The 110,288-nt window shown below is 72.7% G+C and carries 103 protein-coding genes, 1 tRNA gene, 1 other RNA gene and 4 pseudogenes (1 of these 109 running past the window's edge); 55 read left to right on the top strand and 54 right to left on the bottom strand.

Features of this window, described 5'->3' with window-relative positions; translation table 11 throughout:
• On the top strand, nt 1-295 hold the 3' end of the coding sequence (locus ACIRJT_RS07315) for a hypothetical protein (RefSeq protein WP_403905729.1). The gene continues 722 nt to the left of window position 1, outside the view; the window shows 295 of its 1,017 coding nt (coding positions 723-1,017); the start codon falls outside the window, past its left edge; the stop codon is at nt 293-295.
• 99 nt (nt 296-394) lie between these two features.
• Here ACIRJT_RS07315 and ACIRJT_RS07310 read toward each other — a convergent pair whose 3' ends face one another.
• Together ACIRJT_RS07310 and ACIRJT_RS07305 are read right to left on the bottom strand one after the other, a co-directional pair.
• Nucleotides 395-1,141 (bottom strand): bifunctional DNA primase/polymerase, encoded by a 747-nt coding sequence (locus tag ACIRJT_RS07310; RefSeq protein ID WP_403905726.1) that lies wholly within the window; start codon nt 1,139-1,141, stop codon nt 395-397.
• Nucleotides 1,142-1,338: 197 nt separating this feature from the next.
• The gene (locus tag ACIRJT_RS07305) at nt 1,339-1,968 is read right to left on the bottom strand and encodes a TetR/AcrR family transcriptional regulator (RefSeq protein WP_403905724.1); all 630 of its coding nucleotides are present in this window, start codon (nt 1,966-1,968) and stop codon (nt 1,339-1,341) included.
• 251 nt (nt 1,969-2,219) lie between these two features.
• Between ACIRJT_RS07305 and ddaH the strand changes: the two are divergent.
• Nucleotides 2,220-3,056 (top strand): annotated as a pseudogene (gene ddaH / locus ACIRJT_RS07300) (dimethylargininase); the annotation flags it as partial.
• Between the two features lie 9 nt (nt 3,057-3,065).
• Here ddaH and ACIRJT_RS07295 read toward each other — a convergent pair.
• A complete protein-coding gene (locus ACIRJT_RS07295; RefSeq protein WP_403905722.1) occupies nt 3,066-4,061 on the bottom strand; it encodes a small ribosomal subunit Rsm22 family protein in 996 nt (331 codons plus the stop codon).
• A 230-nt stretch (nt 4,062-4,291) separates the two neighbouring features.
• Between ACIRJT_RS07295 and ACIRJT_RS07290 the strand changes: the two genes are divergently transcribed.
• A complete protein-coding gene (locus ACIRJT_RS07290) occupies nt 4,292-5,614 on the top strand; it encodes a hypothetical protein (protein WP_403905720.1) in 1,323 nt (440 codons plus the stop codon).
• A gap of 58 nt (nt 5,615-5,672) precedes the next feature.
• Here ACIRJT_RS07290 and ACIRJT_RS07285 read toward each other — a convergent pair whose 3' ends face one another.
• On the bottom strand, nt 5,673-7,064 hold the full coding sequence (locus ACIRJT_RS07285; RefSeq protein ID WP_403905718.1) for a multidrug effflux MFS transporter: 1,392 nt from the start codon (nt 7,062-7,064) through the stop codon (nt 5,673-5,675).
• An 89-nt stretch (nt 7,065-7,153) separates the two neighbouring features.
• Here ACIRJT_RS07285 and ACIRJT_RS07280 point away from each other — a divergent pair, with 89 nt between their 5' ends.
• Entirely contained in the window at nt 7,154-8,149 is a 996-nt protein-coding gene (locus tag ACIRJT_RS07280; RefSeq protein ID WP_403905716.1) for a Gfo/Idh/MocA family protein, read from the top strand.
• 24 nt (nt 8,150-8,173) lie between these two features.
• Here the strand turns inward: ACIRJT_RS07280 and ACIRJT_RS07275 are convergent, their stop codons facing one another.
• The gene (locus ACIRJT_RS07275) at nt 8,174-9,841 is read right to left on the bottom strand and encodes an alkaline phosphatase D family protein (RefSeq protein ID WP_403905714.1); all 1,668 of its coding nucleotides are present in this window, start codon (nt 9,839-9,841) and stop codon (nt 8,174-8,176) included.
• 144 nt (nt 9,842-9,985) lie between these two features.
• Here ACIRJT_RS07275 and ACIRJT_RS07270 point away from each other — a divergent pair, with 144 nt between their 5' ends.
• From ACIRJT_RS07270 to ACIRJT_RS07260, 3 genes are all read left to right on the top strand, one after another.
• On the top strand, nt 9,986-10,750 hold the full coding sequence (locus ACIRJT_RS07270; protein ID WP_403905712.1) for an SDR family oxidoreductase: 765 nt from the start codon (nt 9,986-9,988) through the stop codon (nt 10,748-10,750).
• A gap of 168 nt (nt 10,751-10,918) precedes the next feature.
• Complete coding sequence (locus ACIRJT_RS07265; protein WP_403905710.1) at nt 10,919-11,398, top strand: lamin tail domain-containing protein; 480 nt, start codon at nt 10,919-10,921, stop codon at nt 11,396-11,398.
• 124 nt (nt 11,399-11,522) lie between these two features.
• Nucleotides 11,523-12,377, top strand: coding sequence for a PhzF family phenazine biosynthesis protein (locus ACIRJT_RS07260; RefSeq protein ID WP_403905707.1), 855 nt, complete (start codon nt 11,523-11,525; stop codon nt 12,375-12,377).
• 34 nt (nt 12,378-12,411) lie between these two features.
• Here the strand turns inward: ACIRJT_RS07260 and ACIRJT_RS07255 are convergent, their stop codons facing one another.
• Both ACIRJT_RS07255 and ACIRJT_RS07250 read right to left on the bottom strand, forming a co-directional pair.
• Nucleotides 12,412-13,434 (bottom strand): hypothetical protein, encoded by a 1,023-nt coding sequence (locus ACIRJT_RS07255; RefSeq protein WP_403905704.1) that lies wholly within the window; start codon nt 13,432-13,434, stop codon nt 12,412-12,414.
• 80 nt (nt 13,435-13,514) lie between these two features.
• Nucleotides 13,515-14,180, bottom strand: a complete 666-nt coding sequence (locus ACIRJT_RS07250; RefSeq protein ID WP_403905701.1) for a TetR/AcrR family transcriptional regulator — start codon at nt 14,178-14,180, stop codon at nt 13,515-13,517.
• 193 nt (nt 14,181-14,373) lie between these two features.
• Between ACIRJT_RS07250 and ACIRJT_RS07245 the strand changes: the two genes are divergently transcribed.
• The 3 genes from ACIRJT_RS07245 (at nt 14,374) to ACIRJT_RS07235 (ending at nt 17,407) form a co-directional block, all read left to right on the top strand.
• Nucleotides 14,374-15,768, top strand: a complete 1,395-nt coding sequence (locus ACIRJT_RS07245; protein ID WP_403905698.1) for an MFS transporter — start codon at nt 14,374-14,376, stop codon at nt 15,766-15,768.
• A gap of 73 nt (nt 15,769-15,841) precedes the next feature.
• The gene (locus ACIRJT_RS07240; RefSeq protein ID WP_403905695.1) at nt 15,842-16,429 is read left to right on the top strand and encodes a GNAT family N-acetyltransferase; all 588 of its coding nucleotides are present in this window, start codon (nt 15,842-15,844) and stop codon (nt 16,427-16,429) included.
• Nucleotides 16,430-16,504: 75 nt separating this feature from the next.
• Nucleotides 16,505-17,407: a glycosyltransferase family 2 protein gene (locus ACIRJT_RS07235; RefSeq protein WP_403905692.1), complete on the top strand. Its 903-nt coding sequence runs from the start codon at nt 16,505-16,507 to the stop codon at nt 17,405-17,407.
• Nucleotides 17,408-17,451: 44 nt separating this feature from the next.
• Here the strand turns inward: ACIRJT_RS07235 and ACIRJT_RS07230 are convergent, their stop codons facing one another.
• The 3 genes and pseudogenes from ACIRJT_RS07230 to ACIRJT_RS07220 form a co-directional block, all read right to left on the bottom strand.
• Complete coding sequence (locus tag ACIRJT_RS07230) at nt 17,452-17,955, bottom strand: GNAT family N-acetyltransferase (protein ID WP_403905690.1); 504 nt, start codon at nt 17,953-17,955, stop codon at nt 17,452-17,454.
• Between the two features lie 161 nt (nt 17,956-18,116).
• Nucleotides 18,117-18,526: RNase P RNA component class A (rnpB, locus tag ACIRJT_RS07225), an RNA gene on the bottom strand.
• A gap of 57 nt (nt 18,527-18,583) precedes the next feature.
• A pseudogene (locus ACIRJT_RS07220) lies at nt 18,584-19,158 on the bottom strand (Uma2 family endonuclease).
• A gap of 180 nt (nt 19,159-19,338) precedes the next feature.
• On the opposite strand from ACIRJT_RS07220, the gene ACIRJT_RS07215 reads away from it, so the two are divergent.
• Together ACIRJT_RS07215 and ACIRJT_RS07210 are read left to right on the top strand one after the other, a co-directional pair.
• The gene (locus ACIRJT_RS07215; protein WP_403905688.1) at nt 19,339-20,085 is read left to right on the top strand and encodes a MerR family transcriptional regulator; all 747 of its coding nucleotides are present in this window, start codon (nt 19,339-19,341) and stop codon (nt 20,083-20,085) included.
• Complete coding sequence (locus ACIRJT_RS07210) at nt 20,082-21,032, top strand: hypothetical protein (RefSeq protein WP_403905686.1); 951 nt, start codon at nt 20,082-20,084, stop codon at nt 21,030-21,032. Before ACIRJT_RS07215 ends, ACIRJT_RS07210 begins: the two co-directional genes overlap by 4 nt.
• On the opposite strand, the pseudogene ACIRJT_RS07205 reads toward ACIRJT_RS07210, so the two are convergent.
• Nucleotides 20,983-21,372: pseudogene (locus ACIRJT_RS07205) on the bottom strand (RNB domain-containing ribonuclease); the annotation flags it as partial. The gene ACIRJT_RS07210 and the pseudogene ACIRJT_RS07205 overlap by 50 nt on opposite strands.
• A 263-nt stretch (nt 21,373-21,635) precedes the next feature.
• Between ACIRJT_RS07205 and yaaA the strand changes: the two are divergent.
• Together yaaA and eda are read left to right on the top strand one after the other, a co-directional pair.
• Nucleotides 21,636-22,436, top strand: coding sequence for a peroxide stress protein YaaA (yaaA, locus tag ACIRJT_RS07200; protein ID WP_403905684.1), 801 nt, complete (start codon nt 21,636-21,638; stop codon nt 22,434-22,436).
• A 129-nt stretch (nt 22,437-22,565) separates the two neighbouring features.
• Nucleotides 22,566-23,216: a bifunctional 4-hydroxy-2-oxoglutarate aldolase/2-dehydro-3-deoxy-phosphogluconate aldolase gene (gene eda, locus ACIRJT_RS07195; RefSeq protein WP_403905682.1), complete on the top strand. Its 651-nt coding sequence runs from the start codon at nt 22,566-22,568 to the stop codon at nt 23,214-23,216.
• A gap of 45 nt (nt 23,217-23,261) precedes the next feature.
• Here the strand turns inward: eda and ACIRJT_RS07190 are convergent, their stop codons facing one another.
• From ACIRJT_RS07190 to ACIRJT_RS07170, 5 genes are all read right to left on the bottom strand, one after another.
• Nucleotides 23,262-24,047: a TSUP family transporter gene (locus tag ACIRJT_RS07190; protein ID WP_403905680.1), complete on the bottom strand. Its 786-nt coding sequence runs from the start codon at nt 24,045-24,047 to the stop codon at nt 23,262-23,264.
• 13 nt (nt 24,048-24,060) lie between these two features.
• Nucleotides 24,061-25,437, bottom strand: a complete 1,377-nt coding sequence (locus tag ACIRJT_RS07185) for a bifunctional RNase H/acid phosphatase (protein WP_403905677.1) — start codon at nt 25,435-25,437, stop codon at nt 24,061-24,063.
• The gene (locus tag ACIRJT_RS07180) at nt 25,437-26,180 is read right to left on the bottom strand and encodes a zinc ribbon domain-containing protein (RefSeq protein WP_215109862.1); all 744 of its coding nucleotides are present in this window, start codon (nt 26,178-26,180) and stop codon (nt 25,437-25,439) included. Before ACIRJT_RS07180 ends, ACIRJT_RS07185 begins: the two co-directional genes overlap by 1 nt.
• Nucleotides 26,177-27,013: a Nif3-like dinuclear metal center hexameric protein gene (locus tag ACIRJT_RS07175; protein ID WP_403905675.1), complete on the bottom strand. Its 837-nt coding sequence runs from the start codon at nt 27,011-27,013 to the stop codon at nt 26,177-26,179. Before ACIRJT_RS07175 ends, ACIRJT_RS07180 begins: the two co-directional genes overlap by 4 nt.
• Before the next feature lie 129 nt (nt 27,014-27,142).
• A complete protein-coding gene (locus tag ACIRJT_RS07170) occupies nt 27,143-28,183 on the bottom strand; it encodes an ABC transporter substrate-binding protein (RefSeq protein ID WP_403905672.1) in 1,041 nt (346 codons plus the stop codon).
• 210 nt (nt 28,184-28,393) lie between these two features.
• Between ACIRJT_RS07170 and ACIRJT_RS07165 the strand changes: the two genes are divergently transcribed.
• Both ACIRJT_RS07165 and ACIRJT_RS07160 read left to right on the top strand, forming a co-directional pair.
• Nucleotides 28,394-29,779, top strand: coding sequence for a hypothetical protein (locus ACIRJT_RS07165; RefSeq protein ID WP_403905670.1), 1,386 nt, complete (start codon nt 28,394-28,396; stop codon nt 29,777-29,779).
• 127 nt (nt 29,780-29,906) lie between these two features.
• Nucleotides 29,907-30,077, top strand: a complete 171-nt coding sequence (locus ACIRJT_RS07160; RefSeq protein WP_361322690.1) for a hypothetical protein — start codon at nt 29,907-29,909, stop codon at nt 30,075-30,077.
• Between the two features lie 88 nt (nt 30,078-30,165).
• On the opposite strand, the gene ACIRJT_RS07155 is transcribed toward ACIRJT_RS07160, so the two are convergent.
• The 4 genes from ACIRJT_RS07155 to ACIRJT_RS07140 form a co-directional block, all read right to left on the bottom strand.
• On the bottom strand, nt 30,166-31,113 hold the full coding sequence (locus ACIRJT_RS07155) for a 3-oxoacyl-ACP reductase (protein ID WP_403905667.1): 948 nt from the start codon (nt 31,111-31,113) through the stop codon (nt 30,166-30,168).
• A gap of 34 nt (nt 31,114-31,147) precedes the next feature.
• Nucleotides 31,148-32,224, bottom strand: a complete 1,077-nt coding sequence (locus ACIRJT_RS07150) for a Zn-dependent alcohol dehydrogenase (RefSeq protein ID WP_403905664.1) — start codon at nt 32,222-32,224, stop codon at nt 31,148-31,150.
• Between the two features lie 64 nt (nt 32,225-32,288).
• Nucleotides 32,289-33,143: a MaoC/PaaZ C-terminal domain-containing protein gene (locus ACIRJT_RS07145; protein ID WP_403905661.1), complete on the bottom strand. Its 855-nt coding sequence runs from the start codon at nt 33,141-33,143 to the stop codon at nt 32,289-32,291.
• Between the two features lie 245 nt (nt 33,144-33,388).
• Entirely contained in the window at nt 33,389-34,864 is a 1,476-nt protein-coding gene (locus ACIRJT_RS07140; protein ID WP_403905658.1) for an MFS transporter, read from the bottom strand.
• Nucleotides 34,865-34,994: 130 nt separating this feature from the next.
• Between ACIRJT_RS07140 and ACIRJT_RS07135 the strand changes: the two genes are divergently transcribed.
• Nucleotides 34,995-36,725 (top strand): BCCT family transporter, encoded by a 1,731-nt coding sequence (locus ACIRJT_RS07135; RefSeq protein ID WP_403905655.1) that lies wholly within the window; start codon nt 34,995-34,997, stop codon nt 36,723-36,725.
• A 27-nt stretch (nt 36,726-36,752) separates the two neighbouring features.
• Here the strand turns inward: ACIRJT_RS07135 and ACIRJT_RS07130 are convergent, their stop codons facing one another.
• Together ACIRJT_RS07130 and ACIRJT_RS07125 are read right to left on the bottom strand one after the other, a co-directional pair.
• Nucleotides 36,753-37,946: a lipid-transfer protein gene (locus tag ACIRJT_RS07130; RefSeq protein ID WP_403905653.1), complete on the bottom strand. Its 1,194-nt coding sequence runs from the start codon at nt 37,944-37,946 to the stop codon at nt 36,753-36,755.
• Nucleotides 37,947-38,001: 55 nt separating this feature from the next.
• Complete coding sequence (locus ACIRJT_RS07125; protein WP_403905650.1) at nt 38,002-40,275, bottom strand: acyl-CoA dehydrogenase; 2,274 nt, start codon at nt 40,273-40,275, stop codon at nt 38,002-38,004.
• Nucleotides 40,276-40,452: 177 nt separating this feature from the next.
• On the opposite strand from ACIRJT_RS07125, the gene ACIRJT_RS07120 reads away from it, so the two are divergent.
• Entirely contained in the window at nt 40,453-42,033 is a 1,581-nt protein-coding gene (locus tag ACIRJT_RS07120) for an MFS transporter (RefSeq protein WP_403905648.1), read from the top strand.
• On the opposite strand, the gene pepE is transcribed toward ACIRJT_RS07120, so the two are convergent.
• Nucleotides 41,958-42,686, bottom strand: coding sequence for a dipeptidase PepE (pepE, locus tag ACIRJT_RS07115; RefSeq protein WP_403905645.1), 729 nt, complete (start codon nt 42,684-42,686; stop codon nt 41,958-41,960). The two genes, ACIRJT_RS07120 and pepE, sit on opposite strands and share 76 nt — an antisense overlap.
• 69 nt (nt 42,687-42,755) lie before the next feature.
• Nucleotides 42,756-43,583 (bottom strand): IclR family transcriptional regulator, encoded by an 828-nt coding sequence (locus tag ACIRJT_RS07110; RefSeq protein WP_003969470.1) that lies wholly within the window; start codon nt 43,581-43,583, stop codon nt 42,756-42,758.
• Nucleotides 43,584-43,731: 148 nt separating this feature from the next.
• On the opposite strand from ACIRJT_RS07110, the gene ACIRJT_RS07105 reads away from it, so the two are divergent.
• The 7 genes from ACIRJT_RS07105 (at nt 43,732) to ACIRJT_RS07075 (ending at nt 51,355) form a co-directional block, all read left to right on the top strand.
• The gene (locus ACIRJT_RS07105; protein WP_403905642.1) at nt 43,732-44,685 is read left to right on the top strand and encodes a DUF1177 domain-containing protein; all 954 of its coding nucleotides are present in this window, start codon (nt 43,732-43,734) and stop codon (nt 44,683-44,685) included.
• Nucleotides 44,685-46,079, top strand: coding sequence for a cytosine permease (locus ACIRJT_RS07100; RefSeq protein WP_215104141.1), 1,395 nt, complete (start codon nt 44,685-44,687; stop codon nt 46,077-46,079). The genes ACIRJT_RS07105 and ACIRJT_RS07100 overlap by 1 nt, the downstream gene beginning before the upstream one ends.
• Nucleotides 46,076-47,383, top strand: a complete 1,308-nt coding sequence (locus tag ACIRJT_RS07095) for a M20/M25/M40 family metallo-hydrolase (RefSeq protein ID WP_403905640.1) — start codon at nt 46,076-46,078, stop codon at nt 47,381-47,383. Before ACIRJT_RS07100 ends, ACIRJT_RS07095 begins: the two co-directional genes overlap by 4 nt.
• 140 nt (nt 47,384-47,523) lie before the next feature.
• Nucleotides 47,524-48,180, top strand: a complete 657-nt coding sequence (locus tag ACIRJT_RS07090; protein ID WP_403905637.1) for a class I SAM-dependent methyltransferase — start codon at nt 47,524-47,526, stop codon at nt 48,178-48,180.
• Between the two features lie 77 nt (nt 48,181-48,257).
• Nucleotides 48,258-49,196 carry an N-acetylmuramoyl-L-alanine amidase gene (locus tag ACIRJT_RS07085; protein ID WP_403905634.1) on the top strand — a complete coding sequence of 313 codons (939 nt, stop codon included), beginning with the start codon at nt 48,258-48,260 and terminating at the stop codon, nt 49,194-49,196.
• A gap of 167 nt (nt 49,197-49,363) precedes the next feature.
• On the top strand, nt 49,364-50,224 hold the full coding sequence (locus ACIRJT_RS07080; RefSeq protein ID WP_403905631.1) for a hypothetical protein: 861 nt from the start codon (nt 49,364-49,366) through the stop codon (nt 50,222-50,224).
• Nucleotides 50,225-50,344: 120 nt separating this feature from the next.
• Entirely contained in the window at nt 50,345-51,355 is a 1,011-nt protein-coding gene (locus ACIRJT_RS07075; RefSeq protein ID WP_403905628.1) for an LLM class F420-dependent oxidoreductase, read from the top strand.
• Between the two features lie 37 nt (nt 51,356-51,392).
• Here ACIRJT_RS07075 and ACIRJT_RS07070 read toward each other — a convergent pair whose 3' ends face one another.
• Nucleotides 51,393-52,172 (bottom strand): maleylpyruvate isomerase family mycothiol-dependent enzyme, encoded by a 780-nt coding sequence (locus ACIRJT_RS07070; RefSeq protein ID WP_403905625.1) that lies wholly within the window; start codon nt 52,170-52,172, stop codon nt 51,393-51,395.
• Nucleotides 52,173-52,317: 145 nt separating this feature from the next.
• Entirely contained in the window at nt 52,318-52,896 is a 579-nt protein-coding gene (locus ACIRJT_RS07065; RefSeq protein WP_403905623.1) for a hypothetical protein, read from the bottom strand.
• Between the two features lie 184 nt (nt 52,897-53,080).
• On the opposite strand from ACIRJT_RS07065, the gene ACIRJT_RS07060 reads away from it, so the two are divergent.
• The gene (locus ACIRJT_RS07060; protein ID WP_403905620.1) at nt 53,081-53,374 is read left to right on the top strand and encodes a hypothetical protein; all 294 of its coding nucleotides are present in this window, start codon (nt 53,081-53,083) and stop codon (nt 53,372-53,374) included.
• A 23-nt stretch (nt 53,375-53,397) separates the two neighbouring features.
• Here ACIRJT_RS07060 and ACIRJT_RS07055 read toward each other — a convergent pair whose 3' ends face one another.
• From ACIRJT_RS07055 to ACIRJT_RS07045, 3 genes are all read right to left on the bottom strand, one after another.
• Nucleotides 53,398-54,471, bottom strand: a complete 1,074-nt coding sequence (locus tag ACIRJT_RS07055; RefSeq protein WP_403905618.1) for a prenyltransferase — start codon at nt 54,469-54,471, stop codon at nt 53,398-53,400.
• Nucleotides 54,468-55,199 carry a class I SAM-dependent methyltransferase gene (locus tag ACIRJT_RS07050; protein WP_403905615.1) on the bottom strand — a complete coding sequence of 244 codons (732 nt, stop codon included), beginning with the start codon at nt 55,197-55,199 and terminating at the stop codon, nt 54,468-54,470. The genes ACIRJT_RS07055 and ACIRJT_RS07050 overlap by 4 nt, the downstream gene beginning before the upstream one ends.
• Before the next feature lie 70 nt (nt 55,200-55,269).
• Complete coding sequence (locus ACIRJT_RS07045) at nt 55,270-56,583, bottom strand: glycosyltransferase family 4 protein (protein WP_403905612.1); 1,314 nt, start codon at nt 56,581-56,583, stop codon at nt 55,270-55,272.
• Nucleotides 56,584-56,849: 266 nt separating this feature from the next.
• Here ACIRJT_RS07045 and ACIRJT_RS07040 point away from each other — a divergent pair, with 266 nt between their 5' ends.
• Nucleotides 56,850-57,461, top strand: a complete 612-nt coding sequence (locus tag ACIRJT_RS07040; protein WP_403906547.1) for a TetR family transcriptional regulator — start codon at nt 56,850-56,852, stop codon at nt 57,459-57,461.
• Here ACIRJT_RS07040 and ACIRJT_RS07035 read toward each other — a convergent pair.
• From ACIRJT_RS07035 to ACIRJT_RS07025, 3 genes are all read right to left on the bottom strand, one after another.
• On the bottom strand, nt 57,427-58,128 hold the full coding sequence (locus ACIRJT_RS07035; protein WP_403905609.1) for a 4'-phosphopantetheinyl transferase family protein: 702 nt from the start codon (nt 58,126-58,128) through the stop codon (nt 57,427-57,429). The two genes, ACIRJT_RS07040 and ACIRJT_RS07035, sit on opposite strands and share 35 nt — an antisense overlap.
• A 10-nt stretch (nt 58,129-58,138) precedes the next feature.
• The gene (locus ACIRJT_RS07030) at nt 58,139-58,390 is read right to left on the bottom strand and encodes an acetyl xylan esterase (RefSeq protein WP_097968491.1); all 252 of its coding nucleotides are present in this window, start codon (nt 58,388-58,390) and stop codon (nt 58,139-58,141) included.
• Nucleotides 58,391-58,490: 100 nt separating this feature from the next.
• The gene (locus ACIRJT_RS07025; RefSeq protein WP_403905607.1) at nt 58,491-59,348 is read right to left on the bottom strand and encodes a hypothetical protein; all 858 of its coding nucleotides are present in this window, start codon (nt 59,346-59,348) and stop codon (nt 58,491-58,493) included.
• Between the two features lie 430 nt (nt 59,349-59,778).
• Between ACIRJT_RS07025 and ACIRJT_RS07020 the strand changes: the two genes are divergently transcribed.
• The 8 genes from ACIRJT_RS07020 to ACIRJT_RS06985 all read left to right on the top strand — a co-directional run bounded on the left by ACIRJT_RS07020 (nt 59,779) and on the right by ACIRJT_RS06985 (nt 66,932).
• The gene (locus ACIRJT_RS07020) at nt 59,779-60,867 is read left to right on the top strand and encodes a phytanoyl-CoA dioxygenase family protein (RefSeq protein ID WP_403905604.1); all 1,089 of its coding nucleotides are present in this window, start codon (nt 59,779-59,781) and stop codon (nt 60,865-60,867) included.
• Nucleotides 60,849-62,159 carry a DUF6271 family protein gene (locus ACIRJT_RS07015; protein WP_403905602.1) on the top strand — a complete coding sequence of 437 codons (1,311 nt, stop codon included), beginning with the start codon at nt 60,849-60,851 and terminating at the stop codon, nt 62,157-62,159. The genes ACIRJT_RS07020 and ACIRJT_RS07015 overlap by 19 nt, the downstream gene beginning before the upstream one ends.
• Complete coding sequence (locus ACIRJT_RS07010) at nt 62,156-63,952, top strand: condensation domain-containing protein (RefSeq protein WP_403905599.1); 1,797 nt, start codon at nt 62,156-62,158, stop codon at nt 63,950-63,952. Before ACIRJT_RS07015 ends, ACIRJT_RS07010 begins: the two co-directional genes overlap by 4 nt.
• A gap of 1 nt (nt 63,953) precedes the next feature.
• A complete protein-coding gene (locus ACIRJT_RS07005) occupies nt 63,954-65,231 on the top strand; it encodes an MFS transporter (RefSeq protein WP_403905596.1) in 1,278 nt (425 codons plus the stop codon).
• Nucleotides 65,232-65,307: 76 nt separating this feature from the next.
• Nucleotides 65,308-65,520, top strand: coding sequence for a hypothetical protein (locus ACIRJT_RS07000; protein WP_403905594.1), 213 nt, complete (start codon nt 65,308-65,310; stop codon nt 65,518-65,520).
• A 64-nt stretch (nt 65,521-65,584) separates the two neighbouring features.
• Nucleotides 65,585-66,088 carry an Imm50 family immunity protein gene (locus tag ACIRJT_RS06995; RefSeq protein WP_403905591.1) on the top strand — a complete coding sequence of 168 codons (504 nt, stop codon included), beginning with the start codon at nt 65,585-65,587 and terminating at the stop codon, nt 66,086-66,088.
• The gene (locus tag ACIRJT_RS06990; protein ID WP_403905590.1) at nt 66,085-66,492 is read left to right on the top strand and encodes an Imm50 family immunity protein; all 408 of its coding nucleotides are present in this window, start codon (nt 66,085-66,087) and stop codon (nt 66,490-66,492) included. The genes ACIRJT_RS06995 and ACIRJT_RS06990 overlap by 4 nt, the downstream gene beginning before the upstream one ends.
• Before the next feature lie 47 nt (nt 66,493-66,539).
• Nucleotides 66,540-66,932 (top strand): hypothetical protein, encoded by a 393-nt coding sequence (locus tag ACIRJT_RS06985; RefSeq protein ID WP_403905588.1) that lies wholly within the window; start codon nt 66,540-66,542, stop codon nt 66,930-66,932.
• 17 nt (nt 66,933-66,949) lie between these two features.
• Here ACIRJT_RS06985 and ACIRJT_RS06980 read toward each other — a convergent pair whose 3' ends face one another.
• Both ACIRJT_RS06980 and ACIRJT_RS06975 read right to left on the bottom strand, forming a co-directional pair.
• On the bottom strand, nt 66,950-67,183 hold the full coding sequence (locus ACIRJT_RS06980) for a ferredoxin (RefSeq protein ID WP_215104186.1): 234 nt from the start codon (nt 67,181-67,183) through the stop codon (nt 66,950-66,952).
• On the bottom strand, nt 67,183-68,652 hold the full coding sequence (locus ACIRJT_RS06975; protein ID WP_403905586.1) for an aldehyde dehydrogenase: 1,470 nt from the start codon (nt 68,650-68,652) through the stop codon (nt 67,183-67,185). The genes ACIRJT_RS06980 and ACIRJT_RS06975 overlap by 1 nt, the downstream gene beginning before the upstream one ends.
• Nucleotides 68,653-68,845: 193 nt before the next feature.
• Here ACIRJT_RS06975 and ACIRJT_RS06970 point away from each other — a divergent pair, with 193 nt between their 5' ends.
• From ACIRJT_RS06970 to ACIRJT_RS06945, 6 genes are all read left to right on the top strand, one after another.
• Complete coding sequence (locus ACIRJT_RS06970) at nt 68,846-69,892, top strand: MBL fold metallo-hydrolase (RefSeq protein WP_403905583.1); 1,047 nt, start codon at nt 68,846-68,848, stop codon at nt 69,890-69,892.
• A 314-nt stretch (nt 69,893-70,206) separates the two neighbouring features.
• On the top strand, nt 70,207-71,457 hold the full coding sequence (locus tag ACIRJT_RS06965) for a prenyltransferase/squalene oxidase repeat-containing protein (RefSeq protein WP_403905580.1): 1,251 nt from the start codon (nt 70,207-70,209) through the stop codon (nt 71,455-71,457).
• Between the two features lie 44 nt (nt 71,458-71,501).
• Nucleotides 71,502-72,239: an SCO2322 family protein gene (locus ACIRJT_RS06960; protein WP_403906544.1), complete on the top strand. Its 738-nt coding sequence runs from the start codon at nt 71,502-71,504 to the stop codon at nt 72,237-72,239.
• Complete coding sequence (locus ACIRJT_RS06955) at nt 72,236-73,411, top strand: energy-coupling factor transporter transmembrane component T (RefSeq protein ID WP_403905577.1); 1,176 nt, start codon at nt 72,236-72,238, stop codon at nt 73,409-73,411. The genes ACIRJT_RS06960 and ACIRJT_RS06955 overlap by 4 nt, the downstream gene beginning before the upstream one ends.
• Nucleotides 73,408-75,141: an ABC transporter ATP-binding protein gene (locus tag ACIRJT_RS06950; RefSeq protein WP_403905574.1), complete on the top strand. Its 1,734-nt coding sequence runs from the start codon at nt 73,408-73,410 to the stop codon at nt 75,139-75,141. Before ACIRJT_RS06955 ends, ACIRJT_RS06950 begins: the two co-directional genes overlap by 4 nt.
• On the top strand, nt 75,138-76,016 hold the full coding sequence (locus ACIRJT_RS06945; protein ID WP_403905571.1) for an ECF transporter S component: 879 nt from the start codon (nt 75,138-75,140) through the stop codon (nt 76,014-76,016). Before ACIRJT_RS06950 ends, ACIRJT_RS06945 begins: the two co-directional genes overlap by 4 nt.
• 15 nt (nt 76,017-76,031) lie before the next feature.
• On the opposite strand, the gene ACIRJT_RS06940 is transcribed toward ACIRJT_RS06945, so the two are convergent.
• Nucleotides 76,032-77,210 carry a steroid 3-ketoacyl-CoA thiolase gene (locus ACIRJT_RS06940; protein WP_403905568.1) on the bottom strand — a complete coding sequence of 393 codons (1,179 nt, stop codon included), beginning with the start codon at nt 77,208-77,210 and terminating at the stop codon, nt 76,032-76,034.
• Between the two features lie 305 nt (nt 77,211-77,515).
• Between ACIRJT_RS06940 and ACIRJT_RS06935 the strand changes: the two genes are divergently transcribed.
• The gene (locus tag ACIRJT_RS06935) at nt 77,516-78,769 is read left to right on the top strand and encodes a cytochrome P450 (protein WP_403905566.1); all 1,254 of its coding nucleotides are present in this window, start codon (nt 77,516-77,518) and stop codon (nt 78,767-78,769) included.
• 125 nt (nt 78,770-78,894) lie between these two features.
• Here ACIRJT_RS06935 and ACIRJT_RS06930 read toward each other — a convergent pair whose 3' ends face one another.
• Complete coding sequence (locus ACIRJT_RS06930) at nt 78,895-81,039, bottom strand: phosphatase PAP2 family protein (protein ID WP_403905563.1); 2,145 nt, start codon at nt 81,037-81,039, stop codon at nt 78,895-78,897.
• A gap of 230 nt (nt 81,040-81,269) precedes the next feature.
• Nucleotides 81,270-82,412: a serpin family protein gene (locus ACIRJT_RS06925; RefSeq protein ID WP_403905561.1), complete on the bottom strand. Its 1,143-nt coding sequence runs from the start codon at nt 82,410-82,412 to the stop codon at nt 81,270-81,272.
• 61 nt (nt 82,413-82,473) lie between these two features.
• On the opposite strand from ACIRJT_RS06925, the gene ACIRJT_RS06920 reads away from it, so the two are divergent.
• Nucleotides 82,474-82,959, top strand: coding sequence for a GNAT family N-acetyltransferase (locus ACIRJT_RS06920; RefSeq protein ID WP_403905558.1), 486 nt, complete (start codon nt 82,474-82,476; stop codon nt 82,957-82,959).
• Between the two features lie 49 nt (nt 82,960-83,008).
• Here the strand turns inward: ACIRJT_RS06920 and ACIRJT_RS06915 are convergent, their stop codons facing one another.
• Entirely contained in the window at nt 83,009-85,162 is a 2,154-nt protein-coding gene (locus ACIRJT_RS06915; protein ID WP_403905555.1) for a DHA2 family efflux MFS transporter permease subunit, read from the bottom strand.
• A gap of 224 nt (nt 85,163-85,386) precedes the next feature.
• Between ACIRJT_RS06915 and ACIRJT_RS06910 the strand changes: the two genes are divergently transcribed.
• Nucleotides 85,387-86,592 (top strand): peptidoglycan-binding domain-containing protein, encoded by a 1,206-nt coding sequence (locus tag ACIRJT_RS06910; protein ID WP_403905553.1) that lies wholly within the window; start codon nt 85,387-85,389, stop codon nt 86,590-86,592.
• Between the two features lie 235 nt (nt 86,593-86,827).
• Nucleotides 86,828-87,490: an HAD-IA family hydrolase gene (locus ACIRJT_RS06905; RefSeq protein ID WP_403905550.1), complete on the top strand. Its 663-nt coding sequence runs from the start codon at nt 86,828-86,830 to the stop codon at nt 87,488-87,490.
• Between the two features lie 107 nt (nt 87,491-87,597).
• On the opposite strand, the gene ACIRJT_RS06900 is transcribed toward ACIRJT_RS06905, so the two are convergent.
• A complete protein-coding gene (locus ACIRJT_RS06900) occupies nt 87,598-88,332 on the bottom strand; it encodes an ABC transporter permease (RefSeq protein WP_403905548.1) in 735 nt (244 codons plus the stop codon).
• 280 nt (nt 88,333-88,612) lie between these two features.
• Between ACIRJT_RS06900 and ACIRJT_RS06895 the strand changes: the two genes are divergently transcribed.
• The 3 genes from ACIRJT_RS06895 to ACIRJT_RS06885 all read left to right on the top strand — a co-directional run bounded on the left by ACIRJT_RS06895 (nt 88,613) and on the right by ACIRJT_RS06885 (nt 91,717).
• On the top strand, nt 88,613-89,257 hold the full coding sequence (locus tag ACIRJT_RS06895) for an HNH endonuclease family protein (RefSeq protein ID WP_403905545.1): 645 nt from the start codon (nt 88,613-88,615) through the stop codon (nt 89,255-89,257).
• 132 nt (nt 89,258-89,389) lie between these two features.
• Nucleotides 89,390-91,183, top strand: coding sequence for an alkaline phosphatase D family protein (locus ACIRJT_RS06890; protein WP_403905542.1), 1,794 nt, complete (start codon nt 89,390-89,392; stop codon nt 91,181-91,183).
• An 84-nt stretch (nt 91,184-91,267) separates the two neighbouring features.
• Nucleotides 91,268-91,717 carry a DoxX family protein gene (locus tag ACIRJT_RS06885; protein WP_403905540.1) on the top strand — a complete coding sequence of 150 codons (450 nt, stop codon included), beginning with the start codon at nt 91,268-91,270 and terminating at the stop codon, nt 91,715-91,717.
• A gap of 224 nt (nt 91,718-91,941) precedes the next feature.
• On the opposite strand, the gene ACIRJT_RS06880 is transcribed toward ACIRJT_RS06885, so the two are convergent.
• A complete protein-coding gene (locus tag ACIRJT_RS06880; protein ID WP_403905537.1) occupies nt 91,942-92,721 on the bottom strand; it encodes a superoxide dismutase family protein in 780 nt (259 codons plus the stop codon).
• A 197-nt stretch (nt 92,722-92,918) separates the two neighbouring features.
• Here ACIRJT_RS06880 and ACIRJT_RS06875 point away from each other — a divergent pair, with 197 nt between their 5' ends.
• Entirely contained in the window at nt 92,919-93,755 is an 837-nt protein-coding gene (locus tag ACIRJT_RS06875) for a DedA family protein (protein ID WP_403905534.1), read from the top strand.
• Between the two features lie 43 nt (nt 93,756-93,798).
• Here the strand turns inward: ACIRJT_RS06875 and ACIRJT_RS06870 are convergent, their stop codons facing one another.
• The 4 genes from ACIRJT_RS06870 to ACIRJT_RS06855 form a co-directional block, all read right to left on the bottom strand.
• Nucleotides 93,799-94,023, bottom strand: coding sequence for a DUF2277 domain-containing protein (locus ACIRJT_RS06870; protein ID WP_403905532.1), 225 nt, complete (start codon nt 94,021-94,023; stop codon nt 93,799-93,801).
• Nucleotides 94,024-94,115: 92 nt separating this feature from the next.
• Nucleotides 94,116-94,580, bottom strand: coding sequence for a hypothetical protein (locus ACIRJT_RS06865; RefSeq protein ID WP_403905529.1), 465 nt, complete (start codon nt 94,578-94,580; stop codon nt 94,116-94,118).
• A gap of 133 nt (nt 94,581-94,713) precedes the next feature.
• On the bottom strand, nt 94,714-95,058 hold the full coding sequence (locus ACIRJT_RS06860; RefSeq protein ID WP_403905526.1) for a hypothetical protein: 345 nt from the start codon (nt 95,056-95,058) through the stop codon (nt 94,714-94,716).
• A 4-nt stretch (nt 95,059-95,062) separates the two neighbouring features.
• On the bottom strand, nt 95,063-95,281 hold the full coding sequence (locus tag ACIRJT_RS06855) for a hypothetical protein (protein ID WP_007459297.1): 219 nt from the start codon (nt 95,279-95,281) through the stop codon (nt 95,063-95,065).
• 148 nt (nt 95,282-95,429) lie between these two features.
• Between ACIRJT_RS06855 and ACIRJT_RS06850 the strand changes: the two genes are divergently transcribed.
• On the top strand, nt 95,430-96,053 hold the full coding sequence (locus ACIRJT_RS06850) for a histidine phosphatase family protein (RefSeq protein WP_403905523.1): 624 nt from the start codon (nt 95,430-95,432) through the stop codon (nt 96,051-96,053).
• Nucleotides 96,054-96,102: 49 nt separating this feature from the next.
• Here ACIRJT_RS06850 and ACIRJT_RS06845 read toward each other — a convergent pair.
• Both ACIRJT_RS06845 and ACIRJT_RS06840 read right to left on the bottom strand, forming a co-directional pair.
• A pseudogene (locus ACIRJT_RS06845) lies at nt 96,103-96,275 on the bottom strand (inositol monophosphatase family protein); the annotation flags it as partial.
• 169 nt (nt 96,276-96,444) lie between these two features.
• On the bottom strand, nt 96,445-97,113 hold the full coding sequence (locus tag ACIRJT_RS06840; protein WP_403905522.1) for a GNAT family N-acetyltransferase: 669 nt from the start codon (nt 97,111-97,113) through the stop codon (nt 96,445-96,447).
• 246 nt (nt 97,114-97,359) lie between these two features.
• Here ACIRJT_RS06840 and ACIRJT_RS06835 point away from each other — a divergent pair, with 246 nt between their 5' ends.
• Nucleotides 97,360-97,827: a nuclear transport factor 2 family protein gene (locus ACIRJT_RS06835; protein ID WP_403905520.1), complete on the top strand. Its 468-nt coding sequence runs from the start codon at nt 97,360-97,362 to the stop codon at nt 97,825-97,827.
• Nucleotides 97,828-97,887: 60 nt separating this feature from the next.
• Here ACIRJT_RS06835 and ACIRJT_RS06830 read toward each other — a convergent pair.
• A tRNA-Val gene (locus tag ACIRJT_RS06830) sits at nt 97,888-97,962 on the bottom strand.
• A 285-nt stretch (nt 97,963-98,247) separates the two neighbouring features.
• Between ACIRJT_RS06830 and ACIRJT_RS06825 the strand changes: the two genes are divergently transcribed.
• The 3 genes from ACIRJT_RS06825 to ACIRJT_RS06815 all read left to right on the top strand — a co-directional run bounded on the left by ACIRJT_RS06825 (nt 98,248) and on the right by ACIRJT_RS06815 (nt 100,876).
• Nucleotides 98,248-99,048, top strand: a complete 801-nt coding sequence (locus tag ACIRJT_RS06825) for a DUF4097 family beta strand repeat-containing protein (protein WP_403905517.1) — start codon at nt 98,248-98,250, stop codon at nt 99,046-99,048.
• Between the two features lie 70 nt (nt 99,049-99,118).
• Nucleotides 99,119-100,564 (top strand): hypothetical protein, encoded by a 1,446-nt coding sequence (locus tag ACIRJT_RS06820; protein ID WP_403905515.1) that lies wholly within the window; start codon nt 99,119-99,121, stop codon nt 100,562-100,564.
• 93 nt (nt 100,565-100,657) lie between these two features.
• Nucleotides 100,658-100,876, top strand: a complete 219-nt coding sequence (locus ACIRJT_RS06815; protein ID WP_403905513.1) for a zinc ribbon domain-containing protein — start codon at nt 100,658-100,660, stop codon at nt 100,874-100,876.
• Nucleotides 100,877-100,916: 40 nt separating this feature from the next.
• On the opposite strand, the gene ACIRJT_RS06810 is transcribed toward ACIRJT_RS06815, so the two are convergent.
• Genes ACIRJT_RS06810 through ACIRJT_RS06795 form a run of 4 tightly spaced genes read right to left on the bottom strand, consistent with a single transcriptional unit; the run spans nt 100,917 to nt 106,270 of the window.
• Nucleotides 100,917-101,576, bottom strand: a complete 660-nt coding sequence (locus ACIRJT_RS06810) for an O-methyltransferase (RefSeq protein WP_403905511.1) — start codon at nt 101,574-101,576, stop codon at nt 100,917-100,919.
• Between the two features lie 41 nt (nt 101,577-101,617).
• Complete coding sequence (locus tag ACIRJT_RS06805) at nt 101,618-102,439, bottom strand: HAD family hydrolase (protein ID WP_403905509.1); 822 nt, start codon at nt 102,437-102,439, stop codon at nt 101,618-101,620.
• Complete coding sequence (locus ACIRJT_RS06800; protein ID WP_403905507.1) at nt 102,436-105,000, bottom strand: phosphoribosyltransferase; 2,565 nt, start codon at nt 104,998-105,000, stop codon at nt 102,436-102,438. Before ACIRJT_RS06800 ends, ACIRJT_RS06805 begins: the two co-directional genes overlap by 4 nt.
• A 10-nt stretch (nt 105,001-105,010) precedes the next feature.
• Nucleotides 105,011-106,270 (bottom strand): HpcH/HpaI aldolase/citrate lyase family protein, encoded by a 1,260-nt coding sequence (locus ACIRJT_RS06795; protein ID WP_403905504.1) that lies wholly within the window; start codon nt 106,268-106,270, stop codon nt 105,011-105,013.
• Between the two features lie 221 nt (nt 106,271-106,491).
• On the opposite strand from ACIRJT_RS06795, the gene ACIRJT_RS06790 reads away from it, so the two are divergent.
• Complete coding sequence (locus tag ACIRJT_RS06790) at nt 106,492-107,376, top strand: TerD family protein (RefSeq protein WP_403905501.1); 885 nt, start codon at nt 106,492-106,494, stop codon at nt 107,374-107,376.
• Between the two features lie 54 nt (nt 107,377-107,430).
• Here ACIRJT_RS06790 and ACIRJT_RS06785 read toward each other — a convergent pair whose 3' ends face one another.
• The 3 genes from ACIRJT_RS06785 to ACIRJT_RS06775 all read right to left on the bottom strand — a co-directional run bounded on the left by ACIRJT_RS06785 (nt 107,431) and on the right by ACIRJT_RS06775 (nt 110,085).
• Entirely contained in the window at nt 107,431-108,165 is a 735-nt protein-coding gene (locus ACIRJT_RS06785; RefSeq protein WP_403905499.1) for a Tellurium resistance, read from the bottom strand.
• Nucleotides 108,166-108,294: 129 nt separating this feature from the next.
• Complete coding sequence (locus ACIRJT_RS06780) at nt 108,295-109,443, bottom strand: DUF475 domain-containing protein (RefSeq protein ID WP_403905497.1); 1,149 nt, start codon at nt 109,441-109,443, stop codon at nt 108,295-108,297.
• Nucleotides 109,444-109,509: 66 nt separating this feature from the next.
• Nucleotides 109,510-110,085 (bottom strand): TerD family protein, encoded by a 576-nt coding sequence (locus tag ACIRJT_RS06775; protein ID WP_402011684.1) that lies wholly within the window; start codon nt 110,083-110,085, stop codon nt 109,510-109,512.
• Nucleotides 110,086-110,288: the final 203 nt, after the last annotated feature.

Genomic DNA, 110,288 nt, shown 5'->3' with positions numbered 1-110,288 from the left:
TGCGGCGTTCGCACCGCTCGGGCTGCGCACCGAGGACGGCGGGGCGCTGGTCTTCTTCAGCAGCAAGCACTTCGAGCGGCAGACCGCGGCGAAGGGGCTGCGGCCGGAGGTCAACGCGGACGTGAAGGCGCTGCTCACCGGCGAGGTGAACAGCAGCCTCACCAAGGAGCGGGTCTCCAGCCAGCTGGTGCACGTCCCGGCGCGCCAGGGGGCGGCCGGCTCCGAGTCCGGGTCCGGCGGCAAGGTGCGGATGCTGAACCGGCTGCCGGGCCTGGTCGCGGCGAAGGGCGAGTAGGCGGGGCAGCGGCTCGGGCCGGCGCGCCCGCCGGGCGGCCCGACGGCATCCGACGGCGCCCGGCGCTGCGGCCGGGCGGTCGCGCACCGAACCACCGGCTCAGCGGCTCAGCGGCCAGGCGATCGAGTCGTGGTCCAGCTCGCTCTGCTCGGCACTGCCCGCATACCGCGCACAGGCGTCGGTGAGCGTCTCCAGCAGGGTCAGCGGGTCGGGCAGCTCGTGCTCGGGGCCGCGCACCCAGCGGACGTCGAGCTCACCGGGGAGCCGGGCGGGCGGCAGCAGGACGTAGCTGCCCCGGCAGTGCCAGCGCAGGCCCGGGTGGGCGTCCATGGTCTCGGGGTGGCAGTCCAGCTCGCAGGGCCACCACTCGTCCTCGTCCTCGGGGGTGCCGCGGGTGGCGGTGAAGAAGAGCATCCGGTCCTCGCCGGACTGGGCGACCGGGCCGACGTCGATGCCCGCGTCGAGAAGGCGCTCCAGGGCGCTGCGGCCCGCGGTGAGCGGCACGTCCAGCACGTCGTGGATCATGCCGGTCGCGGTGATGAAGTTGGCCAGCGGCTGACTGCCGGCCCAGCGCTCGATCTGGGCGCGGTCGGTGGTCGACTGCGTCTGCCAGGCGAAGGAGATGGGATGCCGGGCAGGCGTGGGACAGCCGATGCGTTCGCACGAACATCGGTATCCGAGAGGGTGGGCGGCGGGGGCGATGGGCATGCCTGCGTCGGCGACCGCCAGGAGCAGCGCGACCCGGGCCGGCTCGTCGGCCTCGGCCCCCGGTGATTTGGGACGTCGCCGCAGCCACTGGGAGATCCTGCTCTCTGTGCCGCGGAAACGGCCGGAATCGGCGCCCATCTATCCCCTCACCTCAGCAGTTCACCTCAGCGTTGCCTGTCCATCGTCGCACCATCCTGCGGTTCGGGTGGCCAGAGTTCACCAGCGGGGCCGTGTACCACCGCACCGAGTGAGCACCATCACGCCCGATGTCACCGCATACCGGACGTCTCCCGCCATTGCCGGTGGGTTCGGGGGGTTGCCGCCGGGCCCTCGGGTCAGGGTCGCGGGGTGAGCCCGCCGAGGGTGTAGTCGACGATCGCGTCGGCGTACGTGTGGGTGAGCGGCAGGGTCCGCAGCAGCCAGCGGTGCATCAGCGGGGCGATGAGCAGCTCCAGGGCGATCCGCGGGTCGGCGTCGGCGCGCAGGTCCCCGGCCTCCTGGGCGGCCCGCAGGCGTGTGACGTACAGCGCGAGCTGCGGTTCGAGCAGCTTCGTGACGAATTCGGCGCCCAGTTTCGCGTCGACGATGCCCTCGGCGGTCAGCGCGCGGGTGGGGACCTCCAGCGCCGGGTCGTTCAGCTCGTCGACGGTGGCCCGCAGGACGAGCTTGAGGTCGGCGGTCAGATCTCCGGTGTCGGGGATGCCCTGCGCGGCGTCGCCGGACTGCGGTCCGGCCTCCTGTGCGGCCCGGCCCGCCAGGTCCAGGAAGGCCTCCATCAGCACGGCGGCCTTGGAGGGCCACCAGCGGTAGATGGTCTGCTTGCCGACGCCGGCGCGGGCGGCGATACCCTCGATCGTCGTGCGCTGGTACCCCACCTCTCCGACGAGGGCGAGGGCGGCGTCGTGGATCGCCCGGCGGGAGCGGTCGCTGCGGCGACTGGAGTCGGGTGCCTTGGTGGGTGCCATACGTCCAATCTAGCGCGAACAAGCCGATACGTATCGTCTTGTGGCCGCCTCGCGGTCGTCCCGCGGTGGCGGATCCGAGGCGGCGAGCCCTCCGGGCGCAGCGAGACGTCCGGGCAGGGGGCATCCGGGCGGTGGCCGTTACCGGGCGGTCCGGTGAACCACCCGATCGATCGACTGCGGATCCGGCGCGCACGGCGCACCATGGGCTCACGCACAGACCGTGCGCATCCCACCGTTCCGCGGCTCCGGCCGCCGTTCGCGAGGAGCCCGAGTTGAACCGTGACGCCACCCCTCGTCGCTACCTGATGTGCGCCCCGGCGCACTTCCGGGTCACCTACTCCATCAACCCGTGGATGGACCCGTCCAAACCCGTCGACCTGCCGCTGGCCCAGACCCAGTGGGAGGACCTGCGCGACCGCTACCGCGCCCTCGGCCACACCGTCGAGCTGCTCACTCCCCGTCCCGACCTGCCCGACATGGTCTTCGCCGCCAACGGAGCCACGGTGATCGGCGGCCGGGTGCTCGGCGCGCTGTTCGCGTACCGGGAGCGGTACGAGGAGGCCGGGGCCCACCGGGACTGGTTCCGGGAGCACGGCTTCACCGAGGTCCACGAGCCGGAGCACGTCAACGAGGGCGAGGGGGACTTCGCCGTCACCGCCTCCTACCTGCTGGCCGGGCGCGGCTTCCGCTCCAGCCCGCTCTCGCACGCCGAGGCCCAGGAGTTCTTCGGGGTGCCGGTCGTCGGGCTCGATCTGGTGGATCCGCGCTACTACCACCTGGACACCGCGCTGTGCGTGCTGGACGCGGCGGCCGACGAGATCATGTACTACCCGGACGCCTTCTCCCCCGGCAGCCGGGCGGTGCTGCGCCGACTGTTCCCGGACGCGCTGCTCGCCCGGGAGGCGGACGCGGCGGCGTTCGGCCTCAACTCGGTCAGCGACGGACGCCACGTCCTGCTGCCGCAGGGGGCCACGGGTCTCCTGGACCCGCTGCGGGACCGGGGGTTCGAGCCGGTCCCGATGGACCTGGGTGAGCTGCTGAAGGGCGGCGGCAGCGTGAAGTGCTGCACCCAGGAGCTGCGGCCCTAGGACCTCTCCTCACTCCGTGCTCTCCGGCGGCCAGGGATCGCCCCAGGCGATGTCCCTGGCCGCCCGGTACAGCTCGCCGTGACGCTTGGTGACCGTGGAGCGGGCCAGTCCGTCGTCGCGGGTGCACAGCTCCAGCAGCACCTGGCCCTTGCGGATCTGCGGCCTGCGGGTGATCCGGGCGGGCGCCGGGGCGGTGGGGAAGCGGGTGGCGACGACGTAGGCGAACTTCTCGTCCTCGTGGCTCAGGGAGCCGCCCTTGACCTGCCGGTGCAGCGAGGAGCGGCTGACCCGGGCCGAGAAGTGGCACCAGTCGGCCCCGGGGGTGATCGGGCAGGCCTCGCTGTGCGGGCAGGGGGCCGCGACGCTCAGCCCGGCGGCGATCAGCCGGTCGCGGGCCTCGATGATCCGGGCGTAGCCGTCCGGAGTGCCGGGCTCCACGATCACCACCGCCTGCCCGGCCGTCGCCACCGCGTCGACCAGTTCGGTCCTGGCCCCTGCCGTCAACTCCTTGAGCACATAGCTGACGGTGATCAGGTCCACCGGGGCCAGCTCCAGCGCCGCCCCGATCCGGGCCTTCTCCCAGCGGGCGTCGCGGAGCCCCGGGACGCCGGACGCCTCGGCCAGTTCACGGCCGAGCGCGAGGGCGGGTTCGGCCCAGTCCAGGACGGTCGTGGCCGGGCCTTCCCAGACCCCGGCCACCGCCCAGCCCGCCGCTCCCGTGCCGCCGCCGACGTCGGTGTGGGTGGCGGGCGTCCAGCCGGGCGCGGCCCCGGCCAGGGCGTCGAGGGCGGACCGTACGGCTTCGTAGGTGGCGGGCATCCGGTACGCGGCGTACGCGGCGACATCGGAGCGGTCCCGCAGGATCGGGGCGTCCGTCGGGGTCTCCCCCCGGTAGCTGGCGATCAGCCGGTCGACGGCCTGCGCGGCCTGCTTGGGCGGCAGTCCGTCGAGCAGTCCGGCCAGCGCCGCGCGCAGGGACTGTGCGGTGGGGAGGGTGACGTTCACCGCCGAATTGTAGGGCGGAGGCGACCCGGCGGGCGCATTCCGCTTCGCCGGGGGCCAGGAGGGTACGGAGAGACGTGCGCGGGTTCCACGGGGCCGTGCCGGGTCCGCACCAAGACTTCACGTAACCGGTACGGAACGGGAATCCAGCGAACTCCACACCGGTGTGGGCCTGTTGCTACGCTGGCCCGCGCGTGGACGGCACCAGATCAAGATGGTCCAGCAGGGGAGCCATGAGGCAGAAGATCGTGCGGCTGACGCTCGTCGGCGGGGTGGTCTTTCTCGCCCTGCTCCTGCTGCTGGCCACCTGTGGCGGCAGCCCCGACGAGGACGACCGGAAGAGCGGCGCGGCCACCGGGACGGCGAAGCCGGTGCTGCCGAGCGCCGGGCCGGTGACCCGGCTGACCGTTCCGCCGCAGTACACGACGGACCGGGGCTGGGAGATCATCGGCTCCTCCCCCGATGTCGCCGTCTCCCACGCGACGGGCCTGCTGGCCTATCTGGAGCGGTCGAAGGACAACCGCTACCGCGTGCGCACCGTGGACACGGCCACCGGCGAGCTGGGCTGGCGGGGCAAGGCCTGGCGGCTGCCGGATCCGCTGCACTACCCGAAGCTCGCCACGGTGGCCAAGGGCGACCGGCAGTTCTTCGTGACCTGGTCCTACGGAAAGGTCGGCGACGGGCTGTCGCCGGCGAACACCTTCCTCGCGCTCGATCTGTACGACGTCACGAACGGGAACCGGCAGCGCGTCGAGGTGCCCTGGTCGGGGGCCCCGAACGTCCATACGACCGGACCGGACATCGTGATCAGTGACGGGAAGGCGAACAGCACCCTGATCGACCCGGTCACCGGCGAGGTGTCCGAACTGAGCGCGGACAAGCTGAAGTACCCCAAGGGCTGCACGGCCTGCAAGCAGCTCACCGAGGTGCACGGTCAGACCTCCGAGGGCCTGCTGCTGGGCGGAGCACGGGAGTTCTGGGTGCGCGGCGGCTGGTTCAGCAGGAACGTCGCGCCCAAGGGTGCCGACAGGGGCAGCGGTGTGGTGACGTCGACGACCCCGGACCAGGTGCTGGCGAAGTGGGCGCCCGCGAAGAAGACCAAGCGGGCGGCGACCCACGAGCTGTGGGCGGTGCACGACGCGGCGACCGGTGAGGTCCTCACCTCGGTGGAGTGCCACAAGCCCGCCATAAAGCCGGGGCGTTTCCCGCAGGCGGTCCTCTCCCCCTCGGGCGACTATCTGATCGCCGGGAACCTGGCCTTCGATCTGGAGGCGAAACAGGGCCGCTGCTTCGAGGACGAGGGCGGCGCCGCCCATCTGACGCTGGCCACGGTGACGGACGACGGCATCGCGTACGGGGCCGAGAACGCGCGCGACGCCTCGGAGGCGCTGTCCGGCGGCGGGCTCCCGGTCTCGATGGACTTCGCCACCTGGAGCACCGAGCGGCTGTCGCGCAACGCGCGGCTGCCGGGCACGGAGACGACCGGGGTCGGGGTGTTCCGCTGGACCGACCGGCAGGACCGCACGCATCTGATCGGCTACCCGCGGACCGGCTGAGTCCGCGGCGGGCGCCGGGGCTCCGGGAGGCACCGGGTCCCCGGCGGGCAGCGGCGGCTCAGAGGCCGCCGGCCTCGCGGCCCGCCCGCTGCCAGGGGCGGCACAGGAGCAGGAAGCAGGCCACCGCCGCCACCGCGCACACCACCTGGACCACGGCCATCGGGACGGCCGTGTCCTCCCCCGCGATGCCGACCAGCGGGGAGGCGACGGCGCCGATGAGGAACGAGGACGTGCCGAGCAGCGCGGAGGCGGAGCCCGCCGCGTGCTTGGTGCGCATCAGAGCCTGGGCGTTGGTGTTCGGCATCGCGAGCCCCATCGCCGACATCAGCACGAAGAGCCCGGCGGCGACCGGCAGGAGGCCGACCTCGCCGAAGACGCCGGCCGTCATGAGCAGCAGCGCGACGGCGGCCAGCACGATCACCGCGAGGCCGAAGCCGAGCACCTTGTCGAGGCTGATCCGGCCGACGAGCAGTTTGCCGTTGATCTGCCCGACGGTGATCAGGCCGATCGAGTTGATCCCGAAGAGGAGGCTGAAGGTCTGGGGCGAGGCACCGTAGATCTCCTGAACGACGAACGGGGAGGCGGCGATGTACGCGAACAGGACGGCGAAGGCGAGTCCGCCCGCGACCATGTAGCCGGTGAAGACCCGGTCGGCGAGCAGCCCGCGCATGGTGCGCAGCGCGTCGGCGACCCCGCCGGTGTGGCGGTCTGCGGGCGGCAGCGTCTCGTGCAGCCACTTCCAGACGACCAGGGTGAGCACGATGCCGACGGCGGTCAGCACGACGAAGATGCCCCGCCAGTCGGTGATCCGCAGGACCTGCCCGCCGATCACCGGGGCGATCACCGGGGCGACGCCGGAGATCAGCATCAGGGTCGAGAAGAACCGGGCCATCTCCACGCCGTCGTAGAGGTCGCGCACCACGGCCCGCGCGATGACGATGCCGGCCGCGCCCGCGAGCCCCTGGAGGAGGCGGAAGCCGATGAGGAGTTCGGCGGTGGGGGCCAGGGCGCAGATGGCGGTGGCGAGGACGTAGACGACCATGCCGAGGAGCAGCGGCTTCCGGCGGCCCCAGCGGTCGCTCATGGGTCCGACGACGAGCTGGCCGAGGGCCATTCCGGCCAGGCAGGCGGTCAGGGTGAGCTGGATGGTGGCGGCGGGGGCGCTCAGGGAGTCGGTGACCGCGGGGAGCGCCGGGAGGTACATGTCCATGGACAGCGGCGGCAGTGCGGTGAGTCCGCCGAGGACCATGGTGACCAGGAAGCCGGTGCGCCGGGCGGTCTTCGCCGCCGGACCGGGGAGGCCGGCGGGGGCGGTGACCTGCGGGGCTGCCGGGTCGACGGCGAGGGCGCCCGCGTCCCCGTGCGGGATCTGTCGGTCGTCGGCCCCGGTCCCGGTCGAGGTGGTGGGTATGTGTGCCCGCTGGGCCCGGCTGCCGCCGCTGTCCGGCATTCTCTTCTCCACATCGTTGAATCCGCATCTATGCTCTCAGCTCGGCCGGAGTGGTCGATACCTTTTTCGGGCGGACTGGGGTGGCGGGCATGGGTGGGACGGTGCGCTGGGGTGTTCTGGCGACGGGCGGCATAGCCGCGCGGTTCACGGCGGACGTGCGGGCGCTCCCCGACGCCGAGGTGGTGGCGGTGGCCTCGCGCACGGAGGCCTCGGCGCGGGAGTTCGCCGAGCGGCACGGGATCGGGCGGGCCTACGGCAGCTGGGCGGAGCTGGTCGCCGACGACGAGGTGGACGTGGTGTACGTGGCCACCCCGCACTCGGCGCACCACGCGGCGGCCGGGCTGGCGCTGCGGGCCGGAAAGCACGTGCTGTGCGAGAAGGCGTTCACGCTGAACAGCCGGGAGGCGGAGGAGCTGGTGGCGCTGGCCCGGGACCGCGGCCTCTTCCTGATGGAGGCCATGTGGACCTATCTCAATCCGGTGGTCCGCCGGCTGACCGAGCTGGTCCGGGACGGGGCGATCGGCGAGATCCGTACCGTACAGGCGGATTTCGGCTTCGCGGGCGACTTCGCTCCCGGGCACCGGCTGCGCGATCCGGAGCTGGGCGGCGGGGCGCTGCTGGACCTCGGCGTCTACCCGGTCTCCTTCGCCCACCTGCTGCTGGGCGAGCCGGACCGGGTGGCGGCCGACGCGCTGCTGTCCCCGGAGGGCGTCGACCTGAACACGGGGATGCTGCTCGGCTGGGACTCCGGCGCGAACGCGCTGCTCTCGTGCTCGATCGTCGGCCACCATCCGACGGCGGCCACCGTCATCGGCACGGCCGGGCGGATCGACGTCCCGCGCGACTTCTTCCACCCGGACCACTTCGTCCTGCGGCGGGCGGGCGCGGAGCCGGAGACGATCACCTCGGGGCCGGGGCCGCGCGGGCTCTCGGGCATGCAGTACGAGGCCGTCGAGGTGGCGCGGGCGGTGCGGGCCGGCGAGACCGAGTCCCCGCTCGTCCCGCTGGAGGGTTCGCTGGCGGTGATGCGGACGCTCGACGCGGTACGGGACCGCGTCGGCGTCCGCTACCCGGCGGACCGCTGAGCCCGGCTGCGCGGGCGTACGCCTTTACGCGGGGGTGAGCCCCGGGTTCCCGGCCTCGGTGACGAAGGAGGCCGCCGTGGTGAGGGGCGCGCCGGGGGTCGTGACGGCCGCCACCGTACGGAAGTCGGCGCGGGCCTCCTTCGTTCCGAGGGTGACGAGCGCGTAGCCGCGCCGCCCGTTGTAGTGCTTCAGATGCGGGTTGGCGCGGGTCTGGTTCTCCCAGTTGGCGGGCCGGTCCGCGCCGTCCTTGCCGCTGCTGACGGACGTGGTGACGATCTCCGTGCCGACGGTCCGCGAGGCGGGGTCGTCGAAGTCCTTCTTCAGGTCGAAGGCGTAGGAGACGTGGACGTCGCCGGTGAGGACCATGAGGTTCTCCACTCCGGCGGCCTCGGCCCCGGCCAGCACCCGCTGCCGGGAGGCGGGGTAGCCGTCCCAGGAGTCCATGGACAGCTTGAAGGCGTCGGTGGGCACATCGCGCCGCTGCGCGAAGGTCACCTGCTGCGGGACGACGTTCCAGGTGGCGTTCGAGGCCCGCCAGCCGTCGGTCAGCCAGCTTTCCTGGGCAGCCCCGGTCATGGTGCGCGCGGGATCCTCGGACTCGGGTCCCGGGGTGCGCCAGCCGTCGCCGTACGCCTGGTCGCTGCGGTACTGGCGGGTGTCGAGGATGTCGAACTGGGCGAGCCGCCCGAACTTCAGGCGCCGGTAGAGCCGCATGTCGGGCCCGGTGGGGCGCTGCGGGGTGCGCAGCGGCTGGTTCTCCCAGTACGCGCGGTACGCGGCGGCCCGGCGCAGCAGGAACTCCTCGGGCGGGACGTCGTTCTCGGGAGTGCCGCCCGCGTAGTTGTTCTCGGTCTCGTGGTCGTCCCAGGTGACGACGAAGGGGTGGGCGGCGTGGGCGGCGCGCAGGTCCGGGTCGGACTTGTAGAGGGCGTAGCGCAGCCGGTAGTCCTCCAGGGTGACCGTCTCGCGGTTGAAGTGCGCGGGGAGTCTGCGGTCGGTGTAGCCGCGGGCCCCGCCGGTGGCGGTGACGGCGTACTCGTAGAGGTAGTCGCCGAGGTGGAGGACGACGTCGACGTCCTCGGCGGCGAGGTGGCGGTGGGCGGTGAAGTAGCCGTCGTGGTACGCCTGGCAGGAGACGGCGGCCAGGGTCAGGGAGCTGTTGCGGGCTCCGGGGGCCGGGGCGGTGCGGGTGCGGCCGACCGGGCTGTTCCAGCTGCCGGTGCGGAAGCGGTAGTAGTAGACCCGTCCGGAGTCGAGGCCCTGGACCTCGGCGCGGACGCTGTGGGCGAACTCGGGGTGGGCGGTGACCGATCCGCGCCGCTCGACGCGCCGGAAGCGCTCGTCGCGGGCCACCTCCCAGCGCACCTCGACCCGGCCGCGCGGCAGTCCGCCGCCCGGCTCGTAGGGGCGGGGCGCGAGCCGGGTCCAGATGAGGACGGACGCCGGGTGCGGGTCGCCGGAGGCGACGCCGAGGGTGAACGGGTCCTCGGTGATCCGGCGGGCGTCGACCTCGGCGGCGCTCGCCGTGCCGGCGGCGGGCAGGTTCACGGCGAAGGCGAGCGCGGCGGCGGCTCCGGTGACGGTCAGGAAGCGTCTGCGCCCGACGCCCGGTTCGAGCAGCCGTGCGGCGGCGCGGAGCTCGGTGGCCCGCGTGTTCTGATCGGGCGTCATGATGGTCTGTGCGGCTGTCATATGCCCCTCCTCAGCCCGGATGCTGTCGGGCTTCATGGCAGCCGCACGTGACGACGCACCGTTGTCGCGTGCACAACATCCGCATGGCGGGTCGATGAGCACCGCGTGCCCCGTGCACCGATCCGTCCCGTACGCTGCCGGGCCATGAACACTGAGCAGACCGGTCGGAAAGTCGCCGTCGTCACGGGTGCGGGATCAGGGATCGGGCGGGCGGTCGCGCTCGCCCTCGCGAGCGCGGGCTGGTCGCTCGCGCTCGCCGGGCGGCGGGCCGAGCCGCTGGCGGAGACGGCGGCCGCCGCCGGGGACACCGAGGCGCTGTGCGTCACCACGGACGTGGCCGACGCCGACGAGGTCGGCGCGCTCTTCACCGCCGTACGGGAGCGGTTCGGCCGACTGGACCTCCTGTTCAACAACGCGGGCACGTTCGGCCCCGGCGGCGTGCCGCTGGAGGACCTGGCCGTCGAGGACTGGCGGGCGGTCGTCGACGTGAACCTGACGGGCGCGTTCCTGTGCGCGCAGGCGGCGTACCGGCTGATGAAGGAGCAGGACCCGCAGGGCGGCCGGATCATCAACAACGGCTCGATCTCCGCCCACGCGCCGCGCCCGCACTCGATCGCGTACACCGCGACGAAGCACGCGATGACCGGGCTGACGAAGTCGCTGTCGCTGGACGGCCGCCCCTACCGGATCGCCTGCGGGCAGATCGACATCGGCAACGCGGCGACGGAGATGACCGAGCGGATGTCGACCGGGATCCTCCAGGCCAACGGGGAGCTGGCGGCGGAGCCGGTGATGGCGGCGGCCGACGTGGCGCGGACGGTGGTGCACATGGCGGAGCTGCCGCTGGAGGCGAACGTCCAGTTCGCCACGGTCCTGGCGACGAACATGCCGTACGTCGGACGAGGTTGAGATCCAGGTCGAGGTTGAGGTTGAGACCGAATGTGATCGGGCTCGCTCGAACTGGCCATTGAATGACCGAATTTGCGGATTTCTCCGCACGCGACCGAGCAAGCGCGTGCTGACCGTATGATCGCATGCTGTTACACCTTCACCAGAACGACACAGAAGGAACACCACATGCGCATACGCACCGCTGCGCCGATCGCCCTGGCCGCCGCCACCGCACTGGCCGGCTCGCTCCTCGCCACGGCGGCGCCGGCCTCGGCGGCACCCCACCAGGGCGGACTGCACTTCGGGGTCGTGCAGTACGACGGCCCCGGCAAGGACAACCGGTCGACGAAGTCGCTGAACGCCGAGTGGGTGAACATCCACAACAACAGCAAGAAGAAGGTCCAGCTCAAGGGCTTCAAGGTGAAGGACAACACCGGCTACACCTACACCTTCGGCAGCTACACGATCGGCGCGGGCAAGACCGTCAAGCTCCGCACCGGCAAGGGCAAGAACGTCTCGGGCACCGTGCACTGGAACCGGGGCTCGTACGTCTGGAACAACACCGGCGACAAGGCGCGGCTGGTCAAGCCGAACGGGAAGCTCCAGGACTCCTGCTCCTGGAAGAAGTCCACCAAGGCGAACAAGGGCGTCAAGAACTGCCACTGACCCGCCCCGGGAGGGCCGGTCGCGGAACGGGGGGCCGCGACCGGCCCTTCCGCGCGCCGCAGCGCCGTAGCGCATCGGCGCCGCAGCGGGAATTGCGGGATCGGCGGCACGGTTGGACCCCTGCATGACACCCGAACCCGCGCCCGATGTCCTGCGCTACACCGCCTTCTCCGCCGACCCCGCCGGCGGGAACCCCGCCGGCGTCGTCCTGGACGCCTCCGGAATGGCCGAGGAGGCGATGCTCGCCGTCGCGGCGGAGCTGGGCTACAGCGAGTCGGCGTTCCTGACGGAGCGGACCGGCGAAGGCGCCTACACGATCCGCTACTTCAGCCCGAAGGCCGAGGTGCCCTTCTGCGGCCACGCCACGGTCGCCACGGCGCTCGCCCTGGCCGAACGGGACGGACCGGGCGAGCTGGAGTTCACCACGGCCGCGGGCCCGGTGCCGGTGAGCGTCGTACGGGAGGGCGGCGAACTCCGCGCCACCCTCACCAGTGTGGCCCCGCGCGTCGAGGAGACCGCCGCCGCCGATCTGACGGAGGCGCTGGCGGCCCTGGACTGGGCGGCCGCCGATCTCGACCCGTCCCTGCCGCCCCGGATCGCCTACGCGGGGGCCCGGCACCTGGTGCTGGCCGCCGCCACCCGGAAGCGGTTGGCGGACCTGGACTACGACTTCCCGCGCCTCGAAGCGCTCATGCACCGGCTCGACCTGACCACGCTGCAACTGGTGTGGCGCGAGGGGCCCGAGACCTTCCACGTCCGGGACCCGTTCCCGGTGGGCGGGGTCGTCGAGGACCCGGCGACGGGCGCGGCGGCGGCGGCCTTCGGAGCGTACGCCCGGGAGCTGGGGCTCGTGCCGGACGCGGCCGTGCTGACGCTGCACCAGGGCGCGGACCTGGGGCGGCCCGGCACGCTCACCGTCGAACTGCGCGCGGGCGACGCCCGGATCCGGGTCAGCGGGACGGGTGCCCGGATCCGCTGAACCGCCCTCCAGGACACGGCGGACAGGCGACGGTTCAGCCGGTGGCGTCCTTGGCCGGGGAGACGTGGGCGTACCAGCGCTCCGTCTCCTCCGGGTCGAGGAGGCGCTCCAGCAGGGCGTCGCCGCGCATGCCGGGGAAGAAGCGGCCCGCGGGCCAGGTCCGCCGGTAGGACGGCTCGTCCAGGACCAGCAGCCGGACGCCGTCGACGACGGGGATGTCGGCGGGAGCGCCCTCGTTCCAGATGAGTTCGCCGTCCGGGGCCACCAGGTCGAAGGAGCCCACGGTGTCCACCTGGCCGGGGGTCTCCCGGCAGACGGCCGCCTCCTGCGGCGACGGCGCGCGGCCCTCCACATGGCCGCCGCCTATGAGCGCGTCGGCGAGCAGGGTGTGCAACTGGAAGTTGTCCCCGACACCGGAGAGCCTCAGAAGGTAGCCGGTGCCGCTCGGGCGGTGGAGGGCGACGATCGGCTCGTCGTCCAGCACGAGGAGGGCGTAGGCGAGGGACTTCAGCTCCGCGCCGGAGGCCCGCTCCACCGCGCCGAGCAGCCGCAGCGCCTCGCCCCGGAAGGCGGCCGTCCGCCGCACGCCGGGGTGGTTCAGCATCGCGACCGCGGCCGTCTCCCACTGGGGAAGGGTCCACCAGCCGACGGCCGCGTCGGAGCCCACCCGTTCCACCGGCTCCGGGCCCGGCTCGCCGCCGTCCGGAACGGGGAACGCGCCGCCCCCGGTCGCGACCCACACCTCGCAGAACACCAGGGCCTGCTCCAGAGCCCACCGCAGCCCGGCCAGCACTCCCGGCGCACAGCGCTCGGCGTCCGCACCGCGCTCGACGCAGGCCCCGACGAGCACGGCGACGACGGCACGGGGGCCGGGCGGCACCTGCTCCAGCACGGCGGCGAGCCGCGGCCCGCCGTCCAGCAGCTCCAGCTCCCTGGCCTGCCCGAAGGTCTCCTGCAACCGGACGAACGCCTTACCGGAGCGCTTGGCGTCCTGGGCGGTCACCGCCGCCTCGAAGTCGGCGACGGCTCCCCCGAAACCGGCTTTACCGAATATCATTCCAGCACTTTATCGACGCGCCGTCGGGCACCACGAAGCCGGTCGCCGAAGCCGGTCGCCGCCAAGGGCTTCCCACGCCCTCACCGCGCGTACACACCGTCCCGCGCGGCGGCGACCGCGGCGGCGGCGGCCCGGTCCGCCGCCTCCTCGTCCAGCGGCGCCCCGCTGGCCAGCAGCCGGTAGTACAGGGGCGCCGACACCGCGGCGATCACCTCGCCCGGGTCCGTGCCCGCGGGCAGTTCGCCGCGATCGACCGCCGCCTCGACACAGCCGGACCACTCCCCGATCCGCACCGCGTAGAAGCGGTGCAGGGCCTCGGCGGTCCGCGGATCGCAGGTGGCGGCGGCGATGACGGCCGCGAAGAGAGCGCCCTGCCGGGGATCGGTCAGCGTGCGGACCACGAGGCGGGCGTTGGCCCGGAGGTCCTCGGCCAGCGACCCGGTGTCCGCGCGCGGCAGCGACTGCTCCGCCATCTCCGAGAGCAGATCGGCCACCAGTCCGGCGGGCGCGGACCAGCGCCGGTAGACGGTCGTCTTGCCGACCTCGGCCCGCCGGGCGACGTCGGCCAGGTCGAGCCCGTCGAAGCCGTGCTCGACCAGCGCGTCCCCGGCGGCGCGCAGCACCGCCTCCCGCACCCGGGCCGTACGACCGCCGGGGCGCACGGTGCCGGGCTCCACGCCGTCGGCGTCGACGACGCCCTCAGAGCCCGCAGAGCCTTCAGAGCCTTCAGAGCCTTCAGAAGTCATAACGGGTCTCCAGTTCCATTAACGACAGGCCTCCTGCTACGGTGACCACCATCTTAACGGAACCACAGAACCGTTAAGCCGTTCCGCGCTCAGGAAGGCGCCTGCCATGTCCCGTACCGCACCCGCCCCCTCCCCCACCCTCACACCCACGCCCACCGGACCGACCGCCGCCCCCCGCGCAGCCGGCCCACGCATGACGAGACGCCAGAAACTCGTGCTGGCACTGCTGCTCGGCTCCCAGTTCATGATCGCGGTGGACTTCTCGATCCTGAACGTGGCGCTGCCCGTCGTCGGGGAAGGGCTCGGCTTCTCCCTCTCCCACCTCCAGTGGATCGCCACGTCCTTCGCGCTCGCCGCCGCCGGATTCACCCTGCTCTTCGGACGCGTCGCCGACCTCGTCGGCCGCAAGAACCTGTTCATCGGCGGCATGGTCGTCCTCGGCCTCTCCTCCGCGCTCGGCGGCCTCGCCACCTCGCCCGAGGTCCTCCTCACCGCCCGCGTGCTCCAGGGCCTGGCCACCGCGGCCGTCACCCCGGCCGGACTCGCGCTGCTGACCACCGCGTTCAAGGAGGGACCGCTGCGTGAACGGGCGCTGGGGCTCAACGGCGCCCTGATGTCGGCCGGGTTCACCGCCGGAGCGATCCTCGGCGGCCTCCTGACGGACCTGCTCTCCTGGCGCTGGGCCTTCTTCATCAACGTACCGGTCGCGGCCCTGGTCGTGGTCCTGGCCCCGTCCGTGATCGCCGACTCCCGGCCGGAGCGGCGGCCCCGGCTGGACGTGCCCGGCGCGGTCACCGTCACCGGCGGACTGCTGCTGCTCGTCCTCGGGCTGACCCAGGCCGGCGAGACCGGCTGGACCGCTCCCACCACGCTGGCCTCCCTGGCCGCCGGCGTCGCCCTGCTGACCGCGTTCGTCCGGATCGAGCGGCGGGCCACCGCACCGCTCGTCCCCATGCACATCCTGAAGCGGCGGAGCGTCGTCTGGGGCAACGCCGCCGGGCTGGTCGCCTTCGTCACCGAGACCTCGCTGGTGTTCCTGCTCACCCTGTACCTCCAGGAGGTCCTCGGCTACTCCGCGCTGGCCACGGGCCTCGCGTTCGGCGTGCTGGGCGTCGGCACGGTCGTCGGCGGGATGCTCGGCGGACGGGCGGTGGGCCGGTTCGGCAACCGGCGCGCCATCGTGCTGGGCGGGGTCGTGCAGGCCGTCGCCACGCTCTCCCTCGTCGCGCTCGGCACGTCCGGCTCCTGGATCTGGCTCCTGCTGGCGGCCACCTTCGTCGGCGGTGTGGGCAACATGCTGATGATCGTCGGCTTCATGGTCACGGCCACCTCGGGCCTGCCCGATGAGGAACAGGGACGGGCCACCGGACTGGCGACGATGACCCAACAGGTCGGCATCACCCTCGGCATTCCGGTGATGAGCGCGATCGTCACCGCCCGGACGGGGACCGCGACGGGGCCGGAAGCCGTGCTGTCCGGCGTCTCCACCGCCATCCTCGTGAACTCCGCCCTGGTCCTGGCCGGCGCCCTGCTCGCCGGGTACTTCCTGACCGGGAGGAACCGGACGGCGGCAGCGACGGAGGGGTGAGCGGAGGGAGGGGTGAGCGGAGCGAAACCCGCCCCGGGGGGCGGAACAGCATCGACAGCGGGAGGATACGGACATGCCCGAGCCCGAGCCGCTGACCGTTCCGAGCATGTCCGCGGGACCGGACTTCGTCCTGCGCCCCTGGGAGATGAGCGACCTCCCGCTGGTCCGCGAGGCCTCGCTCGACCCGTACATCCCGCTCATCACCACGATCCCGTCCCGCTACTCGGACGCGGCCGCCGAGGCGTTCGTCCGCGGGCAGTGGGAGCGCGCGGCCACCGGCGCCGGATACCCGTTCGCCATCGTCCGCTCCCGGGACCGGCGCCCGGTCGGCGCGATCGGGCTCTGGCTCCGCGACCTGCCCGAGGGCCGCGCCTCGCTCGGCTACTGGCTCACCGCACCGGCCCGCGGCCAGGGCGTCGCCCGCGCCGCACTGCGTACGGTGACGGGGTGGGCCCTGCGCGACCTCGGGGTCCAGCGCCTCCAGCTCTTCATCGAGCCGTGGAACACCGCCTCCGCCCGGATCGCCGAGGACGTCGGCTTCCGGCGGGAGGGGCTGCTGCGCGGCTGGCAGCAGGTGGGCGACCGGCGGCGGGACATGACCGTGTACGCCTTGCTTAACACCGACGGGTCCGTGGATGGCCGGGCGGTAACCGCACACTGAACACCGAGGCGTTACGATCGCGGGCACCGCAGCCGACCAGCAGCCGCACGGCAGCCGAGCCCAGGAGTACCGAACTTGTCCGCACCACGCATCGGCGTATCCATCGTGACCATGGGGGACCGCCCGCAGGCGGTCGAGGCGCTGCTGGCGTCGGTCGCCATGCAGGACGTCCGGCCCACCCGGCTCGTGATCATCGGCAACGGGACGGCGCTCCCGGACTTCACCGCGTTCCCCGGCCTGGAGGACCTCGACGGCGGGGTGACCGCCATCGAGCTGCCGGAGAACCTCGGCTGCCCGGGCGGCCGGAACGAAGGGCTGCGCAGGCTCGCCGAGATCGGTGACGTGGATGTCGTGATCGAGCTGGACGACGACGGGCTGCTGGTCGACAAGGACGTCTTCCGCCGGGTACGGGACCACTTCGCCGCCGACGACCGGCTCGGCATCGTCGGCTTCCGGATCGCCGACGAGCTCGGCGAGACACAGCGCCGCCACGTGCCCCGGCTGCGCGCCGGCGACCCGATGCGCGGCGGCGAGGTCACCGCCTTCCTCGGCGGCGGCCACGCGTTCTCCATGAAGATGCTGGCCGAGACCGGTCTGTGGCCGGCGGAGTTCTTCTTCACCCACGAGGAGACGGACCTCGCCTGGCGTGCGCTCGACGCGGGCTGGAAGGTGCTGTACGAGCCCGAACTGCTGCTTCAGCACCCGAAGACCTCCCCGGCCCGGCACGCGGTCTACTACCGGATGACGGCCCGCAACCGCGTCTGGCTGGCCCGCCGCAACCTGCCCCTCCCCCTGGTCCCCGCCTACCTCGGCACCTGGACCCTGCTCACCCTCGCCCGCACCCGCGACCCGAAGGGCCTGCGCGCCTGGGCGGGCGGCTTCGCCGAGGGCGTCCGGACCCCGTGCGGGGAGCGGCGCCCGATGCGCTGGTCCACGGTGTGGCAGATGACCCGCCTGGGCCGGCCGCCGGTCATCTGACCCACCGCCCGCGCCCTCAGCGGTACCCGGGGGCCCGGCGGTCCTCAGACGGCCGATCGGTAGAGCACGTCCGGCTCGTTCTCCTCGTTGCGGGCGCCGTCGTCGAACGCGACGGCGGTGAAGCCGTGCCGCTCGTAGAAGGCGCGGGCGGCGGCGTTGCGCTGGAACACGTACAGCTTCAGGGCCCCCTCCGCCGCGCCGCGCACCTCCGCCAGCAGCCTGCTCCCGATCCCGCGCCGCAACGCGTCGGGCCGCAGGTAGAGGTGGTCCAGCTCGTCGTCCCCGGCGAGCACGGCGAACCCGAGCAGCTCCCCGCTCTCCCCCGCCTCCTCGGCCACCCACACCGCGGTGCTGGTGGGCAGCACGACATGGGCGATCCACGCGAGGGTGTCCTCGTCGCTGTGGACCCGGGGCAGATACGGCATGGCGGCGGCCCGGGAGGCCAGGAAGAGCCGGGTGACGGCTTCGGCGTCCTTGGGCGTGGCCGGGCGCAGCCGTACGCCCTGCTGGTCCGGCCGCGCGGCTCCGGTGTTCCCTGTAGCGCTCATCGCCCTGCTGCCCCGCTTCCGTCGGCTCGGCGCCGGACGGTTCCGGCCGGCGCCCGGTCAGCGGTGATCAGAACACGCCGGGAGCCTTCCGCGCAGGTGGAATAACGCGCGGCCTCCGCAAACGTGCCGGGGTGCGCGGCGGCCGGGGCCGGGTGAAGCGGCAGACGAGTCGGGCTGTACGCCGGGTTCTGTCTCCCGGTCGCCTCGCGGCGGCCGGGGAGACGGCCATCCATCTAGGGCCGGCATTGCTGCCGGCCTCGTGCGGTCTACCCGTGAACTCGGGCGAGCAGCCCTCGAACGTTCACGCAGAGCCGTCCCATTTCTGGGGCGCCCCCTCTTGACCTTGCTCCGGGTGGGGTTTACCTAGCCGCCTGAGTCACCTCAGGCGCTGGTGGTCTCTTACACCACCGTTTCACCCTTACCCGGGACCGAAGTCCCGGGCGGTCTGTTTTCTGTGGCACTGTCCCGCGGGTCACCCCGGGTGGCCGTTAGCCACCACCCTGCCCTGTGGAGCCCGGACGTTCCTCGGGAGAACCCCGAAGGATCCTCACGCGGCCGTCCGCCCGGCTCGTCTGCCGTGATCGCCATCCTACCGGGCCCTGCGGACCGGGGGCCCTGCCGGTCTCCCTCAGCCGAAGTCGCCGGTCTCCAGATCAAAGGCGAAGGGCTCGGGCAGCGGCAGCGGTTTCCCGTACGGGATCGTGAGGAGCTGACGGTAGTCGTCGCTCTCCGGATCGCTGAACAGCGTCACCGAACTGTCGTCCCGGTCGATGAGCAGATGGAGCGGGATGCCGCCACGGGCATAGCAGCGGCGCTTGGCCTCGCGGTCGGCCTGCGGCCTGGTGGAGGTCACCTCGACCACCAGGGCTACGCCCTCACAGGGCATCACATCCAGGGATCGGCCCCGCGGAAGAGGCGGAGTCCTGCGGGGGCGAACGTGCCGTCGGGAATCGCGTGGTCCTTCGGGCAGGCGCCCCCGCTTCTCAGCTTCAGCCCCTTGTTCCCGGAGTAGTCCATGTCGGTGCGCGACTCCCTCAGCACCTGCTTCAGGACCACGTTGATGTAGTCCTCGTGATCCCCGTCCGGCGGCGGCGCCGCAACGATCTCCCCCTCGATCAGTTCCGCCCGGAAGCCTTCCGGCGTGTCCAGGGCCAGGAAGCCCTCCGGAAGGACTTCTGCCCGCGTGAGCGGCTCGTGCGCCATAGCAGTCATGTCACGCTCCTTCCTCGGTCGCTCGCCAGACTGGGGCATCGGGGGGACCAGCCGTCCATGAGATCGGAGTTCTTCCCCCGATCGTGGCACAGGCAGGCGCGGCGCGGACGGAAGCGGCGGAAGGAGAATGGTGCTTGACCTTGTCGCGGCGTCAACGTTTCTACTGGCCGCATGCGTATCGGAGAGATCGCCGCGCTCGTGGGAGTCACGTCCCGGGCCGTCCGGCACTACCACCACGTAGGCCTCCTGCCCGAGCCCGCCCGGCAGGCCAACGGCTATCGGGCGTACACCGTCCGCGATGCCGTGCTGCTGGCCAGGATCAGGCGGCTGACGGAGATCGGGCTCTCCCTGGACGAGGTGCGGGACGTGCTCGCCGACGACGCGGGGCGGGAGCTGGCCGAGGTGCTCGGGGAGCTGGACGCCGATCTGGCGCGGCAGGAGCGGGAGATCCACGAGCGGCGGCAGGTCCTGGCCGCACTCCTGAAGGCGCCGCTCACCTCGGACGGACCGCTCTCCCCCGCCCTCGCCGCGCTGTTGGAGCACGCGCCGGCCACCACGTCCCCGGCCGCGGCGAAGGACCGGGAGCATCTGTCGTTGCTGGACGCGGCGGGCGACGGCGTGGGGGCCGAGGTGTTCGCCGCGCTGCGGCCGCTGGCCGAGGACCCGGGCTTGCTCGCGCTGTACGAGCGGCTCGACGAGCTGGCCGGGGCCGGGGTGGACGACCCGCGCATCGCGCCGCTGGCGGCCGAGCTGGCCGCCGCCGTACCGGACGAGGTGCTGGCGGTGATCCCGGAGGGCGAGCCGTCGGCGACGGGGCTCGGGCGGGTGCTGCTCGACGACTACCCGCCCGCGCAGCGCGCCGTGGTGCGCCGGGTGATGGAGGCGCTGGCCGAGCGGGTGCGGGGGAGGAACACATGAGTACCGGGAGGGCGGTGGGCCTGCGGGTGGCGCGGGTCGCGATGTGGGCGGTGCTGCCCGGGGAGGTCGCGCTGGCGGTCTGCCTGGTGGCCGGGGCCCGGATTCCCGGTGCCGTTCTGCTGGTGGCCGAGGCGCTGGTCGCGGGCGTGCTCGCGCTGGAGGCGTACGTGATGTGGCCGCTGTACACGGCGCGGCGGCGGGCCGGGGAGACGCGCGGGGAGGCCGGACGGTCCGCGGTGCGGGCCGTGGTGCCGGTGGCCGTGCGGCGGCTGGTGGTGCACGAGTTCCGGGCGTTGCACTGTCTCGGGCTGTGGGTCCTGCGCCGCCGCCACCGCGTTCCGGCGGGGGCCCGGCCGTTCTCGTACAGCGAACCGCAGACCGGGACCATGTACGCGTTCCTCTTCGTCTCCGTCGTGGAGACCGTGGTGCTGGCGCTGGTGATCCCCTGGCCGCTGGTGCACGCGATCCTGCTCGTGGTGGACGTGTACGGGATCGTCATCGTCCTCGCCCTGCACGCGGCGTGTGTGACCCGGCCGCATCTCGTGGAGGCGGACGGTTCGCTGCGGCTGCGCTACGGCGCCCTGTTCGAGCTGCGGGCGCCCGCAGCCGTGATCGCCGCCGCCCGGGTGGAGCGGCGCTTCCCGGACGGGGGGCCGGTCCGGGTGGACGAGGACGGGGCGCTCGATCTGGCGGTGGGGAGCCAGACGACGGTGACGGTGGAACTGACGGAGCCGGTGGAGTTCGTGCGGCCGCTCGGCCGACGCGGGAGCGCCCGGACGCTCCGTTTCCACGCCGACGACCCACGGGCGGCGGTCGCGGCACTCAAGGGCGCGGCACTCGCGGAGGACCGGACGTCGTCCTCCCCGCTCACGCCGGAGCGGACGGCACCGTCTCCCCTCACGCCGGAGCGAACAGCACCGTCCTCGACGCCGGACCCGCCCGGGTGAGCCGGACCCGCAGCCGCTCCCCCAGCGGCAGCGGGTCCGTGCCGCCCTCGATCCGGCCGACGACCGCCGGGTCCCGGAGGTGGACCGTGCCGACGGCCGGGTCGCGGTCCTGGACGTCGACGACGTACGCGTCGAAGAGCTCGCCCACGCGCCCCTCCAGCAACGCCGCCTCGACCGGGTCGACGCGGGCCCGCTCCACGGTGCCCGCGCGGCGTGTCCCCTCGGCCATCTCCTTCGGGAGGGCGGGGAGTGCCTCCCGTACCCACGCGGGTGGTTCCGTCCCGGCGGTCGCGGCGAGGCAGAGTCCGGACGCGTACCGGTCGACGAGGCGGCGCACGGGCAGGTCGAGCTCGGTGCGCAGCGCCCGCAGGGCGGTGCGCACCGAGCGACCAGTCGGCTGCACCGGCCATACGCAGGTGGCGGCGGGGCATGGCCCGAGCGTAGGCCGGGCGGGGGCGGGCGGCATCCGGGGCGCTCCCCGCCACTGCGGACCCCACGCCGTACGGGGACCGCCGCCCCGTCCCCGTACCCTTGCCGAGGACCCGGAGAGCCCGCACGCCGACCGGGTCCGCGCTTGCGCCGTACGTACGAAGGAGAACCGCCGTGCTCGTGCTGTTGCCGCCCTCCGAAGGAAAGGCCGCCTCGGGGCGCGGGGCTTCGCTGAAGCCGGAGTCGCTGTCGCTGCCGGGGCTGGCCCCGGCCCGTGCGGCGGTGCTGGACGAGCTGGTCGAGCTGTGCCAGGCGGACGAGGAGAAGGCCCGTGAGGTGCTGGGGCTGAGCGTGGGGCTGCGGGGCGAGGTCGGCAAGAACACCGAGCTGCGCACCGCCGGGACCCGTCCGGCCGGGGAGCTGTACACCGGCGTGCTGTACGACGCCCTCGACCTGGCCTCGCTGGAGGCGGACGCGCGGCGGCGGGCGGCGAAGTCGCTGCTGGTCTTCTCGGGGCTGTGGGGCGCGGTGCGGATCGGCGACCGGATTCCGCCGTACCGCTGCTCGATGGGGGTGAAGCTGCCCGGTCTCGGCGCGCTCGGCGCGCACTGGCGTGCCCCGATGGAGACCGTGCTGCCCGAGGCCGCCGGGAACGGGCTCGTCCTGGACCTGCGGTCCTCGGCGTACGCGGCGGCGTGGAAGCCGGCGGGCGAGGTGGCCTCGCGCACAGCCAGCGTGCGGGTGCTGCACTCCCAGCTGGTGGGCGGGGTGGAGAAGCGGTCGGTGGTCAGCCACTTCAACAAGGCGACCAAGGGCCGGCTGGTGCGCGACCTGCTGGTGGCGGGTGCGCGGCCGAAGGGCCCGGCGCAGTTGGTGGAGGTGTTGCGGGACCTCGGGTACGTGGTGGAGGCCGAGGCCCCCGCGCGGGCCGGGCGGCCGTGGTCGTTGGACGTGGTGGTGACGGACATCCACTGACCGGCACCGGGAGGCTGGCCGACACCGGGAGGCCTCGTTGCGCACGGTTCAACGGCACCCCTCGGAATATCGTTGCATTCTCCGCAACGCTCGTTGCAGATATTGCCTTGCGCGCGGCAGGATGACCCCATGACCTCCTCTGCCGCGCCCGCCGCCCCTTCCGACGCCTCCGTGCTGGACCTCGCGCCCGTCGTCCCCGTCGTCGTCCTGCACGACGCGGCCGACGCGGTGCCGTTGGCGCGGGCGCTGGTGGCGGGCGGGCTCCCGGCGATCGAGGTGACCCTGCGGACGCCCGCCGCGCTGGAGTCGATCCGGGCCATCGCCGCCGAGGTCCCGGGCGCGGTGGTCGGCGCGGGCACGGTGATCTCACCGGAGCACGTACGGGACACCGTTGACGCCGGGGCCCGGTTCCTGGTCAGCCCGGGGTGGACGGACGCGCTGCTGGAGGCGATGAAGGCGTCCGGGGTGCCGTTCCTGCCCGGCGTCTCGACCACCTCCGAGGTGGTGGCGCTGCTGGAGCGCGGGGTACGGGAGATGAAGTTCTTCCCGGCCGAGGCGGCGGGCGGCACGGCCTATCTCAAGGCCCTGTCCGCACCGCTCCCCCAGGCCCGGTTCTGCCCGACCGGCGGCATCTCGCTCGCCTCCGCGCCGTCGTACCTCGCACTGCCCAACGTGGGCTGTGTGGGCGGCAGTTGGATGGTCCCGGGCGACGCGGTGGCGGCGAAGGACTGGGGCCGGGTGGCCCGCCTGGCGGCCGAGGCGGCGGCACTCGGCGCGTAGGGCCGGTCGTCGAGCCGACGTCTGCCGACCGCGCGGGCGGCGCCCTCAGCGCAGCAGTTGCACGGCGTACAGCCCGCCGACGCCGAGGGCCAGCACCCCCAGCAGCAGCCGCAGCGCCGTCTCCGGCAGGCGCGGCTGGAGGCGGGCGCCCAGGTAGCCCCCGCACAGTCCGCCCAGTCCGCAGACCAGGCCGAGGGTCCAGTACGGCGCGATGTCCCCGGTGGTGGTCAGCGACAGCAGCGCGTACGTCCCCGCGCCCACGGCCGAGGTCACGAAGGTGGCGGCGAGCGCGGCCGGGGCGACCTTCGCCACCGGCATGCCGCGCCCCACCAGGATCGGGCCGAGGAGCGATCCGCCGCCGATCCCGTAGATCCCTCCGGCCACGCCGACCGCCATGGCCAGCCGGGTGACGGCGCGGGCCGAGGGCTCCCGGCCGGGGGCCGTGCGGGAGGCGCGGCGCAGGGTCCGCAGGCAGAGCCAGCCGCCCAGCGGCAGCAGCAGGACGGCGATGAGCAGCCGGAACACCGACGGACCCGGCACCGCGAACACCCGGATCACCGCGCCGACGACGACGCCGGGAACGGTGCCGAGGACGAGCAGCCGGGTCAGCGGCCCCCGCAGGGTCCCGGCCCTGTGGTGCCGCAGCAGGGCGCCGGGGCCCGCCACCACGTTGTAGAGCAGGTTGGTGGGGGTGACCGCCGGGCTGGGCACCCCGAGCACGCTGATCTGGACCGGCAGCAGGAACACCGCGCCCGAGACGCCCACCGGCGCGGTGGCCACGGAGATCAGCAGCCCGGCGGCGAACCCGAGCAGACCCGTCGGCCAGTCCATGCGCGGCCCGCTGTCAGCGCAGGTGGGAGGTGTCGTTGAGCAGGCGTACGGAGGCGTTGCCGTCCGCGTAGTAGGCGACCGTGGAGATCGAGGCGGCCGACAGCTCCATCCTGAACAGCGACTCGGGCGGGGCGCCCAGGGCGAGCCGGACGAGCGTCTTGATCGGGGTCACGTGGGTGACGAGCAGGACCGTGCGGCCCGCGTACCGGGCGACGATCCGGTCCCGGGCGGCCGCGACCCGCTCGGCGACCTCCGCGAAGCTCTCGCCGCCGCCGGTCGGGGCGGTGTCCGGGGAGGCCAGCCAGGCGGTGAGGTCGTCCCCGTACCGCTCCCGCGTCTCCCCGAAGGTCAGGCCCTCCCAGGCGCCGAAGTCCGTCTCGCGCAGTCCCTCGTCGATCCGGACGTCGAGGCCGAGGCGGTCGGCGACGGCCGCGGCGGTCTCGCGGCAGCGGCGCAGCGGGGAGCTGACGATCTCCTGGACGGTGCCCAGGGCGGCGAAGTGCTCGGCGGCCCGCTCGGCCTGGCCCCGGCCGGTGGCGGAGAGCTCGGGGTCGGTGCCGCCGCTGCCGGAGAACCGCTTCTCGGGCGTGAGGGCGGTCTCGCCGTGCCGGAGCAGGACGAGCGTGGCGGGCGCGCCGAGGTCGGGGGCCGAACCCCAGCCGACCTGCGGGGCCCCGGTCGGCTGCTGCTGCTGCGAGGATGCGGCCGCCGGCTGCCCGGGGGCCGGTGCGGAGACCGGTGCGGCGGGGACCGTGGTGTCCGGCACCCCGGGCTCGGGCACCGGGAAGAGCGTGTCGGCCGCGGGTGCGGCCGTTCCGCGAGCGGCGGCGAGGGCCGCACGGGCCCTGGCCGCGCCCGCGACCTGGTCGCCGGGCGGGCCCTGGGCGGGCGGCGGGGTGCTCACGGCGCGGGCCGGGGCGTCCAGGGCGGCCGTCGAGGCGGACGCCTCCCACTGCCTTCCGTCGCGACCCGCGTCCATCGCCTCGTTGGCGAGCCGGTCCGCGTGCTTGTTCTGCGCGCGCGGGATCCACTCGTACGTCACCGAGGACGGCGGCAGGACCGCGGCGGCGCGGGCCGCCAGCGGCTTCATGTCGGGGTGCTTGATCTTCCAGCGCCCCGACATCTGCTCGACGACCAGCTTGGAGTCCATCCGGACGTGGACCCGCAGCGCGTCGCCCGCGTCCGGGAACAGCGCCTTCGCGGCCGTCAGACCGGCGATCAGGCCCCGGTACTCGGCGACGTTGTTCGTCGCGACGCCGATGTACTCGGCGGCCTCGGCGAGGGGTTCGCCGGTGGCCGGGTCGATGACGACCGCACCGTAGCCGGCGGGCCCCGGATTGCCCCGGGAGCCGCCGTCTGCCTCGACCACCACCTGGCGCGCGCCGCTCATTACAGGCCCGACTCCGAGGTGCGGACCAGGATGCGGTGGCAGTTCTCGCAGCGCAGGACCGTGTCGGGGGACGCGGCGCGCACGTCGCCCACCTCGGCCATGTTCAGCTCCAGCCGGCAGCCCTCGCAGCGACGCTGGTAGAGCCGGGCGGCGCCGACCCCGCCCTGCTGGGCGCGGAGCTTGTCGTACAGCTTCAGCAGGTCGGCGGGGATGACCTCGGCGACGACCTGGCGGTCCTTGGTCACCGTGGCGGCCTCGGCGTCCAGCTCGGCGGTCGCGGCGTCGCGGCGGGCGGTGGCGTCATCGACCTTGGCCTGGACGGCGGCGACCCGTTCGGTCAGCTCGGCGACCCGCTCCTGGGCGCCCTCACGGCGCTCCATGATCTCCAGGACGACGTCCTCCAGGTCTCCCTGGCGCTTGGCGAGCGAGACGATCTCGCGCTGGAGGCTCTCCAGGTCCTTGGGCGAGGAGACCGCGCCGGAGTCCAGGCGCTGCTGGTCGCGGACGGCGCGCTGGCGCACCTGGTCGACGTCCTGCTCGGCCTTGGTCTGCTCGCGGGTGGTGTCGCTCTCCTCGGTGGTGGAGGCGACCAGCAGGTCACGCAGCTGGGCGAGGTCGCTGCCGAGCTGCTCGATCTCGGCGTGCTCCGGCAGCGAGGTGCGCTTGTGGGAGAGCTGGGCGAGACGGAGGTCGAGGGCCTGGACGTCGAGAAGTCGGATCTGGTCGGCGGGCGCGGCGTTCAGTTGGGGGCTCCAGAGGAATGGTGGGTGGTCCAGGGGTCGGTGACCTGCTTCGAGACATGGACCCGCAGGTCCCATCCGTGGCGGTCGGAAAGCGCGTCGAGCTGGGCGGCCGCCTGCTCGCACCAGGGCCATTCGGTGGCCCAGTGCGCGGCGTCGACGAGGCCGAGCGGCGAGTGCCGCACGGCCTCGGACGCCGGGTGGTGGCGCAGGTCGGCGGTGAGGAAGGCGTCGACGCCCGCGGCGCGCACGGCGTCGAAGAGGCTGTCGCCGGAGCCGCCGCTGACGGCGACGGTGCGCAGATACGCCTCCGGGTCGCCGGCCACCCGGATGCCCTGCGCGGTGGCGGGGAGCCGGGCGGCGGCCCGGGCGGCGAAGGCGGCCAGGGTCTCGGGGTGGTCCAGCTCGCAGATCCGGCCGAGTCCGCGCCGGCCCTCGGGGTCGGTGGGGTCGGGGACGAGGGGTCCGGTGATCCGCAGGCCGAGGGCGCCGGCCAGGGCGTCGGAGACGCCGGGGTCCGCGGTGTCGGCGTTGGTGTGGGCGACGTGGAGCGCGATGTCGTGCTGGATGAGGGTGTGGACGACCCGGCCCTTGAAGGTGTCGGCGGCGACCGTCGTCGTCCCGCGCAGATAGAGCGGGTGGTGGGTGACGATCAGCTGGGCGCCGAGCTCCATGGCCTCGTCGGCGATCTCGCGGACCGGGTCGACGGCGAACAGCACGCGGTCGACCTCCGTGTCCGGATCGCCGCAGACCGTCCCGACCGCGTCCCATCCCTCGGCCCGCTCGGGGGGCCAGAGGGCGTCGAGGGCGGCGATGACTTCAGACAGACGGGGCACGGGGGAAAGGCTACCTGTCCGGGGTGGTCCCTCGCCCCTGGCCGCCGGACCTGTACGCCAGGACCGGCGGCCGGACACGAATCGTTACTTCACGGGGCCGCCGCGGAGGAGATCACTCCACCGGGTCGGCTACTTCACCAGGTCCGCGCGGAGGTCGTCGAGGACCAGGCCGGCCGAGGTGACGCCGAGACCCAGGTACCAGGTCTCGTCGGAGACGTCCTTGGCCCGGCCCTCCTGGACCGCCTTCAGGTTCTTCCACAGCGGGTTGGAGCGGGCGCTGTCGCGCTGGGTCGCCTTCGGGTCCCCGTAGACGCCGGTGAAGATCCAGTCCGCGTCCGCCTCGTCGATCCTCTCCGGGCTGATCTCGGCGGCGAGGTCGTCGATCTGCTGGTTCTTCGGACGCGGCAGGCCGACGTCTTCGAGGATCGTGCCGATGAACGAGGCCTTGGCGTAGAGGCGGAGGCGGTCGGGCATGTAGCGGACCATCGAGACGGTCGGCTTGTCGGGGCCGATGTCCTCGCCGAGCTTCTTCGCCTCGTCCTCGTACGCGGAGAGCGCCGACTCGGCCTGCTTCGTGCGGTCCAGCGCCTGGGCGTTGAGGAGGTAGTTCTCCTTCCAGGTGAAGCCCGGACGGATGGAGAACACGGTGGGGGCGATCTTCGACAGCTCGTCGTACTTGTCCGCGGCGCGGAGCTGGCTGCCGAGGATCAGGTCCGGCTGGAGGCCCGCGATGGCTTCGAGGTTGAGGCTGTTGATCGTGCCGACGCTCTTCGGCGCGCCCGCGCCCTTCTCCAGGTAGGAGGGGATGGCCGCGTCGCCCTCGCTGGGCGCGTAGCCGACCGGCTTCAGGCCGAGCGAGACGACGTTGTCGAACTCGCCGACGTCCAGGACGACCACGCGCTCGGGCGCGGCCTCGATCTCGGTCTTTCCCATGGCGTGGGTGACCGTACGGGGGAACTCGCCGGCCTCGGCGTCGGTGCCGTACGCCGCGGTCTTCTTCGCCGCGTCCGCGAAGTCCTTGCCGCCGGTGGCGACGGCGGCCTTCTTGCCGCCGCCGTCGGACTTCGCCGCGTCGCCGTCCCCGCCGTCACCGCCCCCGCAGGCCGACAGGGAGAGGGCGGCCACCACGGCCAGGGCGACTGCGGCGGTACCGCGGGGTCGAAGGGACATCGCTTGCTCCAGATGGTCCGCGTACGTGCAGGGGCACGGGTTCTTGGTTAGGGCCGCCTCACCATAGACGCGGCCGTCTGCCCCAGCACACTCACCCCCGCCACCTCAGGAGAATCCGGGCATCACCACCCTTATGTGTGAAGTCAGGTGGCTCGTGTTGTTCGGCTGGAAGTGCGAAAACTAACTTTCGTAGCCGGAGGTGACGAGTCCATGACTGCCTGTGCCATCGAGGGCGGATCCGCCGGGGTCGCCGCGACGGCGGAACCCGAAGCGGAATCCAGAACGGAACCCGACCCGAAAGGGTCCGGAGCGCAATCCGGCCTGAAGAAGTACGGAGCGGAACCGGAACCGGAGAGGTCCGGCGAACCCGTGAGATCCGCCGGGGCGGACGCTCCCGGCCTGCCCGGATCCGCTGCGGGCAAGGGCGGTTCGGCGGCGGCCGCGAGCGGCCCCGCGTCACCGGTCGGCGACGCACCGCTGTCCGGCTGCTTCACGCTGACCGCGGACGGGGCCTACGCCGCACGTCTCACCGCGGCACCCGGCCCGCCGGGCGTGCGCGCCTGGTACCCGGAGCGGTGGACGCTGGACGGGCCCGAGCCGTACGCGGTGCCCCTCCCCCTCGATCAGCCCGAGGAGCCGGACGCCGAGGTGGCGCCGCTCGCCGACGGGCGGGTGCTGATCCGGCGGCGGGTCGCGGAGCGGCAGATGTTCTCGCTGCTCTACCCGACGGGGCCAGCGACCGGCGAACTCCTGCTGGGCGCGGTCGACCGCGCGGAGATGACCCTGCTGCCGCCGTCGCCGGACGGCCGGTGCGTCTACGCCCTGTCGGCGGGCGAACACCACTCGTCGCTCTGGCTGGTGGCGGGCGGAGCGTTCGGGCCCGAGGAGCTCGCGCGGATCCCCGGGCGCTGTTCGGGCGGGGCCTGGCTGGACCGGGCGGGCCGGATGCTGGCGCTGGACCGCCGGGCGCCGGGCGGCGGACCGGTCAAGGCGGTCGCCGTCGACCTGGGGCGGGGGGCCGAGGTGACGCCGCTGCTCCAGATCGCGCCGGACAGCGACGACCGGCTGCTGCTCGCGGACGCCGACAGCGGGCTGCTGCTGATCCGCTCGGACGCCCCGGGCCAGGACCGGCTCGGCTGGGGCGTGCTGGGGAGCTGCCTGCCGGTCAGGTTCCCGGAGTGCCTGCGCCTCGCGGACGCGGCGGTGACGCCGTTCGCCGTGCAGCCGGGCCAGATGCTGATGCCGGAGAGCTGCGCGGTGGCGCTGCGGATCGACGGGGCGGCGGGCAGCTGGCTGGGGGTCTGGCGCCCGACGGGACGCAGGCTGCACCAGTTCGCGGCCCCGCTGGGCTGGGCGCCGGGGGCCGGGTACTGGAGCCGGGACGGGGTGCTGCGTCTCCCGTACACGAACGGGGCGACGTCCTGCGGCGTGGCGATGCTGAACGCGCCCAGGGACGTGGAACCCTCTTCCGAGACCGGCCGTCCGGGTGACGCGGAGGGCGGAACGCAACCCTCCGCCGCCGTCTCCGCTCCTGCTGTGTGTAAGCCTGTTCCGTTGGGGCAGGCACCCCTGCACCGAGCCGCTCGATCTGATTAAGATCGGGAACCTGGGCTACGCGGCCGTATCGGGCGGGTACCGACGGTGACCACGTCGGAGGGCGGCGGGGCTGCGACACACGTAGGCGCGACAACAAGTAAGCGATCACAACGGGGTGACTTCCCACATGTCCGAAGCACGGATCGACACGAACCAGCAGCGCCCGACGGGGGCCGACGAGGGTGCCGGGACCGGCGGTTCCGGAAAGCACCGAGGGGGTGCGTCGGCGGAGAACACCTCGGCGCAGCCGCACGGTCGCCACCGTCGGCCCGCCGACGAGGAGTCCAGGGCGGCCTGAGAGCCGCTCGGCAGGCTCACCTCAGCACGACGGGAGGGCCCGGTCCGGCGGACAGCCGGCCGGGCCCTCCCGCGTGCCCCCTCCCCCGCTACCGCCGCTTCAGACCGAGGACCTCGGTGGCGGCGAACGTCTCGTTCGGGGGCCGTTCCGCGTAGTACGGGGTGAGCAGCCCGTCCAGCTCCGCGAAGGTGAACGTCTCCTTCGTCGCGTCGAACTGGGCCGCCACCCGCGGCCGTTCGACGACGGCGACCATCCCCCCGTGGACGACGAGCAGTTGCCCGTTGACCCCGGCCGCCGCCGGTGAGGCGAGATAGCCGACGAGTGGGGACACGTGCTCGGGCGCCAGCGGGTCGAGGGTGCCGTCCGCCGGTTCCTGGAAGCCCGCGAACACGTCCTCGGTCATCCGGGTGCGGGCGCGCGGGCAGATGGCGTTGGCGGTGACGCCGTACTTGGCGAGGGCGAGCGCGGTGGAGGTGGTGAGGCCGACGATGCCGCCCTTGGCCGCCGCGTAGTTGGGCTGTCCCGCCGAGCCCGCGAGGAACGCCTCCGAGGAGGTGTTGACGATCCGCCCGTAGACCGGCCCGCCGGTCTCCTTGGAGCGGGCGCGCCAGTGGGCGGCGGCGAAGTGCGTGGTGTTGAAGTGACCCTTGAGGTGGACACGGATCACCGAGTCCCATTCCTCCTCGGTCATCGAGAAGACCATCCGGTCGCGGAGGATGCCCGCGTTGTTGACCAGGATGTCCAGCCTGCCGTAGGTGGTGGTCGCCAAGTCGACCAGTGCACGAGCCTGTTCGTGGTCGGAGACGTCGCCGAGGTGGGCGAGGGCCCGTCCGCCGGCCGCGCGGATCTCGGCGGCGACCTCCTCGGCGGGGGCGGCGGACGCATCGCCGGAGCCGTCGCGGCCGGGCTGCCCGTAGTCGTTGACGACGACGGCCGCGCCGAGGCGGGCCAGTTCGAGGGCTTCGGCCCGGCCGAGGCCGCGGCCCGCGCCGGTGACGATCGCGGACAGTCCGTCCAGCGGAAGGGGAAGTGACATCGGATTCCTCAACGTCGGTGTTCGGGCGCCGGGTTCACAGCTCGATGCAGGTACGCAGCGACTCGCCCGTGCGCATCTGGTCCAGTGCGTCGTTGATCCCGTCCAGCCGGACCCGGTGGGTGATCATCGACGCCAGGTCGATGCGGCCCGCCCGCCAGAGCGCGATGGCCCGTTCGTAGGAGCGCAGGACGTCCCCGCCGCCGTACATGGAGGGCAGGATGCGCTTCTCGTCGAAGAACAGCTCGAACATGTTGACCTGGAAGTTGTCGTCCATGGCTCCGGCCCCGACGACGCACAGGGTGCCGCCGCGGCGGGTGTTCTCGTAGGCGGTGCGGGCGGTGGCGGACTTGCCGACGACCTCGAAGACGTAGTCGAAGCCCTCGCCGCCGGTGATCCGCTGCTTGGCGTCGGCCAGTCCGTCGGGGGCGACGGCCTCCGTCGCGCCGAAGCGGAGGGCGGCCTCGCGGCGGGAGGCGACCGGGTCGACGGCGATGATCTGCGCCGCGCCCTGGACCCGCGCGCCCTGGATCGTGGAGATGCCGACGCCGCCGCAGCCGATCACCGCGACCGACGAGCCGGCCTCCACCTTCGCCGTGTTGATGGCCGCGCCGAGCCCGGTGGTGACCCCGCAGCCGATCAGGGCGGCGATCTCGAACGGTACGTCGTCGGGGATCGGCACCGCGCAGCCGGCGCCGACGACGACCTCCTCGGTGAAGGTGCCGGTGCCCGCGAAGCCGAAGACGTCACCGCCGGGGCGCTTGAAGTTCGGGGTGCCCGCGTTCATGAAACCGGCGAGGCACAGCTGGGTCTGGCCGCGCCTGCAGGACGGACAGTCCCCACAGGCGGGCAGCCAGCAGACGAGGACCCGGTCGCCGGCGCTCAGCCCGCTGACCCCGTCGCCGACGTCGACGACCTCGCCCGCGCCCTCGTGGCCGGGGATGAAGGGGGCGGGCTGCGGGAGGACGCCGCTCATCGCGGAGACGTCCGAGTGGCAGAGGCCGGTGGCGCGGATGCGGAGCTTGACCTTCCCCGGGCCGAAGCCCACCGCCTCGACGTCGTCGAGGACTTCGAGCTTCTCCTGGCCTATCTCGTGCAGTACGGCTGCGCGCATGGGTGCGGCTCCCCTCACATCGTCATCTACATCAGGGTTCTGCTGTGCTCAGGCGTGTTCGCCGTCAGGCGTGTTCGACGACCGTGTCGGCGAGGACCGGCGCGTCGTCCCGCTCGGCGGCGGCGACCGTCACCTGGACGCGGCCGTCCCCGGACCACACCCGGATGCGGAGGGTCTCGCCGGGGAAGACCACGCCGGCGAAACGGGTGCGGTAGGCGGTGATCCGGGAGACATCGCCGTCCAGCAGGGTGTCGGTGACCGCCTTCAGCGTCATGCCGTACGTGCACAGCCCGTGCAGGATCGGCCGGTCGAAGCCGGCCAGCTTGGCGAAGGCGGGGTCGGCGTGGAGCGGGTTCCAGTCCCCCGAGAGGCGGTAGAGCAGCGCCTGGTCCTCGCGGACGGCCCGCTCGACCGTGCGGTCGGGGGCCCGCTCGGGCGGGGCGAGCCGGTCGGACGGGCCGCGTTCGCCGCCGAAGCCGCCCTCTCCCCGTACGAAGATCTGGGCGTCGTTGGTCCACAGCGGGCCGTCGCCGTCGCTCGCCTCGGTACGCAGCACGATGACGGCGGCCTTGCCCTTGTCGTACACCGCCGCGACCTTCGAGGTCTGCACGGCGCCGCCGGTCACCGGGATCGGGCGGTGGACGGTGACGGACTGCCCGCCGTGCAGGACCGCGGCGAGGTCCACGTCGATCCCCTGCGCCCCCATGCCGCCGAAGGCGGCGGTGCCCGCGCCCGCGACGGTGGCGAAGCTCGGCAGCACCTGGAGCCGGGACTCCAGGGTGTAGCGCAGCTCGTCGGGGTCGGTGGCGGGGCTGCCCGCGCCGAGACCCAGGTGGTAGAGCTGGACGTCCTTGTGGTCCCAGCCGATCTCGGCGCGGCGGGGTTCGGCGGCGAGTGCCGCCCGGGCATCAATGGGCATGACGGAGCAGCTCCTTGATGGTCCTAGGTGGTTCCTGGTGGTCCCTGGTGGCGGGAAGACCTCGGCACGGCCGTCCGCACCGTCGGCCGCACCGAGGTCGTGCGGTGACCGGCAGGACACGCCCTTCTAGAACGCGTTCTATCCGATGGCCCATGTATAACGCAGGCCATGGAAGTTGGGAAGACTGCTGACGTCTCGTCAGATCAGTGAGGCGCGGCGCCGGATCGATCCCGCGGTGCCCGGCGTCATCCCGCGGTCGGGGCCTCGACCGGGAGGTCCGCCGGAGGGCGGGGCCTGCGATGGTTCGGCAGCCAGATCAGCATCACGACCACCCCGGCCAGCAGGACCCCGGTCGCCGTGCGGAAGGCCAGCGCGTATCCGGCGGTGACCTCGGCCGCGTCGCCGGAACCCGCGGTGCGCGCGGCGGCGACCGTGGAGAGCACCGAGAGGCCCAGCGCGCCGCCCATGGTGCGGGAGGTGTTGACCAGGCCGGAGACGAGTCCGGCGTCACCCGGGTCCGCGCCGGAGGTGGCGAGGGTGGCGAGCGGGGTGGAGGCGAGACCGGCCCCGGCCATCATCAGGACGCCGGGCAGACCGATCGCGGTGAGGTAGGAGCCCTCCACGCCCATCGTGGACTGCCAGCCGAAGCCCGCGGCCGTGATCAGGACCCCGGCGACGGCGAGGCTCTTCGCCCCGGTGCGCACCATGAGGCGGGGGGCCAGCTTGGAGCCGATGATGACGGCGGCCGAGGTCGGCATCAGCGCGAGACCGGCCCGCAACGGCGTGTAGCCCAGGACGTTCTGGGCGTACACCGTCATGAAGTACCACATGGAGAAGGTGGCCGACCCCATGAGCAGCATCGACACGTTGGCCGAGGACACCGCCCGTACGGAGAACACGCGCAGCGGGATCAGCGGGACGGCGGTCCGCGCCTCGACCAGCACGAAGGCGGCCAGCAGCACGACTCCGGAGAGCAGCGGCACGAGGGTGGCGGCGGCCGTCCAGCCCTCGACCTCGGTCTGGACGATGCCGTACGCGACGGCGGCGAGGCCCGCGGTGACGAGGACCGCGCCCAGGAAGTCGATGCGACGGCGGTCGCCCGCGCGGCCCTCGGTGATCCGCAGGGCGGCGGCGACCAGGACGACCGCGCCGATGGGCACGTTGATCAGGAGGACCCAGCGCCAGGAGAGGGCGTCGGTGAGGAACCCGCCGATGAGCCCGCCGGCCGCGCCGCCGCCCGCGCCGACCGCCATCCAGGTGCCGATCGCCTTCGTCCGGGCCGGCCCCTCGGGCACGGCCGCGGTGAGGATGGTGAGGGTGGCGGGAGCCAGGACGGCGGCCCCGAGGCCCTGTGCGGCGCGGGCGGCGAGGAGCTGCCAGCCCTCCTGGGCGAGGCCGCCCGCGAGGGAGGCGGCGGTGAAGAGGCCGAGCCCGACGAGGAACATCAGCTTGCGCCCGTAGATGTCGGCGGCCCGCCCGCCCAGGAGCATGAACCCGGCGAACGCGATCGAGTAGGCGTTGACGACCCACTGGAGGCCCCCCGCGCTCAGCCCCAGGTCGGCCCGCATGGAGGGCAGGGCCACGTTGACGACGGAGACGTCGAGGACGACGAGGAACTGGCCGGTGCAGGCGGCGAGCACGACCGCCCAGGTGCTGGGCCGTATTCGGGAGGCGTTCGGCGGGGCGGAGACGGGCGCGGAGACGTCAGGCATGGGGGTCATGGTCCCAGGCGGCGAGCGGGCCGTACATCAGGTATCGGGAGCCGCTTCCCCCGACGCCGACCGCCGGACACCGGCCGTCGGCGCGGCACATCCCCCATATCGCCGCATACGCCCCGCATAGTGGTGGGCTATGAGTACGGAGAACCCTCACGTGCCCCCCGGCCGGCCCCCCTCCGACCCCGCGGATCCCGGTGCGGCTCCCGGGACGGGCTCCTCGCCGGACCGGGTCGTGGTGACGATCGGGGTGCTGGGCGTCATCGGGGTCGTCCTGTGGGCGGCCCTCGGCAAGGACACCTTCGAGAGCACCTCGGACGCGGCCCTCCCCTGGGTGCTCGACAACTTCGCGTGGCTCTTCGTCATCGCCGCCGACGTCTTCCTGGTGCTGTGCCTCGTGATCGCCTTCAGCCGCTACGGCCGGATCCGGCTCAGCAGGGACGACTCCCCGCCGGAGTTCTCGAACTTCTCGTGGATCGCGATGATGTTCAGCGCGGGCATGGGCATCGGGCTGATCTTCTACGGCGTCGGGGAGCCCGTCGCGCACTACCTGAGCCCGCCGCCCTCCAGCGGGGCCGAGCCGCGGACGGCGGGTGCCGCGAGCGCCGCCATGGAGTACTCCTTCTTCCACTGGACCCTGACTCCGTGGGCGATCTACGGCATCGTGGGCCTGGCGCTGGGCTACGCGAGCTTCCGCAAGGGCCGGGGCAACCGGTTGAGCGCCGTGTTCGTCCCCCTCATCGGCGAACGCAGGGCGAACGGCGTCTTCGGCAAGGTGCTGGACCTGCTCGCCGTCTTCGCCACGGTCTTCGGCACCGCGACGAGCCTGGGACTCGGCGCTCTGCAGATCGCCATCGGGCTGGATCTGACGGCGGGCCTCGACCAGAGCACCGGCGTCGAGCTGGTGGTCATCGCCGTGCTCAGCGCGGCCTTCGTGGTCTCCGCCTTCACCGGCCTGCACGGCGGGGTGAAGTGGCTCAGCTCGATCAACCTCGTCGTCGCCGCCGCCCTCATGGTCTTCGTCTTCGTCGCGGGCCCGACCGTGTATCTCCTGGACGTGCTGCCGTCCTCGGTCGGAGGCTACCTGGACCAGCTCCTCCCCATGGCCTCGCGCACCGGCGCCTTCGGCGACCAGAGCTGGCTGGGCGCCTGGACGATCTTCTACTGGGCCTGGTGGCTGTCCTGGGCGCCCTTCGTCGGCACCTTCATCGCGCGGATCTCCAAGGGCCGCACGATCCGCGAGTTCCTCCTCGCCGTGCTGCTCGTGCCGAGCGGGGCGACCGCCCTGTGGTTCGTGGTGCTCGGCGGGACCGGGATCCGCCTCGCGGAGACGGGCGTCGTCGACATGGCCGAGAAGGCGAAGGAGGGGACGGAGGCGACGCTGTTCGCGATGCTCGACGCCCTGCCGGTCAGCACGGTGACGGCCTGGGTCGCGATGATCCTGATCATGATGTACTTCGTCACCAGCGCGGACTCCGCCTCCCTGGTCATGGGCTCGCTGACCAGCAGGGGCGCCCTGCACCCGCGCCGCTGGCTGGTCGTCACCTGGGGCCTCCTCATGGCCGCGGTCGCGGCGGCGCTGTTGGTGGCCGGCGGCCTGGAGTCCCTCCAGAGCGCGACGATCCTGGTGGCCCTGCCCTTCGTCGTGGTGATGCTCTTCCTGTGCTGGTCCCTGCTGCGGGAGTTGCGCACCGACCCCGGCGCCGGACCGGGGCGCAGCGAGGGCCTGCACGGTATGCGCGACGCGGTGCGCGTCATGGTCGGCGAGGAGATGGGCAACCAGCCGGGGGCCCGCCACCGCCATCTGCGTCGGGCGGCCTCGGCCCGTGCGAACAGCGCCGACGACGACCAGGCCCCGGAGAGCTGACGACCCGCGCGGCGCACCCGCGAAGGCTCAGCCGCGCCGCAGCAGGGTGACCACCGCCGCTCCGCCGAGGCCGATGTTGTGGGCGAGGGCGGTCCGTGCGCCGGGGACCTGGCGGGCGCCGGCCTCGCCGCGCAGGTGCCAGGTCAGCTCGGCGGCCTGGGCGATGCCGGTGGCGCCCAGCGGATGCCCCTTGGAGATCAGTCCGCCGGACGGGTTCACGACCCACCGCCCGCCGTAGGTGGTCGCCCCGGACTCGACGAGCTTGCCGGACTCCCCCTCGCCGCACAGGCCCAGCGCCTCGTAGGTGAGGAGTTCGTTGACGGAGAAGCAGTCGTGCAGCTCGATGACGTCGAGATCGTCCGGGCCGAGTCCGGAGGCCGTGTAGACCTGCTGGGCGGCGGCCCGGGACATCGGGGCCCCGACCGCGTCGATGCAGCTGCCGGAGGCGAAGGAGGCCTCGGTGTCGGTGGTCATGGCCTGCGCGGCGATCTCCACCGCCCGCTCCGCCAGACCGTGCCGCTCGACGAACCGCTCGGAGACGACGACGGCCGCCGCCGCCCCGTCGGAGGTGGGCGAACACTGGAGTTTGGTGAGGGGCCGGTGGACGGTGCGGGCGGCGAGGATCTCCTCGACCGTGTACGCGTCCTGGAACTGGGCGTACGGGTTGTTCACCGAGTGCCGGTGGTTCTTGGCGCCGACCGCCGCGAGCTGCGCGGGTGTCGTCCCGTACCGCTCCATGTGCTCGCGGGCCGCGTTGCCGAAGATCTGGGCGGTGGGCGGGGACATCTCGAAGCCGTGGGCGGCGGCCATGATCCCGTAGTGCCGGGCGACGGGCGAGGCAGCGAAGTCGCCGCCGCCGTCCGCTCCGCCGCCCAGCGAGCCGCGGGCCATCTTCTCGAAGCCGACGGCGAGGACGCAATCGCTGCCGCCGCCCTCGACGAACTGCCGGGCCAGCATCAGGGCGGTGGAGCCGGTGGCGCAGTTGTTGTTGACGTTGTAGACGGGGACGCCGGTCAGGCCCAGCTCGTAGACGGCCCGCTGTCCGGCGGTGGAGGCCTGGAAGCAGTAGCCCACGGGGACCTGTTCGACCTGGTCGTAGCGGACGCCCGCGTCGTCCAGGGCGGCGGTACCCGCCTCGCGGACCATGTCCCAGTACTGCCAGTCACGGGTCTCGGGCTTCTCGAACTTCGTCATGCCGACGCCGACGATGTAGGCCTTCATGGTCCGACTCCTCCTGTTGTCCTGTGCGGTCAGTCCCGTTCGCCGTGCTGCGCGGTCAGTCCCGGGGGAGGCCGAGGATGCGTTCGGCGACGACGTTGAGCTGGATCTGGGTGGTGCCGCCCGCGATGGTCAGGCAGCGGGACATCAGGAAGCCGTGGAGGGCCCGCTCCCCCGCCGCCGGTTCGTCCACCGCGCCGTCCGGTCCGAGGAGTTCGAGGATGAGCTCGGCGACTCTCTGCTGGTGGAGGGTCTGGACGAGCTTGCGGACCGAGGCCCCGGCGCCCGGTTCGCGGCCGGAGACCTGCTGGAGCGTGGTGCGCAGTTGGACGCAGGCGAGCGCGTGGGCCTCGGCGGCGAGCGCGCCGATCCGGGTGCGCGTCGCCCCGTCCAGCCCGGCCGAGCGGGCGATCAGGGCTTCGAGCCCGCTGTCGAAGGTCATCTGGTCGGCCATGTGGACGCGTTCGTTGCCCAGGGTGTTGCGGGCGACCCGCCAGCCGCCGCCGACCTCGCCGACGACGGCGTCGGCGGGCAGCAGGACGTCGTCGAAGTACACCTCGTTGAAGAGGGCCTCGCCGGTGATCTCCTTGAGCGGGCGGATGTCGATGCCCTCGGCGTTCCTCATGTCGACCAGGAAGTAGGTGAGCCCGCGGTGCTTGGGGGCGTCCGGGTCGGTGCGGGCCAGCAGGATGCCGTGGTCGGCGGTGCGGGCGGCACTCGTCCAGACCTTCTGCCCGGTGATCCGCCACCCCTCCTCGGTCCGTACCGCGCGGGTGCGCAGCGCGGCGAGGTCGGATCCGGCTTCGGGCTCCGAGAAGAGCTGGCACCACTGGAGGTCGCCGCGCAGGGTGGCCGGCAGATAGCGCTCCCGCTGCTCCTCGGTTCCGTACGCGATGAGGGACGGCACCACCCAGGTGGCGATGGACAGATCGCTGAGACGGATGCCCTGTGCCCGCGACTCCTGCTGGATCGCCAGTTGCCGTACGGGCCCCGCGTCCAGTCCGTACGGGGCGGGGAGGTGCGGGGCGGCGTAGCCGGTGGCGGCGAGGGCGCGGCGGGCATCGGCCGGTGCCAGGCCCCGGGCGGCGGCGAGGTGGGGGCGGGCATCGGCACGGTGGGCGACGGCCTCGGCGGGCAGTTCCAGGGCGAGTTCGCGGCGGGCGCCGGCCTCGGCGAGGCGGGCGGCGCGCAGCCGGTGCGTGTCGGCGGCGCCGAGGAGCTGGCGGACGAGGACGGCACGGCGCAGCTGGAGGTGGGCGTCGTGCTCCCAGGTGAAGCCGGTGCCGCCGAGGATCTGGATGGCGTCCTTGGCGCAGGTGTACGCGGCCTCGGGCGCGGTGGCGGCGGCGAGCGCGGCGGTGAGCCCGCGCGCCCCGGGCCCCGCGCCGTCGGACCGAGCGGCTACGTCGGTGGCGCGGGCGGATTCGTCGGCGGCGCGGGCCGCGTCCCAGGTGAGGGCTCGGGCCTGTTCGAGGCGGACGAGCATGTCGGCGCAGAGGTGCTTGACGGCCTGGAACGCGCCGATGGGCCGCCCGAACTGCTCACGTACGGCCGCGTGTTCGACGGCGGTGTCCAGGCTCCGGGCGGCGCTCCCGCAGGCGTCGGCGGCGAGGAGGACGGCGGCCAGGTCGCGGACGAGCCCGGGGTCGAGGGGCAGCACCCGGTGTGCCGGTACGGGGACGGCGTCGGCGCGCACCTCGGCGGTGGGCCGGGTCGGGTCGACGCTGCGGTGCGGACGCACGGCGATCCCCTCGGTCCCGGCGTCCACGAGGAACCAGCGCTCGCCGTCGGGCGTGGCGGCGGGCAGCAGGAGAAGGTCGGCCGCCTGGGCGGTCAGGACGGGCGGGGCGGTGCCGTCGAGCCGGTGGCCGGCCTCGTCCGGGGTGGCGGTGAGGGTGCCGGGCGCGAGGGCGAGGGCCGCGGTGCGGTCTCCCGCGGCGAGCTCACGGAGCGGGCCGCCCAACGCCTCGGCCCCGGCGGCGACCGCGTGGCGCAGCACCGCGGAGGTGAGGGCGGTCGCGAGGTAGGGGCCGGGCAGCGAGGCGTAGGCGGCCTCCTCCAGGACGACGGCGAGGTCGAGGAGGTCCCCGCCGCCACCTCCGTACGCCTCGGGCAGATGGATGCCGGTGAGCCCCTGCGCGGCGAGCGCTTCCCAGTGGGCCGGGCGTTCGCCCGGGGCGGCCGGGCTCCCCGCGTCGAGGAGTTCGCGCACCTCGCCGGGTGGTGCGGCGCGGGCCAGCCAGCCCCGTACGGAGTGCGCCAGCGCACGGTGCTCCTCGGTGATCCCGATGCCGGTACCGGTGCGGGTGCCTGTGCCTGTGCCGATGCCCATGCGAGTCCTCGCCGGTCGGGGCCACTGGAACGGGCGCAAGAGTAGAACACGTTTCAATCCGATGGAAGGTCGGGAGACCGTCGGATCCGGACCGGAATAGGACGCCGCCGGGAAGTGTTCACCATGCACACACTTGGGGGGAGCCCGGGTGATCGACGCTGCCCGGAGGCCCCACGTATGCGACGGACGAAACAGATACGGCACACCGGGGAGCCGTCCGAGCCGCGCCGAGCGCGCTCCGGGCCCATCGTGCCCGTCCTCGCCTTCGCGGGCATCACCGTCGCGGTCATGCAGACCCTGCTCGTCCCGGTCATCAAGGACCTGCCGGTCCTGCTGAACACCACCCCGGCCAACGCCACCTGGGTGATGACCGCCACCCTGCTCGCGGGCGCCGTCTCGACGCCGATCATGGGGCGGCTCGGCGACCTGTACGGCAAGCGGCGGATGCTGCTCGCCTCCCTCGCCGTCATGGTGGTCGGCTCGCTGATCTGCGCGTCCACCGACGACCTGGTCGTGATGATCACCGGCCGCGCGCTCCAGGGCTTCGCCATGGGCGCCATCCCGCTCGGCATCGGCATCATGCGCGACGAGCTGCCGCGCGAGAGGCTCGGCTCGGCGATGGCCCTGATGAGCTCCTCGATCGGGGTGGGCGGAGGCCTCGCCCTGCCCGCCGCCGCGCTGGTCGCCCAGCACGCCGACTGGCACGCCCTGTTCCTCGGCTCGGCCGGGCTCGGACTGCTCGCGATGGCCCTCACGTACACGCTCGTCCCCGAGCCGCCGCTGCGCGCGCCCGGCACCTTCGACGTGATCGGCGCCCTCGGGCTCTCGCTCGGCCTGGTCCTGCTCCTGCTGCCGGTCACCAAGGGCAGCGACTGGGGCTGGACCTCGGCCCCGACCCTCGGGCTGCTCGCCGCGTCCGTCGCCACGCTGGTGCTGTGGGGCCTGTTCGAACTGCGCACCCCGGCGCCGCTCGTCGATCTGCGCACCACCGCCCGCCGCGAGGTGCTGCTCACGAACCTCGCCTCGATCATGGTCGGGGTCGCCTTCTACGCGGTCTCCCTGGTCCTGCCGCAACTGCTCCAGCTGCCCACCTCCACCGGCTACGGCCTCGGCCAGTCGATGGTGGTCGCCGGGCTCTGCGTGGCCCCGCTCGGCGTGACGATGATGTTCGTCGCCCCGCTGTACGCCCGGATCTCGGCCCGCCGCGGCCCCAAGGCCACGCTGATGCTCGGCCTGCTGGTCATCGCGATCGGTTACGGGGCCGGGCTCGGGCTGCTCGGCGCCGCCTGGCAGACCGTGCTGATCGCGGTGGTGCTCGGCGCCGGGATCGGCCTCGCCTACTCCTCGCTGCCCGCCCTGATCATCGGGGCCGTCGACCCGTCGGAGACCGGCGCGGCCAACGGCCTCAACACCCTGATGCGGTCCATCGGCACCTCGGTGTCGAGCGCCGTCATCGGCATGGTGCTGGCCAACACCTCCGTGACGGCGGGCTCGGTCCAGGTGCCGTCCATGGAGGGCTTCCGGATCTCGTTCCTGATCGCCATGGGGGCGGTGCTGATCGGCCTGGTGCTGGCGGCGTTCCTGCCCTCGCAGCGGCCCTCCGCGCACCCGGTGCTCCTGGCGAGCAGCGCGGACGACGCCCGGGCCCCGCAGACCGCGCGGGCCGCCGGGGCCGGGCGCGGTCAGCGCACCGGAGCGTCGAACCGCGGCACCGTCGTGAGCAGCCGGGACACCTCCGACCCCGGCAGGAGCTCCTGAGGCTCGGCCGCGCGGGAGAACAGCCGGGCGGGGCGGGCGCCCTGGACGTGGGCCCGCTCCCCGTCGACGCGGAGCCAGGAGCCCTCGCGCAGCCCGAGCACGGGTACGTCGTTCTCCTCCAGGAACTCGGTGAGCCGCTCCTCGCGGGTCTCGCCCTTGTGGGTGCTGGCCGGGTCCGGGTCCAGATAGTGCGGGTTGATCTGGAACGGGACCAGGCCCAGCGTCTCGAAGGACGGCGGCTGCACGATGGGCATGTCGTTGGACGTGCGCAGGGTCGGGGCTGCCATGTTGGTGCCGGCGCTCGCACCCATGTAGGGCAGCCCGCCCCGCACCGCGTCGCGCACGGCCTCGCGCAGGCCGGTGCGGCAGAGGGCGGCGAGCAGCCGGAAGGAGTTGCCGCCGCCGATGAACACGGCGTCGGACGCGGCGAGTTCGGCGACCGGGTCGGCGTTCTCGTGGACGCCGCGCACGGTGATGCCGGACGGCTCCAGTGCCTCGCGGACCCGGGTGGTGTACGCGGCGTGATCGGCGAGCGCGTACGGGACGAAGGCGAGTCGCGCGTTCGCGGGCAGGAACGCGGTGACGGTGTCCAGGGCGTGTTCCAGGTAACCACAGCCGAACTGGGTGGAGTTGGAGAGAAGCAGCAGATTCACGGGGTTCCTCGGGTACGTCGGGCGGATCGGTCGGTCGGATGACCGGGGCGGCCGGGCGGATCGGGTCGGTCAGGTGGTGCGGGGCCGGCGGGCGCGGGGTTTCGGCCGCTGCGGCGGGTGGGTGAGGCGCTGCTCCAGCAGCTGGGCCGCGTGCCGCAGCGCGTCGAGCCGGTCCTCGGGCGCCCCCCGGAACCGGTCCTCCCCGCCGCCGAGGCTGAGGCTTCCGTACGGCTCGCGCCCCAGGAACACCGGTACGGCCACGGTGGCGATCCCGGTGTCGTACTCGCCGACCGTCCAGGCGTAGCCCTGGGCCCGGATCTTGATGAACTCCCGCTCCAGCAGGTCCGGTTCGGTGACGGTGCGGTCGGTGAAGCGGGCCATGGGGCGGCCCCGGAAGAGCCGGTGGCGCTGCTCGTCGGGCAGATAGGCGTAGTACGACTTGCTGGTCGCCCCCGCGTGCGCCGGGTAGAGCTCGCCGACCAGCGGGTAGTAGCGCAGCGGTCCGGTCTCGCCCTCCTCGGCGGCCACGCAGCGCATGTGGAAGCTGTCCGGAAGGCAGAACAGGACCGTGTCGCCGGTGGTCCGGCGCAGCTCCTCCAGGACCGGACCGGCCAGCAACTCCAGCGAGCCCGAGCGCTCCCAGAGGCGGCCGAGCCGCAGCACGGCGGGGCCGATGCGGTAGCGACGGGTGGCCGGATCGGAGACCAGGAAGCCCCGGCCCGCCAGGGTGGCCAGCAGCCGCTGGGCGGCGGAGGTGTCCCAGCCGAACTCCTCGGCGACCTCGGTGACGCCCCAGTCGGGCCGGGTGCGCTCGAAGGCGAGCAGCACCAGGAGCGCCCGGTCGACGGTTTGCAGCGCCCCGGCGGGCGTACGCCGGTCCAGATCGAATTCGGCCATCGTCATCTCACCATTCAGACCAGAATTGCAAATAACGGGAAACAGTTGCGCTCAACGCTATCCGATCCCGAATGTTGCCTCAGCACCCCGCCCCGCGCTCTCCCCCGTCGAGCGCCGGGCGGGTGTCAGGATCAGGAGAAAAGCCCCCATGTTGAAGTACGTACTGGACATCGTCGAGCTTCTGGACGATCCCCAGGTCAATGGCAAGACGGTCGTCGGGTACCTCGACGCCGCAGCGGGGGCCGAGGGCTCGTCCGCGCAGGTCACCACCGTCATGGGTGACCAGGGTTCGACGGACTTCGTGCTCGTCCGCATCCCCGGCTCCCGCGGCCGGACGGCGGGCGGCAGCGCCCGCACCCTCGGTGTGGTGGGCCGGCTCGGCGGCCTCGGCGCCCGGCCCGAGGTGACCGGTCTGGTCTCCGACGCCGACGGCGCGGCCTCCGCCATCGCCACGGCGGCCAAGCTGCTCGACATGCGCCGTCGCGGCGATGTGCTGCCCGGCGACGTGATCGTCGCCACCCACATCTGTCCGAACGCGCCGACCGAGCCGCACGACCCGGTGCCGTTCATGGGCTCCCCCGTGGACATCGCCACGATGAACCGGCACGAGGTGACCGCCGACATGGAGGCCGTGCTCTCCATCGACACCACCAAGGGCAACCGGATCATCAACCACAAGGGCCTGGCCCTGTCGCCCACCGTCAAGGAGGGCTGGGTGCTCCGGGTCAGCGAGCAGCTCGGCGAGCTGCTGGCCGTGGTGACCGGTGAGCCATTGGTCACATACCCGGTGACCACCCAGGACATCACGCCGTACGGTAACGGTGCACACCACATCAATTCGATCCTCCAGCCCGCCACCGCGACCGCCGCTCCGGTCGTCGGTCTCGCGGTCACCTCGGCCGCCGCGGTACCGGGCTGCCAGACGGGCGCGAGTCACGAGAGCGACATCGCGTGCGCCGCCCGCTACGCCGTGGAGGTCGCCAAGGGCTTCGGCGCCGGGCAGCTGGACTTCCACGACGCGGTGGAGTTCGACAACCTCGTCAACCGCTACGGGTCGCTGGCTCACCTCCAGACCCTCGGCCGCACCACCCAGGAGTCCTGATGGCATCCGCCCCCCAGGCCGACGCCACGGCCCCCGAAGCCAAGAGCATCGGCAGCGACGACTACTCCCTCTCGCGGGTCCCGCGCGACAAGCGCTTCGGCTTCTGGTCCATGCTCCTGCAGTGGCTGGCCCAGTCCGGCTCGATCTCCCAGTTCACGCTGGGCGCCACCATCGGCGTCGGCATGACCTTCGGGGACGCCTTCCTCGCCTTCACGCTCGGCGCGGTGATCCTGGAGATCGTGATCTTCGCGATCGGTCTGGCCGGCATGCGCGAGGGTCTGGCGACCCCGATGCTCACCCGCTGGACGGGCTTCGGCCGCAACGGTTCGGCACTGGTCAGCTTCGTCATCGCGGTCAGCCTGGTCGGCTGGTTCGGCGTCCAGAACACGATCTTCGGCAACAGCGTCTCGGCGCTGGTCGGCGGTCCGTCCTGGATGTGGTGCGTGATCGCGGGCATCGCCATCACGGGCCTGGTGATCTTCGGCTTCAAGTACATGGCCCTCTTCGCCAAGATCGTCACCCCGCTGTTCTTCGGCATGGTCGCCTGGTCGATCATCACGACGCTCAACGACCACTCGATCAGTGAGCTGATCAGCTCGCCGCCGCCCGGCGAGGCGATCCCGCTGGCCGTCGCCGCCACCGCCATCGCGGGCGGTTACATGACCGGCGCCATCGTCTCCCCGGAGATGACCCGCTACAACAAGAAGGGCTCGCACGTCTTCGTGCAGAGCGCCTCCTCGATGATCCTCTCCGAGTACATCGTCGGCATGGTCGGTGTGCTGCTCGGTCATCTGGTGAAGTCGAGCGACGTGTCCCACATCGTGCTCTCCACCTCGGGCGCCTTCGGTGTGATGGTGGTCCTGATGTCCACCGCGAAGATCAACGACTGGAACCTGTACGGCTCCTCGCTCGGCGTCGTCAACTTCTTCCAGGTCGTCTTCCGCAAGCGGCTGCACCGCGGCGTGGTCACCGTCGTCCTCGGCATCGCCGGCACGCTCCTGTCCGCGGTCGGCATCATGACCCACTTCACGGAGTTCCTCTCCCTGCTGGGCGTGATGATCCCGCCGATCGGCGGCATCATCGTCGCCGAGTACTGGGTCGTGAAGCGGATGCGCAAGCCGCTGGACGACACCCGTGAGGCGGAGACCCTGCCGCTGACCTCGCCCACCTGGGTGCCGATGTCCCTGGTCATCTGGGTCGTGGCGTTCTGCGTCGGCAAGTTCTTCGACGGCGGCATACCGGCCCTCAACTCCCTGGCCACCGCCTTCCTGCTGTACTGCGCCCTCGGCCTGCTGGGCTGGGTCAAGCCGTACGGCACCTCCACCCTGGACGACGAGGACGGCGGCAGCCCCGCCCCCGCCGCCCGCGCGACCACTCCGGCAGGAGCAGCATGAGTCTCACCCCCGCCTCCGAGCAGGCCCAGACCGAGGTCGTGGACCTCTGCGCCGAACTGATCCGGTTCGACACCTCCAACCCGACCAGCGACGAGCGCGCCGCCGCCGACTGGGTGGTGGACCGCCTCGCCGAGGTGGGCATCGCCTCCGAACTGGTCGAGTCCGCCCCGGGCCGGGCCAGCGTCATCGCCAGGATCGCCGGGAGCGACCCCACCCGCGGCGCCCTGCTGGTCCACGGCCACCTGGACGTCGTACCCGCCGACGCCTCCGAGTGGCAGGTCCCGCCGTTCTCGGGCGAGATCCGCGACGGCTACCTCTGGGGCCGGGGCGCGATCGACATGAAGGACACGGTGGCGGTCATGCTCGCCACCGCCCGGCACTTCGCCCGCACCGGCACGCGGCCGGCCCGTGACGTGGTGCTCGCCTTCCTCGCCGACGAGGAGGCGGGCGGCACGTTCGGCGCCCACTGGCTCGTCGAGCACCGACCGGACCTCTTCTCGGGGGTCACCGAGGCGATCGGCGAGGGCGGCGGCTTCTCCTTCGCCCTCGACGACACGCGCCGGCTGTACCCGATCGAGAACGCCCAGCGCGGCATGGCCTGGATGGAGCTCACCGCGAACGGCCGGGCCGGCCACGGATCGTCGCCCAACGACGAGAACGCGGTCACCGACCTCGCCGAGTCCCTCACCCGGATCGGCCGCGAGACCTTCCCCATCCGGCTGATCGAACCGGTCCGCGCCCTGCTGGAGGAGGCCGCCCGGCTCTACGGCGTCGCGTTCGACGAGAACGACATCGAGTCGAGCCTCGCCCGTCTCGGCCCGGTCGCGGACTTCATGCAGGTGGTGCTCCGCAACTCGGCCAACCCCACCATGTTCACCGCCGGCTACCAGACCAACGTCATCCCCGGGAAGGCCACCGCCCGCGTCGACGGCCGTTTCCTCCCCGGTCACGAGCAGGAACTGATCGACACGATCGACCGCCTCCTGCTCCCCTCCGTCAGCCGCGAGTGGGTCAACCACGACATCGCGATGGAGACGACGTTCGACGGCCCGCTGGTCGACGCGATGTGCGACGCCGTCCGCGCCGAGGACCCGGACGGCCACCCCGTCCCGTACTGCAACCCGGGTGGCACCGACGCCAAGGCCTTCACCCACCTGGGCATCCGCTGCTTCGGCTTCAAGGGCCTGAAGCTCCCGCACGACCTGGACTACGGCCGCCTCTTCCACGGCGTGGACGAGCGCGTCCCCCTGGAAGGGCTGCGCTTCGGCGTCCGCGTCATGACCCGACTCTGGCAGAGCTGCTGACCGCACGGTCCATGGTTCTGCCGGGGGCCCGCCCCGACCCGGGCTCACCCCGCCTACGCCCCCGCCGATCCCTTCGGCGGGGGCGTACGGCACGATGGGGCGCCGTTCCGCACTCACCCCGCCCCACCTGGAGGAACCCCGTGACCGCCGAGTCCGCAGCCAAGCCCACGCCGGAGATCCTCGCCGCGTTCGAGGCCGCCAAGGGCTTCATGCCGGTGCGCGAGGGCCTCGCCCTGTACGCCGCCGCCACCGGGGCCGGTGCGCTCGGGCTGCCGCTGCTGGAGGTCGGCACCTACTGCGGACGGTCCGCCATCCTGCTCGCGGACGCGGCGCGCGGAGCCGGGGTGAGCGCGCTCACCGTCGACCACCACCGGGGCAGCGAGGAGCAGCAGCCCGGCTGGGAGTACCACGACCCGGACGTGGTGGACCCGGAGGTCGGGCTGATGGACACCCTGCCGACGTTCCGCCGCACCCTGCGCCGGGCCGGCCTGGAGGACCACGTGGTGGCGCTCGTCGGGCGCTCCCCGCGGGTCGCCGCCGTCTGGGCCGGACCGCTCGGGCTCGTCTTCATCGACGGCGGGCACACCGACGAGCACGCGAACGCCGACTACGAGGGCTGGGCCCCGCATGTCGCCGAGGGCGGGCTGCTGGTGATCCACGACGTGTTCCCCGACCCGGAAGACGGCGGGCAGGCCCCGTACCGGATCTACCGCCGGGCGCTGGCCTCCGGGGCGTTCACCGAGGTGTCGGTGACGGACTCGCTGCGCGTGCTGCGCCGCACGGGCGCCGGGATCTGAGCCGTACGGGAGCGGGATCCGGGTCGCACGGGCCGCGGTCCGAGCCGTCCGGACAGCCGGGTGGGTAGCATCGCCGCGTGCCGTACGACGACAGCCCTCCCCCCACCCGCCGCGCCCGGCCCCTCTCCGTGGCCGCCGCGCTGGTCGCCGTGTTCCTGACCGCCGTCGGCTGCGGAGCCGCTCAGGAAGCCGACGGGTCCGGCGCGGCCCCGCCCCGGCCCGGCGCGGACGCCGCCTCCCCGACGGCTCCGACGCCGACCGGGAAGCAGCCGCGGCCGTCCGGACCCGCCTCCGCCTCCCCCTCCGACTCCGGGTCCGACTCCGCGAAGCCGCTGCCGAAGGGACCGCTGACCGGCCGGACCGTGGTGATCGACCCGGGACACAATCCGGGCAACCGCGATCACACCCGGGAGATCAACGAGAAGGTCGACATCGGCACCGGCCGCAAGGAGTGCGACACGACCGGTACGTCCACCGATGACGGCTACGCGGAGGCCCGGTTCACCCTCGACGTGTCGCACCGGCTGCGCACACTGCTGGAGGCGGAGGGCGCCCGGGTCCGGCTGACGCACGACGCGGACCGGCCGTTCGGCCCGTGCATCGACGAACGGGCCCGGATCGGGAACGAGGCGAAGGCCGACGCGGTGGTCTCGGTGCACGCCGACGGGTCGGCCGTGGGCAACCGGGGCTTCCACGTGATCCTGCCCGCCGGGGTGAAGGGCGGCGGGGCCGACACCTCGAAGATCGTGAGGAGTTCGGCCGATCTCGGCGCGAGGATCGCCGGACACTTCGTCCGTACGACCGGAAGCGCGCCTTCCAATTACATCGGCGGGAATACCGGCCTGGACACGCGTAATGATCTCGGCGGACTGAATCTGTCGACCGTGCCCAAGGTGTTCGTCGAATGCGGCAATATGCGTGACCCGAAGGACGCGGCCCTGCTCACCAGCGCGAGTTGGCGCCAGAAGGCCGCCCAGGGACTGGCCGACGGCATTACCAGCTACCTGAAGGGGTAGTTCTGCGGTGATATTGGGGGGATAACCGCTCATGATCCGGGCACGGGCACAACCCGCCCGGGCAGACGATAGATTCATCCGTACGATGGGGAGCCGCTCCCGAGCTTCGAGCCGCACCGGCGGCAGCGACGACCGCCCCGACGAGACGACCGACTAAGGACCTTCACGTGAATATCCGATCCCTCACTCGAGGCGACGGCGTGGTGATCGGAGCAGCGGTCGTGCTGTTCATCGCCTCTTTCCTCGACTTCTCCAGCTACGAATGCCCGCAGGGCGTCGACTGCTCCCGGTTCGACAGCCCGAACGCCTGGGACTCGCTCGGACTCCTGATGAGCGTCTTCCTCGCCGGAGTCATCGGCGCGGCGCTGCTGATCGTCAGCCGTGCGATGCCGGGCCGCAAGGTCGTCGGCCTCGACCTCGGCCAGTTCGGTGCGGCGCTCACCGTCTTCGCGCTGTGGACCGCCTTCTGGACGATCCTCGACGTCAACAGCGCCGGCGCGGGCCTGATCCTCGGCCTGCTGGCCACCATCGTGCTCGTCGCGGGTGCCGTCGCCGGTCCGATGATCCCCGCGCTCAAGGCGCCGCTCGTCAGCCCGGCCTCCCCCACGCCGGGCGTGGGGGCCGGACAGGCCCCGTACGGCGCGGGCCCCGGCCAGGGCTACGGCTTCCCGGCCGGCCAGCAGCAGCAGCAGCCGTACGGTGCCCAGCCGAGCCAGGGTTACGGCTACCCCGGCGCTCAGCAGCAGGGCCAGCCCGCCCAGGCCGACCCGGCGCAGGCGCAGCAGGCCCAGGCCCAGCAGCCCTCGCAGGGCGGCGCGGCCCCGGCGGGCGACTTCACCCCGTTCTGGTTCGCCGTTCCGGTGGCCCGCCCGCTGTACGGCGAGGACGGCTCGCCGAACCCGATCGCCGAGCTGGCGCCGGGCACCTGGTACCTCGCGGTGGAGCAGCGCGGCCAGAGCCTCATCGCCCAGACGCAGGACGGCCGTCGTGGCGTCCTCCAGGACACCACGGGCATCCAGCGCGGCTGATCCCGTGCACCACAGCACACGTCACGGCCCCTCGCCCTTCCGGGCGGGGGGCCGTTGTCGTACAGTCCAACCCGGTCACCCCTACCTGACGCTTCGTCAGTTACGGCTGGAGGGAACGGAATGCGGCTCGGACTCGCGCTCGGATACTGGGGCCGCGGCCCGGACCCCGGCCAACTCGCCCTGGTCCAGGAGGCCGAGCGGCTCGGATACGACTCGGTGTGGACGGCGGAGGCCTGGGGGTCGGACGCCTTCACGCCGCTGACCTGGATAGCGGCCCACACCTCCCGGATCCGGCTGGGCACCGGCATCGTCCAGATGGCGGCCCGCACCCCCACCGCGACGGCCATGCACGCCCTGACCCTGGACCATCTCTCCGGCGGCCGGATGCTGCTCGGCCTCGGCCTGTCCGGGCCGCAGGTGGTGGAGGGGTGGTACGGGCGGCCGTTCCCCAGGAGCCCGCTGACCGCGACCCGCGAGTACGTCGAGGTGATCCGGCAGGTGCTGGCGCGGCAGGCTCCGGTGGAGCTGGCGGGCCGCTTCCACTCCCACCCGTACACCGGTCCGGACGCCACCGGGCTCGGCAAGCCGCTGAAGCCGATCACGCATCCGCTGCGGGCCTCGCTCCCCGTCCTGCTGGGCGCGGAGGGCCCGAAGAACATCGCGCAGACGGTGGAGATCGCGGACGGCTGGCTGCCGCTGTACTGGTCACCGCTGCGCGGGGACGTCTACGGGGCCTCGCTCGCCGGACTCCGGGACGGCTTCATGATCGCGCCGATGGCCCGCGCGCACGTCTGCGACGACGTGGTGGAGGGGCTGTGGCCGGTCAAGGCGATGCTCGGCTTCTACATCGGCGGGATGGGTCACGCGGCCCGCAACTTCCACGCCGATCTGATGGCCCGCATGGGGTTCGAGGAGGAGGCCCGGCGGATCCAGGAACTGTTCCTCCAGGGCCGCAAGGAGGAGGCGGTGCGGGCGGTGCCGGACGCGTTCGCCGACGAGATCTCCCTGATCGGGCCGCGTGCCCGCATCGCGGAGCGGCTGGAGCTGTGGCGCACGGGGCCGGTGACGGATCTGCTGGTCACCGCCCCGGACCCGCACACGCTGCGGGTCCTGGCGGAGCTGAACTCCTAGGGCGTGCCCCGATGGGGCGTGCCCGGACTCTCGCCGCTCAGCCGAAGGACGACCGGTCCAGCCAGAAGTCCAGCAGCGCGGCGTCGCCGAGCACCTCGACCCGCGGGCTCGTGGGCTCCAGTCGGCGGTTGAAGACGAGCATCAGGTCGGTGAGCGGTCCGCGCAGCGCGACCGTCGCCTTGTCGTGCGCGTGCCGCCAGGTGAAGCGGTCGTCGCCGAACTCGATCAGCCACTCCGCACCGGGGACGTCGGTGGCGTGCAGATGCAACGAGCGCCCGCCTCCGCGCAGTTCGGCCGCCTCCGGGTCGCCGCCCTCCTGCGAGAAGGAGACGATGCGCAGCCATTCCTCGATGGTGTCGGCGGCCACGTCGGCGTCCACCGTGTACGGGGCGCGGGCGGCGAGCGCCGCGTCAGCCCGGTGCACAGCCGTCTCGTGCGTGATGCGCCGCGCCCAGAAGGCCGTACGCCGCTCCCAGGCCCAGGTCCACACCTCGGTGTCGGGCCCCGCCTCCCGCAGCGCGGCGACGGTGGCCGCGGCCCCCTCGGCGAGCCAGGCGTCCAGCGCGGCCGGGTCGTCACCGTCCGGGCCTTCGCCTCCGGGCACCTTGTCCTCGGGTATGTCCTCGGTGGCGCGGGTGCGGACGATCTCCCCGACCCAGCGGTGCGCGCCGCCGACGTGCACGGCGAGCTCGCGCAGGGTCCAGTCGGGACAGGTGGGTACGGTCGCGGTGAGATCGGCGCCGCTCAGCACCGCGCGCAGGGCGTCGGTCTGGGCCAGGATCTCGTCGCAGTAGCGGTCGTGGGAGAGAGAGGTCATGCGGCGCACCCTAACCGGCTGCACCCGTGTTGATCACCTGGATATCCGGGCCCCGGCCCCATCCCGGCCTCACCATTTCGCGGAGCGCCCGGAGCCGGTTCGGGAACGCGCGGCGGGCAAGCGCCATCGCGCTTCCGGGCCGCCGCTATCCGGTCAGCTGGGACGTGGAGGGGACCTTGTCCTTCACCTCGGCTCCCGCGTCCTCGCCCGCCTTCTTGATGCCGTCGATGACGCTCTCGAACGCCCCCACGTCGCCCTCCCCCGCCTCGCCCTTGCGGAGCTTCGTCCCCAGCCCCTGGAGCGATGCGATCCCGGCGGTCAGCGGGGCGACGGCCTTCGACAGCAGCGGGTCGCCCTTGGCGTTCTCCGCCGCGGCCTTGAGCCGGTTGTAGGCGAACCCGCCGGCGAGCCCCGCCTTGACGAGGGCGAAGGTCCGCCCCTCCGCGCCCTTCTTGAACGTCCCGGCGCGGTACGGCTTCACGATCCATTGGTACGTGGCCCCCGCCGCGAGCCCCGCGTTGGCGACGAACCGGGTCTTGGCGAGCCGCTGCTTCTCGGCGGAGGCCGAAGGAGAGGCCGCCGAGGGGTCCGTCGCGGGCGATGCGCTCGCCGTGTCGCCGGCGGCGGATTCGCCGGAGCCGCCGCACGCTGTCGTGCCCGCCAGCAGGGCGCAGGACAGCAGCAGCGCTGCCAGGGTTCGGCGGAGTGGTACGGAACGGGGCACGGCGGGCCTCCTGGCCCGACCAACCGGCCCGGCCGGACCATCCTGACGGGCCGGACCATCCGGGCACGTCACAGCGAGTGACGGATCTCGGCACTCCCCCTCAGCCTCGCCCGTTCGCCCGGCGGTCGCCACCCGGTGCGGGCCGTACGGGTTTCACCCTGCGTAAAGCGGCAACCAGAGTTCCATGTCTCCCAGAACCCGTTCAGGAAGCAGTTCAGCGGCTCGTGTCATAGCCGTCGTGGCCGACATTCTGGCCTTCATCATCATCCTCTGGATCCTGATGTACCTGCTGGACGCCAACCGCGGCAACGACTTCGTGCAGTGGGTGCACGACGCGGCCCGTTGGCTGGCCGGCTGGTCGTACGACCTGTTCACGTTCGACAAGGCGTGGGCGCGCGTCGTCACCGGATACGGCCTCGCGGCCGTCGTCTATCTGTTCATCGGGCACGCGGTGGCGGGCCGGCTCCGCCGCGGCTGAACAGGGCCCGCCCCAGGGCGTGTTCAGCGGCAGCAGTCCGGCTCCAGGCCGACCGGCAGCCGCTCGCCCCCGAAGACCGCGGTGGTCGCCTCGTCCCCCCCGAGCGCGGCCACCGCGAGCAGCAGGGAGCCCGCCGTCCAGGTGGTGAGCTCCTCGGGCCAGAACGCCCGGTTGCCCTCGAAGACGTATCCCGTCCAGTACAGGCCGCCCTCGGTGCGCAGGTGCTGGACGGACTGGAGGATCTCCAGCGCCCGGTCCGACTCCCCGGTCATCCAGAGGGCCAGGGCCAGTTCGCAGCTCTCGCCGCCGGTCACCCAGGGGTTGGGCAGCACGCAGCGCACCCCGAGGCCGGGGACGACGAAGCGGTCCCAGCCCTCCTGGATGCGGGCGGTGGCCTCGGCCCCGGTGACCGCGCCGCCCAGGACCGGGTAGTACCAGTCCATCGAGTAGCGGTTCTTGTCGAGGAAGCGCTCGGGGTGGCTGCGGATCGCGTGGGCCAGCGCACCGGTCGCCAACTCCCAGTCGGGCTGCGGCTCCTCGCGGCGCTCGGCGATGGCCAGCGCGCAGCGCAGCGCCTGGTGGATCGAGGAGGAGCCGGTCAGCAGCGCGTCGCCCACGGGCGTTCCGTCGGGCTCCCGCTTCCAGCCGATCTGCCCGCCGGGCTGCTGGAGCCCGAGGACGAATTCGACGGCCGCGAAGACCGTGGGCCACATCCGGTCGACGAACGCGTCGTCGCCGGTGGCCAGGTAGTGGTGCCAGACGCCGACGGCCACGTACGCGCAGAAGTTGCTCTCCAGGCTCCGGTCGGTCGGCTGCAACGGATCGCCGTCGTGGTAGGCGGCGTACCAGGAGCCGTCGGCGTTCTGGTTGCGCGCGAGCCAGTCGTAGGCGCGGGCCGCCGCCCCGTGCTCGCCGGCCGCGTCCAGGGCCATCGCGGCCTCGGTGTGGTCCCACGGGTCGAGGTGATGGCCCCGGAACCAGGGCAGCGCCCCGTCCTGGCGCTGTACGGCGGCGAGCGCGGCGACCGTCTCGGTGGCCTGATCCGCCGTCAGGACACCCGGCAGGACAAGGTGTTCGGTCTGTTCGGGAGTGCTCACGCCTCGGCCTTCGGCAGGTGCGGCTTGGTGGCGTAGGCGACGAAGCTCTTGCCGACGACCGGGTTGAGGAGCTGTTCGGCGACCCGGGTGGCGAGCGGCTTCTTCATGATGTCCCAGACCAGCAGCTTGTGGTACGCCCGCACCGGCAGCGCCCGGTCGTTGTCCACGCCGAAGGCGCACTTGAGCCACCAGTACGGCGAGTGCAGGGCGTGGGCGTGGTGGGTGCCGTACGGCTTGAGTCCGGCCTCGCGGATCCGGGCGAGGAGCTGGTCGGCCTTGTAGATGCGGATGTGGCCGCCCTCGACCTCGTGGTAGGCGTCGGAGAGGGTCCAGCAGACCTTTTCGGGGCCGTAGCGCGGGACGGTGATCGCTATCCGGCCGCCCGGCCTGAGCACCCGGACCATCTCGGCGAGGACGCCCTTGTCGTCCGGGATGTGCTCCATGACCTCGGAGATGATCACGACGTCGAAGGAGTCGTCGGGGAAGGGCAGGTTGAGGGCGTCGCCCTCCATCGCGGTGGCGGTGGCGCCCTCGGGGGCCTCTCCGGCCTCCTTCATCGCGGCGAACCACTTGGCGACCTCGCGGATCTCCTCGGCGTTCCGGTCGAGCGCGACGACCTGTGCGCCGCGCCGGTAGCACTCGAAGGCGTGCCGGCCGGCACCGCAGCCCAGGTCGAGCACCCGGTCGCCGGCGGCGAGCGGGAAGCGGGTGAAGTCGACGGTCAGCACGGGGGCCTGCCTTCGAGGTCGGAGGTACGGGTTGCGACGATCGGGCCCGCGGTCGCCCGGGGGCGCGCGGTCACCTGCGGACTCCGCGGGCGATGATCGCCTGACGGTACAGCTCGGCCGTTCCGGCCGCCGCCCGGGCCCAGGTGAAGTTGGCCAGCACCCGCTCGCGGCCCGCCGCGCCGAGCCGGGCCCGCAGCTCCGGGCTGCCCAGCAGCCGGGCCAGCGCCCCGGCCAGCGCGTCCGCGTCGCCGGGCGCCACGGCGAGGCAGGTCTCCCCGTCCCGGCCGGAGACCTCGGGGATCGCGCCGCCGGTGGTCGCGACGAGCGGGGTGCCGGTGGCCATGGCCTCGGCGGCGGGCAGCGAGAACCCCTCGTACAGCGAGGGCACGCAGGAGACCTGGGCGCCGCGCACGAGGTCGACCAGCTCGGCGTCGCTGATGCCCTTGACGAACTCGACGGCGTCCGCGAGCCCGTGCCGCTCCATCGCGCGGGCGACCGGGCCGTTCTCGGCACGCTTGCCGACGACGACGAGGTGGGCGGCGGGATTCTCGGTGCGGAGCTTGGCGAGCGCGTCGACGAGGTGGACGAGGCCCTTGAGCGGGACGTCGGCGCTGGAGGTGGTCACGATGCGGCCGGGCACCTCGGGAACGGAGGGGTCGGGGGACCACAGGTCGGTGTCGGCGCCGATGTGGACGACGCTGATCCGGTCGGCGCGTACGCCGAGGTCCTCGACGATCTCGTCGCGGGAGGAGCCGGAGACGGTGAGGACGGTGTCCAGTTTGCGGGCGACCCGCTTCTGCATCCGGGTGAAGGCGTACCAGCGGCGTACGGAGGCACGTCGGCGGCGGCTCGGCGCGGCCGCCAGGTCGAGCCTGCGGTCCACGGTGATGGGGTGGTGGATCGTCGTCACGAGCGGGGCCCCGAGGTCGCCGAGGAGCCCGTAGCCGAGGGTCTGGTTGTCGTGGACGACGTCGAACGCGCCGCGCCGCGCGAGCAGGTGGCGGCGGGCGCGCAGGCTGAAGGTGAGCGGCTCGGGGAAGCCGCCGGTCCACATGGTGGCGACCTCGGCCAGGTCGATCCAGTCGCGGTACTCGCCCCGCTTCGGGGTGCGGAAGGGGTCGGGCTGGCGGTAGAGGTCGAGGCTGGGCAGCTCGGTGAGCGGAACGCCCTCGTCGAGCACCGGGTAGGGCTGCGCGCCGATCACCTCGACGCTGTGGCCGAGGCGTGCCAGCTCCCGGCCGAGGTGGCGGACGTAGACGCCCTGGCCGCCGCAGAACGGATTGCCCTTATAGGTGAGGAGTGCGATGCGCAACGGCCGGTCGCCGGTCCCGGTGGGGCTGCCGTCGCCCGTGCGGGGGCCTGTCTCTATGGCCTCAGCGGTCACACTCGGCCCCCTTCTGACTGCGTGTTCGCCGGAGCGTAACCGGTCGCGCTAATCTAGAACAAGTTTCAGACTTGATAGAACAAGTCGCAAACTTGATCGTTCGACGTGCATCGAATCTACCGGCAGGTAGCGTCGGCGTGACGGCCGGAACAGGTGATTCGCGCCACGAGGGACGCCCTGGCATGCTGTGCGCGCCCGGCGGGGCCGCTTCGTCCGTCCGGGTGCGGGATCAAGCCATGGATCACGGATCGTGGATCGGGGACAGCATGACCGCGGACGCCAGACCGGCAGCGCCTGCGCTGACCGAGCGCCAGGAGGCCCGTCGCCGCCGCATCCTGCACGCCAGCGCCCAGCTGGCCAGCCGGGGCGGGTTCGAGGCGGTGCAGATGCGGGAGGTGGCCGAGGCCGCCGGGGTCGCGCTGGGCACCCTCTACCGCTACTTCCCGTCCAAGATCCATCTACTGGTCGCGACCATGCAGGACCAGCTCCAGCGTCTGCACACCACGCTCCGCAAACGCCCGCCGGCCGGCGACGACGCGGCCCAGCGGGTGGCCGAGACGCTGATGCGCGCCTTCCGCGCCCTGCAGCGCGAACCACACCTCGCGGACGCCATGGTCCGCGCCCTCACCTTCGCGGACCGGGGCGTGAGCCCCGAGGTGGACACCGTCTCCCGGCTCACCACGGCGATCATCCTGGACGCGATGGGCCTGGAGCACCCGACCCCGGAGCAGCTCTCCGCGGTCCGGGTCATCGAGCACACCTGGCACTCGGCGCTGATCACGTGGCTGTCGGGCAGGGCCTCGATCGCCCAGGTGAAGATCGACATCGAGACGGTCTGCCGTCTCATCGACCTGACGGCGGAGCCGGGCCGGGGCTGAGGAGCGCCCCGTCGGCGGGGCGGGCCGCCGACGCGTCGACGCCCGCGAGTGCCGCCACGGCCGCACGGCGGAGGTCCGTCCACTCGGTCAGCCGCGCGTCGTCCCGCCCGGCCTCGAACCCGGCCTTGAACAGCGCCTCCCGCCGGACCCACAACCGCAGCAGCGCAGGGCCGGGGTCCGGCTCGGCGCGGGCGGCGTCCACCTCGTCCCCGGGCAGCAGCCGCCGCAGTACGGGCAGGGATCCCGGCCGGCGCGTCAGGGGTTCCACGTCGATGCCGACCGGGCCGGGTCCGACCGCCGCCGCGGCGAGTCCGTCGGCGTGGCTGTAGCTCGCCCCCAGGCAGGGATGGTCCGGGAGATACGGCCGACCGTGCCCGTCCCGCCCGCACCCGGGGCAGCGCTGGGCCGGGACCACCGCGTCCGGCGGCAGCCCGGTGACGCGGGAGGCGCACAGCCGCAGCAGCAGCCGGGCCGCCACCACGTCGTCGCGCCGGCCCGGCACCCGGATCCCCGCGAGCCGCCGCCGCTCCCACGGGGCGAGGAGGCGCTCGTCGAGCTCCGGGTGCGCCAGCACCTCCGCGGTGGTGGCCACCAGAGCGAAGGTGCCGGCGGCCACCGGTGCCACGGTGGCCGCACCCGGCTCACGGGGCGGCGGGAGAGGGGTCACCGGCCCGTGTTCACCCGGCCGACGCCTCCGCCAGGTCGGCGGAGGCCAGGAAGCGCTCCTTGACGCGGGCGAGGGTGCGGAAGTCGTCGATGGTGACCTCCTGCAGATCGATGCTGCTGCCCGAGATCTCCTCCAGGAGGTCGATGAACTCCAGGAAGTCCATCGAGTCGATGAGCCGGGCCTCGATGAGGTCCTCCTCGACGCCGATCGGGCCGTCGAGGCCGGGGTTCTTCTCGTTGAGCCACGCTACGACACGTTCCATGGGAGAAATCGCTCCTCTTTGTTCTGTTCGGGTGACGGCCGGTGGTCGGCCGGTGGTCGGGCAGTGGTCGGGCAGTGGTCGGGCAGGGCTGAAGATCGGATCAGGAACCGGCGGCGCGGAGCCGCTCCAGGGCCCGCTCGGCGGTGCCGTGCGTGAGGACCATCGCGTGCACCCAGCGCTCCATGCCGAAGGCGACGCAGGAGCTGTACGCGGGACCGTGGGAGCCGGCCCGGATACCGAGTCGCTCGCCGAAGAAGTTGCGGTGCCGGTTGACGGAGGCGATGGCCGTGCCGTCGGGGGCGCTGTACTCGTACTTCACCGGGTCCAGCGCCATCAGGCGGGCCCGCGATCCCCCGTTGTCGTAGAACGGGTCGTCGGCCGCCGCCCGGGTCAGGGTCAGGCCGAGCAGTCCGGCGGCCTCCTGGATGAACTCACCGCCGCGTTCCTGGTGTTCGGCGGCTCCGTCCTTGGTGCCGAGGTAGACCACCTCACGCATGTGGAACCCCCACAGACGGCGCAGGCCGTCGTAGTGGGTCTCGTTGCGGAAGCAGCGGCCGACCGCCGAGAGCCGCAGCCCTTCCTCGCCGACGTCCTCGCCCTCCAGGGAGAGCAGCAGCCCGTAGCAGGTCGCGGACGGCAGCACATGACCGGTCGGATGCAGCGGCAGGTCCTGGGGCGAGCCGCCGGAGGCCAGTCCTTCGAGCGCGTCCGGGCCGAACCGCCCTGCGGAGACGCCGAGATGGGGAAAGTTGCGGAAGAAGTCGAGCCGCGCCAGTCCGTCGACGGACAGCAGGGGCGGCCCCACGACCTCGGGTGCGGCGAGCCGCGCGGCGAGGCCGGTCAGCAGTTCGTCCAGGCCCCGCAGCAGTGCGGTGCGGACCGGGTCCAGCGTGATCAGGCCGGCACCGGGACTCTTCAGCGTGATGCCCGGCAGGGCCGTGATGCTGGATGTGTTCATGAAACCGCGTCCTTCTCGGTGTGGGCCGGCAATCGGGACACCCCTCGGGCGTACGGACCACATCGCCGTGGCGCAGGCGTCCCCGAACAGGTCCGTGACCGACCGGAGCAAGGGCAGAAGAGCGGGGTGACACCCCGCCACGAACCCGACCGCGCCCTTGGACATTAGGCCTGCCGCTCGCCTGTTGTCTAGACCAAAAATACCGAACGCCGGGTATCGATTACGTGGCCGTCGGGCGCGAGACGGTATCCCATATCCCCATATGTGGATGGCACTTGACAGTCCGGGCGGTCTGGACCAATCCTGCTGACCGACGTGGTCACGGCTCCTCCCACCACGGCACTGCCATCCGCCCCGCCGTCCGCGGCGACCCCGCTCCCCCGGGGTCGCCGCACGGCCGGTCGAGGAGAAGGGACCTGCCATCAACCCCATGACGACACCCACCGCCCGCCGTCGACCCCGCCTGCACCGCGCGGCGTCGGACATCCCGTACTTCAGCGCCGACGGCGAGGCCTACCTCGCGCAGACCGCTCTGCGGGAGCTCGACAAGTCGCGCCCGCTGCGGGTGCTGTCCGAGGAGGACTTCGCCCACTGGCAGACGTACGGCTACGTCATCGTCCGGGAAGCGGTACCGGCCCCGGTGGCGCGTCAACTGCTGGACTTCACGTGGGATTTCCAGGGCCTGGACCCGGAACGGCCGGAGAGCTGGTACGAGGACCGGCCGCTGCGCTCCGAGCTGGACCAGCAACTGCACATCTACGGCTTCGTGGAGGCCTACCACCACCAGCTCCTCTGGGACAACCGGCAGTCGCAGCGGGTGTACGACGCCTTCGTCGACGTATGGGACTGCGAGGAGCTGTGGGTCACCCTGGACCGGCTCAACCTCAACCCGCCGAACCGGGGCAACCGTGACCGCGCCCTGATCGAGGCGACGGACCGGGGCTTCGACATCGAGCTCCACTGGGACATCGACACCACGCTCGCCGTCCCGCCGCAGCGGGTGCAGGGCATCATCGCGCTCAACGACACCCGGCCGGAGACGGGCGGCTTCCAGTGCTGCCCGGAGCTGTTCCGGCAGTTCGACACCTGGAAGACCGGCCAGCCCGGGGACCGGGACCCGCTGCGCCCCACCATCGACCGGGACGAACTGCCCGTCGTACGACCGGATCTGCGCCCCGGCGACCTGCTCATCTGGAACGGTCTGCTGGCCCACGGAGTGGCGCGCAACCTCTCCGAGAACGGGGTGCGGGCCGTGCAGTACCTGTCGATGATGCCCGCGCTGGAGGAGCACGAGCGGCTGCGCAAGTCCCGCGTGGAATCCTGGCGCCACCTGCGCACCCCGCGCTGGAACCGCACCCTGGTCGGCGACCCGGTGCTGCCCGAGTCCAAGCGCTACCCGACGGCCGAGCTGAACCCTCTGGGCAGCCGACTGCTGGGGCTCGCCTCGTGGCAGGACCCGGTCGAGGACACCGCACCCGCCGCGCAGAGCGGGGAGCCTTCGTGCGCCGCGTCTGCCTGACCCTGCCCACCCACCGGGCCTGCCCCGACACCATCACGGCGGTGGGCGCGGAAGCGGCTTACGGAGCACGGCGGTTCGGCGTCGAGATACATCTGCTGATCCTGGACTCGTCCTCCCCGCCGGTGCTCGCCGAGCACCGGCGGGCGGTGGCCGCGCTGCCCGCGTCCGCCGGGGTGACCGTCCACCACCTCGACGAGGACGGGCAGCGGGCCTTCCTGCGCACGGTGATCGACCGGGCCGGCGGAGCCCGGACGGACCGGCTGCTGGAACTGATGCTGCCGTCCCGCGTCTCCTACGGCGCCTGCACCAACCGGGCGTTCCTCATCGCCCAGGCCCTCGGCTGCACGTCCGTCCACCGCAGGGACTCCGACAGCCGCTACCAGCACCTCGACGGCGAACCGGTCTTCCCTCTCCACCAGGAACTCACCTACCTGGGTCAACGTGCCGATGACGTACGCGAGTCGGCGACCCGGAGCAAGCTGCCGCCGGGTACCGGGGACCTGCGGGTGACGTTGGCCGGCGGCTCCTTCGTGGGAGAGATGTCGGTGGACGTCGCGGAGATCCGCGACCTCGACCCGGACACGTACCGCGAACTGATCGGCCTGTCGATCCCCGAGGGATACCCGGAGCTCTGGCGCAAGCACCTGATCGACGAGTCCTTCCGGGGCGCCGGGGACACCGCGTTCGACGGCGACCGCACCACACTCGCCCCCGTCAGCCCGATGCGCGTGGACATGTGCAACATCGCGCTCGACCACGAGGTCTACCGCCGCGTCCCCCTGCCGCCCGCCACCGACACCATCGGCAGCGACTACTTCCTGATCCACCTCCTCCACGACGCCCGGATGCCCGGCATCCAGCACAACCGGCACATCGTCAACTTCCACACGGCGGAGCGGCGTACGGACGCAGGGTTCCTCGCATACCAGCTGCGTTTCGTGAAGTTCCTGCTGTCCAAGGCGTATCTCAACACCGTGTACGCGAGGACGGCGGCGGCGGGTGACGCGCTGCTCGACGCCGAAGGCCACATCCGGGCCGGTGAGATCGCCGGGTTCGTCCGGGACAGCACCGACCTGGACCGGGCGTCGAGCGCCCACCGCCTCGATGTCCTCGACGACGCCTACCGGCGGCTCGGCGACCGCTACAAGACGGTCGCCGACCTCCTCGTCGAACGCCGCTCCCGACTCCTGGACGAGGCCCGCGACGACATGGCCGACTTCGCTCTCCTGATGGACCGCTGGGAGGCGTTGACTCGTGCGAGCGCGGACGCGGGCCCGGCCGTGACCCGATGATCTCCGCCGTCGGCAAGGACACCATGCACCCGCACCCCCCGCACACCTCCACGGTCACCGTCGCCTACGCGGGCGGTGAGGAGCGCCGCGGCCCCCTCACGATGGGCCAGGCCAACATGATCCGCTGCATCCTGCGGGACGACCCCACCCACATCAACATCCACGATGTGTGGCCCGTCCCCGAGGGCACCACCTCGGAGGCCGTCACCGACGCCTTGCGCGCCTTGGCCGGGCGCCACGAGGGGCTGCGCACCACCTTCCCGCACCCGCCGGGGGCCGCGCCGGTCGACCAGCTCGTGTCGGCGCAGGGCACGTTCACGGTGACCGTCCTCGACCACGCCGAATTCCCCGCCGATCCGGCGGGGTACGCGGAGTCGGTGGCGCGGGCCGCCCGGGCCGGGCGCTTCGCCCTGGATCGGGAGTTCCCGCTGCGGATCACCCTGCTCACCGTGGCCGGAGCGCCGGTCCACGTCGCGCTGGCGTTCAGCCACGCGGTGGCGGACGGCAGCGCGATGGCCATCCTGCGCGAGGAGTTCGCCGAGCTGCTGGCGGGCAAGGAACTGCCGGGGCTCACTTCCCTGCCCCCGGTCGACCTGGCCTCCGTGGAGGCGTCCCCGGCCGGGCTGCGGAAGTCGGAGGCCTCCCTGCGGTACTGGGAGCGGATCATCCGCACCGGGCCGCAGGAGATGTTCGCGGAGCCGCGCGGCAGGAGGCCGGGGACCGACGAGGAGGCCCGGCAGCTGACGCTCCGCTCCCGCCGGGGCGGCCGGGCGCTCGCCGGGGCGGCCCGCCGCACCGGGCACCCCGAGGCCACCGTGCTGATGGCCGCCTGGTGCGCCCTGGTGGCCCACCGGGCGGGCCAGGACAGCTGTGTCACCGCCGTCCCGAGCGCCAACCGGTTCCACCCCCGGGTCGCCCGTTCGGTGACCACCACGTCCCAGGACGCGCTGCTCCACCTGGACGTCCGGGTGCCCGCCTTCGACGCCCTGGTCGCCCGAACCTGGGGGGCGGTGCTCAATGCCTACCGGCACAGCCAGTTCGACGCCGTACGGCTGTGGGAGATGATCGACCGGGTCACCGCCGAGCGCGGCAGCCACTTCGGCCGGGACGTGGTGTTCAACGATGTGAGCGCCCTGCCCGCCCCGCTCCTGGGCACCGACACGCAGGACCGCGACGACGCCGAGCACGAGCTGACCTGGGGGCCGTCCCAGACGCTGCCGACCCGGCTGCTCGCCTTCACGTACCGGACAGCGCCCCAGCTGCACATCTCCCTGTGGGCCGCCCCCACGCTCTTCACCCCCGAGGAGGCGGAGGGGTTTCTCTCCGGACTGGTCCTGCTCCTGGAGGCGGCCGCCGCCGGGGACGTGCCGATGGAGGCGCTGTCCGAGGTGACGGGAGTCCTTCCCTCCGAGCGCGGGCCCACTTGGCTGCGCGTGGACGGCTGCTGGGTCTCGCCCGCCGCCGTGCGCGAGACCCTCGGCCGGGCGACGGGCGGACTGCCGGTGCGGGTGGCCGAGGAGCTCCGACCGGACGGGGCAGCGGACGGCACCGAAGAGGGGGTGGCCGGCGCGGAACCGCACCTCACGGCGTACGTCGCCCGCGGTGACACCTCGTTGACGCCCGAGGAAGCCCACCGGGCGCTGACCGCCCTCATCCCGGCCGCCGGTTCGGGGGTCCTGGCACCCCACCGCTACGTGCTCGTCGAGAACCCGCCCACCGAGCCGGACCGGAGCGACGCATGGCGTCGACTGAAGATCATCGAGGAAGGGACCGGCAGAAGCCGGCAGGTGTGACATGAGCGTTGACGACACGACCCTCCCGAAGCAGCCGGACACGCTGCCCAGTCCCTGGCGGTCGACCCGGTTCCAGCTGTTCTTCACGGCCCGCAGCGCGTCGCTGCTGGCCGACGGCATGCTGATGGTCTCCCTGACCACGGCGGTGCTGGGGGCGGGCCACGGGGCGAGCGGTGTCGGCTACGCGCTGGCCGCGTGGATGACCCCGATCGTCCTGCTGGTGCTGTTCGGCGGGGTGCTGGCCGACCGGTTCACCCCGCAGCTGATGATGATCTGCGCCGACCTGGTGCGGATGCTCGCCATGATCACCCTGGCCGCGCTGCTCTTCTCCTCCGACCGCGTCCCGCTGTGGCAGATCATGGCGCTGATGGCGCTCAGCGGCGCCGCGACCGCGATGTTCCAGCCCGGTATGGCGAGCATGGTCCCCCAGGTCGCGGAGGACATCCAGAAGGCCAACGCGCTGCTGCGCATATCCGAGGCCCTCAGCACGCTGCTGGGCCCCGGCCTGGCGGGCATCCTCGTCGCGTACTGGCAGGTCTCGGGCTCGTACCTGGTCATCGCGGCGGCGTACGCGCTCAGCGCGCTGGTCCTGCTGCCCCTGCGGAAACTGCACACGGAACGCGACGAGGGCGACGCCCCGATGTGGCGCAGGCTCGCGACGGGCTGGCAGGAGTTCCGGTCCCGCCAGTGGCTGTGGGGCGTCATCGCGGTCTGGTCCGTCTACGGCCTGTTCGTGTTCGGCCCCGCGCTGCCGCTGGGCGCGGCGCTGATGATCGAGCAGCACGGGGCGAGCGGATACGGCTGGATCGCCTCGGCGGACGGCGCCGGGACGATCATCGGCGGCCTGATCGGCATGCGGGTCCGCCCGAGGCGCCCGCTGGTGGCCGGCGCCCTGGCCATGCTCTGCTTCGCCCTCAACCCCCTGGCACCGGCCCTGGAATGGTCCTTCGCGGCCACGGCGATCGCCCACGTGATCGCGGGTTACGGCTTCGCGTTCTGGGGCGTGATGTGGGCGACCAGCGTCCAGTCGCACATCCCGCTGACGGTCCTGAGCCGCGTCTCGGCGTACGACGTGGCGGGCTCCATCATGGTCATCCCGCTCGGCCGCGCACTGGCGGGCCCGGCGGCGGACGCGTTCGGCGCGAACGAGGTGCTGATCTTCTCGTCGGTGATGTCGTTCGCCCTGCTGGCGGTGATGCTGAGCGTCCCGGCGATCCGCGCGCTGCGCCGCGCGCCGGAGGGCGTGCTGAGCAAGCCACAGGCCGAACCGGCGGTCTGAGTCGTTCCACCGGGGTACGGCGTACCGGTCAGACCCGCATGGCCGGTACGTTCTCAATCTGCTCACCGCGTGGGATATGGGCAGATCGATCGGCCAGCCCTTGGGTGCCTTCTACGATGACGACCTTCTCACGGCAGCACTGACAAGACGATCACCGGTCTGGCGCTCGAATCCACAATGGGCGGCAGACCTGAAGGAAATCATCTCCCTGCTCGAAGACATCTCGCCGAATATCCGGAAGGATGTTCAAAAGTTCTTCCTGGAGGCAGGCGCGAGGGCCAAGAATTGAATACGCCCGCAAGCCTTGCAGGCCAGAATGAACGTAGCCTCGCCACGGTGGAGGAACGCCCGCATTGGCCCCTCATTGGATCGACCTGGTAAGAAACTCAGACGTCCTCGGCACCCTGTACTCCGATGTCCCCCCGCTGGAGCCGGTGCGCCTGAGGTCCTTCCGACTCGACTGGCGAGGACCCACCCTGACGCTGCGGGTCGACCTCCCCGCCTACCCGGCCCCGGACCGCGTACCGCCCGAGTGGTCGGAGCTCGGCCACGACACTCTGCAGCTTCATGTGCAGTTCCCGGCCGTGGACGATCTGACCGTGCGGGGATGGATCCCGACCGCCCCCGTCGGTGTCAGCCTCGCCGCACTGGCTTACCGAAGGATCCTCGTTCGCATCGCCGAAGCCGGCTTCGAGCTCTCCTTCACCTCCAGTGATTCCCTGACCATCGGCCACATCAGTGCTTTTCGCGTGACCGAAACCGGGTCGGACGAGGTTACTCATACCTTCGCGCGCCCCCTCGACACACGCCTGTTCACCTCACTCCCCGGAACACATGAGAGCAGCTTCTTTCTATGAGCGCGTCTGATTGGGCTCGCCTTCTCGACGACCCGCAATCCATCCGGAACTTGTACGACGAAGAGCCGGACCTCGACCGGTGCGACCTGTTCCACGTGCTGGCGGACGAACGAGGAGCCAGCATCACACTGGGGTTCCGGACCGCACACACCCCCGCGCGCATCAGGCCCGAGTGGGAAGGGAAGGAGTACAACTCCTTCACCTTCTATCTCGTCTTTTCCCAGGTTCAAGAACTCGCCGTCCGGGGGTGGGCGGCTCCGGCATGCAAGACGGTGGCCATCCAGCGCGACCCCGACGAGAAGCTGTCGGTCGCCATCACGTCGGAAGAGGCGTCCCTCCTTTTTCGCGCCCGTTCCGTCGTCCTGTCCGCAGCGCGCGTGGGATTGGTGTCGTCATCCGTGTAACCGGTGCCGGACACGGCCCTTCACCATCGGTCTGGCATGCCTGCGGTTTGGAGCTTGCTCACGCCGAAGTGCCCGCCACGGCACTTTCCGCGACCGAGGCCATTCGCATGGTCGCGGGCTTCGACGTGGAACCGACCCTGACGATCGATGCGGCGACGCCCGATGCCCTGAAGCGGCTCGATCTTCAGTGGCACGACAAGGCGTGGCCCGTGCTCGCCGACGCAGGGTCCGGAGCATTCCTCATTCTGCCGCCAGGAGGCGGTGGCGCTGCCGTGGGCTGGGTTCCCGTGAAGGACATCGCGCCCCCTGGCCTGCCGTCACGCATTGCTTCGGCGACCGGGACTCCCGAGTTTGTGGTGTTGTCCGCAGATGGGACGCACCTGTGTGCCGTAGCGGAGGAAGAGTACGAGTACTGGATCATTGTGCGTCCACTCGGCTGAGCCGGCCCGGCCGTCCCTCACTCCTCCGGCGGGAACACCACCTCCCCCGACCCCGCCAGCGTCAGCGTGATCGCCTCCACCGGGCAGCCCTCCGCCGCCGCGAGGACCTGCTCGCCCGCGTCCCGGTCCTCCTCGGTCGGGTGGGACTGGCGGGCCGAGTCCAGGTGGAAGGCGTCTCCCGCGTGGCTGACGCACATGCCGGAGCCGATGCAGACGGAGCGGTCGACCTCCACGTGCCAGCGGTCGCCCATCACGCCTCCCGGTAGCCGGCGGGCAGGTGGATCATCTTGTGCTCGAAGAACTCGCCGTAGCCCTCGGGGCCGAACTCGCGGCCCAGGCCGGAGTTCTTGTAGCCGCCGAAGGGGCCGAGCATGTCGAGGCTGAAGGTGTTCACGCTGTAGGTGCCCGTGCGGACCCGGCGGGCCACGTCGATGCCGCGTTCCGTGTCCGCCGTCCAGACGCTGCCGCTGAGGCCGTACGGGGAGTCGTCGGCGATGCGGACGGCCTCGGCCTCGTCCTCGTACGGGATCAGGCAGATCACCGGGCCGAAGATCTCCTCGCGGGCGATGCGCATGGAGTTGTCCACCGAGCCGAAGAGAGTGGGTTCGACGTACCAGCCTCGTTCCTGGGCGGCTGGGCGGTTGCCGCCGGTGAGGATCTTGGCGCCCTCCTCCTGGCCCAGTTTGATGTAGTCGAGGGAGCGTTGCTGCTGGCGTCGGGCCACCAGCGGGCCCAGTTCCGTCGTCGGGTCCAGGGGGTCGCCCACGCGCAGGGCTCCGGCCGCCGCCGCGAAGGCTTCCGCTATCTCGTCGTAGCGGGAGTTCGGGGCGAGGATGCGCGTCTGTGCCACGCACGCCTGGCCGTTGATCATCCAGGCGAAGGGGACGATGCCCGCCACCGCCGCCTCCAGGTCGGCGTCGGGGAGGATGATCGCCGCCGACTTACCGCCCAGCTCCAGGGTGACGCGGGTGAGGTTGCGGGAGGCCACCTCCATGACGCGGCGGCCGGCCGCCACCGAGCCGGTGAAGGAGACCTTGTCGACGTCCCGGTGGCCCACCAGGTATTCGCTGACCTCCCGGTCGGCCGGGAGGATGGAGAGGACCCCGGGCGGCAGGCCCGCCTCCGCGGCTATCTCCGCCAGGAGGTAGGCGTCCAGGGGGGTTTCCGGTGAGACCTTCAGGACCGCCGTGCAGCCCGCCAGCAGTGCCGGGGCCAGCTTGGCGGCGGCCGTGAACTGCGGGACGTTCCACGGGACGACCGCGGCGACCACGCCGACCGGTTCGCGGCGGACCAGGAGGGGGCCGAGGACGCCGTCGCGTCGTTCCTCGTACGGGAAGTCGCGCGCCACCGTGATCGCCGAGTCCCAGACCATCATCGCGGCCAGCGCCTGCACCATGACGCTCGAACTGTACGGGGTGCCGTTCTGGGCGCTGATCAGGCGCGCGAACTCCTCGTGGCGTACGGCGAAGGCGTCCTTGATCCGGGTGATCACCGCGATCCGCTCGTCCAGGCCCATCCTCGGCCAGGGGCCCTCGTCGAAGGCGCGGCGGGCGGCGGCGACCGCCCGGTCCACGTCGCCCTCGGAGGCGTGCGGCACGCGGCCGATGACCTGTTCGGTGTGCGGGGAGATCACCTCGATGACCTCGGTGCCGAGCGGATCGGTGAACTCCCCACCGATGAACAGTTGTCCGTGCTCCACAAGCTCCGTAAGTTCCGCCATGGCCGTTGCCTCCCGCGAACCCGTGCACCCGTAACTGACTGTTCGTCAGAACTGATACCAGTTCCTGTTCCAGGAGTCCACGGCGCGGACCGACCCGCACACCAAGCATTTGGTAGACCTGGGCTACCACTGGAACAAGTTCTCGTTACAGTGGGCGCAGTGCACGCTGAGCCGAGGCAGAGATGGGAATCCCATGACGCAGCTGACGCAGGTGACCGACCACGGCGGGGGCGTCCACAGCATCGAGGTCCCCATCCCCGACAACCCGCTGGGCCACACCCTGGTCCACCTCGTCGACACCGACCGGGGGCCGGTCCTCATCGACACCGGCTGGGACGACCCGGCCTCCTGGGAGACCCTGGTCACCGGGCTGACCGCCCTCGGCACCGCCGTCGCCGACATCCACGGCGTCGTCATCACCCACCACCATCCCGACCACCACGGCCTCTCCGGCCAGGTCCGCGAGGCGTCCGGGGCCTGGATCGCGATGCACGAGGCCGACACCGCGATCGTGAGGCGCACCCGGGAATCCGAGCCCGGTACCTGGCTCGACTACCTCACCCGCAAGCTCGCCGCGGTCGGCGCGCCGGAGGAACACCTCGCCCCGTTGCGCGCCGCCCGCAGCGGAGGGCGGTTGCGGACCCTGCCGGGTCTGCGCGCCGCCCTGCCCGACCGGGAGATCGTCCCCGGCGAGCTGCTCGATCTCGCCGGGCGGCGGCTGCGGGCCGTCTGGACCCCCGGACACACCCCGGGGCACGTCTGCCTCCATCTGGAGGAACGGCATCCTGCGGGGCTCGCGGGGCACGGGCGGCTGTTCTCCGGCGACCACCTGCTGCCCGGAATCAGTCCGCACATCGGGCTGTACGAGGACCCCGACGACACGACGGTCACCGATCCCCTCGGCGACTACCTCGCCTCGCTGGAGCGGATCGGCCGGCTCGGGGTCGCCGAGGTGCTGCCCGCGCACCAGTACGCGTTCACCGACGCGGGCGGGCGGGTGCGGGAGCTGCTGGACCACCACGAGGAGCGGCTGACCGGGCTCCTCGCGCTGCTCGCCACGCCCCTCACCCCGTGGCAGCTCGCGGAGCGGATGGAGTGGAACCGACCCTGGGAGCAGATCCCGCACGGTTCGCGGTCCATCGCCGTCTCCGAGGCCGAGTCCCATCTGCGGCGGCTCGTGAAGCTCGGCCGCGCGGAGGCCGTGCCGGGAGGGCCCCCGGTGACGTACATCGCCGTCTGACGTCCGGCCCCTCCGTGGCCCGCGCCCCGGTGACGTACATCGCGACGTGCGGCTCCCGGCCCCTCCCCTACGGACCGGTAGAGTGGGCAGGTCGTCATCATGCCCGTACAGGGGGAAGCCGGTACGAATCCGGCGCAGTGCCCCAGCCGTGACCCGTCCGCCCGACGGCGGCCGGACCGCCCGCCGCGGAGCGTGACCGGCTCGGGCCACCGGAACCCCGGTGGCCGGCACCGTCGAGGCATACGGGGTCGGAGCCCGGGACCGCCCTCGTGCGCCCGGGGAATCCGGCCCTCGCAGGAGAGGCCCAGCCAGCCATGACCGTACGCCGCAGCGCAGCCGCGCTCGCGACCACCGCCGTGCTCCTGGGCGCGGCCGCACCTGTAGCGGTCGCCGCGCCGGGTCCCTCCCCGTCGGCGGAGCTGCCCGCCGGGCTCTACGGCACCACGGACCCCACCTACGACGGGGTGTGGCGGCAGTCGCTGGCCTTCCTCGCGCAGAAGATCGAGTACGTCACTCCGGCCACCGCGGCCGTCGACTGGCTGGTGGGCCAGCAGTGCGACAGCGGGGCGTTCACCTCGTACCGCGACGCATCCAAGCCCTGCGACGCGTCGACGGTGATGGACACCAACGCCACCGCCGTCGCCGTCCAGGCCCTCGTCGAGATCAACCAGCGCCGCGATGACGCCAACAACGGGGCCGACTGGCTGAAGTCCGTGCAGAACGAGGACGGCGGCTGGGGGTACAACCCCGGCAGCCCGAGCGACGCGAACTCCACGTCCATCGTCATCGGCGCGCTGGCCCGGACCGGCGTCCCGGTCGGCGAGCTGACCACCGCCGACGGCAGCACCCCGTACACCGCGCTCCAGTCCCTGGCCATCCCCTGCGGGGACGAGGACGGCGGCGCGTTCGCCTATCAGCCGGGCAAGAAGGGCGAGCTGACCGCCAACCCGGACGCCACCGCGGCCTCGGTGCTCGGTCTGATGGGCAAGGGCATCGCCTCCGGCACGTCCAACGCGGTCAAGGCCCCCGCCTGCACGGCGGGCGACGACCTCAGCCCGGAGCAGACCGCCCAGAACGGCGCCTCCTTCCTCGCGGACGCCCTGAAGAAGGCGCCGTATCTGGAGCAGGCCCCGATGCCGGGCGCCGAGGACACCGAGCCCCAGCCCGACTACGGCAACACCGCGGACGCGGTCGTCGCGCTCGCCGCCTCCGGGCACACGGACAAGGCCGAGGCCTCCGTCGCCTGGCTGCGGAAGAACGCCACCGGCTGGGCGAAGCAGGGCGGCCCGGCCGCCACCGCACAGCTGATCCTCGCGGCGCACGCCACCGGCGCGGACGCCCGCAGCTTCGGCGGCGTCGACCTCGTCAAGCAGCTGAACACGATGGGTCCCTCCCCGGCCGCCACCGCCCTCCCCTCGCCCACGCCGACCGGTCCGCAGCCCTCCAGCGGCACCAGCAGCGACGACAGCGGGCTGGGTCTCGGGTGGCTGATCGGCATCGGCCTCGTCTTCGGCGCGGGCATCGGATTCCTGCTCAGCATGCGCCGGAAGAAGCAGCAGCCGTGAGGCGTACGCCGGTCCCGGCGCGGCCTCCCGCCATCGCGCAGCCGATTCCCGCCGCCGCGCGGCCCCGGATTCCCGCCGCCGCGCGACTGCGTCATCCTCTCGTCGCCCTGCTGGCCGCCCTGGTCGCCGCCCCGGCCGTCCTGCTCGGCGCGGGGAGCGCCGAGGCCTCCGGCTACCGCTACTGGTCCTTCTGGGAGGGCAACGGCAAGAACTGGGAGTACGCCACCCAGGGGCCGTCGCTGCTGCGCCCGGACGACGGTGCGGTCCAGGGCTTCCGGTTCGCCGTGAGCGAGGACTCGGGCGATGCCGCGCAGCCGCGCCGCGCCCCCGACTTCGGGGCGATCTGCGCGGACACCCCGGCGAAGGACGGGCAGAAGCGGGTGGCGCTGGTGATCGACCCCGGTACGGCGGCGGAAGCCCCTGACGGGGAGAAGCCGCCCGCCCCGCGCACGGCGTGCGCGCAGGTCGCACCGGACGCCAGCAGCGCGGAGGCGCTCGCGGCGGTGGCGAAGCCGCTGCGGTACGACAGCAGCGCCATGCTCTGCGCGATCTCCGGCTACCCGAAGTCGGGCTGCGGCGAGCAGGTGTCCGGCGAGGACGGCAGTGCGAAGCCGTCCGCCCCCGCGGAGCCGTCCTCCTCTTCGGAGGCGGGCGACGCCTCGAAGCCGGCCGAGGACGACGCGGTCGGTGCCGGCGGTCCGTCCCTCGGGCTCCTCGTCGGCATCGGCGCCGTCCTGCTGCTGGGCGTCGCCGCCGTGGTCCAGGCCCGCCGCCGCCGGTGACCGCCTCCCCCGCTCCGGCTCCGGCCCGGCTGCTGCGCCGTGCCCTGCACGCCCCCGAGGCGGACCGCGGCAACGCGCTGCCGGCCGGGGCGTGGTGGCTGTGGGCAGTGGGTCTGGCCACCGCCGCGTCCCGGACGACGAACCCGCTGCTGCTCGGGCTGCTGGTGGGCGTGGCGGGCTATGTGGTGGCGGCGCGGCGGACGGATGCGCCGTGGGCCCGCTCCTACGGCGCGTTCGTCAAGCTCGGGCTGTTCGTGGTCGCGTTGCGTCTGGTGTTCTCCGTCTTCTTCGGTTCGTCGATCCCCGGCACGCACACCGCGCTGACACTGCCCGAACTGCCGCTGCCCGACTGGGCGCAGGGCGTGCGGATCGGCGGCCGGGTCACCTCCGAGCAGTTGGTCTTCTCGCTCTACGAGGGGATGAAGCTGGCCGCGCTGCTGATCTGCGTCGGCGCGGCGAACGCGCTGGCCAACCCGGCGCGGCTGCTGAAGTCGCTGCCCGGTGCGCTGTACGAGGCGGGGGTGGCCGTCGTGGTGGCGATGACGTTCGCGCCGAACATGGTGGCCGACGTGGTCCGGCTGCGCACCGCGCGCCGGCTGCGGGGGCGGCCGACCGGAGGTGTGCGGGCCGTGGCGCAGATCGGACTGCCGGTGCTGGAGGGGGCGCTGGAGCGGTCGGTGGCGGTGGCCGCGTCGATGGACGCGCGCGGGTACGGGCGTACGGCGCAGGTCCCGGCCGCCGTCCGGCACACGACGAACGTCCTCACCCTGGGTGGACTGCTCGGGGTGTGCGCCGGCACGTACGGGCTGCTGGCCGCGCAGGGGGCGGTGTACGGGCTGCCGTTGCTGCTGGCCGGTCTGGTCACGGCGCTGTCCGGGCTGCGGCTCGGCGGGCGGCGCTCGGTGCGCACCCGGTACCGGCCGGACCGGTGGGGCGTTCGGGCGTGGCTGGTGGCGGGCTCGGGTGCGACGGTCGCGGCGGCGATGATCTGGGCGGTCGCGGTGGATCCGGACGCGATGCGCCCCGGTGTCGTACCGCTGGTCGCACCGGTGCTGCCGCTGTGGCCCGCCGCGGCGGTGCTGGTCGGGCTGCTGCCCGCGCTGGTCGCCCCCGTGCCGCCGTCGTCCCGGGCCACGACAGGACCGGCGCATCGCGACAAGGAGCAGGCGTGATCAGGTTCGAGCGGGTCTCCGTGCGGTACGAGGACACGGAGCGCCCCACGCTGTCCGGGGTCGACCTCACGGTCCCCGAGGGCGAACTCGTCCTGCTCGTCGGCCCCTCCGGTGTCGGCAAGTCGACTTTGCTGGGTACGGTCTCCGGGCTCGTCCCGCACTTCACGGGCGGGCTGCTGTCGGGCCGGGTGACGGTGGGCGGCCGGGACACCCGTACGCACAAGCCCCGTGAACTGGCCGATCTGGTCGGCACGGTGGGCCAGGACCCGCTCGCGCACTTCGTCACGGACACCGTCGAGGACGAGCTGGCGTACGGCATGGAGTCGCTGGGTCTGGCCCCCGACGTGATGCGCCGCCGGGTCGAGGAGACGCTCGATCTGCTGGGCCTGGCCGAGCTGCGCGACCGGCCCATCGCGACCCTGTCGGGCGGCCAGCGGCAGCGGGTGGCGATCGGCTCGGTGCTCACCCCGCACCCGAGGGTGCTGGTGCTGGACGAGCCGACCTCCGCGCTGGACCCGGCGGCGGCCGAGGAGGTCCTCGCGGTGCTCCAGCGGCTGGTGCACGACCTGGGCACGACCGTGCTGATGGCCGAGCACCGGCTGGAGCGCGTGGTGCAGTACGCGGACCAGGTCGTCCTGCTGCCCGCCCCGGGCGCCGCCCCCGTGATGGGGCCGCCCGCCGAGATCATGAAGGTGTCGCCCGTGCGGCCCCCGGTGGCCGAGTTGGGACTGCTCGCGGGCTGGGACCCGCTGCCCCTGTCGGTACGGGACGCCCGGCGCGGGGCGGGCGGGCTGCGGGAGCGGCTCGCGGACGCGTCGCCGCCCACGCCCCCGGAGGTGCCGGGGGTCTCGGGGATGCCAGAGGTGCCGGGGGTGTCCGTTCCGGTCGCGGCCGGGCGGCCGCCGCGGACCGGCCGGTTCGCCCGGCTCCTGGGGCGCGGGGCCGGCGCGCCGGTCGCCCCGGTCGCCGATCCGGTCACCCGGGTCGACGGGCTCGGGGTGCGGCGCGGCCGGGTCGAGGCGCTGCGGCGGGTGACGCTCACCGTGGCCCCCGGCGAGACGGTGGCCCTGATGGGCCGTAACGGGGCCGGCAAGTCCACGCTGCTCGGCGCGCTCGTCGGCATGATCGAGCCCACCTCGGGCACCGTGCGCGTCGGCGGGCTGGCCCCGGCCCGGACGGACCCGCGGGCGATGGTGCGCCGGGTCGGCCTCGTGCCGCAGGAGCCGCGCGATCTGCTGTACGCGGACACGGTGGCCGCCGAGTGCGCCGCCGCCGACCGGGACGCGGGCGCGGCGGAGGGTTCCTGCCGGGCGCTGGTGTCGGAGCTGCTGCCGGGCGTCGGGGACGACACCCACCCCCGGGACCTCTCCGAGGGCCAGCGGCTCGCCCTGGCTCTGGCGCTGGTGCTGACGGGCCGGCCGCCCCTGTTGCTGCTGGACGAGCCGACGCGTGGTCTTGACTACGCGGCGAAGGCCAGGCTCGTCGGTGTGCTGCGCGCTCTGGCGGCCGAGGGGCACGCGATCGTCCTGGCGACGCACGACGTGGAGCTGGCGGCGGAGCTGGCGCACCGGGTGGTGATCCTCGCCGAAGGGGAGGTCGTCGCGGACGGCCCGACCGGAGAGGTGGTGGTCTCCTCGCCCGCGTTCGCCCCGCAGACGGCGAAGATCCTGGCCCCGCAGGAGTGGCTGACCGTGTCCCAGGTGCGCGGCGTGCTGGAGGCGGGCGGATGAGCGAGAAGGAGGTCGGCGCCCGGGAACGGGCGGCGCGGCCCGTGCGGCTCGGGCCGAAGTCGGTCGCCGTCCTGCTGCTGACCGGGGCCGTCGGGGTGGTCGCCTTCGGGTGGCCGCTGCTGGCGGGCGCCGGGTCCGGGCTCGCGCACGCGAAGGACGCGCCCTGGCTGTTCGCGGCGTTGCTGCCGCTGCTGGTCGCGGTGGTGGTGGCGACGATCTCCGAGTCCGGCATGGACGCGAAGGCCGTCGCGATGCTCGGGGTGCTGGCGGCGGTCGGGGCGGCGCTGCGCCCGCTCGGAGCCGGGACGGCGGGGCTGGAGCCGATGTTCTTCCTGATGGTGCTGAGCGGCCGTGTGCTGGGCCCCGGATTCGGCTTCGTCCTCGGCTCGGTGACCATGTTCGCCTCGGCGCTGCTGACCGGCGGGGTCGGGCCGTGGATGCCGTTCCAGATGCTGTCGATGGGCTGGTTCACCATGGGCGCGGGGCTGCTGCCGGGGGCGGACCGGCTGCGCGGGCGGGCGGAACTGGCGATGCTGGCGGTGTACGGCTGCGTGGCTGCGTTCGCGTACGGCACGGTGATGAACCTGCAGGGCTGGGTGCTCGTCAACGGGCTGCATTCGGGCATCTCGTTCGACGAGGGCGCCCCGCTGCACGAGAACCTGGTGCGGTTCCTCGCCTACTGCGCGGCGACCTCGCTGGGCTGGGACCTGGGGCGGGCGGCGCTGACCGTGGTCCTGACCCTGACGCTGAGCCCGACGCTGCTGAAGGCGCTGCGCCGGGCAACCCGTCGCGCCGCCTTCGACGCGCGCGCCGTGTTCGGGGAGCCGGAGCAGCCCGAGAAACAGCCCGGGGGGACTGCCCCGGGCTCGCCGTGAAATGCCGTTACGGGGTCACAGCCGCTGGATGATCGTGCCCGTCGCCAGGGCCCCTCCCGCGCACATCGTGATGAGCGCGAACTCCTTGTCGCGGCGTTCCAGTTCGTGCAGGGCCGTGGTGATCAGCCGGGCGCCCGTCGCGCCGACCGGGTGGCCCAGCGCGATCGCGCCGCCGTTGACATTGACCTTCTCCAGGCCGTCCAGGTCCGCCTCGAACTCCTGCGCCCAGCTCAGCACCACCGACGCGAACGCCTCGTTGATCTCGACGAGGTCGATGTCCCGCAGCGTCATGCCCGCCTTGCCGAGCACCGCCCGGGTCGCGTCGATCGGGCCGTCCAGGTGGAAGTGCGGGTCGGAGCCGACCAGGGCCTGGGCCACGATCCGGGCCCGGGGCTTGAGCTTCAGGGCCCGTGCCATGCGCTTGGAGGACCACATGATCGCGCAGGCCCCGTCCGATATCTGCGAGGAGTTCCCGGCGGTGTGGATCGCGTTCGGCATGACGGCCTTGAGCCCGGCGAGCGCCTCCATCGAGGTGTCGCGCAGCCCCTCGTCCCGGTCGACGAGCCGCCACATGCCCTGGCCGGCCGCCTGCTCCTCCTCGGTGGTCGGGACCTGGACGGCGTACGTCTCGCGTTTGAAGCGCTCCTCCGCCCAGGCGGCGGCCGCCCGCTGCTGGGAGAGCAGGCCGAGCGCGTCGACCCGTTCGCGGGTCAGGCCGCGCTTGCGGGCGATGCGCTCGGCCGCCTCGAACTGGTTGGGCAGGTCGACGTTCCACTCGTCGGGCCAGGGCTTTCCCGGGCCGTGCTTGGAGCCGCTGCCCAGCGGCACCCGGGACATCGCCTCGACGCCGCAGCTGATGCCCACGTCGATGACCCCGGCCGCGACCATGTTGGCGACCATGTGGGAGGCCTGCTGCGAGGAGCCGCACTGACAGTCGACGGTGGTGGCGGCGGTCTCGTACGGCAGCCCCACGGTCAGCCAGGCGTTGCGGGCCGGGTTCATGGACTGCTCCCCGGCGTGGGTGACGGTGCCGCCGACGATCTGTTCGACACAGTCGGCCTGGATGCCGGTGCGACCGAGAAGTTCACGGTAGGTCTCGCCCAGCAGATAGGCGGGGTGCAGATTGGCGAGTGCGCCTCCGCGCCTGCCGATGGGAGTGCGTACGGCTTCGACGATGACGGGTTCCGCGGCCATGAGCTCGTCCTCTCCTCGCGCTTCCGCAGGGGGCGTCCCGGCGCCCACGGAAGGAACTAGTACGCGTTCTAGTTCTGCAAGCAGTCTCGTGACGGCGACCCGGCTGCGCAAGGGGCGTGCACGCACCGTGCGTGCGCCCCTCCGGCGAGGCAACCGGTGCCCGCGGGACCCGGAGGCAACAGATCCGGCCACCGCCCTTGCCACTTGTAGAACTCGTTACTACCTTGCGGGCAACTTCTGATGGAGCGTCAGACAGTCGCGGCCGTCCACCGGTTCGCCGGCTGTTCCGGAGTGGAGAGGTGCCCATGCGCTGCCCCCATCTGCCCGACGGGTTCGACTTCACCGATCCCGACCTCCTCCAAGCCCGCGTGCCGCACCCGGAGTTCGCCCTGATGCGGCAGACCGCACCGGTCTGGTGGTGCACCCAGCCCCACAACATCTCCGGGTTCGGCGACGAGGGCTACTGGGCCGTCACCCGTCACGCGGACGTCAAGTACGTCTCCACGCACCCCGAGTTGTTCTCCTCGAACACCAACACCGCCGTCATCCGCTTCAACGAGACGATCAGCCGCGACCAGATCGACGTCCAGAAGCTGATCATGCTGAACATGGACCCGCCGGAGCACACCCGGGTCCGCCAGATCGTCCAGCGCGGCTTCACCCCGCGCGCGGTGCGCTCCCTGGAGACGGCTCTGCGCTCCAGGGCCCGCTCCATCGTCGAGACCGCCCTGGCGTCCGCCGACACCGACGGCTCCTTCGACTTCGTGACCAACATAGCGGTGGAGCTCCCGCTCCAGGCCATCGCCGAGCTCATCGGCGTACCGCAGGAGGACCGCTCCAAGATCTTCGACTGGTCCAACAAGATGGCCGCGTACGACGATCCGGAGTACGCGATCACCGAGGAGGTCGGGGCCGAGGCGGCGATGGAGATCGTGGCGTACTCGATGAACCTGGCGGCGGCCCGCAAGGAGTGCCCGGCCCAGGACATCGTGAGCCAACTCGTCGCGGCGGAGGGCCAGGGGAACCTGTCGTCGGACGAGTTCGGGTTCTTCGTGATCCTGCTCGCGGTGGCCGGTAACGAGACGACCCGTAACGCGATCAGTCACGGCATGCACGCCTTCCTCACCCACCCCGCACAGTGGGAGCTCTACAAGCGGGAACGCCCGAAGACCACGGCCGAGGAGATCGTGCGCTGGGCGACCCCGGTCGTCTCCTTCCAGCGGACCGCCACCCAGGACCTGGAGTTGGGCGGTCAGCGGATCAGGAAGGGTGAGCGGGTGGGGCTGTTCTACTCCTCGGCCAACAACGACCCCGAGGTGTTCGACGACCCCGAGGCCTTCGACATCACCCGCGACCCCAACCCGCACCTCGGGTTCGGGGGCGGCGGCCCGCACTTCTGCCTCGGCAAGTCGCTGGCCGTGATGGAGATCGACCTGATCTTCAACGCCATCGCCGACGTGCTGCCGGACCTGCGGCTCCTGGAGGACCCGCGGCGGCTGCGTTCGGCCTGGCTGAACGGGATCAAGCAGCTCCAGGTGACGACGGTCGGGGCCACCTGATACCTGCCGTCCGGGGCCGCCCCGGTGGCGGACGGACCACAGGAGGACGCGGCGATCCATGCCGAAGGGGTGCCGGGACGGATTTCAGCCGTTCCGGCACCCCTTCGGCATGCGGCTACTTGCGGCTACTTGCCGCCGACTCTTTCGGCGGGTTCATGCTCCGGTACGAGGGCGGGTCCGGCCGATTCCGTGACCTCTGCCGATTCCGTGGCTTCGGCGGCCTCGACGGCTTTGGCCGCCGGTGGCTCCGCCAGTTCCGTCGCGGTCCCGGTCGCCTGCTCCCGCCCGGTCACGAGTTTCCGCGGCCCCGACAGCAGATACGTCAGCCCGAACCCCATCGCCACGACGAGCGCGCCGCCGGCCGCGTCGAGCACCCAGTGGTTGGCGGTGGCCACGATCGCGGCGATCGTGAAGAGCGGGTGCAGCAGGCCGAGCGCCTTCATCCACAGCTTCGGGGCCAGCATCACGATCACCACGCCGCACCACAGCGACCAGCCGAAGTGCAGCGACGGCATCGCCGCGTACTGGTTGGTGACGGTGGTCAGCGTCCCGTAGTCGGGCTTCGCGAAGTCCTGCACCCCGTGGACGGTGTCGATGAAGCCGAGGCCGGGCATGAGCCGGGGCGGGGCCAGGGGGTAGAGCCAGAAGCCGACGAGCGCGAGCAGGGTGGCGAAGCCGATGGACGAGCGGACCCAGCGGTAGTCGGCGGGGCGCCGCGCGTACAGGACGCCGAGGATCGTCAGCGGGACGATGAAGTGGAACGTGGAGTAGTAGTAGTCGAAGAACTCACGCAGCCAGGTGATCTGCACGACCGTGTGGTTGACCCAGTGCTCGATGTCGATGTGCAGCCACTGCTCGATGGCGTGGATCTGCCGGCCGTGCTCCTCGGCGAGCGGGCGGCCCGCCCTGGCGGCGAGGCGGACCTGGGCGTAGGCGTCGTAGACGACCCGGATGAGCAGGAGTTCCAGCAGCAGGTTGGGGCGGGTGAGGACCCGGCGCCAGAACGGCAGGAGCGGCACGCGTCTCCAGCGCGCCGCGACCGGTTTCGCGTAGTCGGTGGGGACCGGGTGCTGCCAGTACGGCGAGGTGCGGGGCACGAACGGGGCGAGGCAGGCCGCGCCGAGCGCCACGAGGAGCACCACGTTGTCGCGGACCGGGAAGAGCGCCTCGATGTTCGGCAGCAGCATCGTGCCCGGCAGGGTGACGACCAGCAGCACCACGGACGGCCAGACCAGCCGGTCGGAGGCCCGCTTGCCGACCTTGCCGACGACCGCGAGGAGCACCCAGAGCAGCTGGTGCTGCCAGGCGGTCGGCGAGACGGCGACCACGACGCAGCCGGTCACGGCCACCGCGAGGAGCAGCTGTCCGTCCTGCGCGTACCGCACCGCGCGCCGCAGTCCGACGACCACGACGGCGGCGGAGAGCACCAGGAACAGGGCGATCTCCACGGGGCCTTCGAGGCCGAGCCTGAGCAGCGCGCCGTGCAGGGACTGGTTGGCGAGGCTGTCCGGCCGCTCCCCCAGCCCCGCGCCCGCGAGATGGTGCACCCAGTACGTCCACGAGTCCTTCGGCGCCGCGGCCCAGGCGACGGCCGTGGCGAGGGCGAAGGTCACGCCCGCGCTCACCGACGCCTGACGCCTGCCGGTCAGCCAGAGCAGGGCGGCGAAGAGCAGCAGCACCGGCTGGAAGGCGGCGGCGAGGCCGACGAGAACGCCCGCCGCACGGTGTTCCCGGACGACGAACCAGGCCAGGAGCACCAGCAGGACGGGCAGGATGCTGGTCTGGCCCAGGTGCAGGGCGTTGCGGACCGGCAGCGACAGCATGAGCAGGCTGATCGCGACGGGAGCGGCGAGCAGGGCCGTCCGGCGGCCCACCGGTGAGGGCAGGGCCCGGGCCGCGACGAGGCCGAGGGCGACGACGAGCAGCAGGGACCCGAACGTCCACGCGACGCCCAGGGCCTGTTGGGCCGAGGCGGTGAGAGGTTTCAGGACAAGCCCGGCGAAGGGAGTGCCGGTGAACCAACCGCTGTCGTACAGCGAGCCCGTCACGCGCAGGACACCGTTCTCCCCGATCCAGGTCTCCAGATCGAGGAGCCGTTCCCCCGGTGGCTGCCGGAGCACCACCGCCACCTGCCGTACCGCAAGCACGGCCACGACCAGCCAGAGAAGGGCCCGGGTCAGACCGGCCCCTCCGCCCGTGTCCGTCGCCGCGTCACCGCGCACACTGTGATCCGCATTCACCACGCTGCGCCGACCCTCCCACCGTTCCATGCATCTCCCCTTCGAGTGGGGCCATGCCGGATGAAGCCTCGCATTGCCCTACGAGGTAGACACAATCAACCCCCTCTTTGCCTGACTGTCATCCTGCTTCGGTCCGGAAGAAGTCGTCCCCGGGGATGACGAAGGGGCCGCACCCGGGCTTCGGGAGGCCCCGGGCTTGCGGAAGCCTCGGGGACGCGGAGGCTTCCGGAGGCGCCCCGGGCTTCCGTAAGGCCCCGGGCTCAGGCGTTCGGGGCGGCCGGAGCCTCCGCCTGCCAGGCGGTGAACAGCGGGGTGTCCTCGGTCCCGGCCAGCACGACGACGCCGAAGGGGCGGTCGAAGACGATGTGGCGCACCCGCTCCTGCCGGGGGGCGGCGCCCGGACGCATCGGGACCACCGTCACGGCCGCGGCCTCCACGCCCTCCTCGGCGATCTTCAGCACGGCCTCCTGGACCACGGCGGAGATGGCGAGGCGTTCCGGCGAGAGGCCGGAGAAGTCGGCGGCATCGGAGGCGGCCAGCCGTACGCCGAGGGCGGGCAGGTGATCGGTGACGGGCACCCGGGTCCGCAGGCCGAGGCGCGGCAGCCCGATGGTCACCCGGTCGGCGTCCAGTGGGGCGCCCGCGCCCCGGGGCGCCCAGCCCACGGGCAGTACCCGCGCGGCCCCGGCCCCCGGCTCCCCCAGGACGAGGCGGACGCGGGCCCCGGGTCGGCCGCCGGGTTCCCTCTCGCAACGCAGCTCGACGACGTACGTGCCGTCGACCGTCCAGGCGTCGGCCGACGGCACGTCCTTGATCATGGTCGGCACCGGGCCGACCGCCCCGGCCGCGTCGGTGAACAGCAGGTTCCGCGTCCGCGTGGCCTCGAACGGGTCCTCCCAGCGGGCCTTCAACGCCAGGACGTTGACCAGTGCGAGCAGGGTCGCGTCGGTGAGCTCCAGCGGCAGCCGTTCGATCAGCCCTCCGGTGGCCTCGCGGACCCAGGCGTCGACGGCCGCCGGTTCCATCGGGTCGAAGCGGACGTCCGGCAGCGCCTCCTGGTACGCGGGGAAAACGGGGACCCGGCTCCAGACCCGGGTGGCCACGCCCAGTGCCCCGGTCCCGGCCAGCGCGCGGGCCACCGCCGTGACGGCCGGCGCGGCCTCCCGGTCCGCGGTGCCGAGGAGGGCCCGCAGCTCGGCGGCGGTCGCGCCGCGCGCACCGGCGGCCACGGCGGCCAGGGCGAGCCAGAGCCCGGCGGGCGAGCACACGAAATCGGTGCCCGTCCCCGTACCGCCCGGGTCCTGTCCTGCGGCCGCGCCGTCCCGTATCCAGCGCTCGGCGAGGCGCTGGACGGTTTCGGTCGTGTTCGCGGCGTCGGTCGCGGTCGCGGACACCTCAGTCACTACTGCCCCCTACACATAAATTGCTTCGTCTCTCGTCCGTGCGGCAGCAAGAATGCCCCACATGACCTGGACCGTGGCCGCCGAACGATTCGACTCCCCCGACGCGAGCGCCCTGCGCCGTGACTACTACGACGAGGTCGCGAGCCGATACTGGCAGCGGCCCGCCACCGCCGAGGAGATCGACGACGGGCTCGACGACGACGGCGCCGACCTGCTCGTACCGCCGACCGGACAGTTCGTCGTCGGCCGGTACGGGAGCAGGGCGGCGAGCTGCGCCGGGCTGGTCCTCACGGAGGCCGCCGGTCCGGGCACGGCGGAGCTGACGCGGGTGTACGTGCGCCCCGCGTTCCGGGGCACGGGCGGTGGCGGGCTGCTGCTGGCCGCGGTGGAGGAGGCGGCGAGGGCGTACGGCATACGGCTGCTGCGGCTGGACACCCGCGACGACCTGGTCGAGGCGCGCGCGCTGTACACGAGGCACGGGTATCGGGAAGTGCCGGCGTTCCACCGACGCCCGTACGCGGAGCACTGGTTCGCCAAGGAGCTCTGACGCGGCGTCCGGCCTGTCGGTCGACGCCCCGGCCCGGGTTTCCTGGTGCTCAGGCGGGCGGGGGCCGGTGGCCGTGATCGTCACGGTCGTCAGGTCGCCGGTCATGGCCCTCACGGTCGTCGAAGCGCCGTTCGTGGGCGTCGCGTTCGTCGCGGCGCAGGTGGGCCTCGTGGTCGCGGGGAGGCGTCGGGGAGTGAGGGCGCTCCCTGGTCGAGCCGCTGACCTCGGCGGTCAGTTCGCTGACGAGTGCCACCAGGTCGGTGGGGCGCTCGGGGCCCCACCAGTCGCCGAGGAGTTCGGCGAGGGAGTCCTCACGCGCCCGCGAGAGCCGGACGACGGCCTCGGCCCCGCTGTCGGTGAGGATCATCTGCAGGCCCTCCCGGCGGGCCAGTCCGCGTTCCTCGACCTGCCGTGCCGCATCGGTGATCACGTGCAGCGGTACGGGCGCCGTCTCTGCGAGCCGGGCGGGTTCGACGGTGCCGTGCCGCCTGATCCGCAGGAGCAGCCAGCTGGCGGCGGGCAGCAGGTCGTACCCCGCCCGCGCGGTGATCTTCTCGTAGATCTCGCGGCGGCCCTCCCGGGTGGCGAGCACCGACAGCGCGCGGGCGCACTCGTCGTACGAGGAGCGCTCGACGGGGTTGGAGGCGAGGGTCTGGCTGGTGTCGGGGGCGGTGACCGAGCCCCGGAGCCTGTCCTCGCGGAGGAACCAGGCGAGGGCGAAGGCCAGGAGGACCACCGGGACGGCGTACAGGAAGACGTCCGTGATGGACGTGGAGTACGCGCCGAGGACGGAGGGCCGCAGGTCGGCCGGGAGCTGACCGATGGCCCGGGGGTCGGCGGCCAGCCGCCCCGCGTCGACGCCCGGCGGCAGCGACTGCCCGGCGAGCGCGTCCGTGAGCTGCCCGGTCAGCCGGTTGGCGAAGACGGTCCCGAAGATGGCCACTCCGAACGCCGAGCCGATGGACCGGAAGAACGTCACGCCGGAGGTGGCGACACCGAGATCCTGGTAGGAGACGGAGTTCTGGGCGACCAGGACGAGGACCTGCATCACCAGGCCGAGACCGGCGCCGAAGACGAAGAAGAAGGCGCTCATCAGCCAGGTGGAGCTGTTCTCGTCGAGCTGGTGGAGCAGCAGCAGCCCGACGGCCGTGATGGCCGTGCCCGTGATGGGGAAGACCTTCCAGCGGCCGGTGCGGCTGACGATCTGGCCGGAGCCGGTCGAGGTGATCAGCAGGCCGAACACCATCGGCAACATGTGCACGCCGGACATCGTCGGGGTGATGTCGTGGACCACCTGGAGGAAGGTCGGCAGGTAGGTCATCGCGCCGAACATGGCGAAGCCGATGACGAAGCTGATCACGGCGACGAGGGCGAAGGTCCTGATCCGGAACAGTTTCAGCGGCAGTACGGGCTCGACCGCGCGCCGCTCGACGGCGATGAAGGCCACGAGCAGCACGACGGCGAGCACCGCGAGACCGATGATCTGCGGGGAGCTCCAGGCCCAGGTCGTACCGCCGAGGGAGGCGACGAGCACCAGTGCGGTGGCGACGGCCGCGATGAGGAAGGTGCCGAGGTAGTCGATGGTGTGCTTCTCGCGGCGGACCGGGATGTGCAGGACGGCCGCGATGACGACCAGCGCGACGACGCCGATCGGCAGGTTGATGTAGAAGACCCAGCGCCAGCTGAGGTGTTCGGTGAAGAAGCCGCCGAGGAGCGGCCCGAGGACACTCGTCACGCCGAAGACCGCACCGAAGAGCCCCTGGTACTTGCCGCGTTCGCGCGGTGTGACGAGGTCGCCGACGATCGCCATCGACAGCACCATGAGCCCGCCGCCGCCGAGTCCCTGGAGGGCGCGGAAGCCGATCAGCTGGGGCATGTTCTGGGCGACGCCGCAGAGCGCGGAGCCGATCAGGAAGATCACGATCGCGGTCTGGAAGAGCTTCTTGCGGCCGTACTGGTCGCCGAGCTTGCCCCACAGGGGGGTCGCCGCGGTGGCCGCCAGCAGGTAGGCGGTCACCACCCAGGACAGGTGGTCGAGGCCGCCGAGCTCACTGACGATCGTCGGGAGCGCCGTGGAGACGATGGTCTGATCGAGTGCCGCGAGCAGCATGCCGAGGAGCAGCGCTCCGATCGCCACCAGGACGCTCCGGTGGGACTGTCCCTCACCGGGCGCCGGGGGTGACGGGCTCAGCTGCTGGGCCATGGGCCTCTCCTCGATCCACTGAATCCACTGAACCCACCGAATCCACTGCATTCACTGAATCCACTGAATCCACTGAATCCACTGACCACCTGATCCACTACACCCCCATCCTGGCCGTTTCGCCCCGTTATGGCCTGCCGAAGGCGGGCCGAGCCCCAGCAGGCCGTTGGGCTTCCCCGGAGCGGGCTGCATAATCGCAGGCAGTTCAAGGGAGGGGACCCACGATGACCGGACACGCATGCCCGGAGTGCGGGAGACGGACGGCCGGGGAGCCCGGCACGGAGCACCGTGCGCCATGCCGGTGCGGCGTCGGCGCGTCGGCGGCGCGGCTCACGGAGGACGAACAGCGCGCCGCCCGCGCGGCGGAGATCGCCGCGGCCGAGGACTTCGACCCGCTGCGCATCCGGCCGTACGTGACGCTGACGGACCACGCCGGACCGGCCGGGGACGGGGACGGGGACGGGGGGTCTCGTTCCGGGTCCGGTACGTGGGAGGGCGCGGCTGCCTCCGGTACGTGGGAGGGCGCGGCCGCCGGGACCGTCCCGCCGGACCCCGATACGGCTGGGGCTGCGGGGGCCGCGGGGACCGGGGAGCCTGCGATCGACCCGGGTGCGGCGTCGGCGGCCACGATGCCGCTGTTCCTGGCTGGCGCCGCCCAGGACGCGGGCACGGACATGGGCATGGGTGCGGGCACAGGCATGGGTGCGGGCGGCCCCGGCAGCCCTGGCGGTGCGACCCGCCCCGCGCCGGACGGAAGCCGCAGACGCACCGCGGGGTCGGGCCCCGCCTTCGGCTCCGATCCCGTGCGACCGCGCCGCAGGCGCCCCTTCGGGGCGCTCGCCGTGGGGGCGGCCGTGGCCGCGGTGGTCGGCACGGCGGCCTTCGCCGGCGGGCTGTTCGGCGGCGACGACGGCACGGACGAAGCGCTGCCGGAGGCCACCACGAGCGCCCCGGACACCGAGGAGGAACCGGCCGCGTCGGTGGCCCCGTCACCCTCCGCTTCGGCCGCTCCGCCCCGTACGCGATCCCCCTCGGCCACACCGTCCGCATCGACGCCCCCGTCCGCATCGCCGGCGAAGAGCCGGGAGTCCTCCCCGACCGCCAGCGCGTCCGCGTCGCCGAAGGCGAGCGCGTCACCCACCGCGGACGACGACGCCCCTCCGGCACCGCCCGCCGATCCGCCCCCGGGACTGGCCGCCTCCTCGCTGCGCCCCGGCGACCACGGGCCGGAGGTCACCGAGTTGCAGAACAGGCTCAAGGAGGTGTGGCTCTATGCGGGGCCGTTCGACGGGAACTACAACGACCAGGTGAGGAGCGCCGTGGTGATCTACCAGTCGTACCAGGACATCGAGGGCGATCCGGTCGGCGTGTACGGGCCGAACACCCGAGGCGTGCTGGAGGCGGAGACGAACGGACACGGGCGCCACTGAGCCCGGCCGCCCGGCCGCCCGGCAGCGGGATTGGCGTTCCGGCTCCTGTTTTTGTATCGTGATGGAACAAAGTAGCTCCCGCCCGCACTCCCTGACCGGCGGGCGGGGGTTGCTCTGTTCACCGCACGCGGTACCGCACCCTCGTACCGCGCACCCTTCACAGCCCGTGTACGCCCTGCCCCGCGGCACGCGCACCCGGGCTGTTCGCACACCTCCCCGCGTCCTGGAGCAGCCGATGCCTCCCACCGTCCTCACCGCTCAAGCCCTCCTGCTGGACATGGACGGCACCCTCGTGAACTCCGACGCGGTGGTGGAGCGCTGCTGGCGGCGCTGGGCGATCGAGCACGGGCTGGACCCCGAGGCCGCGCTCAAGGTGGTCCACGGTCGTCAGGGGTACGCCACGATGGCCGTCCTGCTCCCGGACCGCCCGATGGAGGAGAACCACGCGGACAACCGGGTGATGCTCGCCGAGGAGACCGCCGATGTCGAGGGCGTCGTGCCGATCGGCGGGGCGCCCGCGTTCATGGCCGCGATCGCCGAGCTGCCGCACGCCCTGGTGACCTCCGCCGACACCGCACTCGCGACGGCCCGGATGGGCGCGGCCGCACTGCCGATGCCCGCCGTCCGCGTCACCGCCGAGCAGGTCGGCGCCAGCAAGCCGGACCCCGAGGGCTTCCTCAAGGGCGCGGCGGAGCTGGGCTTCGACGCGGCGGACTGCATCGTGTTCGAGGACTCCGAGGCGGGCATCGCGGCGGGCCGGGCGGCGGGCATGCGCGTCGTGGGCGTCGGCCCGCGCGCCGCGGCCCTCGCGCCGGACGCCCATGTCGACGATCTGACGCAAGTGCGCGTGGAGGCGGCCGGGGACGGCTCGATCCGCCTGCACATCGGCCAGGCCTGAGCCGCATCCCTGCCCCCACCCCCTCGGGGCCCAGCCCCAGCACCGCGCCCCGGGGCCCAGCCCCAGCGCCAACCCCCGGGACCCGGCGCAAGCACAACACCCCGGGCTCAGTCCCGGTGCATCAGCCCGCGCGCGACCAGCTCCAGGACCGTGGCGACGGCGACCGTCTGGACCGCCATCAGCGCCACCAGGACGAACAGCTGCACGGCGCCCGCCTCCACGGGTGAGGCGCCGCCCAGCAGCATGCCCACGAACGCCCCCGGCAAGGTGACGAGCCCGACCGTCCGGGTCTGATCGAGTCCGGGCAGCAACGCGTCCGACGCCGCCGGCCGTACGATCTCCAGCCGGGCGTCCCGGTCGAGCAGCCCGAGGGCCATGCCCGCCTCCACCTCGCCGCGCCGGCCGGCCAGTTCGTCCAGAGCGCGCCGCCTGCCGAGCACGGTCGCGGTGAGCGCCCCGCCGATGAGGATGCCCGCCACCGGAATGAGCGCCAGGCCCCGGACCGGCACGAGCCCCGTGAGCAGCAGTGCCCCCACCACGGGCAGCACGCCCACCCCGATCGGCACGGCCGCCCAGCGCCAGGTGCGGTTGCCGGTGACCCGGCGCCCCGCGGTCCACACGGCCACGGCGAACATCAGCGCCACGAACCCGAGGAGCGGCGCCAGGGAGCGGACCACCCAGCCGATGAGCAGGGAGACGGCCGCGAGTTGGACCGCCGCCCGCGCTCCGGCGACGAGGATCTCGCGCGACCGGCCCAGCGAGGCCCACGCGGCGACGGCGGCGGCGAGGGCCAGCAGGACGGCGAGGGCGACGCCGAGGGTGGGGGAGACCGGAAGCAGCACGCGGCAACGATAGGACTGCCCCCAGGGCCGCTCCCGGGGGCGCGCCCGGGAACCCGAGCGCCCCCGAGCCGCCGACCGACGCCCAACACCGCCCGGACAAACCACCCGTGACGGTTCCGCGCGCTCCCGCGATCCGTCACTCCCCTTGCACACCCCTTGATGTGACGTGCACATGTCGCCACTCTGTTACCTGACGCCCACCCCACGGAAACCTGGCGTCGCCACGATGGCCGGGCCTACGCACGCCCGCCCAAGCACCCCCCACATCAAGGGAGTTCGCATGTCCGGTGTCTACGCGCGTCGCCTCTCGGTCGTCGCCGCAACCGCCGCGCTCGCCGCAACGTCCACCCTGTTCACCGCCCCGAGCGCGCAGGCCGCCATGCCCACCCCGGTCAGCGCGGCGACCGCACGCACCTACCTGGGCCAGCTCCCGGTCGGCGCGGAGGGCTCGTCCAGCGGCTACAGCCGCGACAAGTTCCCGCACTGGATCACCCAGTCGGGAGCCTGCAACACCCGCGAGGTCGTCCTCAAGCGCGACGGCACGAACGTCCAGCAGGACTCCTCCTGCGCCGCGGTCAGCGGCAGTTGGTACTCGACCTACGACGGCGCCACCTGGAGCGCCGCCTCCGATGTGGACATCGACCACATGGTCCCGCTCGCCGAGGCCTGGCGCTCCGGCGCGAGCAGCTGGACCACCGCCCAGCGCCAGTCGTTCGCCAACGACCTGACGCGCCCCCAGCTCATCGCGGTCACCGACAACGTGAACCAGTCCAAGGGCGACAAGGACCCGGCCGAGTGGATGCCGCCGAGCTCCTCGTACAAGTGCACCTACGTCCGCGCCTGGGTCCACGTCAAGAAGCAGTACAACCTGACCGTGGACTCCGCCGAGAAGAGCGCCCTCCAGTCCGCCCTGAACGGCTGCTGACCACCACGTACGGCCGCCGGCCGACTCCCTGACCCCTCGCACGGCACCCGGCCCACCGGAACGCGTGCACGCTCCTCCCGCGTTCTGTACGTTACGGACCCCATCCGTGACGGCGTCGCGAGGAGATATCACATGGCCGGGCTACGCCTGGGACCACTGCTGCGGTACGTCGACTGGGAGTCCGGGGCCACCGCGACCGTCTGGGTCGAGGCGAGCCGTCCGTGCACCGTGGAGGTCCGGTGCGCGGACGGCGCCTCGGGGGCGTCGCCCACCTTCTCGGTGGCCGGGCACCACTACGCCCTGGTCGTCGTGACGGGACTGACCCCCGGCTCCACCACGGCGTACGAGGTGCTGATCGGATCCCGGCGCGTCTGGCCGCCCGACGACGCCCGCCTCCCGCCGAGCACCATCACCACGCCATCGGCGGCGGCACCGCGGGGCGCGCCGGAGTGCGCCGGGGCGGAGCCGGACGACGCGGGGGCGGAGCCGGACGGGGTGCGCATCTCGTTCGGGTCGTGCCGGTGGGCTGCCGCCCCCGGCGGCGGGCACGACCCCGTGGGCCCGGACGCCCTGGTGACCCTGGCCGCCCACCTCGCCGCGGATCCGACGGCCGAGCGGCCCGACGTCCTGCTGCTCCTCGGCGACCAGGTGTACGCGGACGAGACCTCAGGGGCGACCCGGCGCAGGCTCGCCGCCCGCCGGGACCTGGGCGAGCCGCCGGGCGCGGAGATCGCGGACTACGAGGAGTACACCTACCTCTACGACGAATCGTGGCGCGATCCCGAGGTCCGATGGCTGCTGTCCACGGTCCCCAGTTGCATGATCTTCGACGATCACGACGTGATCGACGACTGGAACACCAGCGCCGCCTGGCAGCGCGAGATGCGCGCCACGCCCTGGTGGCACGAGCGGATCGTCAGCGGGCTGATGTCGTACTGGGTCCACCAGCACCTGGGCAATCTCTCCCCCGCCGAGCTGGCCGCCGACCCCGTGTACGCGGCGGTCAGAGCCTCGCCCGACGGCACCGAGGCGCTGCGCCGCTTCGCCGCCGAGACCGACGCGGATCCCGCCCGTACCCGGTGGAGCTACCGGCGTGTTTTCGGCCGAGTACGGCTGGTGATGGTCGACACCCGCGCGGCCCGCGTCCTGGCCGAGGATCAGCGGGCGATGCTCGACGCCGAGGAGGCCGTCTGGCTGCGGGACGCGGTCCTCGGCGACCCTTCTTCCTACGATCATCTCCTCATCGGCAGCTCCCTGCCGTGGCTCCTGCCCCCGCTCGTCCACGAAGCGGAGCGCTGGAACGCCGCCCTGTGCGCGGGCGTACGCGGGCAACGCTGGGCCCGCTTCGGCGAGAAGCTGCGCCGCGCGTCCGACCTGGAGCACTGGGCCGCCTTCCCGGAATCCTTCGACCGGTTCACCGAGCTGCTGCGGGAGGCGGGGAGCGGCCCCGACGCACCGGCGACGGTATGCGTCCTCTCGGGCGATGTGCACCACGCGTACATCGCCGAGCCGCGGTGGCCGAAGCCCGATCCCGGACCGGGCTCCGACCCCGGGGCCGGTTCCGGTCCCGAGCCCGGGGGCGCCCCCGCCTCCCGGGTCCTCCAGCTGACCTGCTCCCCCGTGCACAACTCCATCCCCCGGTCGATCCGGACGGGTTTCCGTTTCGGCTGGAGCCGGGTGGGCCGACGGATCGGCCGGCTGCTGAGCCGCCACGGTCGCATGCGGAAGTCTCCGGTGACCTGGCACAGGGCAGGCGGCCCCTGGTTCGGCAACCAGCTCATGACGCTCTCAATGCATGGCCGGAAGTCTGCGCTGACATTGGTCCAGGCCAAGGCGAGCAAGCAGGGGGCCCAGCTCGAAGCGGTTCTTGAGCGTTCACTCACCCCTGAGAATGAGGCGATTTTCAGCCACCCGACCGAATGTTGAACTTGCAAGCACTGGTGAGGTTTCCCTAACCTGTGGCGCTCAATCGGTTCACGTCCCCACCACGACCGAAGGAGCCCGCCCCCCATGCTCATCCGCTTGAACCAGGCCCAGCCCTACGTTCTCAGCCTCTTCCGCTTCGTCGTCGGCCTGCTCTTCGCCTTCCACGGTGCCGCCACGCTCTTCGGAGTGCTCGGGGGCAACGAGGTGGAGACGGGCACCTGGCCAGGCTGGTACGCCGCTCTGATCCAACTGGTCTGCGGGTCCCTGGTCGCCCTGGGCCTGGGCACCCGTGCCGCGGCGTTCCTCGCCTCGGGGTCGATGGCCTACGCGTACTTCAAGGTCCACCAGCCCGAGGCGTTCCTGCCGCTCCAGAACAACGGCGAGGCCTCGGCGATGTTCTGCTGGGCGTTCCTGCTGCTGGTCTTCACCGGACCGGGAGCCGTCGCTCTGGACCGCTTCTTCGGTTCCCGGAACACGGCGGCCGACGGCCAGGGCACCCCTCGGCGCGACAAGGCCCCGGCCGTCCCGGTCTGACCGTCGTCCCGTGTCCCGGTCTGACCGCCGTCCCGTCTCCCGGTCTTACCGCCGTCCCGGCGAAGATCGGCCGTCCCGGCGGTGACCCGGCCGACCGGCCGTTGACCGGCCGACTGCTTCCTCGCACACAGCGGCGGGGGCGTACGGCGGTGCCCCGACCTCCGGTGACGCGGAGGAGCGGGACACCGCCGTACGCCGCTGTCCGCCCGGCGTACGAAGCCCCGTCACTCCCGCCCGTGGGGCCCGAACGGCACCGTGAAGCAGGCCGCCCGCTCCCCCGCACCGCCCTGCCGGTCGTGGATGATCACCGACCGCGCCCCGCCCTCCCGGAAGCCCCAGCCGTGCAGGGCCTCCGACCGCCCGTCACCCTCCTCGTCCGCCCGGAAGTCCAGCCACACCTCGTTGACCGGGTCGGCGGTCGCCGCCGGACGGTGCTGGTAGTGCGGCCCGGCGGCGGCGGGATCGGCGCCGCAGGGCGAGGTGTGCACGTGCATCCCGTACGCACGGCCGGGCACGAGCCCCCGCAACCGGGCCCCGACCCGGTTGCCGGACGGGGCCGCGAACTCGGTGACCTCGATCCGCGCGCCCGCCGGCACCAGACGGGTGTCGTACGTCAGCGCGTCGGACGGGACGAACGAGCCGGGCGGGGAGAACACCCCCGCCGCCCGCATCCACGAACCGCCGCCCGCCGCGGCCACGCCATCGACGCGGCTCGGGTCTCCACCGCCGCCCGACTCCTGCGCCGAGGGCCCCGCCGCAGGAGCCCCGTGCGCGCCGTGCGCCGCGCCGTGGCCGGAGCCGTCGGACGCGCCGCCGTCCGTACCGTGAGCGACGCCGACACCGCAGGCCAGCGCCATCAGGGCCGCCGTGCCCGCCAGCACACCGGGCATCCCTGCGATCCCCCGGCCCCGCGACTTCGCGTCGCCCTCTCCTTCCGCCGTCCCCCGCCGCCCCGAATCCGGGTGCGCCGGACCGTGTCCCGTCCGTACCATCCATGCCGTCATGCGCTGCTCCTCGCTCGTGCCGGTCGTTCTCCCCGCCTAACGGGCACAAGGCCTCCAGGTGTACGTGACCTGCACGACATCACCCGCCCTGGGCGATGTCCGGATCACCCTCACGCGTACGCTGTACAGCTGAACCTGCCGCCCCTGCCGCTCCCCTGCGACGACGCGGCGTTGACACGATCGGGGAGTAGTAGACGGTGCTAGAGAGTGTGGGCGCGCTGACCAGCAGCCCATGGATCTACGCGGTGGTCGCCCTCTCCGTTCTCCTGGACGTCTTCCTGCCCCTGCTTCCCAGCGGTGTTCTCGTCATCACGGCCGCCACGGCGGCGGCAGCGGGCACCACCACCGTCAGCGGCGCCGGTGAAGGCACCGGCGGGCAGGTTCCCTCACTCGTCGTACTGATCCTGTGCGCGGCCACCGCCTCGGTGCTCGGCGACCTCGTCGCGTACCGGCTCGCCTGGCGCGGGGGCGACCGGTTGGACCGGGCCATCGCACGCTCCCGGCGTCTCACCTCCGCGCAGGAACGCCTCGGCGCGGCGCTGAGCCGGGGCGGCGGCGCACTGGTGATCATCGCCCGGTTCGCGCCCGCGGGCCGCTCCGTGGTCTCCCTCGGCGCGGGCGCCGCCCACCGCAGGAAGCGGGATTTCCTCCCCTGGTCCGCGCTGGCGGGCCTGGCGTGGGCGGGCTACAGCGTGGGGCTCGGCTACTTCGGCGGCCGGTGGCTGGGTTCGACCTGGTTCGGCACGGCCGTCTCCGTGCTGGCCCTGTTCCTGGCGGGCGCGCTGGCCGCGTTCGTGGTGAAGCGCCCAGCGGCGCGGACGGCGACGGAGACGGAGACCGAAGCCGAGGCCGGGACAGCGACGGCGACAGCAGCGGCGACAGCAGCGGTGGCGGCGACGGCAGCGGAGGTAAGGACGCCCCCGCTCGTGTCCGTGCCGGCGCCCGCGTCCGCACCCGGCACCGCTTCCCCGGGCGGGCCGACCGCCCTCGGCGGGCCGGGACCGGTGTCGGCGCCCGCGCCGGCCGCCCCGTGACCGGAAGGACGCTCCGGAGGGGCCGGCGTACGAACGGGACGCCTCAGCCCCGGGCCGCGGCGCCCCGTATCTCCAGGCCGTCGAGCAGCCTCATCGTGGCTGCGGTGATCTCGTCGACGGCCTGGTCGAAGACCTCCCGGTTGTGCGCGGCGGGCGCGCGGAACCCGGAGACCTTGCGTACGTACTGAAGGGCGGCGGCCCGCATGTCCTCCTCGGTGGCCTCTTCGGGGAGGGCGGGCGGGCGGAGCGTCTTGATGCTGCGGCACATGACTCCAGTGTGGACCGCCCCACTGACAACGCACACCCGTCGCCGCCGACCGCCCCGCCGCAAGGCCGTTCGCCCGCCCGTCCGCCCGTCGCTCAGCTGCTCCGCGTCAGGTCGCTCGGGTTCGACCGGTCGGTGCACAGGGCCCAGATGACGAAGACGTCGATCGCGATGGTGACGATGGCCCAGACCGGGGTGTACGGGAGCCACATGAAGTTGGCGATGAGGTTCAGCGAGGCGAGAACGACACCCGCGCCGCGGGCCCAGGTCGCGCCCTTGAGGATGCCCCAGCCCACGAGGATGAGGATCACGCCGAGGATCAGGTGGATCCAGCCCCACGAGGTCACGCTGAACTTGAAGACGTAGTCGTTGATCCGCGTGTAGACGTCGTTCGAGGCGATCCCCGCGATGCCCTTCAGCACGCCGAGGATGCCGTCCACGAAGAGCAGGACACCGGCGAACACCGTTCCCCCGGCCGCCCACGGGCTGCCGGAGGTGCCGCCCGGGCGGGGATCGGCGGGGCGCGAGGTGCCGGGTGCGGGCGAGCTGGGCTGCGACATGAGGACTCCTTAGCCGGAACGAGGCGCCGGGCGCCTGTTGTCCTGACCTGCCCTGGTGGTGCGTGCAGATCAGCTCCGACGCTCCTCCCTGCCCCTGGACAGGGCCACCCGGACGCGCCCGTTCGGGTGAGCGTCACGGTGCGCCGACCGTGACGACGCGCCCCTGGGCGTCGACGGTGAGCACCACCCGCTCGACACGGTTGACCAGGGCGACGCCTGCCCACACGACTCCCCACGCCAGGCACGAGAAGACGGTCAGGAAGGCGTGCAGCACATGGTTCACCGGCTGTCCGCGCACCAGCACCACCTGACTCTCCGAACGCGACTCGACGCGCCAGCCGCTCGCGATGCGCCGGCTCACGATCCAGTCCAGGATCAGCGCGCGCTGTGTCGCGTCGGGCGGCTCGCCCCCGGCGCCGTAATAGCCCGGCGGCGGTTCGACGGAGGCGCTCTCCCGTACCGTTCGACGACGTTTCACGGGATCACTCCCAGGTGTCGAGGTCGCCGCCCCGCCATTCGATCAGCCCCGGCCGGTCCAGCTCGACGACCTTGTCGGGCCCCGGGGCGAACCCCGCGGCCCGCAGCAGCGCGGCCACCTCGCCCCGCCCGTGCGCCAGGCCCACGATCTGCCCGTGCACGGTGACCCGCCGCCCTCCGGTCGCGGAAGGCGGATAGACGATCACGGGCGGGTGCTCGGCCATGCCTCCACGGTGCCCCGGCCACTGCCCCCGCGCATCCCGGGAGGGCGCCCCCCTGCCCCCCACGCTCACCTCGGCGGAACCGTCCGCTCGTGGCCCGGCGTCCCCGTGGACGTTCGTACGATCGTGACCCGCGACGGAGGACCCGCCCATGACGGCAACGGCTGCCCGCTACCTGTACCTCACCCGGCACGGTCGGGCCTCCACCGACGAGAGCACGCTGACCGACGACGGCCGCCGTCAGGCCGCCCTGCTCGGGGAGCGGCTCCGCGGGGCCCCCATCACGGCGATCCACCACGGCCCGCTCCCGCGAGCCGAGCAGACGGCGCGGCTGGTCGGCGAGCGGCTGGCGGGCGTTCCTCTGCTGCGGTCCGAACCGGCCGGCGACTACATCCCGTACCTGCCGCGACGGGAGGATCTGCCGGCGGAGTCGGCCGACGAGACGCTCGCCCGGCTGGCCGGGTTCCCGGCGGCGGAGCGCGAGCAGGGCCCCGGGCTGGCCCGGCAGGCTCTCGCACGGTTCACGGGCACGGTCGAGGGCGACGAGCCCCGCCACGAACTCCTCGTGACCCACAACTTCCTCGTCGGCTGGCTCGTCCGGGCCGCGCTGGACGCCCCGAAGTGGCGCTGGCTGGGCATCAACCACGCCAACGCCGCACTGACCGTCATCCGTTACGCGCCCGGCCGCCCCCCGGCCCTCCTCCTGTTCAACGACACCGGCCACCTGCCCGCCGAGCTCCGCTGGACCGGCCTCCCGCCCGAGCTTCACGTCTGAGGGAGACGCGGCGGGGCGGGCACACGCACACCTCGGCACGGGCAGTGGCTCAGGAACTCCGCACGGGACCGCTGATCAAGGACAGCAGCAGCCCGTGTGTTCGACATCCGCGGCCACGACGAGCCCACGGCCCCCAGGCCCGACCGGACCGCCGTCGACCCCGGTGACGACGCAGCCGGCGGCCCGGCACAGGGCGATCCCGGCGGCGAAATCCCCGGCCCCTTTGTCGACACGGGTGTGCCGCCGCCCGTACCGGGCGCGCACGACCTCGGCCCCGGCAAGCGCCACGGCTGAGGCCACCTCGGTGTCCGTGGGGCTCGTGGGTGAGTCGATCATGGCGAGCAGAGTAGCGGGAGGCCTCGGCCGTCGTACGGAGAACCAGGCAGAGCCCTCACGCTCCCCCGGCGGCCTGTCCCTGGCCGCGGGCGAGCAGCAGCGCCTCCGAGCCGACCGGGCGGAACCCGGCGGCCCGGAACGCCCGGATGCTGCGCGCGTTGCCCGCGGCCTGCTGCGACCAGAGCGGTTCGCCCGGGGGCACGAGGTGCCGTGCGGCGGTGGCGAGGGCACGCCCGAGGCCCCGGTGCCGGGCGTCCTCGTCGAGCTCGACGGCCACCTCCCAACGCCCCGCCACCCCGCGTCCGAGCACCAGCACTCCCCCGTCGGTCTCCCACATCCGCACCCCGTCCCGGCGCAGGCGGGCACTCATCACCCGCGGGTGGACGGGATCGGTGACCTCCCGCAGCTCCAGCCCGGGTTCGCCGGGCAGCGAGGACGCCACGGTCAGGAGGTCGATCGTGTCGGTGACCCGCCCGGTGCGTTCCAGGAAGGCCGTCAGGAAGCGGGGGTGCATGGTGGCGGCCAGCGCATCGCATTCCAGGGCGGCCAGCGTCGCGTGGACCCACTCGGGGTCCTCATCGGTGAACACGACCGAGTGCGCGGTAAAGGCGATCACCCCCGTGTCGCGACCGTTCGGCGCGGCGACCACGGTCGTCCTCCCGTCGGTCTCCGGAAAACGCCCGCGTGCCGCCTCGTCCAGGATCTCCGCCAGCGCCTGCCCCATGAACCGCCCTCTCGTTCCCCGTCGTGCGGTCAGACCGTCGTACCGCCGCAGTCTGCGTCACCGTACGGGGGCGATGGACGACGAAACGTTCATCCGCCTCTCTCGCGGCGCACCGGATCAGCGTAGGCCCGTCCTCCGCCATGACCTCCGACGTAATCGACCGCGGCCGCCCACCCCGGCAGGATCGAACCCATCGACGCGAGGCCGGCCCCAACGGGCCCCGCCCCCAGCAGCGAGGAGAGCACCATGTCCGTAACGCCCCGCACCGCCACGGTGAGTTCGGCCGACGCCACGCCTTCCCCCGCCGAAACGACCCGGGCCGTGGTCCAGGCTTTCCTCGCCGCCCGGCTGGCCGGTGACACCGCCCGGCTCACGGAGCTCTTCGCCGACGAGGTCGACTGGCTGCTCGCCGAGAACCCGGCCGTACCGTGGATCCACCCCCGGTCCACGGCCGCCGAATGCGCGGCCCAGTTCACGGAGTTGACGGAGCACACCGTTCCCGAGGACGCACGAGCCTCTGTTGACACCTTCCTCGTCGACGGCACCGACGCCGTCCTGACGGGCCACCTGTCGGGGACCGTACGCGCGACGGGCAGATCCTTCGATGGACCGTTCGCGCTGCGCCTCACCGTCGAGAACGGCCGGATCACCCGGCACCACCTCTACGAGAACAGCCTGTCGATCGCGGAGGCGGTGAGTGACCGCGCGCGTTGATCGTGGACGCGAGGGAGACGCCGAGGGCCCCCGGCCATGATCGGTCGGGGGCCCTCGTACTGGTGGGCGCGGGCAGTTTCGAACTGCCGACATCTGCTTTGTAAGAGCAGCGCTCTACCCCTGAGCTACGCACCCGTGGATGAGGCAACAGCGTACATGGAGCCGGGCCCCTGCTCATAAACCGTTCCTGGGCGGAGCCGGGCCGAGGTCGGGCCGGGGCAGGGACCGAGGTCGGGCCGGGGCCCGGATCGCGGTCGGAACCGGGGCCCTGACCGGGACCGCGGCCGGGGGTTAACCCCACCACGAGACGGTAGCCGTCCGGATGCCGTCGGCGGGCGTCGGCGACATACGGTTCGAGTGCACCGGCAGTGAGGTCCGGTGCGGCACCGTCCGGCAGCACGTACTGGGGGAACGATCACCGTGGACATCGTGACGAGCGCAGCGACCCGCACGCTCCGTGGAGCAGCCGGGCGGGCCCTCGCTCTGGGGAGTGGGGTCGCGCTGCTGGCCCTGGCTCTCACGGGGTGCGGGAGTACGGACGTCGACGGCGCCCCCGTCGAGCGCAAGTCGTTCGATCTGGAGGGGAAGACCCTGACCATCGACTCCGAGAACGCGACCGTGGACCTCGTGCCGGCCGACGTGGAGCAGGTCGAGGTGGAGCGGCAGGTCGACGGGTGGGTGGTGCTGGGCAGCGGGCCCGACCCTGTCTGGAGCATGGAGGGCGACACCCTCACTCTCCGGGTGAAGTGTGACGCGTTGATCAACAACTGCGAGGCCCGGCACCGCGTGAAGGTGCCGCGCGGGGTCGAGGTGACGGCCTCGTCGGACAACGGGACGATCAGCGCCACCGGCTTCGACCGTGCGCTGGACCTCTCGTCGGACAACGGGGAGATCAACGTCCGGGACGCCCGCGGCGCGCTGAAGCTGAAGAGCGACAACGGGGAGATCCGGGCTGACCGGATATCCGCCGCCTCCGTGGTCGCCCGTGCCGACAACGGGGAGATCCGGCTGGACTTCAGCTCCGTGCCCGACCTCGTGGACACCGTGAGTGACAACGGGGGCATCACCATCGACCTCCCGCCGGGCGGGCAGAAGTACGCGGTGAACGCCTCCGCCGACAACGGGGACGTCTCGATCGGGGTGCCGCGGGGCGACGACAGCGCGCATGTGGTGAAGGCACGCAGCGACAACGGCCAAGTCACCGTGCGAAGCGCGAACTAACCGACCCGTGTGTTCGTCCTTACTGGTGGGAGAATGTACCGGGCAGGGCGAATCGGCACGGGAGAGGGATGTGACGGCGACACACGCGCGGCCGGAGGCAGGAGCGGGTGGGAGTTCCGCCGTCCACAGTGGTCGGGACCTGCCGGGGCAGCACGCCCCCGGAAGGCCGCGGAGGCCCGGCGGACGGGGCCGTTCCGGTGGCCGGGATCTCCTGGCGCTGATGCTCCTGCCCGTGCCCCTCGTGCTCGCCGCGCTGCCCGCCGCCTTCGCCGGGGGCGGTACGCGCCGGTGGTTCGGCGGGCGCGGAGAGAACGAGCGGGCCGAGGCACAGGCCGCGAAGGACGCCGCCGCGGAGGCCTTCTACGAGTTGGACAGTGCCCAGCGCGATCTCCGGATCTCCGTCGAGACCATCAATGCCGTGGACAACTCCTCGCGCGGCCGCAGGGCCTCCGAGGACTTCGCCTCGCTCGGCCGGCGCATCGACGAGGTCAGTCACACCTACATCACCGCCGTCGACAGCCACGACCTGGACCGGGACGATCTGGAGCCCGCCGTCGCCTCCCGGGCCCGCACCGAGCTGAACCGGGCCAAGGACGACCTCGTACGGGTCAAGGGCGAGCTGGATCGCTTCGCCCAGGGGCTCGAGCCCCTGCTGGGCAGCGCGGAGACGCAGCTCGCCCGGCTCGCCCCGGCCGTCGAGCGGGCCCGGCAGGCGCTCCTGGGCGCGAGCAACGCCCTCGACGGCGCCCGGGCCGCGGGGCTGCGGGCCGATGAGCTGGCCGCCCGGCTCGCCGCGCTCGCCCCGGAGCTGACCAAGCTGAACCAGGGCGCGGGAACGCACGGCGTCGCGGAGACCCTCCAGCGGGCCGACGCGGTGCTGCGCGATGCCGAGGCCGTGCGCACCGAGGCGGAGCGGCTGCCCGAGCGGGCCGCCGAGATCGACCGCAGGCTCGTCTCGCTGCGGACCCGCGCGCAGGCCCTGACGACCCGGGCGGGCTCGGTGGAGCCGGTGCTCAGCGAGTTGCGGCGGCGCTTCTCGGCCGCCTGCTGGCAGGACCTCCAGCCTGTTCCGGAGCAGGCCGCCGTCAATATCCGGCAGGCCGAGGACAAGCTCGCGGAGGCGGCGAAGGCGCGCGACGAGCAGCGCTGGGCGGACGCCACGTCCCGACTGTCCACGGTCCGCGCCCTGCTCAACGCCACGGACGAGGCGGTCTCCGCCGCCGGGGACCGGTTGCAGCAGCTGAACGCCGTGGCGAAGGACCCGCAGCAGGAGATCGAGCGGACCCGGTTCGCGGTGCGGGACGCCCAGCGCCTCGCCATGGCGGGCCGACACACGCCCGACCCCCGGCACGCCAGGCCCCTGGACGACTCCGTGGCACGGCTGGACCGCGCCATCGCCGGTCTGGAGGGGCGCCACCCCGACTACTGGCACTTCCTGACGGAGACCGAGGCCGTGCGGCAGACCGCCGCCCGGGTCGTCTCCGACATCCGCGAGGAACGCGGCACCGGCTCCTGAGGCGACCGGCAGCTTCTGGGGGCGACCGGCAGCCCCTGGGGCTACCGGTAGGGGGCCGTAGCCCCCCGGCCGCGATGGCTCTAGCCTGAGCCCATGCCTCGCTATGAATTCCGCTGCCGCACCTGCGGAGACACGTTCGAAGTCAGTCGCCCCATGGCTCGGTCCTCGGACCCCGCCGCCTGCCCCGCAGGCCACGACGACACCGTCAAGCTGCTGTCCGCCGTGGCCGTGGGCGGTGGGTCGGGCTCCGCTCCCGCGCCTTCCGGCGGCGGTGGGGGCGGGGGCTGCTGCGGGGGCGGGTGCTGCGGCTGAGCCCGGCCGTCGCCCCTGGGCCCCCGTAACAGCCGGGGGCCTATTTCTTGCGGGAGAGTGTCAGGCCGTCCGAGACCGTCAGCAGGACGCTGTCCATCCGGTCGTCGGCGCTCACGTGGTCGTTGAACTCCTTGATCGCCGCCGTCGGACCGGTCGCCCCCGGGTCCGTGACCCCGCCGTGGAAGAGCACGTTGTCCGTGGCGATGACCCCGCCCTGCCGCATCCGGGGCACCAGCTCCTCCCAGTAGGCGATGTAGCCGCCCTTGTCCGCGTCCAGGTAGGCGAAGTCGATGTGCGGCTCGGCGGGCATCGCGCGCAAGGTGTCCAGGGCGGGGGCGATGCGCAGGTCGATCCGGTCCGCGACGCCCGCCTTCTCCCAGGCCTCCCGGCCGTACGCCGTCCACTCCTCCGAGATGTCGCAGGCGATCAGCGTGCCGTCGGCGGGCAGCGCCCGGGCCATCGCGAGGGCGCTGAAGCCGGTGAACGTGCCGACCTCCACCACGTGCCGGGCGCCGACCAGCCGGACGAGGAAGGCGAGCAGCGGGGCCTGTTCCTCGGCCGACTGCATGCCCGCGTGGTCGGGGAACCGTGCGTACGTGGTGTCCACCAGCTCCCGCTGGACCGGGTCCAGCGGCGGGTTGTGGGCCAGCATGTACGCGTACAGCTCGTCCGTGATCGTGGTGTCGTTGCCCTTGGTCATGGCCCCAGCCTCGCGCAACCCGCGCCCGCTCGCAGGGGAACTCAGACAGCCGCAGCCGCCAGGAACCGCCGCAGGATCTCCTCCCCCGCGGCCCATCCCCGCTCCTCCAGGGCCACCACGTGCGGGGCCCGCCAGCCCTCGTCGGCCAGTTCGCCGTGGCCGGGGCGCCAGCCGAGGTCGGCGCCGAGCAGCAGGTCCGCGTCGAGGAGGGAGTCCCCGGCGGCGAGCGTGCGCGTGGCGCCGGTGCGGCGGGCGACCTCGTGCATCGCGGCGCTCTTGGTCAGCGGCGCCGGGACCACGTAGACCTTGCGGCCCTGGAGGGAGACCGTCCAGCCGCGCGGTCCGGCCCAGGCTGCCAGTTCCTTCGCCCATTCCTCGGGCAGCAGGGAGCGCTCGACCACGAGGTAGGCGAAGAGGTCCTCGGCGACCCGGTCCTTGAGCAGCCAGGCCGGGTCGGCGGTGGTGGCGAGGTGGGCGCGGATCTCGGTGAGCGGGGCGCACTCCTGCGCGATGCGGGCCTCCACCCGCCGCTGCCAGTCGCGGTCGGAGACGCCGTCGACCAGGATGTGGCCGCCGTTGGCGCAGATCGCGTACCGGGGGGCGGGGCCGGGGAGGTGGACGCGCCCGTACTGCTCGCGGGTGCGGGTGGTCGTCGGGACGAAGACGGTGGAGGTCGCCACCTCGGTGAGGAGGGCGGCGGCCGTCTCGGTCAGGTACGAGAGGGGCTTGTGGCCGTACACCTCCACGCACAGCAGCCGCGGCGCCTGCGCGTCGGGCATCGACAGGTCGAGCGAGGCCGCCGAGTAGATCAGCGTGCGGTCGAGGTCGCTCGCCACCAGGGTGGCCGGTGAGGTCGCGCTCATGCGCCCTGCACCGCCTTGCCGTCCGCGCCCGTCGCGCCGCGCGTGAACCGGGGGTGGATCAGACCGACACAGCTGTACGGGAGGTCGTCGACCTCCTCGACCGGGACGCCGCGCTGTTCGGCCAGCAGCCGTATGTGCTCCAGGTCCGCGCCGGCGCCGCGCTTGGCGAGGATCTTCCAGGGGACCCGGCGGAGCAGGACCCGGGTGGTCTCGCCGACGCCCGGCTTGACCAGGTTGACGTCGTGGATGCCGTACTCCTCGCTGATCCGCTCGACGGCCGCCCAGCCCTCCCAGGTCGGGGCACGGTCGGCGGCGAGGAGTTCCTTGGCCGCTGTCTCGACCTGGCCGGCCACCTCGTCGAAGCGGGCGGCGATCGTGTCGAGGAAGAGTCCCGAGACGTCGGAGTCCGCCAGTTCCCGGTAGAACTTCCCGCCGTGGAAGTCGTCCGCGCCGACCAGGTCGGCGCGGAGCACCGTGCGGGAAATGAGGCCGGACACCGTGGAGTTGAGGCAGGCCGAGGGGATGAGGAAGTCCTCGCGGGTGCCGTACGTCCGCACGCAGCCGCCCGGGTCGGCGAGCACCGAGATCTCCGGGTCGAAGCCGACGGGCCCTCCCGAGGCCTCGAACTCGGTGATGGCCGCGGCCAGTTCGCGGGTGATCGCGCCCTTCCCCGTCCAGCCGTCGACGAACACCACGTCGGCCGGGCCGTGATGGGCGGCCAGCCAGCGCAGGGCGGTGGCGTCGATGCCGCGGCCCCGGACGATGGAGATGGCGTAGTGCGGCAGGTCCAGGCCGTGCCGGTGCTGGGCCCAGCGGCGCATCAGCACGCCGACCGGGGTTCCGGCGCGGGCGAGCGAGACGAGCACGGGGCGGGGGCCGCGTTCGGCGAGGACCGTCTCGGTGACGGTGCCGACCGCGCGGGCGATGCGGGCGGCGGAGGTCTTGAGGGCCGCGGTGAACAGGGCCTGGTAGGCGGCGCTCGGCTGGTACTCGACGGGCAGCGACTCCGCGTAGTGCGCGCCGCCGCTCTGGATCGCCTCCTCGCGCTCCTCGGTGGGCGCTTCCAGTTCGGTGTCCGAGAGGTCCTGGAGCAGCCAGCCGACGTCGTCCGGCGCGTAGCTGGAGAAGTCGGGGCCTCGGAGGGGCTCGGGCAGCACGGCGGGCTCCTGCCGGTGGGGAACGGGTGTGGGGGTGTACGAGGGGACGACCGCGAGGAGTACGCGACCGGTGTGCTCGGCGAGCCGGGCCAACAGCCCGTCGGAGGCGTGCAGTTCGGGGGTGTCTGCGGTGGAGTCGACGACGGCGACCACCGCGTCGAAGCCGGCGCCCGCCACGTTGTACGCGTACCGGTCGCCGGGGCCGTCCGCCGGGTCGTCGTGGGCCGGGAAGACGAGGCGGGTGCGTATCGCGTAGCCCGGGTCGTCGACGGCCAGGACGGGTGAGCGGGTGGTGGTGGAGTAGCGGACCTCGGCGTCGGTTCCCAGCGCGTCTTCCAGGGCGGTGCCCAGGCGCAGCGGGGCGTACATCAGCTCCTCGAAGCCGAGGACGAGGACCCGGCGGGGGCGGGGACCGGTGTGGTCGCCCAGCGTGGCCGCGATCCGGTCCGCCATGCCCGGGAGCGCCGCTTCCAGCGCCGCCCGATGGGCGGGGGTGAAGCCGTGCCGGCCTCCGTCGGGCACGGCGGCCGGCCAGTCGAGGTCGACGCGGACGACGGGGGCGGTGTCCGCGCCTCCGGCGGCCCCCGCGGGCCGCCGCACCCGCCCGGCCCGAGCTGCCAGGTCCGCCTGTTCCGCCTGTTCAGCCTGTTCAGCTTCCTGGGCCGCGACGAGGGCCTGGCCGTGTTCCAGCACGCCGTCCGGCAGGGCGACCGTTCCGGTGCTGCGCGTCACCAGGTCGACGCGGGCGCCGATCTCGGCGGCGAAGGCGCTCAGCCGGTCGCGGTCGTCGGTGGAGCGCATGTCGACGAGGGCGACGATCACGTACCGCTCGCGCGGGTGCAGGGTGTGCAGCGCGCGGATGGTGTTCAGGACCGTGTTGCCGGTGGAGAACTCGTCGTCGACCAGCACCAGCACGGAGGCGTCGGCCCCCCTCCCGCCGCTCGCCAGCAGGTCCCGGTCCTCCGGCAGCAGCAGGTGCGAGGTGGCGTGCGAGTGGGACTCCTCGAAGCCGCCCGCCTGTTCGACGCCCGCCACCGGTCGACGGGTGGAGTGCAGGTACGGGGCGTCCCGCAGGCCGTCCGCGACCGCGTGGCCGAGGCCGGTGGCGGTCTCCGCGTAACCGAGGACCACCGCGCGGCGGGCCTCCTCGGCGCCGAGGAGCGCGCGTACCCGTTCACCCAGCTCGAACCCGGTCCCGTGGACGACGGAGGGACGCTGGGGCACGTGCTTGCCCAGCACGTTGGACACCAGCAGATGCGCCCGCTTGGGGTTGCGGCGCAGGGCCAGGCCCAGCAGTTCCCGGAGCTCTCCGTCGCCTTCGAGGGCGACTCCCAGTCGCTCCGCCACCCAGCTGCCCGACCACACCACGTCCACGGTCTCTTCTCTCGTCGCGCGCTCGCTCATCGACACGCGCTCAGTTCGTCAGGCCGGCGGCCAGCAGGTCCACGAAGCCGACGTCTTCCCTCGCCACTCCGAAGACCTCGGCCCGCTGGAGCGTGCGCTCGGCCCAGGCCCGGTGGGGCTTCACTTCATTCATCTTGTTCGTGTACGCCGAGCGCAGCACCCCGCCGCCCCCGCGCGCGGGGCTCAGGATGTCCTGGGCGTCGGTGTACTCCTCGTGGCTGACCACGGACAGTGCGTGGACGGGCGCCACGTGCGACGGGTGGATGCAGGTCTTGCCGAGCAGCCCGTTGGCGCGGTCCAGCTCGATCTCCCGGAGCAGTCCGTCGAGGTCGTGCTCGATGAGGGCCGTACGCAGCTCCTCGGCCCGGCCCTCCAGGAAGGGGCTGCGGCGCAGCTGGGGCTTGAACATGCGCTCCTGGCGGCGGAAGTACTCCCAGACCGGGCCGGTGATCGTGAAGCCGGTGCCGTCGGCCCGGCCGAGCACGTTGACCACGTCGGCGATCACGGAGGCGACGATATGCACGTCGTAGGCCGTCATGTCGGGCGCGCGGCGGAGTCCGTAGGCCGAGCAGAAGTCGGTGACGCCGAGGCGCAGGGCGAGCACCCGGTCCCGGTGCTTCTCCACGCTGCGGGCGATGCCCTGGAGAATTTCGCCGCGCGTCTCCAGATGGAGCAGCTCGGGGGATTCGAGGACCGGCATGGCGAAGAGCCGTCGTCCGCAGGCCGTCTCGGCCTCGGCCAGGGCCTCCAGGAACTGTCGGCCACGGTCTTCGGTGAATTTGGGAAGTACGAAACCGGACAACATCCGGACCGAGTCGCCGAGGCGCCGTACCAGGTCGGTGATCTGAGCCGGTTCCCGTACGCGGATGAAGAGCAGCGGCACATCGGTGCCTGCCGCGCCCGTGGCATCGTCCGGGCCCGGGGCGCCGGCCCCCGACCCGGCCTGCCGGCTCCCCGGCTCCGCCCCTCGGGTCCCGGATGCCGTGTCCCGGGCGGCCAACGCGGCAAACTGCCTGATCAGGTTGGTTTCGGCGCCGGAGACCTCGGCGTCGTCGATGGAGTCCTCCAGGCACAGCACCATGGAGACGACCCCGCGTGCGGCCTGCTTGAGCACGTCGTCGGCGAGCGACGGCCGGGTGGCCGGGGAGTAGAGCGTGGCTCCCAGGGCGACGGAGAGCATCCGCGCCGGGGAGTCCGCGGTGAAGGTGCAGGGCTCCTTGAAGAACAGCCCCTCGCGGGCAGTGGGCGATATATGCCCGAAGTGACGCATGTTTTTCCCCCGAACTGCCTGACCGGCCGGACAACGCATGGCCGGTAATAGTACGTACGGACGGGTGTCAACAGTTCCCCATGTACATGAATTTCCGGTTACCCGCCTCTCGTCCCGGCGCCTCTCCCGGTACTGTCACGTCCTGCCCGCGCCGCCCCGGGGCACGCTCGTGCCGCCCCCCGCGTTGTCCGCACGGGCCCCCAGCAGGCAGGATGACGGTCATGACGCACACGATGCTGAAGGGCTCGAACGTCCCCGTCGATGCCGCGGCCGTCCGGGCCGTGCTGCGCTGGACCCCGGGCGCCGGGATTCCCGACGTGGACGCCTCCGCCCTGCTCCTCGGTGCGTCCGGCCGGGTGCGGTCCGACGAGGACTTCGTCTTCTACAACCAGCCCCGGCACCCCTCGGGCCTGGTCCGGCGGCTGCCGAAGCGCAGCGTCCCGGAAGGGCTGACGGACACGGTCGAGGCGGACCTCGGTGCGCTCGACGCGTCGGTGGACCAGGTGGTCATCGCGGCCTCCTCCGACGGGGCCGCCTTCGAACACGTCCTGGACCTGCGGATACTTCTGTTCGACGCCGCGTTCGCCGAGGGCGAGCCGCTGGCGGTGTTCGATGTCCGGCCGGAGACCGGAGAAGAGACGGCGATCATCTGCGGCGAGCTCTACCGCCGCGGCGAGGGATGGAAGTTCCGCGCGGTCGGCCAGGGGTATCCCACCGGCCTGATCGGCCTGGCCACCGCCTTCGGCATCTCGGTGGACGAGTCGGAGGCGGTGAGCGGGGCGCAACCGGTGAACGGGGCGCAGGCCCCGGCCGCAGCGGCAGACGCGGGGCGCCTCCCCGCCGCCGTGCCCCCGCCGCCGGCCGTGCCGCCCGGGCCCGGGCCGGACTCCCAGGCCACGGTCCAGCACCAGCAGCCCTCCTACGGCTATCCGCAACCGGTCGCGCACCCCGCTGCCGCCGCGGCCCACCAGCCGGCCTACGGCTATCCGCAGCCCGCCGCCGAGCCGCCCGCGTACGGCTATCCGCAGCCCGCGGCAGCCGCCGCGCACGCGCCCGACCCCCATTTCGTGCTGCCTCCACAAGGTCCGCAGTTCGTACGGTCCTGAGCCGCCCCGAGCCGGTTCCCGTGTCCGTCCTCGGGCCCTCACGGCCGACCGGACTCAGGTCCGGGACTTGTAGCCGCGCCCCCATTGCATGCCGTAGCCGTACAGCCGGTCCAGCTCCGACTGGAAGCCGTACACGAACTTCACCTCACGGCGCACGATCAGCTCGTCCTTGATGTTCTCCACGGTGAACACCGCGCAGGAGCGGGCCTGCGGTGCGCGCTCGTCCAGCTCGATCTCGATGCGCGGGCCGTTGCCCGGGTAGAGCGTGACCTTGGCGTGCGTACGGTCGAACGCGGGCGTCCGGTCGTAGATGTAGACGAAGAACAGCAGCCGCTTGATCTGGTCGCGCTGGTCGAGGTTGACGTAGACCGTCTCCCCCGAGGGCGCGCCGAACCGGTCGTCGCCGCTGAGCCGGACGTAGGGCGGGCCGTTGAGGTCACCGATCAGACTGCCCAGCGGCTGTACGACCCCCTTGGTGCCGTCCATCAGCTCGTACATGCAGCCGAGGTCCAGGTCGACGTTGACGACGCCCTGGGTGTGCGCCTGGACCACCTCGGGCTTGAAGAGCTGGAGGGGGCGCCGCAGCATGCCGCTCTGGCGCGACCGGCCCTCGATGTCCGAGGTCCGCATCCGCCAGGACAGGTTGACCCGGAGGTTGCCCGACAGGGCCCCCTGCTTGCTGAGCGAGATCGTCGCGTTGCGTTTGGACAGCACGATCGCGCTCGACGTCGAGTTGCCCGAGTCGAACTGCGCCGCGCGCCCCGGCCACAGGCCGTCGAAGAATCCCATACCAACCCCCACCTGTTCGCGCGCCCCGGACATCGCCGCGGGGCGGCCACCGGGCCGGGTCCGGGAGATCCCGGAGAGCCGTCGCCGTGTGGGCCGCCCCGCAGAGAGCGTTCCTCAATCCTTACCGGGTCACACCCCGGTGGACACTTCGGACTTGCTTCCCGAGCCGCCGCCCTCGGATTCCGCGGCGAGAGCGCGGTTGCGCCGGACCGAGGACCAGAAGGAGAGGGCGATCAGGATCACGCCGACCGAGCCGGTGATGAACTCGTTGATCTGGTACTGGATGGTGATCAGCAGGATGATCGAGAGCGCGCCGATCGCGTAGTGCGCGCCGTGCTCCAGGTAGACGTAGTCGTCGAGCGTGCCCTCGCGCACCAGGTAGACGGTGAGCGAACGGACGTACATGGCGCCGATGCCGAGGCCGAGGGCCATCAGCACGATCTCGTTGGTGATCGCGAAGGCGCCGATGACGCCGTCGAAGGAGAACGAGGCGTCCAGGACCTCCAGGTAGAGGAAGAGGAAGAACGCGGCCTTTCCGGCGAGGGCGACCCCGGTGACGGGCTTGCCCTTCTTCTTGGCCTCTTCCTCGGCCTCGTGCTCGCGCTCCTCCTCCTCTTCCAGCTTGCCCTCGAAGAATCCGGAGAGCCCGCCGACGACGAGGTAGGTGATCAGACCGGCGATGCCGGAGAGCATGACCGTGGCCGCCTTGTCGGCGTGTCCGCCGCCGTGCTGGTGGGCCTGGGTCGCGAAGGTCGTGGCGGTGAAGAGCAGGATGATCAGCGCGACGCAGACCGACAGCATGTCGACCTTGCCGAGCTTGGCGAGCGGACGCTCGATCCAGCGCAGCCAGTGGATGTCGCGGTCCTCGTCGAAGATGAAGTCGAGGAAGATCATCAACAGGAACATGCCACCGAAGGCCGCGATCGACGGATGGGCGTCCGTGACCAGTTCCTTGTACCTGTCCGGGTCATTGAAGGACAGGTCGATGGCCTCGATCGGCCCGAGCTGGGCGCTCACGGCCACGATCACGACGGGGAAGACCAGTCGCATACCGAAGACGGCGATGAGGATGCCGATGGTGAGGAAGATCTTCTGCCAGAAGGCATTCATCTTCTTCAGGATTCCGGCGTTGATCACCGCGTTGTCGAAGGACAGCGAAATCTCCAGGACGGACAGGATCGCGACGATGCCGAATGCCTGCCACCCCCCGTAGAAAATCGCTGCGACCAGGCCGAGCGCGGTGACCGCGAACGACCAGCCGAAGGTTTTCAGAACCACTGGCTACCCCATCGTGTTGGTAAAAGGCTCCCCCGGTGTGTCGGGGCCCCCGCGCCGAGCGCGGCGCTACGAAACGTTGACGCCGAAGTCTAGAGCGATGCCGCGCAGGCCCGACGCGTACCCCTGGCCGACTGCACGGAACTTCCACTCGCCGTTGTACCGGTAGAGCTCGCCGAAGATCATCGCGGTCTCCGTCGAGGCGTCCTCGCTCAGGTCGTAGCGGGCCAGCTCCTGGCCGTCGGCCTGGTTGACGACACGGATGAAGGCGTTGCTGACCTGGCCGAACGCCTGGCCCCGGTTGTCCGCGTCATGGATCGAGACCGGGAAGACGATCTTGTCGCAGTGGGCGGGTACCTGGTCCAGACGGACGATGACGGACTCGTCGTCGCCGTCGCCCACCCCCGTGAGGTTGTCACCGGTGTGCTCGACGGAGCCGTCGGGGCTCGTGAGGTTGTTGTAGAAGATGAACCACTCGTCGCCGAGCACGCGGCCCGACTGGCACAGCAGTGCGCTGGCGTCGAGGTCGAAATCGGCTCCCGTGGTGGAGCGTGCGTCCCAGCCGAGCCCGACCAGCACCTGGGTGAGGTTGGGTGCGACCTTGGAGAGGGAGACATTGCCTCCCTTGGCGAGCGTGACGCCCATGTGTGTCCTCCCCGAGTCGTGTAAAACGCTGCCGGGGGGGGGGGGGGGGGGGGGGGGGGGGGGGGGGGGGGGGCGGGCGGGGGGGGGGGGGGGGGGGGGGGGGGGGGGGGGGGGGGGGGGGGGGGGGGGGGGGGGGGGGGGGGGGGGGCGGGGGGCGGGGCGGGGGGGGGGGGGCGCCCCCCCCCCCCCCCCCGTCTCCCGCG

The sequence above is a fragment of the Streptomyces sp. NPDC102283 genome (assembly GCF_044766265.1).
In the GTDB taxonomy this organism is placed as follows: Bacteria; Actinomycetota; Actinomycetes; order Streptomycetales; family Streptomycetaceae; genus Streptomyces.
Note: the sequence above shows the minus strand (reverse complement) of the source record. Positions and strands in the feature narration are given on the sequence as shown.

Bases quoted from the DNA above. Each gene is read 5' to 3' on its own strand.
- ACIRJT_RS07105 (WP_403905642.1), top strand. From the start codon at position 43,732: ATGTTGAAGTACGTACTGGACATCGTCGAGCTTCTGGACGATCCCCAG.
- ACIRJT_RS06880 (WP_403905537.1), bottom strand. From the start codon at position 92,721: ATGACGGCATGGATGGTACGGACGGGACACGGTCCGGCGCACCCGGAT.
- ACIRJT_RS06945 (WP_403905571.1), top strand. From the start codon at position 75,138: ATGAGCGAGAAGGAGGTCGGCGCCCGGGAACGGGCGGCGCGGCCCGTG.
- ACIRJT_RS07070 (WP_403905625.1), bottom strand. From the start codon at position 52,172: ATGACCTCTCTCTCCCACGACCGCTACTGCGACGAGATCCTGGCCCAG.
- ACIRJT_RS07165 (WP_403905670.1), top strand. From the start codon at position 28,394: ATGACTGCCTGTGCCATCGAGGGCGGATCCGCCGGGGTCGCCGCGACG.
- ACIRJT_RS07260 (WP_403905707.1), top strand. From the start codon at position 11,523: ATGACACCCGAACCCGCGCCCGATGTCCTGCGCTACACCGCCTTCTCC.
- eda (WP_403905682.1), top strand. From the start codon at position 22,566: ATGACCTCCTCTGCCGCGCCCGCCGCCCCTTCCGACGCCTCCGTGCTG.
- ACIRJT_RS07310 (WP_403905726.1), bottom strand. From the start codon at position 1,141: ATGGGCGCCGATTCCGGCCGTTTCCGCGGCACAGAGAGCAGGATCTCC.
- ACIRJT_RS07245 (WP_403905698.1), top strand. From the start codon at position 14,374: ATGACGAGACGCCAGAAACTCGTGCTGGCACTGCTGCTCGGCTCCCAG.
- ACIRJT_RS07135 (WP_403905655.1), top strand. From the start codon at position 34,995: ATGAGTACGGAGAACCCTCACGTGCCCCCCGGCCGGCCCCCCTCCGAC.
- ACIRJT_RS07280 (WP_403905716.1), top strand. From the start codon at position 7,154: ATGGGTGGGACGGTGCGCTGGGGTGTTCTGGCGACGGGCGGCATAGCC.
- ACIRJT_RS06840 (WP_403905522.1), bottom strand. From the start codon at position 97,113: ATGGGGCAGGCGCTGGCGGAGATCCTGGACGAGGCGGCACGCGGGCGT.
- ACIRJT_RS07150 (WP_403905664.1), bottom strand. From the start codon at position 32,224: ATGCGCGCAGCCGTACTGCACGAGATAGGCCAGGAGAAGCTCGAAGTC.
- ACIRJT_RS06930 (WP_403905563.1), bottom strand. From the start codon at position 81,039: ATGGAACGGTGGGAGGGTCGGCGCAGCGTGGTGAATGCGGATCACAGT.
- ACIRJT_RS07210 (WP_403905686.1), top strand. From the start codon at position 20,082: ATGAGTACCGGGAGGGCGGTGGGCCTGCGGGTGGCGCGGGTCGCGATG.
- ACIRJT_RS06785 (WP_403905499.1), bottom strand. From the start codon at position 108,165: ATGGGATTCTTCGACGGCCTGTGGCCGGGGCGCGCGGCGCAGTTCGAC.
- ACIRJT_RS06790 (WP_403905501.1), top strand. From the start codon at position 106,492: ATGACGCACACGATGCTGAAGGGCTCGAACGTCCCCGTCGATGCCGCG.
- ACIRJT_RS06855 (WP_007459297.1), bottom strand. From the start codon at position 95,281: ATGGCCGAGCACCCGCCCGTGATCGTCTATCCGCCTTCCGCGACCGGA.
- ACIRJT_RS06810 (WP_403905511.1), bottom strand. From the start codon at position 101,576: ATGACCAAGGGCAACGACACCACGATCACGGACGAGCTGTACGCGTAC.
- ACIRJT_RS07075 (WP_403905628.1), top strand. From the start codon at position 50,345: ATGCGGCTCGGACTCGCGCTCGGATACTGGGGCCGCGGCCCGGACCCC.
- ACIRJT_RS06885 (WP_403905540.1), top strand. From the start codon at position 91,268: ATGCTCATCCGCTTGAACCAGGCCCAGCCCTACGTTCTCAGCCTCTTC.
- ACIRJT_RS06805 (WP_403905509.1), bottom strand. From the start codon at position 102,439: ATGAGCGCGACCTCACCGGCCACCCTGGTGGCGAGCGACCTCGACCGC.
- ACIRJT_RS06850 (WP_403905523.1), top strand. From the start codon at position 95,430: ATGACGGCAACGGCTGCCCGCTACCTGTACCTCACCCGGCACGGTCGG.
- ACIRJT_RS07290 (WP_403905720.1), top strand. From the start codon at position 4,292: ATGAGGCAGAAGATCGTGCGGCTGACGCTCGTCGGCGGGGTGGTCTTT.
- ACIRJT_RS07110 (WP_003969470.1), bottom strand. From the start codon at position 43,583: ATGGCCGAATTCGATCTGGACCGGCGTACGCCCGCCGGGGCGCTGCAA.
- ACIRJT_RS07120 (WP_403905648.1), top strand. From the start codon at position 40,453: ATGCGACGGACGAAACAGATACGGCACACCGGGGAGCCGTCCGAGCCG.
- ACIRJT_RS07155 (WP_403905667.1), bottom strand. From the start codon at position 31,113: ATGTCACTTCCCCTTCCGCTGGACGGACTGTCCGCGATCGTCACCGGC.
- ACIRJT_RS06800 (WP_403905507.1), bottom strand. From the start codon at position 105,000: ATGAGCGAGCGCGCGACGAGAGAAGAGACCGTGGACGTGGTGTGGTCG.
- ACIRJT_RS07130 (WP_403905653.1), bottom strand. From the start codon at position 37,946: ATGAAGGCCTACATCGTCGGCGTCGGCATGACGAAGTTCGAGAAGCCC.
- ACIRJT_RS06870 (WP_403905532.1), bottom strand. From the start codon at position 94,023: ATGTGCCGCAGCATCAAGACGCTCCGCCCGCCCGCCCTCCCCGAAGAG.
- ACIRJT_RS06905 (WP_403905550.1), top strand. From the start codon at position 86,828: ATGCCTCCCACCGTCCTCACCGCTCAAGCCCTCCTGCTGGACATGGAC.
- ACIRJT_RS06975 (WP_403905586.1), bottom strand. From the start codon at position 68,652: ATGGCGGAACTTACGGAGCTTGTGGAGCACGGACAACTGTTCATCGGT.
- ACIRJT_RS07160 (WP_361322690.1), top strand. From the start codon at position 29,907: ATGTCCGAAGCACGGATCGACACGAACCAGCAGCGCCCGACGGGGGCC.
- ACIRJT_RS06990 (WP_403905590.1), top strand. From the start codon at position 66,085: ATGAGCGCGTCTGATTGGGCTCGCCTTCTCGACGACCCGCAATCCATC.
- ACIRJT_RS07275 (WP_403905714.1), bottom strand. From the start codon at position 9,841: ATGACAGCCGCACAGACCATCATGACGCCCGATCAGAACACGCGGGCC.
- ACIRJT_RS07005 (WP_403905596.1), top strand. From the start codon at position 63,954: ATGAGCGTTGACGACACGACCCTCCCGAAGCAGCCGGACACGCTGCCC.
- ACIRJT_RS07240 (WP_403905695.1), top strand. From the start codon at position 15,842: ATGCCCGAGCCCGAGCCGCTGACCGTTCCGAGCATGTCCGCGGGACCG.
- ACIRJT_RS07250 (WP_403905701.1), bottom strand. From the start codon at position 14,180: ATGACTTCTGAAGGCTCTGAAGGCTCTGAAGGCTCTGCGGGCTCTGAG.
- ACIRJT_RS06940 (WP_403905568.1), bottom strand. From the start codon at position 77,210: ATGGCCGCGGAACCCGTCATCGTCGAAGCCGTACGCACTCCCATCGGC.
- ACIRJT_RS07100 (WP_215104141.1), top strand. From the start codon at position 44,685: ATGGCATCCGCCCCCCAGGCCGACGCCACGGCCCCCGAAGCCAAGAGC.
- ACIRJT_RS06890 (WP_403905542.1), top strand. From the start codon at position 89,390: ATGGCCGGGCTACGCCTGGGACCACTGCTGCGGTACGTCGACTGGGAG.
- ACIRJT_RS07030 (WP_097968491.1), bottom strand. From the start codon at position 58,390: ATGGAACGTGTCGTAGCGTGGCTCAACGAGAAGAACCCCGGCCTCGAC.
- ACIRJT_RS06895 (WP_403905545.1), top strand. From the start codon at position 88,613: ATGTCCGGTGTCTACGCGCGTCGCCTCTCGGTCGTCGCCGCAACCGCC.
- ACIRJT_RS06835 (WP_403905520.1), top strand. From the start codon at position 97,360: ATGTCCGTAACGCCCCGCACCGCCACGGTGAGTTCGGCCGACGCCACG.
- ACIRJT_RS07060 (WP_403905620.1), top strand. From the start codon at position 53,081: ATGTCTCCCAGAACCCGTTCAGGAAGCAGTTCAGCGGCTCGTGTCATA.
- ACIRJT_RS07265 (WP_403905710.1), top strand. From the start codon at position 10,919: ATGCGCATACGCACCGCTGCGCCGATCGCCCTGGCCGCCGCCACCGCA.
- ACIRJT_RS07010 (WP_403905599.1), top strand. From the start codon at position 62,156: ATGATCTCCGCCGTCGGCAAGGACACCATGCACCCGCACCCCCCGCAC.
- ACIRJT_RS07215 (WP_403905688.1), top strand. From the start codon at position 19,339: ATGCGTATCGGAGAGATCGCCGCGCTCGTGGGAGTCACGTCCCGGGCC.
- ACIRJT_RS07270 (WP_403905712.1), top strand. From the start codon at position 9,986: ATGAACACTGAGCAGACCGGTCGGAAAGTCGCCGTCGTCACGGGTGCG.
- ACIRJT_RS07230 (WP_403905690.1), bottom strand. From the start codon at position 17,955: ATGAGCGCTACAGGGAACACCGGAGCCGCGCGGCCGGACCAGCAGGGC.
- ACIRJT_RS06775 (WP_402011684.1), bottom strand. From the start codon at position 110,085: ATGGGCGTCACGCTCGCCAAGGGAGGCAATGTCTCCCTCTCCAAGGTC.
- ACIRJT_RS07185 (WP_403905677.1), bottom strand. From the start codon at position 25,437: ATGAGCGGCGCGCGCCAGGTGGTGGTCGAGGCAGACGGCGGCTCCCGG.
- ACIRJT_RS07095 (WP_403905640.1), top strand. From the start codon at position 46,076: ATGAGTCTCACCCCCGCCTCCGAGCAGGCCCAGACCGAGGTCGTGGAC.
- ACIRJT_RS07025 (WP_403905607.1), bottom strand. From the start codon at position 59,348: ATGAACACATCCAGCATCACGGCCCTGCCGGGCATCACGCTGAAGAGT.
- ACIRJT_RS06915 (WP_403905555.1), bottom strand. From the start codon at position 85,162: ATGGCCCAGCAGCTGAGCCCGTCACCCCCGGCGCCCGGTGAGGGACAG.
- ACIRJT_RS06980 (WP_215104186.1), bottom strand. From the start codon at position 67,183: ATGGGCGACCGCTGGCACGTGGAGGTCGACCGCTCCGTCTGCATCGGC.
- ACIRJT_RS06965 (WP_403905580.1), top strand. From the start codon at position 70,207: ATGACCGTACGCCGCAGCGCAGCCGCGCTCGCGACCACCGCCGTGCTC.
- ACIRJT_RS07040 (WP_403906547.1), top strand. From the start codon at position 56,850: ATGACCGCGGACGCCAGACCGGCAGCGCCTGCGCTGACCGAGCGCCAG.
- ACIRJT_RS07285 (WP_403905718.1), bottom strand. From the start codon at position 7,064: ATGCCGGACAGCGGCGGCAGCCGGGCCCAGCGGGCACACATACCCACC.
- ACIRJT_RS07140 (WP_403905658.1), bottom strand. From the start codon at position 34,864: ATGACCCCCATGCCTGACGTCTCCGCGCCCGTCTCCGCCCCGCCGAAC.
- ACIRJT_RS07000 (WP_403905594.1), top strand. From the start codon at position 65,308: ATGGGCAGATCGATCGGCCAGCCCTTGGGTGCCTTCTACGATGACGAC.
- ACIRJT_RS06795 (WP_403905504.1), bottom strand. From the start codon at position 106,270: ATGCGTCACTTCGGGCATATATCGCCCACTGCCCGCGAGGGGCTGTTC.
- ACIRJT_RS06910 (WP_403905553.1), top strand. From the start codon at position 85,387: ATGACCGGACACGCATGCCCGGAGTGCGGGAGACGGACGGCCGGGGAG.
- ACIRJT_RS06815 (WP_403905513.1), top strand. From the start codon at position 100,658: ATGCCTCGCTATGAATTCCGCTGCCGCACCTGCGGAGACACGTTCGAA.
- ACIRJT_RS06865 (WP_403905529.1), bottom strand. From the start codon at position 94,580: ATGTCGCAGCCCAGCTCGCCCGCACCCGGCACCTCGCGCCCCGCCGAT.
- ACIRJT_RS07255 (WP_403905704.1), bottom strand. From the start codon at position 13,434: ATGATATTCGGTAAAGCCGGTTTCGGGGGAGCCGTCGCCGACTTCGAG.
- ACIRJT_RS07170 (WP_403905672.1), bottom strand. From the start codon at position 28,183: ATGTCCCTTCGACCCCGCGGTACCGCCGCAGTCGCCCTGGCCGTGGTG.
- ACIRJT_RS07125 (WP_403905650.1), bottom strand. From the start codon at position 40,275: ATGGGCATCGGCACAGGCACAGGCACCCGCACCGGTACCGGCATCGGG.
- ACIRJT_RS06970 (WP_403905583.1), top strand. From the start codon at position 68,846: ATGACGCAGCTGACGCAGGTGACCGACCACGGCGGGGGCGTCCACAGC.
- ACIRJT_RS07190 (WP_403905680.1), bottom strand. From the start codon at position 24,047: ATGGACTGGCCGACGGGTCTGCTCGGGTTCGCCGCCGGGCTGCTGATC.
- ACIRJT_RS06935 (WP_403905566.1), top strand. From the start codon at position 77,516: ATGCGCTGCCCCCATCTGCCCGACGGGTTCGACTTCACCGATCCCGAC.
- ACIRJT_RS06920 (WP_403905558.1), top strand. From the start codon at position 82,474: ATGACCTGGACCGTGGCCGCCGAACGATTCGACTCCCCCGACGCGAGC.
- ACIRJT_RS07145 (WP_403905661.1), bottom strand. From the start codon at position 33,143: ATGCCCATTGATGCCCGGGCGGCACTCGCCGCCGAACCCCGCCGCGCC.
- ACIRJT_RS07020 (WP_403905604.1), top strand. From the start codon at position 59,779: ATGACGACACCCACCGCCCGCCGTCGACCCCGCCTGCACCGCGCGGCG.
- ACIRJT_RS07305 (WP_403905724.1), bottom strand. From the start codon at position 1,968: ATGGCACCCACCAAGGCACCCGACTCCAGTCGCCGCAGCGACCGCTCC.